Origin of the sequence: Streptomyces sp. Tu6071, from assembly GCF_000213055.1 — a bacterium.
GTDB lineage: Bacteria > Actinomycetota > Actinomycetes > Streptomycetales > Streptomycetaceae > Streptomyces > Streptomyces evansiae.
Genome location: NZ_CM001165.1, coordinates 2184788 through 2299384, shown reverse-complemented (window position 1 = coordinate 2299384; position 114597 = coordinate 2184788). Strand labels below are relative to the sequence as shown.

At 73.2% G+C, this 114597-nt stretch carries 99 protein-coding genes, 1 tRNA gene and 1 pseudogene (2 of these 101 only partly in view); 65 read left to right on the top strand and 36 right to left on the bottom strand.

The annotated features are described in order from the left end of the window. The 12 genes from STTU_RS09285 to STTU_RS09230 form a co-directional block, all read left to right on the top strand. Positions 1 to 148, top strand: partial view of a GGDEF domain-containing protein gene (locus STTU_RS09285; protein WP_043254663.1) — the 3' portion only. Its footprint begins 485 nt before the window's first position; only the last 148 of its 633 coding nucleotides appear in the window; its start codon lies off the left edge, out of view; it ends in the stop codon at positions 146 to 148. After that, positions 148 to 1023: a hypothetical protein gene (locus STTU_RS09280; protein ID WP_007822075.1), complete on the top strand. Its 876-nt coding sequence runs from the start codon at positions 148 to 150 to the stop codon at positions 1021 to 1023. The genes STTU_RS09285 and STTU_RS09280 overlap by 1 nt, the downstream gene beginning before the upstream one ends. Continuing rightward, entirely contained in the window at positions 1020 to 1358 is a 339-nt protein-coding gene (locus STTU_RS09275; protein ID WP_234019193.1) for an RRQRL motif-containing zinc-binding protein, read from the top strand. The genes STTU_RS09280 and STTU_RS09275 overlap by 4 nt, the downstream gene beginning before the upstream one ends. A gap of 23 nt (positions 1359 to 1381) precedes the next feature. Next, a complete protein-coding gene (locus STTU_RS09270) occupies positions 1382 to 1924 on the top strand; it encodes a hypothetical protein (RefSeq protein WP_007822073.1) in 543 nt (180 codons plus the stop codon). 94 nt (positions 1925 to 2018) lie between these two features. Next, positions 2019 to 4178 (top strand): FtsK/SpoIIIE domain-containing protein, encoded by a 2160-nt coding sequence (locus STTU_RS09265; RefSeq protein WP_007822072.1) that lies wholly within the window; start codon positions 2019 to 2021, stop codon positions 4176 to 4178. A 206-nt stretch (positions 4179 to 4384) separates the two neighbouring features. Then, the gene (locus tag STTU_RS09260; protein WP_007822064.1) at positions 4385 to 4840 is read left to right on the top strand and encodes a hypothetical protein; all 456 of its coding nucleotides are present in this window, start codon (positions 4385 to 4387) and stop codon (positions 4838 to 4840) included. Positions 4841 to 4913: 73 nt separating this feature from the next. Continuing rightward, a complete protein-coding gene (locus tag STTU_RS09255; protein ID WP_007822051.1) occupies positions 4914 to 5648 on the top strand; it encodes a DNA cytosine methyltransferase in 735 nt (244 codons plus the stop codon). Continuing rightward, positions 5645 to 6538 carry a bifunctional DNA primase/polymerase gene (locus tag STTU_RS09250; RefSeq protein ID WP_043254661.1) on the top strand — a complete coding sequence of 298 codons (894 nt, stop codon included), beginning with the start codon at positions 5645 to 5647 and terminating at the stop codon, positions 6536 to 6538. The genes STTU_RS09255 and STTU_RS09250 overlap by 4 nt, the downstream gene beginning before the upstream one ends. Beyond that, entirely contained in the window at positions 6535 to 6888 is a 354-nt protein-coding gene (locus tag STTU_RS09245; RefSeq protein WP_043254659.1) for a hypothetical protein, read from the top strand. The genes STTU_RS09250 and STTU_RS09245 overlap by 4 nt, the downstream gene beginning before the upstream one ends. After that, positions 6885 to 8048, top strand: coding sequence for a DUF3631 domain-containing protein (locus STTU_RS09240; protein ID WP_043254657.1), 1164 nt, complete (start codon positions 6885 to 6887; stop codon positions 8046 to 8048). Before STTU_RS09245 ends, STTU_RS09240 begins: the two co-directional genes overlap by 4 nt. 206 nt (positions 8049 to 8254) lie before the next feature. Beyond that, positions 8255 to 8449 (top strand): helix-turn-helix transcriptional regulator, encoded by a 195-nt coding sequence (locus tag STTU_RS09235; RefSeq protein WP_007822038.1) that lies wholly within the window; start codon positions 8255 to 8257, stop codon positions 8447 to 8449. A gap of 65 nt (positions 8450 to 8514) precedes the next feature. Then, positions 8515 to 9924 (top strand): tyrosine-type recombinase/integrase, encoded by a 1410-nt coding sequence (locus tag STTU_RS09230; protein WP_007822037.1) that lies wholly within the window; start codon positions 8515 to 8517, stop codon positions 9922 to 9924. A gap of 129 nt (positions 9925 to 10053) precedes the next feature. Here STTU_RS09230 and STTU_RS09225 read toward each other — a convergent pair. Next, positions 10054 to 10125: transfer RNA gene (locus STTU_RS09225), tRNA-Arg, on the bottom strand. Between the two features lie 179 nt (positions 10126 to 10304). Here STTU_RS09225 and STTU_RS09220 point away from each other — a divergent pair. The 24 genes from STTU_RS09220 to STTU_RS09105 all read left to right on the top strand — a co-directional run bounded on the left by STTU_RS09220 (position 10305) and on the right by STTU_RS09105 (position 35812). Continuing rightward, the gene (locus STTU_RS09220; protein WP_007822036.1) at positions 10305 to 10715 is read left to right on the top strand and encodes a response regulator; all 411 of its coding nucleotides are present in this window, start codon (positions 10305 to 10307) and stop codon (positions 10713 to 10715) included. A gap of 321 nt (positions 10716 to 11036) precedes the next feature. Then, positions 11037 to 12017, top strand: a complete 981-nt coding sequence (gene nrtL / locus STTU_RS09215; RefSeq protein ID WP_007822035.1) for an ArgS-related anticodon-binding protein NrtL — start codon at positions 11037 to 11039, stop codon at positions 12015 to 12017. A 21-nt stretch (positions 12018 to 12038) separates the two neighbouring features. Beyond that, positions 12039 to 13436 (top strand): diaminopimelate decarboxylase, encoded by a 1398-nt coding sequence (gene lysA / locus STTU_RS09210; RefSeq protein ID WP_007822034.1) that lies wholly within the window; start codon positions 12039 to 12041, stop codon positions 13434 to 13436. Positions 13437 to 13636: 200 nt separating this feature from the next. Further along, entirely contained in the window at positions 13637 to 14938 is a 1302-nt protein-coding gene (locus STTU_RS33860) for a homoserine dehydrogenase (protein ID WP_176724751.1), read from the top strand. A 6-nt stretch (positions 14939 to 14944) separates the two neighbouring features. Beyond that, positions 14945 to 16006: a threonine synthase gene (gene thrC, locus STTU_RS33855; protein ID WP_007822032.1), complete on the top strand. Its 1062-nt coding sequence runs from the start codon at positions 14945 to 14947 to the stop codon at positions 16004 to 16006. 475 nt (positions 16007 to 16481) lie between these two features. Then, positions 16482 to 17399, top strand: a complete 918-nt coding sequence (thrB, locus tag STTU_RS09195; protein ID WP_007822031.1) for a homoserine kinase — start codon at positions 16482 to 16484, stop codon at positions 17397 to 17399. Between the two features lie 437 nt (positions 17400 to 17836). Next, a complete protein-coding gene (gene rho / locus STTU_RS09190; protein WP_007822030.1) occupies positions 17837 to 19882 on the top strand; it encodes a transcription termination factor Rho in 2046 nt (681 codons plus the stop codon). 334 nt (positions 19883 to 20216) lie between these two features. Beyond that, positions 20217 to 21326, top strand: coding sequence for an LCP family protein (locus tag STTU_RS09185; RefSeq protein WP_007822029.1), 1110 nt, complete (start codon positions 20217 to 20219; stop codon positions 21324 to 21326). A 208-nt stretch (positions 21327 to 21534) separates the two neighbouring features. Next, complete coding sequence (rpmE, locus tag STTU_RS09180) at positions 21535 to 21762, top strand: 50S ribosomal protein L31 (protein ID WP_007822028.1); 228 nt, start codon at positions 21535 to 21537, stop codon at positions 21760 to 21762. 154 nt (positions 21763 to 21916) lie between these two features. Continuing rightward, positions 21917 to 22990 carry a peptide chain release factor 1 gene (gene prfA, locus STTU_RS09175; RefSeq protein WP_007822025.1) on the top strand — a complete coding sequence of 358 codons (1074 nt, stop codon included), beginning with the start codon at positions 21917 to 21919 and terminating at the stop codon, positions 22988 to 22990. 115 nt (positions 22991 to 23105) lie between these two features. Further along, entirely contained in the window at positions 23106 to 23951 is an 846-nt protein-coding gene (gene prmC, locus STTU_RS09170; RefSeq protein WP_007822023.1) for a peptide chain release factor N(5)-glutamine methyltransferase, read from the top strand. Positions 23952 to 24048: 97 nt separating this feature from the next. Further along, on the top strand, positions 24049 to 24696 hold the full coding sequence (locus STTU_RS09165) for an L-threonylcarbamoyladenylate synthase (protein ID WP_007822021.1): 648 nt from the start codon (positions 24049 to 24051) through the stop codon (positions 24694 to 24696). Then, a complete protein-coding gene (locus tag STTU_RS09160) occupies positions 24693 to 25337 on the top strand; it encodes a low molecular weight phosphatase family protein (RefSeq protein ID WP_010273403.1) in 645 nt (214 codons plus the stop codon). The genes STTU_RS09165 and STTU_RS09160 overlap by 4 nt, the downstream gene beginning before the upstream one ends. A gap of 227 nt (positions 25338 to 25564) precedes the next feature. After that, positions 25565 to 26917 carry an MraY family glycosyltransferase gene (locus tag STTU_RS09155; RefSeq protein WP_007822017.1) on the top strand — a complete coding sequence of 451 codons (1353 nt, stop codon included), beginning with the start codon at positions 25565 to 25567 and terminating at the stop codon, positions 26915 to 26917. A 353-nt stretch (positions 26918 to 27270) separates the two neighbouring features. Next, positions 27271 to 27711 carry a hypothetical protein gene (locus tag STTU_RS09150; protein ID WP_007822009.1) on the top strand — a complete coding sequence of 147 codons (441 nt, stop codon included), beginning with the start codon at positions 27271 to 27273 and terminating at the stop codon, positions 27709 to 27711. 225 nt (positions 27712 to 27936) lie between these two features. Continuing rightward, positions 27937 to 28758, top strand: coding sequence for a F0F1 ATP synthase subunit A (atpB, locus tag STTU_RS09145; RefSeq protein ID WP_010273396.1), 822 nt, complete (start codon positions 27937 to 27939; stop codon positions 28756 to 28758). 74 nt (positions 28759 to 28832) lie between these two features. Next, positions 28833 to 29075, top strand: a complete 243-nt coding sequence (locus STTU_RS09140) for an ATP synthase subunit C (RefSeq protein ID WP_007822004.1) — start codon at positions 28833 to 28835, stop codon at positions 29073 to 29075. 40 nt (positions 29076 to 29115) lie between these two features. Further along, positions 29116 to 29661, top strand: coding sequence for a F0F1 ATP synthase subunit B (locus tag STTU_RS09135; protein WP_007822002.1), 546 nt, complete (start codon positions 29116 to 29118; stop codon positions 29659 to 29661). Next, entirely contained in the window at positions 29658 to 30473 is an 816-nt protein-coding gene (locus tag STTU_RS09130) for a F0F1 ATP synthase subunit delta (RefSeq protein ID WP_043254652.1), read from the top strand. Before STTU_RS09135 ends, STTU_RS09130 begins: the two co-directional genes overlap by 4 nt. 241 nt (positions 30474 to 30714) lie before the next feature. After that, positions 30715 to 32307, top strand: a complete 1593-nt coding sequence (atpA, locus tag STTU_RS09125) for a F0F1 ATP synthase subunit alpha (RefSeq protein ID WP_043254651.1) — start codon at positions 30715 to 30717, stop codon at positions 32305 to 32307. Between the two features lie 20 nt (positions 32308 to 32327). Next, complete coding sequence (locus STTU_RS09120; protein ID WP_007821998.1) at positions 32328 to 33245, top strand: F0F1 ATP synthase subunit gamma; 918 nt, start codon at positions 32328 to 32330, stop codon at positions 33243 to 33245. Beyond that, entirely contained in the window at positions 33245 to 34687 is a 1443-nt protein-coding gene (gene atpD, locus STTU_RS09115) for a F0F1 ATP synthase subunit beta (protein WP_043254649.1), read from the top strand. Before STTU_RS09120 ends, atpD begins: the two co-directional genes overlap by 1 nt. A 163-nt stretch (positions 34688 to 34850) precedes the next feature. After that, complete coding sequence (locus STTU_RS09110) at positions 34851 to 35225, top strand: F0F1 ATP synthase subunit epsilon (protein WP_007821995.1); 375 nt, start codon at positions 34851 to 34853, stop codon at positions 35223 to 35225. Positions 35226 to 35365: 140 nt separating this feature from the next. Next, positions 35366 to 35812 (top strand): DUF2550 domain-containing protein, encoded by a 447-nt coding sequence (locus STTU_RS09105; protein WP_007821993.1) that lies wholly within the window; start codon positions 35366 to 35368, stop codon positions 35810 to 35812. A gap of 472 nt (positions 35813 to 36284) precedes the next feature. On the opposite strand, the gene STTU_RS09100 is transcribed toward STTU_RS09105, so the two are convergent. The 3 genes from STTU_RS09100 to STTU_RS09090 all read right to left on the bottom strand — a co-directional run bounded on the left by STTU_RS09100 (position 36285) and on the right by STTU_RS09090 (position 40210). After that, a complete protein-coding gene (locus STTU_RS09100) occupies positions 36285 to 38150 on the bottom strand; it encodes a glycoside hydrolase family 18 chitinase (RefSeq protein ID WP_043254647.1) in 1866 nt (621 codons plus the stop codon). 204 nt (positions 38151 to 38354) lie between these two features. Continuing rightward, positions 38355 to 39023, bottom strand: coding sequence for a response regulator (locus STTU_RS09095; protein ID WP_043254645.1), 669 nt, complete (start codon positions 39021 to 39023; stop codon positions 38355 to 38357). Next, complete coding sequence (locus STTU_RS09090) at positions 39020 to 40210, bottom strand: sensor histidine kinase (protein WP_007821986.1); 1191 nt, start codon at positions 40208 to 40210, stop codon at positions 39020 to 39022. The genes STTU_RS09095 and STTU_RS09090 overlap by 4 nt, the downstream gene beginning before the upstream one ends. Positions 40211 to 40457: 247 nt before the next feature. Here STTU_RS09090 and STTU_RS09085 point away from each other — a divergent pair, with 247 nt between their 5' ends. Continuing rightward, positions 40458 to 41021, top strand: coding sequence for a hypothetical protein (locus tag STTU_RS09085; RefSeq protein WP_007821984.1), 564 nt, complete (start codon positions 40458 to 40460; stop codon positions 41019 to 41021). A 104-nt stretch (positions 41022 to 41125) separates the two neighbouring features. Continuing rightward, positions 41126 to 41563 (top strand): PPOX class F420-dependent oxidoreductase, encoded by a 438-nt coding sequence (locus STTU_RS09080; protein WP_043254642.1) that lies wholly within the window; start codon positions 41126 to 41128, stop codon positions 41561 to 41563. 38 nt (positions 41564 to 41601) lie between these two features. Here STTU_RS09080 and STTU_RS09075 read toward each other — a convergent pair whose 3' ends face one another. Then, positions 41602 to 42207: a TetR/AcrR family transcriptional regulator gene (locus STTU_RS09075; protein ID WP_007821981.1), complete on the bottom strand. Its 606-nt coding sequence runs from the start codon at positions 42205 to 42207 to the stop codon at positions 41602 to 41604. Between the two features lie 67 nt (positions 42208 to 42274). Then, complete coding sequence (locus STTU_RS09070) at positions 42275 to 42847, bottom strand: cob(I)yrinic acid a,c-diamide adenosyltransferase (protein ID WP_007821978.1); 573 nt, start codon at positions 42845 to 42847, stop codon at positions 42275 to 42277. Positions 42848 to 43139: 292 nt separating this feature from the next. Between STTU_RS09070 and STTU_RS09065 the strand changes: the two genes are divergently transcribed. The 3 genes from STTU_RS09065 (at position 43140) to STTU_RS09055 (ending at position 47782) form a co-directional block, all read left to right on the top strand. Then, entirely contained in the window at positions 43140 to 43988 is an 849-nt protein-coding gene (locus STTU_RS09065; RefSeq protein ID WP_007821974.1) for a 3-hydroxyacyl-CoA dehydrogenase family protein, read from the top strand. A 183-nt stretch (positions 43989 to 44171) separates the two neighbouring features. Next, complete coding sequence (locus tag STTU_RS09060) at positions 44172 to 44474, top strand: STAS domain-containing protein (protein ID WP_007821973.1); 303 nt, start codon at positions 44172 to 44174, stop codon at positions 44472 to 44474. A gap of 299 nt (positions 44475 to 44773) precedes the next feature. Then, a complete protein-coding gene (locus STTU_RS09055; RefSeq protein WP_007821972.1) occupies positions 44774 to 47782 on the top strand; it encodes a hypothetical protein in 3009 nt (1002 codons plus the stop codon). Positions 47783 to 48083: 301 nt separating this feature from the next. On the opposite strand, the gene nucS is transcribed toward STTU_RS09055, so the two are convergent. After that, on the bottom strand, positions 48084 to 48755 hold the full coding sequence (gene nucS, locus STTU_RS09050; RefSeq protein WP_010269922.1) for an endonuclease NucS: 672 nt from the start codon (positions 48753 to 48755) through the stop codon (positions 48084 to 48086). Between the two features lie 211 nt (positions 48756 to 48966). On the opposite strand from nucS, the gene STTU_RS09045 reads away from it, so the two are divergent. Then, positions 48967 to 49359: an SCO5389 family protein gene (locus STTU_RS09045; RefSeq protein WP_007821970.1), complete on the top strand. Its 393-nt coding sequence runs from the start codon at positions 48967 to 48969 to the stop codon at positions 49357 to 49359. A gap of 154 nt (positions 49360 to 49513) precedes the next feature. Here STTU_RS09045 and STTU_RS09040 read toward each other — a convergent pair whose 3' ends face one another. Next, the gene (locus STTU_RS09040) at positions 49514 to 50545 is read right to left on the bottom strand and encodes an LLM class flavin-dependent oxidoreductase (RefSeq protein WP_009068727.1); all 1032 of its coding nucleotides are present in this window, start codon (positions 50543 to 50545) and stop codon (positions 49514 to 49516) included. A gap of 347 nt (positions 50546 to 50892) precedes the next feature. Here STTU_RS09040 and STTU_RS09035 point away from each other — a divergent pair, with 347 nt between their 5' ends. Continuing rightward, on the top strand, positions 50893 to 51222 hold the full coding sequence (locus STTU_RS09035) for a hypothetical protein (RefSeq protein ID WP_043254639.1): 330 nt from the start codon (positions 50893 to 50895) through the stop codon (positions 51220 to 51222). A gap of 111 nt (positions 51223 to 51333) precedes the next feature. Here the strand turns inward: STTU_RS09035 and STTU_RS09030 are convergent, their stop codons facing one another. The 6 genes from STTU_RS09030 to scy all read right to left on the bottom strand — a co-directional run bounded on the left by STTU_RS09030 (position 51334) and on the right by scy (position 60763). Then, on the bottom strand, positions 51334 to 52224 hold the full coding sequence (locus STTU_RS09030; RefSeq protein ID WP_043254638.1) for an ABC transporter permease: 891 nt from the start codon (positions 52222 to 52224) through the stop codon (positions 51334 to 51336). Further along, complete coding sequence (locus tag STTU_RS09025; protein ID WP_007821965.1) at positions 52221 to 53318, bottom strand: ABC transporter ATP-binding protein; 1098 nt, start codon at positions 53316 to 53318, stop codon at positions 52221 to 52223. The genes STTU_RS09030 and STTU_RS09025 overlap by 4 nt, the downstream gene beginning before the upstream one ends. Positions 53319 to 53477: 159 nt before the next feature. Next, complete coding sequence (locus STTU_RS09020) at positions 53478 to 54248, bottom strand: ABC transporter permease (protein ID WP_007821964.1); 771 nt, start codon at positions 54246 to 54248, stop codon at positions 53478 to 53480. Between the two features lie 3 nt (positions 54249 to 54251). Then, positions 54252 to 55250, bottom strand: coding sequence for an ABC transporter ATP-binding protein (locus STTU_RS09015; RefSeq protein WP_007821963.1), 999 nt, complete (start codon positions 55248 to 55250; stop codon positions 54252 to 54254). A 226-nt stretch (positions 55251 to 55476) separates the two neighbouring features. After that, complete coding sequence (locus tag STTU_RS09010; protein WP_043254636.1) at positions 55477 to 56412, bottom strand: cellulose-binding protein; 936 nt, start codon at positions 56410 to 56412, stop codon at positions 55477 to 55479. A gap of 253 nt (positions 56413 to 56665) precedes the next feature. Continuing rightward, positions 56666 to 60763, bottom strand: a complete 4098-nt coding sequence (scy, locus tag STTU_RS09005) for a polarized growth protein Scy (protein WP_007821960.1) — start codon at positions 60761 to 60763, stop codon at positions 56666 to 56668. A gap of 462 nt (positions 60764 to 61225) precedes the next feature. On the opposite strand from scy, the gene STTU_RS09000 reads away from it, so the two are divergent. Then, positions 61226 to 62437, top strand: a complete 1212-nt coding sequence (locus tag STTU_RS09000) for an acetyl-CoA C-acetyltransferase (protein WP_052862341.1) — start codon at positions 61226 to 61228, stop codon at positions 62435 to 62437. Between the two features lie 80 nt (positions 62438 to 62517). Here STTU_RS09000 and STTU_RS08995 read toward each other — a convergent pair whose 3' ends face one another. Then, a complete protein-coding gene (locus STTU_RS08995) occupies positions 62518 to 62868 on the bottom strand; it encodes a DoxX family protein (RefSeq protein WP_007821958.1) in 351 nt (116 codons plus the stop codon). A gap of 317 nt (positions 62869 to 63185) precedes the next feature. Continuing rightward, complete coding sequence (locus STTU_RS08990; protein WP_043254634.1) at positions 63186 to 63956, bottom strand: PepSY domain-containing protein; 771 nt, start codon at positions 63954 to 63956, stop codon at positions 63186 to 63188. 117 nt (positions 63957 to 64073) lie between these two features. On the opposite strand from STTU_RS08990, the gene STTU_RS08985 reads away from it, so the two are divergent. The 3 genes from STTU_RS08985 (at position 64074) to STTU_RS08975 (ending at position 67195) form a co-directional block, all read left to right on the top strand. Further along, positions 64074 to 64733 (top strand): response regulator transcription factor, encoded by a 660-nt coding sequence (locus STTU_RS08985; RefSeq protein WP_007821956.1) that lies wholly within the window; start codon positions 64074 to 64076, stop codon positions 64731 to 64733. Then, positions 64730 to 66238 (top strand): sensor histidine kinase, encoded by a 1509-nt coding sequence (locus STTU_RS08980; protein ID WP_043254632.1) that lies wholly within the window; start codon positions 64730 to 64732, stop codon positions 66236 to 66238. The genes STTU_RS08985 and STTU_RS08980 overlap by 4 nt, the downstream gene beginning before the upstream one ends. Before the next feature lie 201 nt (positions 66239 to 66439). Beyond that, complete coding sequence (locus STTU_RS08975) at positions 66440 to 67195, top strand: SDR family oxidoreductase (RefSeq protein WP_007821954.1); 756 nt, start codon at positions 66440 to 66442, stop codon at positions 67193 to 67195. A 157-nt stretch (positions 67196 to 67352) separates the two neighbouring features. Here STTU_RS08975 and STTU_RS08970 read toward each other — a convergent pair whose 3' ends face one another. The 4 genes from STTU_RS08970 to STTU_RS08955 all read right to left on the bottom strand — a co-directional run bounded on the left by STTU_RS08970 (position 67353) and on the right by STTU_RS08955 (position 70079). Beyond that, positions 67353 to 67841, bottom strand: coding sequence for a MarR family winged helix-turn-helix transcriptional regulator (locus STTU_RS08970; protein WP_043254630.1), 489 nt, complete (start codon positions 67839 to 67841; stop codon positions 67353 to 67355). A gap of 128 nt (positions 67842 to 67969) precedes the next feature. Further along, positions 67970 to 68794 (bottom strand): AIM24 family protein, encoded by an 825-nt coding sequence (locus STTU_RS08965; RefSeq protein WP_043254629.1) that lies wholly within the window; start codon positions 68792 to 68794, stop codon positions 67970 to 67972. Then, a complete protein-coding gene (locus tag STTU_RS08960) occupies positions 68791 to 69441 on the bottom strand; it encodes an AIM24 family protein (RefSeq protein ID WP_007821950.1) in 651 nt (216 codons plus the stop codon). The genes STTU_RS08965 and STTU_RS08960 overlap by 4 nt, the downstream gene beginning before the upstream one ends. Beyond that, positions 69441 to 70079 carry an AIM24 family protein gene (locus STTU_RS08955; RefSeq protein WP_029396879.1) on the bottom strand — a complete coding sequence of 213 codons (639 nt, stop codon included), beginning with the start codon at positions 70077 to 70079 and terminating at the stop codon, positions 69441 to 69443. Before STTU_RS08955 ends, STTU_RS08960 begins: the two co-directional genes overlap by 1 nt. A 375-nt stretch (positions 70080 to 70454) precedes the next feature. Between STTU_RS08955 and STTU_RS08950 the strand changes: the two genes are divergently transcribed. Together STTU_RS08950 and STTU_RS08945 are read left to right on the top strand one after the other, a co-directional pair. After that, on the top strand, positions 70455 to 70799 hold the full coding sequence (locus STTU_RS08950; protein ID WP_007821948.1) for a DUF3817 domain-containing protein: 345 nt from the start codon (positions 70455 to 70457) through the stop codon (positions 70797 to 70799). Continuing rightward, positions 70796 to 71104: an MTH1187 family thiamine-binding protein gene (locus STTU_RS08945; RefSeq protein WP_010269873.1), complete on the top strand. Its 309-nt coding sequence runs from the start codon at positions 70796 to 70798 to the stop codon at positions 71102 to 71104. Before STTU_RS08950 ends, STTU_RS08945 begins: the two co-directional genes overlap by 4 nt. 182 nt (positions 71105 to 71286) lie before the next feature. On the opposite strand, the gene STTU_RS08940 is transcribed toward STTU_RS08945, so the two are convergent. Continuing rightward, entirely contained in the window at positions 71287 to 72270 is a 984-nt protein-coding gene (locus STTU_RS08940) for an ArsR/SmtB family transcription factor (RefSeq protein WP_007821946.1), read from the bottom strand. An 83-nt stretch (positions 72271 to 72353) separates the two neighbouring features. On the opposite strand from STTU_RS08940, the gene STTU_RS08935 reads away from it, so the two are divergent. The 3 genes from STTU_RS08935 to STTU_RS08925 all read left to right on the top strand — a co-directional run bounded on the left by STTU_RS08935 (position 72354) and on the right by STTU_RS08925 (position 74677). Continuing rightward, positions 72354 to 73661, top strand: a complete 1308-nt coding sequence (locus tag STTU_RS08935; protein WP_007821945.1) for an MFS transporter — start codon at positions 72354 to 72356, stop codon at positions 73659 to 73661. Between the two features lie 21 nt (positions 73662 to 73682). Beyond that, positions 73683 to 74189: a MarR family winged helix-turn-helix transcriptional regulator gene (locus STTU_RS08930; protein WP_007821944.1), complete on the top strand. Its 507-nt coding sequence runs from the start codon at positions 73683 to 73685 to the stop codon at positions 74187 to 74189. Between the two features lie 107 nt (positions 74190 to 74296). Further along, on the top strand, positions 74297 to 74677 hold the full coding sequence (locus tag STTU_RS08925; RefSeq protein WP_007821943.1) for a DUF3817 domain-containing protein: 381 nt from the start codon (positions 74297 to 74299) through the stop codon (positions 74675 to 74677). A 222-nt stretch (positions 74678 to 74899) separates the two neighbouring features. Here STTU_RS08925 and STTU_RS08920 read toward each other — a convergent pair whose 3' ends face one another. Beyond that, positions 74900 to 75601 (bottom strand): SDR family NAD(P)-dependent oxidoreductase, encoded by a 702-nt coding sequence (locus tag STTU_RS08920; protein ID WP_007821942.1) that lies wholly within the window; start codon positions 75599 to 75601, stop codon positions 74900 to 74902. A gap of 112 nt (positions 75602 to 75713) precedes the next feature. On the opposite strand from STTU_RS08920, the gene STTU_RS08915 reads away from it, so the two are divergent. Then, complete coding sequence (locus STTU_RS08915; protein ID WP_007821941.1) at positions 75714 to 76604, top strand: helix-turn-helix domain-containing protein; 891 nt, start codon at positions 75714 to 75716, stop codon at positions 76602 to 76604. 200 nt (positions 76605 to 76804) lie between these two features. Here STTU_RS08915 and STTU_RS08910 read toward each other — a convergent pair whose 3' ends face one another. Continuing rightward, positions 76805 to 77455, bottom strand: a complete 651-nt coding sequence (locus tag STTU_RS08910; RefSeq protein WP_007821940.1) for a TetR/AcrR family transcriptional regulator — start codon at positions 77453 to 77455, stop codon at positions 76805 to 76807. Positions 77456 to 77769: 314 nt separating this feature from the next. Between STTU_RS08910 and STTU_RS08905 the strand changes: the two genes are divergently transcribed. The 4 genes from STTU_RS08905 to STTU_RS08890 all read left to right on the top strand — a co-directional run bounded on the left by STTU_RS08905 (position 77770) and on the right by STTU_RS08890 (position 82231). Then, a complete protein-coding gene (locus STTU_RS08905; RefSeq protein WP_078518952.1) occupies positions 77770 to 78738 on the top strand; it encodes a tetratricopeptide repeat protein in 969 nt (322 codons plus the stop codon). A 613-nt stretch (positions 78739 to 79351) separates the two neighbouring features. Continuing rightward, positions 79352 to 79972 carry a DUF6230 family protein gene (locus STTU_RS08900; RefSeq protein WP_029396875.1) on the top strand — a complete coding sequence of 207 codons (621 nt, stop codon included), beginning with the start codon at positions 79352 to 79354 and terminating at the stop codon, positions 79970 to 79972. A gap of 212 nt (positions 79973 to 80184) precedes the next feature. Further along, the gene (locus STTU_RS08895; protein ID WP_007821936.1) at positions 80185 to 80790 is read left to right on the top strand and encodes a DUF6114 domain-containing protein; all 606 of its coding nucleotides are present in this window, start codon (positions 80185 to 80187) and stop codon (positions 80788 to 80790) included. A 97-nt stretch (positions 80791 to 80887) separates the two neighbouring features. Further along, positions 80888 to 82231, top strand: a complete 1344-nt coding sequence (locus STTU_RS08890) for a hypothetical protein (RefSeq protein ID WP_007821935.1) — start codon at positions 80888 to 80890, stop codon at positions 82229 to 82231. A 67-nt stretch (positions 82232 to 82298) separates the two neighbouring features. On the opposite strand, the gene pyk is transcribed toward STTU_RS08890, so the two are convergent. The 3 genes from pyk to pta all read right to left on the bottom strand — a co-directional run bounded on the left by pyk (position 82299) and on the right by pta (position 87390). After that, positions 82299 to 83729 carry a pyruvate kinase gene (pyk, locus tag STTU_RS08885; protein WP_007821934.1) on the bottom strand — a complete coding sequence of 477 codons (1431 nt, stop codon included), beginning with the start codon at positions 83727 to 83729 and terminating at the stop codon, positions 82299 to 82301. Positions 83730 to 83947: 218 nt separating this feature from the next. After that, positions 83948 to 85177, bottom strand: coding sequence for an acetate kinase (locus STTU_RS08880; protein WP_043254624.1), 1230 nt, complete (start codon positions 85175 to 85177; stop codon positions 83948 to 83950). Positions 85178 to 85308: 131 nt separating this feature from the next. Further along, entirely contained in the window at positions 85309 to 87390 is a 2082-nt protein-coding gene (pta, locus tag STTU_RS08875; protein ID WP_007821932.1) for a phosphate acetyltransferase, read from the bottom strand. A 407-nt stretch (positions 87391 to 87797) separates the two neighbouring features. Here pta and STTU_RS08870 point away from each other — a divergent pair, with 407 nt between their 5' ends. Together STTU_RS08870 and STTU_RS08865 are read left to right on the top strand one after the other, a co-directional pair. Next, the gene (locus STTU_RS08870) at positions 87798 to 88823 is read left to right on the top strand and encodes an ATP-dependent 6-phosphofructokinase (protein WP_009068755.1); all 1026 of its coding nucleotides are present in this window, start codon (positions 87798 to 87800) and stop codon (positions 88821 to 88823) included. A 183-nt stretch (positions 88824 to 89006) separates the two neighbouring features. Further along, positions 89007 to 89399, top strand: a complete 393-nt coding sequence (locus STTU_RS08865) for a nuclear transport factor 2 family protein (RefSeq protein WP_043254622.1) — start codon at positions 89007 to 89009, stop codon at positions 89397 to 89399. Between the two features lie 4 nt (positions 89400 to 89403). Here the strand turns inward: STTU_RS08865 and STTU_RS08860 are convergent, their stop codons facing one another. After that, positions 89404 to 90087, bottom strand: coding sequence for a response regulator (locus STTU_RS08860; protein WP_010269828.1), 684 nt, complete (start codon positions 90085 to 90087; stop codon positions 89404 to 89406). Further along, positions 90084 to 91703: a sensor histidine kinase gene (locus STTU_RS08855; protein WP_007821928.1), complete on the bottom strand. Its 1620-nt coding sequence runs from the start codon at positions 91701 to 91703 to the stop codon at positions 90084 to 90086. The genes STTU_RS08860 and STTU_RS08855 overlap by 4 nt, the downstream gene beginning before the upstream one ends. A gap of 178 nt (positions 91704 to 91881) precedes the next feature. On the opposite strand from STTU_RS08855, the gene STTU_RS08850 reads away from it, so the two are divergent. Further along, complete coding sequence (locus tag STTU_RS08850) at positions 91882 to 93294, top strand: C4-dicarboxylate transporter DctA (RefSeq protein ID WP_007821927.1); 1413 nt, start codon at positions 91882 to 91884, stop codon at positions 93292 to 93294. A gap of 75 nt (positions 93295 to 93369) precedes the next feature. On the opposite strand, the gene STTU_RS08845 is transcribed toward STTU_RS08850, so the two are convergent. Beyond that, positions 93370 to 96531, bottom strand: coding sequence for a GH92 family glycosyl hydrolase (locus STTU_RS08845; protein WP_234019192.1), 3162 nt, complete (start codon positions 96529 to 96531; stop codon positions 93370 to 93372). Between the two features lie 187 nt (positions 96532 to 96718). Between STTU_RS08845 and STTU_RS08840 the strand changes: the two genes are divergently transcribed. Further along, complete coding sequence (locus STTU_RS08840) at positions 96719 to 97522, top strand: carbon-nitrogen hydrolase family protein (protein WP_199785066.1); 804 nt, start codon at positions 96719 to 96721, stop codon at positions 97520 to 97522. 59 nt (positions 97523 to 97581) lie between these two features. Here the strand turns inward: STTU_RS08840 and STTU_RS08835 are convergent, their stop codons facing one another. Then, positions 97582 to 98136, bottom strand: a complete 555-nt coding sequence (locus STTU_RS08835) for a hypothetical protein (RefSeq protein ID WP_007821924.1) — start codon at positions 98134 to 98136, stop codon at positions 97582 to 97584. Between the two features lie 120 nt (positions 98137 to 98256). On the opposite strand from STTU_RS08835, the pseudogene STTU_RS08830 reads away from it, so the two are divergent. The 3 genes and pseudogenes from STTU_RS08830 (at position 98257) to STTU_RS08820 (ending at position 101529) form a co-directional block, all read left to right on the top strand. Continuing rightward, a pseudogene (locus tag STTU_RS08830) lies at positions 98257 to 98720 on the top strand (MerR family transcriptional regulator). After that, positions 98704 to 99039, top strand: a complete 336-nt coding sequence (locus STTU_RS08825; protein WP_010269809.1) for a thioredoxin family protein — start codon at positions 98704 to 98706, stop codon at positions 99037 to 99039. Before STTU_RS08830 ends, STTU_RS08825 begins: the two are co-directional and overlap by 17 nt. 162 nt (positions 99040 to 99201) lie before the next feature. Beyond that, the gene (locus tag STTU_RS08820) at positions 99202 to 101529 is read left to right on the top strand and encodes a HelD family protein (protein ID WP_007821918.1); all 2328 of its coding nucleotides are present in this window, start codon (positions 99202 to 99204) and stop codon (positions 101527 to 101529) included. A 55-nt stretch (positions 101530 to 101584) separates the two neighbouring features. Here the strand turns inward: STTU_RS08820 and STTU_RS32880 are convergent, their stop codons facing one another. The 5 genes from STTU_RS32880 to STTU_RS08795 form a co-directional block, all read right to left on the bottom strand. Next, positions 101585 to 102307, bottom strand: coding sequence for a DUF4232 domain-containing protein (locus STTU_RS32880; RefSeq protein WP_106432122.1), 723 nt, complete (start codon positions 102305 to 102307; stop codon positions 101585 to 101587). A gap of 110 nt (positions 102308 to 102417) precedes the next feature. Then, positions 102418 to 104871 carry a 1,4-alpha-glucan branching enzyme gene (glgB, locus tag STTU_RS08810; RefSeq protein WP_078518950.1) on the bottom strand — a complete coding sequence of 818 codons (2454 nt, stop codon included), beginning with the start codon at positions 104869 to 104871 and terminating at the stop codon, positions 102418 to 102420. Positions 104872 to 104940: 69 nt separating this feature from the next. Then, complete coding sequence (locus STTU_RS08805; protein ID WP_007821912.1) at positions 104941 to 106524, bottom strand: maltokinase N-terminal cap-like domain-containing protein; 1584 nt, start codon at positions 106522 to 106524, stop codon at positions 104941 to 104943. Positions 106525 to 106866: 342 nt separating this feature from the next. Beyond that, positions 106867 to 108591 (bottom strand): maltose alpha-D-glucosyltransferase, encoded by a 1725-nt coding sequence (treS, locus tag STTU_RS08800; protein WP_043254619.1) that lies wholly within the window; start codon positions 108589 to 108591, stop codon positions 106867 to 106869. After that, positions 108588 to 110588: an alpha-1,4-glucan--maltose-1-phosphate maltosyltransferase gene (locus STTU_RS08795; protein ID WP_043254617.1), complete on the bottom strand. Its 2001-nt coding sequence runs from the start codon at positions 110586 to 110588 to the stop codon at positions 108588 to 108590. The genes treS and STTU_RS08795 overlap by 4 nt, the downstream gene beginning before the upstream one ends. 587 nt (positions 110589 to 111175) lie before the next feature. On the opposite strand from STTU_RS08795, the gene glgP reads away from it, so the two are divergent. Then, positions 111176 to 113815 (top strand): alpha-glucan family phosphorylase, encoded by a 2640-nt coding sequence (gene glgP, locus STTU_RS08790; RefSeq protein WP_043254615.1) that lies wholly within the window; start codon positions 111176 to 111178, stop codon positions 113813 to 113815. 164 nt (positions 113816 to 113979) lie between these two features. Here glgP and STTU_RS08785 read toward each other — a convergent pair whose 3' ends face one another. Continuing rightward, positions 113980 to 114597 carry the 3' end of a M4 family metallopeptidase gene (locus STTU_RS08785; RefSeq protein WP_007821904.1) on the bottom strand. It continues 915 nt past the right edge of the window, so 618 of the gene's 1533 nt are visible here — the last part of the coding sequence; its start codon lies off the right edge, out of view; its stop codon occupies positions 113980 to 113982.

Sequence of the window (114597 nt, the reverse complement as noted above, 5' to 3'; positions counted from 1 at the left end):
GTCCGCGCTGCTGGCGCGGGCGGACGAAGCGATGTACGAGGCCAAGCGAGCGCACCGGCCCATAAAGGCCCCGTTCGCCAGCCGTCTCCTCGGGTTGGTCACCGCGCGCCGCTCGGGCCGGCGCGACGCCGTGCGGGAGGTGGCGTGATGAAGGCCAAGACCGTGCTTCCCGCCGTCGCCATGACGGCCGTGTCGATGGTCCTCACGCTGGCGGTGGTGGTGATGTGGCTGGGGCGGGCGATGCCGTGGCCGGTCGCGCTCGTCGTCGGGCTCGGGATCGACGGAGGGTGGCTCGCCACCCTCGCCTATGAACGCCGCCTGGCCGCGCAGGGCGACCACAGCCGCCCCGTCACCGCCGTGGGCTGGTCCTTCGGGCTCATCGCCGCTGGTGTCCTCATCGTCCACGCCCTCACCGCCGAAGCGTCCAAGGGCGCATGGCTCGCCGTGGCCTGGCTCCCTCTCGCGGCGAAGGCCCTGTGGCTCGTGCACGGGCTGTGGGAGCGGACCGCGCTCACCCCGGCGGCCCTCGGAGCGATCCGGGGTATCCAGCAGGAGGCCCGCGACGAAGCCGCCGTCTCCCGTGCCCGCCTGCGCGCCGAGGCGGGCACGGAGGAGACCCGGTTGACGGCCGTGACGGAGGCCGGGGCGCGCGTCGCACGCGTCCAGGCCCGCACCGCTCAGACGCTCTCCGAGGCGTGGGCGACGCTGGAGAACGCCCGCACGGGTGAGGAGACGGGACCGGCTCTGACCAGCGTGACGAGCCGCGTCACACCCTCCGGCACACCCCGCTGGGAACTCCCCGTCTGGGGCCCCAGCGTCCCCGTCGCGGAGCTGGAACCCACCCCCCTCACCGACGGTGAGTTGGACGCGCTGGTTGCCGAGATCCGCGTCAGCCGCGTCCCGGCGTTGTCGTACCGGGAGATGGCGTCACGCTTCCGTAGCGCGGGTCACAGCGCCTCCGAGGTCCGCCTGCGCGGAGCCTGGAAACGTGTCCTCGCCACCGAGACCGGGGCCGTCTCGTGAGCGGCGCCCTGCCGGTCTATCGGTGGAAGCTCGCCCCCGAAGGGCTTGCCACCCGCCGCCAGCTCCGCGCCCTCGGCCTGCGCCCCGGCGGACAGCCCGTCGCAGCCCAGCTCGAACGGCCGCGCCGGCGGCGGGGCCCGCTCGTCGCCTACCTCTACCGCCTCGACCTCGCCCGCCCGGTGCGTCCGATGACGCCTCGGCGGGCGGTGGCACTGGCCAAGGCCAACCAGGCCCGCCGCACCTGCCCCGTCTGCGGGCGCGATGCCGGGTACGTCCTGCCCGCCCACCTCGGTACCTGCGTCCCCTGCGCGGACGCCACCGGGGCTGCGGCCTGACCCCACCCAAGGGGGAACGCACCGTGAACCTGACCGTGGAAGTCCACCAGCTCTTCGCGCGCCGCGACATCGGGCGCCAGGTCAAGCGCCTGGCCCCGCTCGCCGCCCGCGAAATCACCTACACCGTCCCCGGTCGCCTGGCCGAGGTGCGGATCGTGGTTACCGGTCCGAAGGCCCTCCCGGGCCTGATCGTGGAGGCGGAGACCGTGCTGCTGGACGGTGAGCCGTCCCGCTCGCACGCCAGCCGTGAGCTGCGCGAGACCCGCCAGTTGGCGCGTACGGCGCAAGCGCGGGCCGTGCCCACCCCGGAGGGCGGGGCCGTGATCGTCGTGAACGCGATGGAGCACCGCACCACCCACGAGGTCGCCGTCACCCTCGTCCACGAACTCACCCACGCCGCCCAGTTCACCCGCCGGGGCGTCCTGGAACGCATCGTCCGCGACCGGCACGACGCCTACGGCCTCCGCCGCCAGCGCCCCCGCGAGGCCCGCGAGCACCTGCGCCAGGTCGAAGCCGAGGAGCGCGAAGCGTACGAGGCCGAATACCTCGCCGACCGCATCGCCTGACCCCCACCCTTCCGGGCGCCGCTCCGAGGCGCTACCGCGCGCCCGGAGCGGCGCGTCAACGGCCCCGCGCTGTGGGGCAGATGGAGACTTTGCCGTGTCCGAGAACGTCGTCAGGCTCTTCAAGGAGCCGAACCCGCCCGCGCCCGCCAGCGGCCCCCAGACGCCCCCGCCCAACCCGCCCGGTACTGAAAAGCCCACCGCGCCCGTGATGGCGCCCGCGCCGCTGTGGGTGCGCTCGGGGAGGGTCGTACGGGCCACCGTCACCCACCCGCACGTGTCCGGGACCGCTCGGCTCGCGGCCCGGCACAGTCTCTACGTCGCGGGTGGGGCCCGGATCGTGACGCGTCGGATGTGGGAGTCGCGTACGACCGCCCGCTACGAGCGGATGATGCGCGCCGCCGAAGCCGCCGGGAACACGGAGCTGGCGGCGGAGTGGGAGGAGCGCGGGCAGCGCTTCCGCGACGCCCGCCACCGCCGCCGCATGGACCTGCTCACCGCCCCCGCCGACGCCGCACGCGGCCTCGCCATCGGCACGGGTGCCGGAATCGGCGCGCTTGTCGCCCTCGGCGTCGTCCTCGCCATCGCGAACAAGGACGTCACCGACGTGATGACCCCGCTGATGGCGGTGGTGAAGCTCATCAAGCTGCTCATCACGATCGTCACGGTGGTGTGGGGGCCGCTCGTCTCCCTCGCCCCCTTCCTCGCCCTCCTCGGCCTGTGGGCCGTGGGCGCCCACCAGAAAGCCGCACCCCAGTGGGCCCTCCCGGCCAGCGTCCGCGACGGCGAGGGCGAGCCCATCACCCCGTCCATCGTGGTCAAGGCGCTGCGGGACCTCGGCGTGCCCGCCCTCGGCCGGGCCATCAAGGAGATGGGCGACGCCGGCGCCTCCATGCTCGGCCCCATCCGCATCGCCGGGTGCGGCGTAGAGGTCGACGTCACCCTCCCGTCCGGGGTCTCCACCAACGAGGTGCAGGCCAAGCGGCGCAAGCTCGCCGAGAACCTGAGCCGCCACGAGCACGAGGTGTTCATCACCATCCCCACGGCCGCCCGCACGGTGCGGTTGTGGGTGGCGGACTCGGGTGCGCTGGATGAGCCGATCGGGCCGTCTCCGCTGGTCACGGACGAGACCCTGACCGCCGACTACAAGAAGGGCAAAGCCCCTTGGGGCCAGGACCTGCGCGGGGATGCCGCCGCGCTGAGCCTCTACCAGCGCCACCTGCTGGTCACGGGCCTGTCCAACCAGGGCAAGACGGTGGCCCTGCGGTCGCTGGCCTTGTGGCTGGCGCTGGACAAGTCGGTGCAGTTCCTCATCGGTGACCTCAAGGGCGTGGGCGACTGGAACATGTTCGATGGCCTGGCCACCACCCTGATCCAGGGGCCGACCGACGAGCACGTCATCGAGGTCACGGAGATGGTGGAAGGCGCGGTGGAGGAGATGAACCGCCGCATCCAGGCCCCGCCCGGCACCACCTTCCCCCCGCTCATCGTCCTCGTGGACGAGGCGCAGGTGGCGTTCATGTGCCCGGCGAAGACGACGTACGTGAGCGAGAAGGGCCAGGTCAAGTCGGGTGCCCCGTACGGAGGGTCGAAGGCCGATTCCCGGTACTTCATGGCCGTCCGGAAGATCCACAACCAGGGGCGGGCGGTCAACGTCCTGATGTGGCAGGGCACTCAGGACCCGACCAACGAGAACCTGCCCAAGCTGGTACGGGAGGGCGCCCACACGCGGGCCTCGCTCGCGCTGGGCACCGAGTCGCAGGCGCGGATGGCGCTGGGGGACAAGGCCGTGGATGGCGGGGCCGCGCCGAACCTGCTGCGGCCGGGACTGGACCGGGGCACGCTCGTCGTCGCCTCGGACGGCATCACCATCCCCGCCGGACAGTCCTCCATCACCGTGCGCACCCACTACATCCCCGACGACGACGCCCACGCCATCACCGACCGCGCCAAGGCCCTGCGCGACGGCGTCACCACCCTGCACGTCATCGACAGGGGCGAGGACCGCGACCCGCTCGCGGACATCCTCACCGTCCTGGGGACCACGGCCCGCGTCTACACGCAGGACGTGTTGAAGCGCTTGTCCGCGCTCGCGCCGCAGGCGTACGGGCAGTGGACCAACGGCGACTTGAAGCGGGTCCTGGAGGGCACCGGGGCCGAGCCCTACAAGTCGGACGGGCGCATGGTCGTCGGCCGCGAACGCCTCACCCGCGCCCTCGCCGACCGCGACAGCGACGGTTCCGCTTCCGCGAGCTGACCCCAGGGAGCAAACCCGCGCGGGTCAGGGAGGTAGGGAGAACTCCCTGAAACCCTCCCTGACCCGCCTCCCTCCACCTGACCTGCACAAATGATCAGTCAGGGAGGCAGGGAGGCACCCCAGCTCACAGCCCCGAAACCCCCCGTACGGGCACTCCGGCAAGGGGTGCCCGAGCCTCCCTGAGCCAGCACCGGAAGGGATTCCGCATGTCCACCGAACACCCCACCCACTGGCCCCTCACGGGCGCCGTGGAAGTCCACCGGCCCACCCCCCTCAACCCCACGCCGGCGCCGCTGCCGGTCGTCCCGGCGGGCGCCGTGCCGGAGGTGACGACGATCGTCCTGCCGGACGGCCGCACCCTCACCGGCTACACCGCCCCCACCGCCCAGTCCGCCCCGCTCGCCGTGAGGCCGCCCGTGTCCCGGGCGGCGGTGAACATCGCGCTGGGCGGCATCGGCTTCGCCGCCGTCTGCGGCGGCCTCTTCCTCCTCACCGCCTTCATCACCGCGCTCACGGCGTTCATCACGCAGCTCGTGATCCTCGCGGCCGTCATCTTCGGCGGGTGGATCGCCGTTCAGGTCTTCGGCCACCGCGACCGCGCGAGCGGGACGACGGTGAACATCCGCAAGGCCGTCATCAAGCGCAACCACTTCCACAGCTGAACCACCGAGGGCGGCCCCCTTCCGCCAAGAACCGGGGCCGCCCTCACCAGCTCTTCAACTGGAGGTATCCAGCATGCCCGACCTGACCCCCTTCCCGCGAGAGCGCGGGCGGCGCCCGCGTCTGCTCGATCTGTTCTGCTGCGCCGGCGGGGCCGCCACCGGCTACGCCCGTGCCGGGTTCGACGTCGTCGGTGTGGACGTCGCCGACCGCCCCAACTACCCCTACACCTGGCACCGCGCCGACGCGCTCGCCTTCCTCACCCGCCTGCTCGACAGCGGTGAGATCGCCGGGTTCGACGCGGTGCACGCCTCCCCGCCCTGCCAGGCCGGTTGCGCGCTCACCGTGGGCACCAACGCCAGCCGAGGTTGGGGGCGCTCGCACGTTCAGCTCATCCCCGAACTGCGGGTCCTGTTGGACCGTACGGGGTTGCCGTGGGTGCTGGAGCAGCCCACCGGCAAGGCCCCTGTCCGCGCCGATGTGCGGCTGTGCGGGGAGATGTTCGGCCTGGGCGTGCTCCGCCACCGCATCTTCGAACTCGGCGGCGGGTGGAGCGCCGTGCAGCCCCCGCACGTGCGGCATCGGGGGCCGGTGCGGGGGTGGCGGCATGGCGTCTACCGCGAGGGGCCGTACGTCGCCGCGTACGGCAACGGCGGCGGCAAGGCCACCGTCCCCGAGATGCAGCACGCCATGGGCATCACCTGGACCAACGAGCGCGAGGAACTGACCGAAGCCATCCCCCCGGCCTACACCCACTGGCTCGGCACCCACCTCCTCGCGCAGCTCACCGGGGCGGAGGTGACCGCATGAACGCCCCCCTCCTCGCCGCCGCCCTCACCTGCGCCGAACGCGGCTGGCCCGTCTTCCCTCTCCGCCCCGGCAGCAAGCGCCCCGCCCTCCACGGCGAAACCAACTGCCCCCGCACCGGCCCGTGCGGGCCCGGCCACCTCGGCTGGGAGCAGCGTGCCACCACCGACCCCGACCGCCTCCGCCGCGCCTGGGCGAGCGGGGACTACAACGTCGGCCTGGCCACCGGCCCCGCCAACCTCGTCGTCATCGACCTCGACGTGCCCAAGCCGGGCACCGAAGGCCCGGACGGCGCCGCCCACCTGCGGGCGCTCGCCGAGCAGCACGGGCAGCCGGTACCGAGTACGCGCACCGTGCGTACCCCTTCCGGCGGGACGCACCTGTACTTCCCCGCCCCCGCCGCCGCCCGCCTCCGCAACACGGCCGGGACCCTCGCCCCGCTCGTGGACACCCGCGCGTGGGGCGGCTACGTCGTCGCCCCCGGCAGCATCCTCCCCACCGGCCAGTACGAGAGCGTCGCGCCGTTCGCCCTGCGGCCCCTGCCGCCCTGGCTGCGGGGCTTGCTGACGCCCCCGCACCCGTGCGAGCAGGCACGCGCCGCCACCACGGGGCGGCAGGTGTACGGAAGCGCCTACGCCCGTGCCGCGCTCGACGGGGAGGGCGGCAACGTGCGCACCGCCCGCGAGGGAACCCGCAACGCCACCCTGCTGCGCGCCGCCCGCGCCCTCGGCCGCCTCATCGCCGCCGGCGACCTCACCCGACCCGTAGTCGAGACCGCTCTTCAAGGAGCGGGGGAGGCCGCCGGATTGGGCGCCGCCGAGTGCGCAGCCACCATCCGCAGCGCCCTGAACTGGTCCCTCGCCCACAACACGGCAGGGAGGCAGGCCGCATGACCGCGCCCCGACCCCTCCCCCTGAACAGCCCCACCCCGACCACCCCGACTGGGGAGGACGCCGTCCCCTCCGCTCCGCCCACGGCCGGGGGCGAACCGGAGGGCGCCGCCCGCAAGGGCGTCGTAGTAGCTCTTCGCCCGAAGCCGCGCCCGACCGGACAGCGCTACCAGGTCGGTGGCCTGCACGTCATCGCGCCGCCGCGCCGCACGCCCCGCGCCCGCTCGTGGTGCGTGTGCGGGAGGGACCGCACCGCCACCGGCACTGCTGCCGTCCTCGCGCTCGTCGCCGAGCACACCGATCACCGCACCACCTGCCCCCGCCCCGCCACCGAAGGGAGGGCCGCCGCGTGAACACCGAACCCATCGACGGGGCCGAACTGCTCAACGAGGTCGAGCAGTTCCACCGCCGCTTCAACGTCTTCCCCCACGACGACGCGTACGCCGCCGTCGCCCTGTGGGATGCACACGCCCACCTCCTCGACGCCTTCGACTCCACCCCCCGCCTCGCTTTCCTCAGCCCCGAGCCCGGCTCGGGCAAGTCCCGCGCGCTGGAGATCGTGGAGACCCTCGTCCCGCAGCCGATGGTGGCCGTCAACGCGAGCGCCGCCGCCCTTTTCCGGGCCGTCTCCTCCGGCGAGGGCCGACCCACGATCCTCTTCGACGAGATCGATACCATCTTCGGGCCCAAGGCCGGGGAGAACGAGGAACTGCGCGGCTTCCTCAATGCCGGACACCGCCGGACCGGCGTCACCTACCGGTGCATCGGGGACGGCGGACAGCAAAGCGTCGTCGCCTTCCCCTCGTACTGCGGCGTCGCCGTCGCCGGGATCGGGACTCTCCCGGACACGATCCTCACCCGCTCCATCGTCATCCGCATGCGCCGCCGCGCCCGCAACGAGCACGTCGAGCCCTTCCGCGCCCGACTCCACGAACGCGAGGGCAACGCGCTGCGCGACCGCCTGGCCCAGTGGGCCGAGCAGGTCCACGGGCAGATCACCGAGGCATGGCCCGAGATGCCCGAAGGCGTCACCGACCGGCCCGCCGACGTCTGGGAACCCCTCCTCGCCGTCGCCGACGCGGCAGGCGGCGACTGGCCCCAGCGCGCCCGCGCCGCCTGCCTCACCCTCGTCCGCGCCGCTCAGGACACCGACAAGCACAGCCTCGGCATCCGCCTTCTCACCGACCTGCGGGACCACGTCCTCATCGGCGTCGACAAGCTCCCCACCATCGCCATCCTCGACCGGCTCAACGCCCTCGAAGACGCCCCCTGGGCCGACCTCGACGGCAAACCCCTCGACAACCGCCGCCTCTCGCGCCTCCTCGGCGAATACATGACCTCCGCGAACGAGCCCGTCCGCTCCCGCAACATCCGCACCGCCGGCGGCGTCCTCAAGGGTTTCCACGCAACCGATCTGCACGACGCCTGGACCCGCTACTGCCCGCCCCCGCCCGGAGGCGCGGCTACGACCGCTACGCCGCTACAGCACAGCTCAGAGGGGGCGACTCCGTAGCGGCAGCTCTTCATGTAGCGGCTACGCCCGCGCCCGCCACAACCGGGCGTAGCCGCTACACCCACGCCTTCCCGCTACAGAGGCGGCACGCTGACCTGCGGTGTAGCGCTGTAGCGCCCGTAGCGGCCTTGCCGCAGGGTCCCCCGAAGCCACACCCGTCCCCGCTGACTACCAGACCCTCCCCGTACGCGCAGGAAGGGGCTCCTATGCCCACCCGTACGCCTGACGAGAAGATGACGATTTCCGAAGTGATCGCGGACTTGAAGGTTGCCCCCGCGACCTTCTACCGCTGGCGCCAGCTGGGGCGCGCCCCCCGCTCCATCAAGCTCCCGAACGGCGCCGTGCGCATCCGCCGCTCGGAGTACGAGCGCTGGCTGAGCGAGCGGGAGGACGCCGCGTGAGCACGAACGCACGCGGCGGGGCGGGCCGGTCCTCCGGGTCGGCCCGCCCCGGGTTCTCCTTCGACGTGAAGCTTTGGCAGATCACGAAGACCGGGCGGAAGTCGCGTCCGTACCGCCTGCGGTGGAAGGTCGCGGGAGAGGTGCACGGCGACACCTTCGCCTCGCTCGCGCTGGCGGAGAGCCGAGAGAGCGAGCTGCGCCAGGCCATCAACCGGCGCGGCGAGCCGTTCGAGATCGAAAGCGGCCTCCCTGAGTCGGAAGTGCGAGCCGCCGCCGAGGAGACCGCGCGCAAGGCTGCGGAAGCCGAAGCGGCTGCCGTGCTCGACTGGTTCGCGTTCTGCCGGGTGTACGTGGCCCGGCGGTGGCGGGGGAGTGCGGCGAAGACCCGGGAGGGGATCGCGGACGGGCTGGCGACAGGGACGCTTGGGATGCTCAAGCCGGGGGAGGGGTCGCCGGATGCGGAGGTGCTGCGGCTCGCGTTCCGGTGGGGCGTCGTGCCCGCGCACAAGGACGCTGAGCCGCCCGAGGAGCTGCGGGAGGCGTTCGGCTGGCTGCTCGCCGGCACGCGCCCGCTCGCCGACCTGGCCGACACCGCCGTCGTGGAGGACGTGCTTCACCACCTGGCGCACCGCCTCGACGGGAAGCCGGCGGCGGGTGACACGCACAAGCGGCGCCGCCGTGCGGTGAACACCGCGTTCGAGTACGCGGTGATGGCGGGGGAGCTCCCGGAGAACCCGTTCACCCGCTCACGGGGGAAGCGGGCCGGCTCGCAGGACGTCGTGGATCCGCGCGTCCTCGTGAACCCCGTACAGGCCCGGCAGCTCCTCGCGGCAGCTTCGTACGTGGGTTCGTGGCATCGGGCGCGTGGGCGGCGCCTGGTGGCCTTCTACGCCGTCATGTACTACGCCGCCCTGCGTCCCGCCGAGGTCGTCGGACTCCGGCGCGCGGACTGCGACTTGCCCGAGGAGGGGTGGGGGACGCTCACGTTGTGGGAGACGCGTCCCGTGGCGGGGAAGCAGTGGACGGACTCGGGGGAGCGGCACGATCGGCGCGGTCTGAAAGCCCGTGAGGTCAAGACCGACCGGCCCGTCCCGATTCCGCCCATCCTCGTCGCCATCCTCCGCAAGCACCTGGACACCTTCGGGACCGCGAAGGAGGGCCGCGTCTTCGGGAACGAGCGCGGGGACGTCGTGGGCTCCTCGACGTACTGGCGGGTGTGGGAGGAAGCCCGCGGGCTCGCCCTTCCGCCCGATCGGGTCGCCTCCCCGCTCGCGGGGCGCCCGTACGACCTCCGGCACGCCTGCATCACCCGGTGGCTCAACGCGGGTGTCCCCGTCGCCGAGGTCGCCCGGCGCGTCGGCAACTCCCCGGAGGTCATCCACCGCCGGTATCAGGGCTGCATCGACGGGCATGAGCAGGTGGCCAACGACAAGATCGCGCGAGCGATGGAAGAGGACGGCGACACAGTCGCCTGAGTGTGTCTGGGGTGTGTCGCAGACAGCGGGATAGAACGAGAAAGAGCGGGAGCCAGTGAGACTGACTCCCGCTCTCCTCTGTCGGCATCCGCCCAGCTCAGCGCCGTGTTTCCGCTGATCTCTGGCGAGTGCCCCCGGCAGGATTCGAACCTGCGCACACGGCTCCGGAGGCCGTTGCTCTATCCCCTGAGCTACGGGGGCGTGTCGGCCGCTGTGGGCGGTGACGGGTAGAACAGTAGCAGCTTCGGGTGGGTGGGTGTGACCAGGTATTCCGGGGTGGGGGAGGGGGTTCCGTACGGGTGTCCGGGTGGGTCCCTCCGTGGGGGCGGATGTGGGGAAAGCCGGGACGAGGGGTGGGGGGCGCGCCTAGGCTCGGGGTTGTGCCAGGGGCGACCGGCCGGGTTCTTGTGGTCGACGACAACAAGATGATCCGGCAGCTGATCAGGGTCAATCTCGAACTGGAAGGCTTCGAGGTGGTGACCGCGGCCGATGGTGCCGAGTGCCTGGAGATCGTGCACGAGGTGCGGCCCGACGTCATCACGCTCGACCTCGTCATGCCCCGGCTCGACGGCGTGCGGACCGCCGAGCGGCTGCGCGCCGATCCCCGTACGAGCCACGTGCCGCTCGCCATGGTCAGTGCCTCCGGCGCCGAGGAGGCCGACCGCTCGCTCCCCGACATCGACCTCTTCCTCGCCAAGCCCTTCGAGCCCGAGTGCCTCGTCGCCGCCGTGCGGGAACTCGCCGAGCGCGGACGCCGCGTCTCGGTCGACAAGAAGGAGGAGGGGGAGTAGCGGCTCCCCCCGGCCCCGTCGCACGCGCCCCATCTTGCCCCGGCCGTCCGCCCTGCCCTGGCCGCCCGCTCCGCCGGGTCTGCCGCCCCGGCCCCGCCTAGGCACCCCGCCTGGTCCATGCGCGCCCTCTCGCCCCGGTCTCCCGCCTCGCCGGTTCCACCGCCCCGACCTCCTCCACGCGCCCCGGCTGCCCCCGCCCGGTCCACGCCCCCGCCGCCCCCCGGCCGCCCCCGCCCATCGCGCCAGCTCCCCCGTCCACATTCCGGGACCTCCCCCTTATCCATTGGCCCCCACCCCGCCCCCCTCCCCTACGCTGGACCCGTGACCCCCGCAGAACTCTCCCGCACCGTCCTCGGTGCGCTGCGGCGTGCCGTCGCGGCGGGGGAGGTGGACTCCGTGGCCGCGGATGTGCTCGCGCGGGTCACCGTCGCCGTGCCGCGGCCCGGGGGGTACGGGGACTACGCCTGCAATGTCGCGCTCGTCGCGGCCGGGGCCGCTCGCACCAGCCCGCTCGCCCTCGCCGCCCTCCTGCGCGAGCGGCTGCGGCACGATCCGCGCCTCGCCGACGTCCGCGTCACCGGGCCCGGCTTCCTCAACTTCGCGCTCGCCGATCCCGGCACGTACGAGCGCGACCTCGTCGCCGAGACCCTCGCGCCCCGGTACGGCGACGCCCTCGCCGGTCACCACGTCACGCTCCGGCCCCTCGGCGCGCGCGCACACGTCCTCGCCGAGGCCGTCGCACGCCTCACCCGCGCACAAGGCGGCGAGGTGCGCGTACGCACGGACCACGGCGAGCCCCTCCGCGCCGCGCCCCCCTCCGCGCAGACCGCCCCCCTCGACCCCGAGTCGCGCCGCTGGGCCCTCCTGCACACCGCCCCCGCCGACCGCCCGCGCCTCGACGCCGCCCTCCTCGTGCAGCGCGTCGAGAACCCCCTCTTCCTCGTGCGGTACGCGCACTCCCGCGCCCTCGCCCTCGTGCGCAACGCCGCCGCTCTCGGGTACGCGCCCGAGCCCGGCGACAGCGGTCCGCACGCCGCGCCGCTGCTCGCGCTGCTCGCCGAGCACCCCGCCGTGCTGCGCCGCGCCGCCGAGCACCGCGCGCCCGACCGGCTCGCGCGCCGTCTCGTGCGCGTCGCCGACGCCCTTCTCGATCTCCACGACCGCACCGGCGGGCTGCTGCCGCTCGGCGGGCTCAAACCCGGGGCCGCCCACCGCGCCCGGCTCGCCCTCGCCGAAGCCGCCGGGACGGTGCTCGCCGGTGGCCTGACCCTGCTCGGCATCAGCGCGCCCCCGTACGTCTGAACGATAGAGAGCACGACAGCCATGAGCCGTTCCGCCCACCCCGCCGGTCCCCGCCACGGAGACGTCCTGCCCGAGGGCCACTACGCGGCCCCGCCCGCCGACCTCAACGCCCTCGACCCGAAGGTCTGGGCCCGTACCGTCCGCCGCGAGGGCACCGAGGAAGGCGCGCTCAGCGTCGGCGGCGTGCCCGTCACGCGCCTGGCCGAGGAGTTCGGCACGCCCGCGTACTTCCTCGACGAGGAGGACTTCAGGACCCGTTGCCGCGACTGGCGCTCCGCCTTCGGCGAGGGCGCCGACGTCTTCTACGCGGGCAAGGCGTTCCTCAGCCGCGCCGTCGTGCGCTGGCTCCACGAGGAGGGCCTCAACCTCGACGTGTGCTCGGGTGGCGAGCTGCTCACCGCGCTCGACGCGGGGATGCCCGCCGCGCGCATCGCCTTCCACGGCAACAACAAGACGGCGGCCGAGATCGAGCGCGCCGTCGCCGCCGGGGTCGGCCGCATCGTCGTCGACTCCTTCCAGGAACTCGTCCGCGTCGCCCACACCGCGCAGGCGCTCGGCCGCGTCCAGCGCGTGCAGATCCGCGTCACCGTCGGCGTCGAGGCGCACACCCACGAGTTCATCGCGACCGCGCACGAGGACCAGAAGTTCGGCCTCGCGCTCGCCGGGGGACAGGCCGCCGAGGCCGTGCGCCGCGCGCTCACCCTCGACGGCATCGAACTCGTCGGCATCCACTCGCACATCGGCTCGCAGATCTTCGACATGGCGGGCTTCGAGGTCTCCGCGCGCCGCGTCGTCGGGCTGCTCGCCGAGATCCGCGACGAGCACGGCGTCGAACTGCCCGAGATCGACCTCGGCGGCGGCCTCGGCATCGCGTACACCTCCGACGACGACCCGCGCGAGCCGCACGAGATCGCCAAGGCGCTCGGCGACATCGTCACGCGCGAGTGCGAGAGCGCCGGGCTCGCCGTGCCCCGCATCTCCGTCGAGCCGGGCCGCGCCATCGTCGGGCCCACGGCCTTCACGCTGTACGAGGTCGGCACGATCAAGCCGCTGGAGGGGCTGCGCACGTACGTCTCCGTCGACGGCGGCATGTCGGACAACATCCGCACCGCGCTCTACGACGCCGAGTACTCCGTCGCGCTCGCCTCGCGGACCTCGGACGCCGCGCCGATGCTCGTCCGCGTCGTGGGCAAGCACTGTGAGAGTGGCGACATCGTCGTGCGCGACGCCTTCCTGCCCGCCGACCTCGCGCCGGGCGATCTGCTCGCCGTGCCGGCCACGGGCGCGTACTGCCGCTCGATGGCGAGCAACTACAACCACGCGCTGCGCCCGCCCGTCGTGGCCGTACGGGACGGGCAGGCCCGCGTCGTCGTGCGGCGCGAGACGGAGGAGGACCTGCTCAGGCTCGACGTCGGCTGAGCGGGGACACGGGTGCGGGGCGTCGTGGCAGGGCGGTTCACGGCGCCCCGCACCCGTACGGAATGCTTGTCTCACGCATCGGACGCGGGGCTGAAACCCCGGGGCCGTGCGTGAGACTGGACCCACCGCGACACACAGGCTCCGCGCCACGGAACACGCGGCAGCCCGCGGAACGACACGGAAAGACGAAACGAGGTCGGATGATGCGCACGCGTCCGCTGAAGGTGGCGCTCCTTGGCTGTGGGGTAGTCGGCTCAGAGGTGGCGCGCATCATGACGACGCACGCCGACGACCTCGCCGCCCGCATCGGGGCCCCCGTCGAACTCGCGGGCGTCGCCGTGCGCCGCCCCGACAAGGTGCGCGAGGGCATCGACCCCGCGCTCATCACGACGGACGCGACCGCGCTCGTCAAACGCGGCGACCTCGACGTCGTCATCGAGGTCATCGGCGGCATCGAGCCCGCCCGCACCCTCATCACGACGGCCTTCGCGCACGGCGCCTCGGTCGTCTCGGCGAACAAGGCGCTCCTGGCCAAGGACGGCTCCGCGCTGCACGCCGCCGCCGTCGAGCACGGCCAGGACCTCTACTACGAGGCCGCCGTCGCGGGCGCCATCCCGCTCCTGCGCCCCCTGCGCGAGTCCCTCGCGGGCGACCACGTGCACCGCGTCCTCGGCATCGTCAACGGCACGACGAACTTCATCCTCGACAAGATGGACTCCACCGGGGCGGGCTACCAGGAGGCCCTGGACGAGGCCACCGCGCTCGGCTACGCGGAGGCCGACCCGACCGCCGACGTCGAGGGCTTCGACGCCGCAGCGAAGGCCGCGATCCTCGCCGGGATCGCCTTCCACACGCGCGTCGGCATCGACGACGTGCACCGCGAGGGCATGACCGAGGTGACCGCCGCCGACTTCGCCTCGGCGCGCGCCATGGGCTGCACCATCAAGCTCCTCGCGATCTGCGAACGCGGCGCCGACGGCAGCAGCGTCAGCGCGCGCGTGCACCCCGCGATGCTCCCGCTCAGCCACCCGCTCGCGGGCGTCCGCGAGGCGTACAACGCGGTCTTCGTCGAGTCCGAGGCGGCCGGACGGCTCATGTTCTACGGGCCGGGGGCCGGGGGCGCGCCGACCGCGTCCGCCGTGCTCGGCGACCTCGTCGCGGTGTGCCGCAACCGGCTCGCCGGGGCCACCGGGCCGGGCGAGTCCGCGTACGCGGGGCTGACCGTCTCGGGCATGGGCGACGTCGTCACGCGCTACCACATCAGTCTCGACGTCGCCGACAAACCCGGCGTGCTCGCCCAGGTCGCGACGGTCTTCGCCGAACAGGGCGTGTCGATCGACACCGTGCGCCAGCAGGGCCGGGGCGACGGCAGCGGCGAGGCGAGCCTCGTCGTCGTGACCCACCGGGCCCCCGACGCGGCCCTCAGCAGCACCGTCGAGGCGCTGCGCAAGCTCGACACCGTCCGGGGCGTCGCCAGCATCATGCGGGTTGAAGGAGAGTAGGCAGTCATGGTCCACCAGTGGCGCGGCATCATCGAGGAGTACCGGGACCGGCTCCCGGTCGAGGACACGACCGAGGTCGTCACGCTCGGCGAGGGCGGCACGCCCCTCGTCCCCGCGCAGGTGCTCTCCGAGCGCACCGGGTGCGAGGTGTATCTCAAGGTCGAGGGCGCGAACCCGACCGGGTCCTTCAAGGACCGCGGCATGACGATGGCGATCACGCGCGCCAAGGAGGAGGGCGCGAAGGCCGTCATCTGCGCCTCCACCGGCAACACCTCCGCCTCGGCCGCCGCCTACGCCGTGCGCGCGCGCATGGTGAGCGCGGTGCTCGTGCCGCAGGGCAAGATCGCGCTCGGCAAGATGGGCCAGGCCCTCGTGCACGGCGCCAAGATCCTCCAGGTCGAGGGGAACTTCGACGACTGCCTGACCCTCGCCCGCGCGCTCGCCGACAACTACCCGGTCTCGCTGGTGAATTCGGTCAATCCGGTACGGATCGAGGGGCAGAAGACCGCCGCGTTCGAGATCGTCGACGCGCTCGGCGAAGCCCCCGACATCCACGTCCTGCCGGTCGGCAACGCGGGCAACATCACGGCCTACTGGAAGGGGTACCGCGAGTACGCGGCCGACGGCGTCGCGAGCCGCACCCCGCGCATGTGGGGCTTCCAGGCGAGCGGTTCGGCGCCGATCGTGCGCGGCGAGGTCGTCAAGGACCCCCGTACCCTCGCCACCGCGATCCGCATCGGCAACCCCGCCTCCTGGCAGCAGGCGCTCGCCGCGCGCGAGGAGTCGGGCGGCCTCATCGACGAGGTGACCGACCGCCAGATCCTCGCCGCCTACCGGCTGTTGGCGGGCCAGGAGGGCGTCTTCGTCGAGCCCGCCTCCGCCGCCTCGGTCGCCGGGCTGCTCAAGGCCGCCGAGCAGGGACTCGTCGACCCGGGGCAGCGCATCGTCTGCACGGTGACGGGCAACGGCCTCAAGGACCCCGACCGCGCGACCGAGGGCGCCCCGCGCCCGACCGTCATCCCGGTCGACGCCGCCGCCGCGGCGCACCGCCTCGGCCTGACGGGCTGACACGCGCGGGCGACGCCGCCCCCGGGCGGGGAATCTCCTCGTACGGGGGACGGCGGCGCCCCGCGATCCGCCCGCCGCGACCCGCGCGCCCCCGCGCTCCGGCCCGTGGAATCGGGACAAGACGTGCGGGACCGTCAGAAGTGGCGGGGGTCGCACACCCTCCCGGCGACACGCGTCATGCGCCTCCCGTGCGCCCTATGTCGCGGGGGGCGCTTCCTTCGATAGGCTGTGCCCCACCTGCCCCGCCGCTTGTGCCGCGGTGCCGCTGCCGTTGTGGCCGTACGATCCCACGCGCCCGGATGTGATCCGGACGTCCCGGGGGGATTCGCCGGAAGCGTGGAAATCCCCGCCCCCGCACCCCAATCCCCACCAGCCCGCCCCGCGACAGTCACCGCGAGGGCTGCCGCCTCCAGCGGTTCGCCCCGCGCCGCACGGTGCAGTCCCGCCCGAGGAACACAAGGAGAGTCCCCACGCGATGGCCGGTCCCGCCTTTCGCGCCGCCGCCGTCCGGGTGCGCACCCCCGCCTCCAGCGCCAACCTGGGTCCCGGCTTCGACGCCTTCGGGCTCGCGCTCGGCCTCTACGACGACGTCGTGGTGCGGGTCGCCGACTCGGGGCTGCGCATCGACATAGCCGGTGAGGGCAGCGAGACCCTGCCGCGCGACGAGAAGCACCTCCTCGTACGGTCCCTGCGCGCCGCCTTCGACCTGCTCGGCGGGCAGCCGCGCGGCCTGGAGATCGTCTGCGCGAACCGCATTCCGCACGGCCGCGGGCTCGGCTCCTCCTCGGCGGCCATCTGCGCCGGGATCGTCGCCGCGCGGGCCGTGACGACCGGCGGCGAGAACCGGCTCGACACGCAGGCCCTCCTCGAACTCGCCACCGAGATCGAGGGCCACCCCGACAACGTCGCGGCCTGCCTGCTCGGCGGGTTCACCCTCTCGTGGATGGAGGGCGGGCTCGCGCGGGCGGTCCGGATGACGCCCGCGGACTCTGTCGTCCCCGTCGTCTTCGTCCCCGGCCGGCCGGTGCTCACCGAGACCGCGAGGGGACTCCTGCCGCGTACCGTGCCGCACACCGACGCGGCGGCGAACGCGGGCCGTGCCGCGCTGCTCGTCGAGGCCCTGACCAGGCGCCCCGGGCTGCTCCTCGCGGCGACGGAGGACCGTCTCCACCAGGAGTACCGGGGCCCGGCGATGCCCGAGTCGCTCGCCCTGGTGGAACGGCTGCGGGCGGACGGGGTGCCCGCGGTGATCTCCGGCGCGGGACCCACCGTCCTCGCGCTGGTGGACGAGGAGGCGGCCGACAAGGTCGCCGGGCTCGCGGGCGAGGAGTGGGCAGCGGCCCGCATCCCCGTCGACACCGCGGGCGCGAGTGTGCTGCCGCTGGCGCCGTGACTCCACGGTCGCCGCACAGGAGAGGGGGAATATGTGTTGGATACGGTATTGTTAATCTCAACTGCGCACCCAATCGCCCAACGGCGAGGTGCCACGTGTCTTCGCCAGGAATCCGGGGCTGCCCGGAGCGCCGATTTGTCTCGGGGCGCCGGTTTTTCCCGAAACACAGGGGCGGGACACCTCATCTTCCGGGAGCCCCCGTATCGCGCCGTGCCACGCACAGAGCGACACCGAAGCGCTCCGGAACGGGCGTGACCCAATCCCGTGACACGCACTTCTGGTGACACGGCTGAGTCAGGCGTCTTCACCACCGTATTCCTCCGCCTCTTTGGCGGTCCATCGCCCCGGCGCATCCCCTTCACAGAGGACCACAGCCGGACAGCACAACCGGTCGCCGAGCCAGACAGGCCGACGTCCGCTCCAGGGAAGGACCCTTCGTGAGCGACACCACCGATCTGATGGGCGTGAGTGCCGACAGCGCGGCCGAGGCTGCGCCCACCACGGACGCCGCCCCCTCCGCAGGGACCCGGCGCCGCCGCGGCACAGGGCTTGAGGGCATGGTGCTGGCCGAACTCCAGCAGGTCGCCTCCGGGCTCAAGATCAAGGGCACCGCGCGCATGCGCAAGAGCCAGTTGATCGACGCCATCAAGGAGGCGCAGTCCGGCGGAGGCGCGCCCGCGGCCGAGCCGAGCGCCGAGGCCAAGCCGAAGCGCCGCACCACCTCCAAGGCGCGCACCGGCGAGGAGGCCCCCAAGGAGGCCGCCGCCCCCGCCAAGGAGCAGGCCCAGCCCGCCGAGGCCGGCCAGCAGCAGATCGACATCCCCGGGCAGCCCGCCAGCGAGATCCCGGGCGGCGAGCAGCGCCGCAGGCGCCGCGCCACGGCCGAGGCCGGCAGCCCCGAGGCCGCCACCGAGCAGCCGCAGGCCGCCGAGCAGCCCCAGCGCGAGGACCGCGGCAACCGCGAGAACCGCGCCAAGCAGGACCGCCAGGACGGCGGCCAGCAGGGCGGGCAGCAGGGCCAGCACGACGGCGACAACGCCGAGGGCCGCTCGGGCCGCGACCGCGACCGCCGCAGGGGCCGCGACCGCGACGGCCGCGACAACAACCGCGACGGCCGCGACCGCGACGGCCGTGACCGCGACCGCGACAACAACCGCCGCGGCAACAAGGGCGACGACCAGCAGGGCGGCGGCAACCAGAACCGCCAGAAGCAGCACGACAACCGGCCGCAGGACGACTTCGACGACGACGGCGGACGCCGTGGCCGCCGGGGCCGCTACCGCGACCGCCGGGGCCGTCGCGGTCGCGACGAGATCAACGAGCCGCAGGTCAACGAGGACGACGTCCTGATCCCCGTCGCGGGCATCCTCGACATCCTCGACAACTACGCGTTCATCCGGACCTCCGGCTACCTGCCCGGCCCCAACGACGTGTACGTCTCGCTCGCCCAGGTCCGCAAGAACGGCCTGCGCAAGGGCGACCACGTCACCGGCGCGGTCCGCCAGCCCAAGGACGGCGAGCGGCGCGAGAAGTTCAACGCGCTCGTGCGCCTCGACTCGGTCAACGGCATGGCGCCCGAGACCGGGCGAGGCCGCCCCGAGTTCCAGAAGCTCACCCCGCTCTACCCGCAGGACCGGCTCCGCCTGGAGACCGACCCCGGGGTGCTGACCACGCGGATCATCGACCTCGTCGCCCCGATCGGCAAGGGCCAGCGCGGGCTGATCGTGGCCCCGCCGAAGACCGGCAAGACCATGATCATGCAGGCGGTCGCCAACGCGATCACCACGAACAACCCCGAGTGCCACCTCATGGTCGTCCTCGTCGACGAGCGGCCCGAAGAGGTCACCGACATGCAGCGCTCGGTGAAGGGCGAGGTCATCTCCTCGACCTTCGACCGGCCCGCCGAGGACCACACCACGGTCGCCGAGCTGGCGATCGAGCGGGCGAAGCGGCTCGTCGAGCTGGGCCACGACGTCGTCGTGCTCCTCGACTCGATCACGCGCCTCGGCCGCGCCTACAACCTGGCGGCCCCGGCCTCCGGGCGCATCCTCTCCGGTGGTGTCGACTCCACGGCGCTCTACCCGCCCAAGCGCTTCTTCGGCGCCGCGCGCAACATCGAGGACGGCGGCTCGCTCACCATCCTCGCGACCGCGCTCGTCGAGACCGGCTCGCGCATGGACGACGTGATCTTCGAGGAGTTCAAGGGCACCGGCAACATGGAGCTGGTCCTCGACCGCAAGCTCGCGGACAAGCGCATCTTCCCGGCGGTCAACGTCGACGCCTCCGGCACCCGCAAGGAGGAGATCCTCCTCGCCGGTGACGAGCTGGGCATCGTCTGGAAGCTGCGCCGCGTGCTCCACGCGCTCGACCAGCAGCAGGCGATCGAACTGCTCCTGGACCGGATGAAGAAGACCAAGTCCAACGCGGAGTTCCTGCTCCAGATCCAGAAGACCACCCCCGGCACCGGCAACGGCGGCGAGTGAGGTCCGAAGGACCCGCGGGACCAGAACGAAGGCCGGGGGCCGCTTTCCCACCAGGGAGGGCGGCCCCCGGCCTTCGTTCTGGTCCCGGCCGTCGGGCCCCCACGCCCCCGCGAGCCCGTACCCCCGCCCGCGTGTCCTTCGCCACAGCCCGTGAGCGCGCCCGCTCCCGGCCCGCGCGGGAAAACCGCAGGCAGTTCGCGTGTGGGGGGCACCTACCGGCCGCGGCGGGCTCCGTCGTGATCACAGCCCGTTGTGCGACGCTGGCACGATCCGGGCGCGCGCTGACGTGAGCACGCCCGGGACGGGGGAGCCACGCGACAGAGCTGAGGAGCGCATGACCGACACCCCCGCAAGCCCCGAGGAGGGCACTCGCCCCCGCCGGGGCGGCAAGGGGCGCCGCCGCAAGCCGCGTGCCCGCCGCAAGGGCCTGCTGATCGCCGCCTGGGCGACCGCCGGCGTCGTCGTACTCGGCGGCTCGGGCCTCGGCTACGCGTACTGGCACCTCAACCACAACATCAAGGGCGTCGACATCGACGCGGCGCTGGGCAAGGACCGGCCCGCCGACACCGACAACGGCTCGATGGACATCCTCGTCCTCGGCTCCGACTCGCGCTCGGGCAGCAACGGCGAGTACGGGCGCGACGAGGGCTCCGCACGCTCGGACACCGCGATGGTCGTGCACGTCTACGAGGGCCACAAGAAGGCGAGCGTCGTCTCGATCCCGCGCGACACCCTCGTGGACCGGCCCGCGTGCGCGACGGACGGCGGGAAGACCGTCCCCGCGGCGCACCAGGCGATGTTCAACAGCGCCTACTCGGCCGGCGGGCCCGCGTGCGCCGTCAAGACCGTCGAGTCGATGTCCGGCATCCGCATGGACCACTACGTCGAGGTCGACTTCACGGGCTTCAAGAAGCTCGTCGACGCCCTCGGCGGCGTCCCGCTCACCACCACGAAGCCCATCCAGGACACCTCCAGCCACCTGAGCCTCGCCGCGGGCAGGCACACGCTGGACGGCGAGCAGTCCCTCGGCCTCGTCCGCACCCGGCACGGCGTCGGCGACGGCAGCGACCTCGGCCGCATCCAGCTCCAGCAGGCGTTCGTCAAGGCGCTCATCGACCGCGTCAAGCACGTCGGCGTCCTCGGCAACCCCGCGAAGGCGTACAAGCTCGCGGGAGCGGCCACGAGCGCGCTCACGACCGACTCCGGGCTCGACTCGGTGCGCGGCCTCGCCACGTTCGGCACCTCGCTCAAGGGCGTCAAGACCTCCGCCACGACGATGGTGACCCTGCCCGTCGCCTACGACCCCCAGGACGCCAACCGCGTGCTGCCCGACACCGCGAAGGACACGCTGCTGTGGAAGGCGCTGCGCGCCGACAAGGCCGTCCCCGCGGCGGCGGAGCACGGCACGACGCAGGGCGGCGCCGACGGGGTCGTCAAGGGCTGAGACCGGGGTGTACGGGCCCGAGCGCGCGCGTACGCCCCCCGCGTCACGAACCGGCACCGGCGGGCGACCCTCCGTACGGGAATACGAGCGCCCCCACCCCGGTTTTGGGGGATGCAGCCAGTGCTGGCAAACTGGTCCGTCGGTCCCGGTTCACGTGGCGCCATTCCCGGCTCCGCGACCCGGCACCCTCCAGAACCTAGGAGACACCTTGAAGCGCGACATCCACCCCGAGTACGTCGAGACGCAGGTCAGCTGCACCTGTGGCGCGTCGTTCACGACCCGTAGCACCGTCCCGTCCGGCACCATCCGCGCCGACGTGTGCTCCGAGTGCCACCCGTTCTACACGGGCAAGCAGAAGATCCTCGACACCGGCGGCCGCGTGGCCCGCTTCGAGGCCCGCTTCGGCAAGGCCGCCACCGGCTCCGCCAAGAAGTAGCGAGCCGAACGCGCCGGTCCTCGGCCGCCCCTCGGGGCGGCCGGGGCCGGCGCTTTTTCGGCAGTGGCACGCCCCCGGCGCCACCGGCCCCCAGCGGTCCCCCCGTGCGGCCCAGCCCCGCAGCCCTTCCACGTACGCGATTTGGAGCCCGGAGATGTTCGAGGCGGTCGAGGAACTCATCGGCGAGCACGCCGAACTGGAGCAGAAACTCGCCGACCCCTCGGTCCACGCCGACCAGGCCAACGCCCGGCGGCTGAGCAAGCGCTACGCCGAGCTGACGCCCATCGTCGGCACCTACCGGGCCTGGCGCGCGACCGGGGACGACATCGCGACCGCCCGCGAACTCGCCGCCGAGGACCCCGAGTTCGCCGCCGAGGTCAAGGAGCTGGACGAGCGCCGCGAGGAGCTGACCGAGAAGCTGCGCCTCCTGCTCGTCCCGCGCGACCCGAGCGACGAGAAGGACGTCATCCTGGAGATCAAGGCGGGCGCGGGCGGCGACGAGTCCGCGCTCTTCGCGGGCGACCTGCTGCGCATGTACCTGCGGTACGCCGAGCGCGTCGGCTGGAAGACCGAGATCCTCGACGCCACCGAGTCCGAGCTGGGCGGCTACAAGGACGTCCAGGTCGCCGTGAAGACGAAGGGCAACGCGAACCCCGAGCCCGGTCAGGGCGTCTGGGCGCGGATGAAGTACGAGGGCGGCGTGCACCGCGTGCAGCGGGTGCCCTCGACCGAGTCCCAGGGCCGCATCCACACCTCGGCCGCCGGGGTCCTCGTGACCCCCGAGGCCGAGGAGGTGGACGTCGAGATCAACCCGAACGACCTGCGCATCGACGTCTACCGCTCCTCGGGACCCGGCGGCCAGTCCGTCAACACGACCGACTCGGCCGTGCGCATCACACACCTGCCCACCGGCGTCGTCGCCTCCTGCCAGAACGAGAAGAGCCAGCTCCAGAACAAGGAGCAGGCCCTGCGCATCCTGCGCTCCCGGCTCTTGGCCGCGGCCCAGGAGGAGGCCGAGCGCGAGGCGGCGGACGCGCGCCGCAGCCAGGTGCGCACCGTGGACCGCTCGGAGAAGATCCGGACGTACAACTTCCCCGAGAACCGCATCTCCGACCACCGCGTCGGCTACAAGGCGTACAACCTCGACCAGGTGCTCGACGGGGATCTCGACGCGGTGATCCAGGCGTGCGTGGACGCGGACTCCGCGGCCAAGCTCGCCGCGGCGTGACCGCGGGCGGGGCCGTGGTCCGGTCCCGTACGACGCCCCACGAGCGTGTGACCGAAAGCGGCCCCCCGCGGGCCGCGGCAGCCGGCGGCGCCGGCGCCACAGGAAGGACAGGCGCGTGAACCTCCTGCTCGCCGAGGTGGCCCAGGCCACCCAGCGGCTCGCCGCCGCCGGTGTGCCCTCTCCCCGCAACGACGCGGAGGAACTCGCCGCGTACGTGCACGACGTCAAGCGCGGGGAACTGCACACCGTCCCGGACGCCGACTTCGACGCCCGCTACTGGGAGACGATCGCCCGCCGCGAGGCGCGCGAGCCGCTCCAGCACATCACCGGGCGGGCCTACTTCCGCTACCTGGAGCTCCAGGTGGGCCCCGGGGTCTTCGTGCCCCGCCCCGAGACCGAGTCCGTCGTCGGCTGGGCCATAGACGCCGTCCGCGCGATGGACGTCGTCGAACCGCTCGTCGTGGACCTGTGCACCGGCTCCGGCGCCATCGCGCTCGCGCTCGCGCAGGAGGTGCCGCGCTCCACGGTGCACGCCGTCGAGCTGAGCGAGGACGCCCTCGTGTGGACCCGCAAGAACGTCGAGGGCTCCCGCGTCCACCTGCACCACGGCGACGCCTTCGCGGCCCTGCCCGAACTCGACGGCCAGGTCGACCTCGTGATCTCCAACCCGCCGTACATCCCGCTCACCGAGTGGGAGTACGTCGCGCCCGAGGCCCGCGACCACGACCCCGAGATGGCGCTCTTCTCCGGCGAGGACGGCCTCGACACGATCCGCCGCATCGAGCGCACCGCGCACCGCCTGCTGCGCCCCGGCGGCGTCGTCGTCGTCGAGCACGCCGACACCCAGGGCGGGCAGGTGCCGTGGCTCTTCACCGAGGAGCGCGGCTGGGCCGACGCGGCCGACCACCCCGACCTCAACAACCGCCCCCGCTTCGCGACGGCCCGCAAGGCCCTGCCGTGAGCGGCCCGGGCCCGCACGACCCCCGCAGCACCCCGCACGACCCCCGCCACACCCCGTACGACCCCCCGCACCTTCCCCGCGAACAGGAGACCCGCTGATGGCACGGCGATACGACTGCGACGACGCGACCGACCGCGCCACCGGCCTGCGCGAGGCCGCCGCCGCCGTCCGGCGCGGCGAACTCGTCGTCCTGCCGACCGACACCGTCTACGGCATCGGCGCCGACGCCTTCAGCGCCGAGGCGGTCGGCGACCTGCTCGCCGCCAAGGGCCGCGGGCGCAACATGCCCTCGCCCGTGCTCATCGGCTCCCCGAACACCCTGCACGGCCTCGTCACGGACTTCTCCGAGACCGCCTGGGACCTCGTGGACGCCTTCTGGCCCGGCGGTCTCACGCTCGTCGCCCGCCACCAGCCCTCGCTCGCCTGGGACCTCGGGGACACCCGCGGCACCGTCGCGATCCGCATGCCGCTGCACCCCGTCGCGATCGAACTCCTCACCGAGTTCGGCCCGATGGCCGTCTCCTCGGGCAATCTCACCGGCCACCCCTCGCCCGAGACCTGCGACGCCGCCCAGGAGATGCTCGGCGACTCGGTCTCCGTCTACCTCGACGGCGGTCCCACGTCGGGAAACGTTCCTTCCTCGATCGTCGACGTGAGCGGCGAGGTGCCCGTCCTCCTGCGTGCCGGGGTCATCGACGCCGAGGAGCTGCGCAAGGTGGTACCCCATCTCAAGGTGGCCAGTTGACGGCCCCCGGCGAAGGACGGGACATACCCGGGGACCCGCCCGACCCTCCCTTCCGCATCCTCCACGTCAGCACCGGGAACGTGTGCCGCTCGCCGATCACCGAGCGGCTGACCCGGCATGCCCTGGCGGCCCGGCTCGGGGCGCGCGCGGGCGCCGAGCTGATCGTGGAGAGCGCGGGCACGTGGGGGCACGAGGGCGCGCCCATGGAGGAGAACGCGGCGGCCGTGCTGAGCGAACTGGGCGCCGACCCCGCCGGGTTCCGCGCCCGGGAACTGCTCGACGGGCACGTCATCCACGCGGACCTCGTCCTCACCGCGACCAGGGACCACCGCGCCCAGGTGATCTCGATGGGGCACTCGGCGGGCCTGCGGACCTTCACGCTCAAGGAGTTCACGCGGCTCGTCCGGGCGATAGACCCCGCGACGCTGCCGGACACCGCCGATCTCGCGGGCCGCGCGCGGGCGCTCGTACGGGCCGCCGCCGCGCTGCGCGGCTGGCTGCTCGCGCCCACGCCCGAGGCGGACGAGGTGCACGACCCCTACGGGGCGCCCCTGACGTTCTTCGAGGCGATCGGCGGGGAGATCAGCGAGGCGCTCGATCCCGTGATCAACGCCCTGACAGGGGCCGAAGTGGCCCGCTGAGCCGGGCGGGCGCCCCGGTGGGCGGGGGCCGAGGGCCCGCCGCGTCCGGGGGAATCGGCCCGCCGCGGGCGGGCGGGAAACATCCCCCGTGCGACGGATGTGCGGTGCGGGGGATTTGGGGTGGTCGGGGGCCCCGTGACCCGCTACGGGGGCGTTTCGGGACAACCAGAGGGGCTACCCGGAAGGTCAAGGCGGTATGCGCGCGAAGCTAAGGTGTGCGCTGGAGGATGGCCGCTCGATCTGTGGGGAAGCCCGTGCGTGAATACCTGCTGACGCTCTGCATCACGATGGCGGTGACCTATCTGCTGACCGGACCGGTGCGGAAGTTCGCCATCGTGGCGGGCGCCATGACCGAGATCCGGGCCCGGGACGTGCACCGCGAGCCCACCCCCCGCCTCGGGGGCATCGCGATGTTCGCGGGGCTGTGCGCGGGGCTGCTCGTCGCCGACCACCTCACGAACCTCAACAGTGTCTTCACGAGTTCGCACGAACCGAGGGCGCTGCTCTCGGGCGCCGCGATCATCTGGATCGTCGGCGTGCTCGACGACAAGTACGAGATCGACGCCCTCGTGAAGCTCGGCGGCCAGCTCATCGCGGCCGGTGTCATGGTCGTCCAGGGCCTCACCATCCTGTGGCTGCCGATCCCGGGCGAGGGCACGATCCTGCTGAGCGCCTGGCAGGGCAATCTGCTCACGGTCGCGCTCGTCCTCGTCACGGTCAACGCGGTCAACTTCGTGGACGGGCTCGACGGCCTCGCGGCCGGGATGGTCTGCATCGCCGCGACCGCGTTCTTCCTGTACGCCTACCGCATCTGGTACGGGCACGCCATCGAGGCGGCGGCCCCCGCGACGCTCTTCTCGGCGATCCTCATCGGCATGTGCCTCGGCTTCCTGCCGCACAACATGCCACCGGCGAGGATCTTCATGGGCGACTCGGGCTCGATGCTCATCGGGCTCGTGCTCGCCGCGGGCGGCATCTCGATCACGGGGCAGGTCGAGCCGGACGCCCTCAACCTCTTCACGGGCTCGGAGCGCGCCTCGGTCCACGAGATGGTGCCCTCGTACATCCCGCTGCTGCTGCCCCTGTCGATCATCGCGGTGCCCGCCGTGGACCTCGTGCTCGCGGTGGTGCGGCGCACGTGGCGCGGGCAGTCGCCGTTCGCCGCCGACCGGGGCCACCTCCACCACCGTCTGTTGCAGCTCGGGCACTCCAAGTCCCGTGCCGTGCTGATCATGTACTTCTGGTGCGCGCTCATCTCCTTCGGGACGCTCGCCTACTCGGTGAACTCGGCCTCGATGTGGATCGTGCTCGCGATCATGGCGGGGAGCGCGGTGGGCCTCGTCCTGCTCCTGCTGCCGCGCTTCCAGCCCCGCGTGCCCCACTGGGCGGAGAAGGCCGTGCCGCCGCGCTACCGGCGGCGCAGGGCGGCACTGCGGCGGGCCAGGGCCGAGGCAGCAGCGGCGGCGGTCGACGAGGCGGCGTCCGGGGGGGCCGCTCCGGCGCGTACCGCCCACGGGGCGACGGCACTCGGCGCGTACGAGAAGCGGGACCCCGCGCACTCGGCGGGCTCGCGGCACTGAAATCGGAAAAGGTTACGGGCTCCTGGGAGAGTTCACCTGGACGTGCCGAGCCGTCTCAACCGATGGCAAAATCCCCTTAATAGCAGACAAGTTGAGCGAAGGTCACGTGCCAGCAGGGGAATTAACGCTCACGTGTGACAACTAGCACACGTTCGAGGTAAAGACCTCATCAAATAGTTTGTGATAGCGTTCACGAGGCCGGGGGAACAGGGTCGAAGAGCCGTGCTTTGACGGCCCGTTGACCTTCGTCACCCGGAGGCTCCCGCCTCCCGCCCGGTCTACGCTCGTCCCCGACGAGACCCCCTTGTGCAGTACCCCTGTGCTGTCCCCACCCACGTAGCGGAGTTGCCGCCATGCCCTCGCAGGACACCCTCCTCCTCCAGCGGACCGCTGTTCCCACAGCCGCCGCCGGCGCGATCGCAGCCGTAGTCGCCGCGATCGTGGCAGGCGGAAAGGGAGCCCTCGGCGCTGTGGTCGCGACCGTCATCGTGCTGCTCTTCATGGGCGGCGGCCTCGCGATCCTCCAGTGGGTCGCCCGCGCGTATCCCTCGATCTTCCAGGGCATGGGGCTCGCGCTCTACACGGGCCAGCTCCTGCTGCTCGTCGTGTTCGTGGCCGTCTTCAAGGACACCGATCTCTTCGACCCCAAGGTCTTCGCCTCCGTCCTGGTGGCGGGGACCTTGATCTGGATCGCGGCGCAGGCTCGGGCACACACGAAGGCGAAGATCCTCTACGTCGACCCGGAGGCCGCGCACAAGGCCGGGAACGGGTCGAAGTCGGGGTCCCGCGCATGAGGGGTAGGGGCGGGATAAAGGGTCGCGGACGCGACTGCTATTGTCCGGTTCCAACTGCGGCATCGCGGACGCGGCCATCCGAGCCTTGTCCTGCTGGACCGCGAGGCTCGTCGAGCGAGAGCCGTCCCCACACCCGTAACACCAGTCCCGTGCCGACCAGCGGCTCCGCGCCGCGCCGACACAACGAGGTTGCCGTACCTATGCGCCACGCTGAAGGAGCCCGCGGTGAGTGCTGACCCGACGCAGGTGCTCGCCTTCGAGACCGACTGCCACATCTTCGACGGATGCGGTTTCCCGGCCCCGGGCCTGCACTCGTTCCTGTTCAAGCCGCTCTGGGGCGACGGGGACAGCAATCTTTACTTCAACAAGACGATGCTGCTCGCCCTCGTGGGCTCGATCATCATCGTCGGCTTCTTCTGGGCCGCCTTCCGCAAGCCGAAGGTCGTCCCCGGCAAGCTCCAGATGGTCGCCGAGTCCGGCTACGACTTCATCCGGCGCGGGGTCGTCTACGAGACGATGGGCAAGAAGGAGGGCGAGAAGTGGGTTCCGCTCATCGTCTCCCTCTTCTTCTTCGTCTGGATGATGAACCTCTGGTCGGTCATCCCGGTCGCCCAGTTCCCGGTCACCGCGATCATCTCGTACCCCGCGGTCCTCGCTCTCCTCGTCTACGTGACCTGGATCAGCCTGACCTTCAAGCGGCACGGCTGGTCCGGCTTCTGGAAGAACGTCACCGGCTTCGACAAGTCGCTCGGCCCGGTCGCCTACCTCGCCGCCGTCATCGAGCTGTTCTCGAACCTGCTCGTGCGTCCCTTCACGCACGCGGTGCGACTCTTCGCCAACATGTTCGCGGGCCACACGCTGATCCTGCTCTTCACCATCGCGAGCTGGTACCTGCTCAACGGCGTCGGGATCGCGTACGCGGGCGTCTCGTTCATCATGACGCTCGTGATGACCGCCTTCGAGCTGTTCATCCAGGCACTTCAGGCGTACGTCTTCGTGCTGCTGACCGTGACCTACCTCCAGGGCGCCGTCGCCGAGCACCACTGACCTCGGCCCGCCCCCACCTTGATCGTCCGGTGGCCAACCCCCACCGGTCCGCGTAAAGAGAAGGAAGAACCGGCATGTCCGCTCTCCAGACCCTCGCCGCTGACACCGTCACCGGCTCGCTGGGCTCGCTCGGCTACGGCCTCGCCGCCATCGGCCCCGGCGTCGGCGTCGGCATCATCTTCGGCAACGGCACCCAGGCGCTCGCCCGCCAGCCCGAAGCGGCCGGCCTGATCCGCGCCAACCAGATCCTCGGCTTCGCCTTCTGTGAGGCGCTCGCGCTCATCGGTCTGGTCATGCCGTTCGTCTACGGCACCTGATCCGCCCGAGACGTACGCCCACTAGACGGAAGGCACCCAAGTGAGCTCACTGCTGATGCTCGCGGCTGAGGACGCGGAGAACCCCCTCGTCCCGCCGATCCCCGAGCTGGTCATCGGCGCCCTCGCCTTCGTCATCGTCTTCGGCCTCCTCGCCTGGAAGCTCCTCCCGAACATCAACAAGGTTCTGGACGAGCGCCGTGAGGCCATCGAGGGCGGGATGGAGAAGGCCGAGGCCGCTCGTACCGAGGCCGACAGCGTGCTGGAGCAGTACAAGGCCCAGCTCGCCGAGGCCCGCCACGAGGCCGCCCGGCTGCGGTCCGAGGCGCAGGAACAGGGCGCCACGCTCATCGCCGAGATGCGCGCGGAAGGCCAGCGGCAGCGTGAGGAGATCATCGCCGCCGGCCACACCCAGATCGAGGCGGACCGCAAGGCCGCAGCGACCACCCTGCGTCAGGACGTCGGCCGCCTCGCGACCGAACTGGCCGGCAAGCTGGTCGGCGAGTCCCTGGAGGACCACGCCCGCCAGAGCCGCACGATCGACCGTTTCCTCGACGAACTCGACGCGAAGGCTGAGGCGGCACGATGAACGGAGCGAGCCGCGAGGCGCTGTCGGCCGCGGTCCAGCGTCTCGACGCGCTGACGGACTCGACGTCCGCCGACGCCACGACGCTGGCCGAGGAGCTGACGGCGACCACCACGCTGCTCGACCGCGAGGTGTCCCTGCGTCGGGTCCTCACCGACCCGGCGCAGCCCGCCGAGGCCAAGGCGCAGCTCGCCCAGCGCCTGCTCGGCGGCCAGGTCAGCGGTCCGACCGCCGACCTCGTCGCCGGTCTGGTGCGCTCCCGCTGGTCGCGTTCGCGCGACTTCACGGACGCCCTGGAGGAGCTGGCGAACCTCGCCGAGCTGACCGCCGCGCAGCGGGCCGGCGGCCTGGACGACGTGGAGGACGAGATCTTCCGCTTCGGCCGGATCGTCGTCTCCGACCACGCGCTGCGTGCCGCGCTCACCGACGACTCGGCCCCGGCCGAGGCGCGTGCGGGCCTGGTGCGCAACCTCCTCGCGGGCCGTGCCCACGCGAGCACCGAGCGTCTCCTCGCCCGGCTCGTGGCACATCCCCGAGGACGTAGCCTGGAAAGCGGACTGGAAACGCTCGCCCGGCTCGCCGCCGAGCGCCGCAACCGGCTCGTGGCCGTGGTCACCTCCGCGGTACCCCTCAGCGACGCCCAGCGCGACCGCCTGGCGCGGTCCCTGGCGAAGCTGTACGGCAAGGAGCTGCACCTCAACCTCGATGTGGACCCGGAAGTCCTCGGTGGCATCCGCGTCCAGATCGGCGACGAGGTCATCAACGGCTCTCTCGCCGACCGCATCGAGGAGGTCAGCCGCCGGATGGCGGGCTGACCGGCCGACGGCGCCCGGCCCGCGCGGCCGGGCTCGCGGACCCGAGCGGTCACGGAGACCGGCCTCGGACGCTGAGCGGCTTCGGACGCTGAGCGGCCTCGGCGCCTGGGCGCCGAGCAGCTGTAGAGACATGCACGATCAAACGGCCCGGTTGGGCCGTCCACAGGATGAAGAAGTTCTGGGGGGTTCCCCCAGGAACCCCCAAAGACTTCGGGCCCAACAAGGAGAGCAGGGAACTCAGATGGCGGAGCTCACGATCCGGCCGGAGGAGATCCGGGACGCACTGGAGAACTTCGTCCAGTCGTACAAGCCGGACGCGGCCTCGCGCGAGGAGGTCGGCACTGTCACCACCGCGGGCGACGGCATCGCCCGCATCGAGGGGCTGCCCTCGGCGATGGCGAACGAACTGCTGAAGTTCGAGGACGGCACACTCGGCCTCGCCCTCAACCTTGAGGAGCGCGAGATCGGTGCCATCGTCCTCGGCGAGTTCAGCGGCGTCGAGGAGGGGCAGCCGGTCACGCGTACCGGCGAGGTCCTCTCGGTCGGTGTCGGCGACGGCTACCTCGGCCGTGTCGTCGACCCGCTGGGCAACCCGATCGACGGCCTCGGCGAGATCGCGACCAGCGGTCGCCGCGCGCTGGAGCTTCAGGCTCCCACCGTCATGCAGCGCAAGTCGGTCCACGAGCCGATGGAGACGGGCTACAAGGCCGTCGACGCCATGACCCCGATCGGCCGCGGCCAGCGTCAGCTGATCATCGGCGACCGCCAGACCGGCAAGACCGCGCTGGCCGTCGACACGATCATCAACCAGCGGGGCAACTGGGAGTCGGGCGACCCCAAGAAGCAGGTCCGCTGCATCTACGTCGCCATCGGCCAGAAGGGCTCCACCATCGCCTCGGTGCGCGGTGCCCTCGAAGAGGCCGGCGCGCTGGAGTACACGACGATCGTCGCCTCGCCGGCCTCCGACCCGGCCGGCTTCAAGTACCTCGCCCCGTACACCGGCTCGGCCATCGGCCAGCACTGGATGTACGAGGGCAAGCACGTCCTGATCATCTTCGACGACCTGTCGAAGCAGGCCGACGCCTACCGCGCCGTCTCCCTCCTGCTGCGTCGCCCGCCGGGGCGCGAGGCGTACCCGGGTGACGTCTTCTACCTGCACTCGCGTCTCCTGGAGCGCTGCGCGAAGCTCTCCGACGACCTGGGCGCGGGTTCGATGACGGGTCTGCCGATCGTCGAGACGAAGGCCAACGACGTCTCGGCGTTCATCCCGACCAACGTCATCTCCATCACCGACGGCCAGTGCTTCCTGGAGTCCGACCTCTTCAACGCCGGTCAGCGCCCCGCGCTGAACGTCGGTATCTCGGTCTCCCGCGTCGGTGGCTCCGCCCAGCACAAGGCGATGAAGCAGGTCTCGGGCCGTCTGCGCCTGGACCTCGCGCAGTACCGCGAGCTGGAGTCCTTCGCGGCCTTCGGTTCCGACCTGGACGCGGCCTCCAAGGCGCAGCTCGGTCGCGGTCAGCGCCTGGTGGAGCTGCTCAAGCAGGACCAGTACCAGCCGATGGCCACCGAGGACCAGGTCGTCTCCGTCTGGTCCGCCACCACCGGCCTCATGGACGAGGTTCCCGTCGCGGACATCCGCCGCTTCGAGAGCGAGCTGCTCGGCTGGCTGCACCAGACGCGTCAGCCGCTCATGACCTCCATCAAGGAGGGCGGCAAGATGTCCGACGACACCCTCACGGCGGTCGGCGACGCGGTCAAGGACTTCAAGAAGCAGTTCCAGACCTCGGACGGCCAGCTGCTGGGCGACGACGCCTCCGCGACCGCCGCCAAGTGACGACCGAAGGGACCTGACTCATGGGAGCCCAGCTCCGGGTCTACAAGCGGCGTATCCGGTCCGTCTCGGCGACCAAGAAGATCACCAAGGCGATGGAGATGATCGCCGCCTCGCGCATCGTCAAGGCGCAGCGCAAGGTGGCGGCGTCGACCCCGTACGCGACCGAGCTGACCCGCGCGGTCACGGCGGTCGCGACCGGCTCGAACACGCAGCACCCGCTGACCACCGAGGCCGAGAAGCCCGTCCGCAGCGCCGTCCTGGTTCTCGCCAGCGACCGCGGTCTGGCCGGTGCCTTCAACGCCAACGCGCTCAAGCAGGCGGAGCGGCTGACCGCGAAGCTGGAGGCCGCGGGCCGCACGGTCGACATCTATGTCGTCGGCCGGCGCGGCATCGCGCACTACAACTTCCGTGAGCGTGCCCTCGCGGGTTCGTGGACCGGCTTCACGGACGAGCCGACCTACGCGGACGCCAAGACGGTGGCAGCGCCGCTGATCGAGGCCATCGAGAAGGACACGGCGGAGGGCGGCGTGGACGAACTCCACCTCGTCTACACCGAGTTCGTCTCGATGATGACGCAGACCGCGCGGGACGACCGGCTCCTGCCGCTCAGCCTCGACGAGGTCAAGGAGGAAGCGGCGCCGGAGGGCGAGATCCGTCCGCTCTTCGAGTTCGAGCCCTCGGCCGAGGACGTCCTCGACGCCCTGCTGCCGCGGTACGTCGAGAGCAGGATCTACAACGCGCTGCTCCAGTCCGCCGCCTCCAAGCACGCTGCCACGCGGCGCGCGATGAAGTCGGCCACGGACAACGCCGGAGAGCTGATCAACACGCTGTCCCGGCTTGCCAACCAGGCCCGCCAGGCCGAAATCACCCAGGAAATCAGCGAGATCGTCGGTGGCTCCAGTGCCCTGGCCGACGCGAACGCGGGGAGTGAAAAGTAATGACGACCAGTGTGGAGACGGCCGTCGCGACGGGCCGCGTCGCCCGGGTGATCGGCCCGGTCGTCGACGTGGAGTTCCCCGTCGACGCGATGCCGGACATTTACAACGCGCTGCACGTGGACATCGACGACCCGGCCGAGGAGGGCACGCGCAAGACGCTGACCCTCGAGGTCGCCCAGCACCTGGGTGACGGCCTGGTCCGCGCGATCTCCATGCAGCCCACCGACGGCCTGGTGCGCCAGGCCGCGGTGACCGACACCGGCGAGGGCATCAAGGTCCCCGTCGGCGACTTCACCAAGGGCAAGGTGTTCAACACCCTCGGCGAGGTGCTGAACAAGCCGGAGGAGAACGCCAACATCGGCGAGCGCTGGGCGATCCACCGCACCGCGCCGAGGTTCGACGAGCTCGAGTCGAAGACCGAGATGTTCGAGACCGGCATCAAGGTCATCGACCTGCTGACCCCGTACGTCAAGGGCGGCAAGATCGGCCTGTTCGGTGGTGCCGGTGTCGGCAAGACGGTGCTCATCCAGGAGATGATCTACCGCGTCGCCAACAACCACGACGGTGTCTCGGTGTTCGCCGGTGTCGGTGAGCGCACCCGTGAGGGCAACGACCTCATCGACGAGATGAGCGACTCGGGCGTCATCGACAAGACCGCGCTGGTCTTCGGCCAGATGGACGAGCCCCCGGGGACCCGTCTGCGCGTCGCGCTCGCCGGCCTGACGATGGCCGAGTACTTCCGCGACGTCCAGAAGCAGGACGTGCTGTTCTTCATCGACAACATCTTCCGCTTCACGCAGGCCGGTTCCGAGGTCTCCACGCTGCTCGGCCGCATGCCCTCCGCGGTGGGCTACCAGCCGAACCTGGCCGACGAGATGGGTCTCCTCCAGGAGCGCATCACCTCGACCCGTGGTCACTCCATCACCTCGATGCAGGCGATCTACGTCCCCGCCGACGACCTCACGGACCCGGCCCCGGCGACCACCTTCGCGCACCTCGACGCGACGACGGTGCTCTCCCGCCCGATCTCCGAGAAGGGCATCTACCCGGCCGTGGACCCGCTGGACTCCACGTCCCGCATCCTGGACCCGCGGTACATCGCGAAGGACCACTACGACACCGCCATGCGGGTCAAGAACATCCTTCAGAAGTACAAGGACCTCCAGGACATCATCGCCATCCTCGGTATGGACGAGCTGGGCGAGGAGGACAAGCTGGTCGTCTCGCGCGCCCGTCGCGTCGAGCGCTTCCTGTCCCAGAACACCCACGTCGCCAAGCAGTTCACCGGCGTGGACGGCTCGGACGTGCCGCTGGACGAGTCGATCGCGGCCTTCAACGCGATCTGCGACGGCGAGTTCGACCACTTCCCGGAGCAGGCGTTCTTCCTCTGCGGTGGCATCGAGGACCTGAAGGCCAACGCCAAGGAGCTGGGCGTCTCCTGACCCCGCCGCTCCACCGCCGTCCGGCCGGGCACCGTCCCGGCCGGTCGGCACCCGGGGCGAGTGCCCCGACCCGGGGCGCGCAGCCCCTGGGGCCCGTACCCGCCCCGTAGAATCTTTTCCCACACCCGGCCGGCGCGCCGGGTGGTGACCCGAGGAGCACCTCTTGGCTGCTGAACTGCATGTCGAGCTGGTGGCCGCGGACCGCAGTGTCTGGTCCGGCGAGGCCACCCTCGTCGTCGCCCGCACCACCTCCGGCGACATCGGCGTCATGCCCGGTCACCAGCCGATCCTTGGTGTGCTGGAGTCGGGCCCGGTGACGATCCGTACCACCGAGGGCGGCACCGTCGTCGTCGCGGTGCACGGCGGCTTCCTGTCCTTCGCGGACAACAAGCTGTCCCTGCTCGCGGAGATCGCGGAGCTGTCCGAGGAGATCGACGTCCAGCGTGCCGAGCGCGCGCTGGAGCGTGCGAAGTCCGACGCGGACGCCCACGCCGAGCGCCGGGCCGAGGTCCGGCTGCGGGCGGCGGCGTCGCACTGACCGCTCGCGCGATAACGTAGTACCTCAGCCGCGGCCCGGCCTGGATTCGTCCAGACCGGGCCGCGGCTGAAACCATAGGGCGAGCCCTTTCCCCAGGGTCCCGCGCAAGCGTCATCGAAGAGGCGAGGAGGTCGGTACCGGTGTTCCTCACTCTGCTTGTGTGCGGGCTGGTCGTGGTCCTGGTGGCGGCCGGTCTGTTCGTCTTCGGGCTGCGCAGGCGGCTCATCCAGCGCTCGGGCGGCACCTTCGACTGCTCGCTGCGGTGGAACGCGCCGCCGCGCGGCGACACGGGCGGCAAGGGCTGGATCTACGGGGTCGCCCGCTACAACGGCGACCGGGTCGCGTGGTTCCGCGTCTTCTCGTACTCGCCCCGCCCGCGCCGGCTCCTGGAGCGCTCCGAGATCGAGGTGACCGACCGGCGCCTGCCGGAGGGCGAGGAGGAACTCGCGCTCCTGTCGGACGCGGTGGTGCTCGGCTGCCTCCACCGGGGCACCCGGCTCGAACTGGCGATGAGCGAGGACGCGCTGACCGGTTTCCTCGCCTGGCTGGAGGCGGCCCCTCCGGGGCAGCGCGTGAACGTGGCGTAGCGCCTGCGGGGGAGTGGCCGTCAACCTCGCGGTGTACGGGGGCACTTCGGGCGTACGAGCGAGCGGAGGTCCCGTGGCGGGGAGCCGGGGCGTGGCGACGCACAGGTGCCGCGATCCGTGGGGTGGTGGGCCGCGCCGCGTGAGGCGGTCGCCGACGAACCGTGAGGCGTTGTGCCGCGTCACGTGAGGCAAGTGGCCGCGACCCGTGCGTCGGGGAACCGGGCCGTCCGAAGCCCCGTGAAGCGAGAAGCCCGGCCGCCCGCGCTCCTGGCGCGTAAAGGGGCGAGCCCGGCCGCCCGCGCTCCTGGCCCGTGACGTGGGAAGTCCGGCCGTCCGCGCGCCTCGTCCCCGCACCGAGAAGCCGTCCCACCGTCCCCATGCCCCCCACGACGCGAGAAGCCGGGGAGACGGGGGGCGTTCCCGTCTCCCCGGCTTCGTTCCCGGGGGGTGGCTCAGTGGTGCGTGGTGCGGATTACTTCAGGCCGTCGTTGATCGCCGAGACGAGTTCGCCGTTGCTGGTGTCGCCGCTGAACTCCCAGAAGAAGGCGCCGCCGAGGTTCTGGCTCTTGGCCCACGCCATCTTGCTCTTGATCGTCGCGGGGGTGTCGTAGCTCCACCACTGGGTCCCGCAGTGGGCGTACGCCGTGCCCGCGATCGTGCCGGTGGCCGGGCAGCTCGTCTTGAGCACCTTGTAGTCCTCGATGCCCTGCTCGTACTTGCCGGGCGCGGGCCCGGTCGCGGTGCCGCCGGGGGCGTCCTGCGTGACGCCGGTCCAGCCGCGCCCGTAGAAGCCGATGCCGAGCAGGAGCTTGGCGGCCGGGACGCCCTGCGCCTTGAGCTTCGCGATGGCGTCGGCGGAGTTGAAGCCGGCCGTCGGGATGCCGTTGTACGAGGTGAGCGGGGAGTGCGGAGCGGTCGGGCCCTGCGCCGCCCAGGCGCCGAAGAAGTCGTACGTCATGACGTTGTACCAGTCGAAGGACTGCGAGGCGCCCGCGTAGTCGGCGGCGTCGATCTTGCCGCCCGCGCTGCCGTCCGCCGTGATCGCGGCGGTGACGAGGTAGTCCTTGCCGAAGGTCGTACGGAGCGCGGAGGCGAGGTTCTTGAGCGCGGCCGGGCCGCTCGTGTCACAGCTGAGGCCGCACGCGTTCGGGTACTCCCAGTCGATGTCGATGCCGTCGAAGACATCGGCCCAGCGCGGGTCCTCGACGAGCTGCTTGCAGGACTGCGCGAAGGCCGTCGGGTTCTTCGCCGCGTCGGTGAAGCCGCCGGACCAGGTCCAGCCGCCGAAGGACCACAGGACCTTCAGGCCGGGGTGCTTGGCCTTGAGCTTGCGGAGCTGGTTGAAGTTGCCGCGCAGCGGCTGGTCCCAGGTGTCGGCCACGCCGTCCACGGACTGGTCGGCGGTGTACGCCTTGTCGGTGGCCGCGTAGGAGTCGCCCATGACGCACTTGCCGCCGGTGACGTTCCCGAACGAGTAGTTGATGTGCGTGATCTTCCCGGCGGAGCCCGAGGTCTCCAGGTTCTTCACGTGGTAGTTGCGGTCGTAGACGCCCCACTCGGTGAAGTACCCGAGCTTGACCTTGTCGCCGCCCGTGCCCGGGTTGCCCGGGTCGGTGCCGCCGCCGCCCGTCGTGCGGACCTTGACGGCGCCCGAGACGGGGCCCGTCTGGTCGGCGGTGTCCCGCGCCTGCACGGTGTACGAGTAGTCCGTACCGGCCTTGAGGGAGGAGTCGGTGTACGAGGTCGTCGTCACCGTCGCGACCTTCGTGCCGTCGCGCAGCACGTCGTAGTTCTTGACGCCCTTGTCGTCGCTCGCGGCGCCCCAGCTCAGCTTCGCGGAGGTGTCGGTGATCGCCGAGGCGGTCGGGGTGCCCGGCGCGGTGGGCGGGGTGTCGCCGGGGGTCGTCGTCCCGTCGCACGAACCGCCGTTGAGCTTGCACCCGGCGGGGGAGCCGGAGCCCGTGCCGTTGAAGCCGAAGGAGACGGTGGCGCCGGGGGCGAGGCTGCCCGCCCAGCTCTTGTTCTTCGCGGTCCAGTGGTCGCCCGAGTTGGTGACGTCCGCGTCCCAGGCCGAGGTGACCTTGGTGCCGGAGGGGAAGTCCCACTCCAGGGTCCAGCCGTTCAGTGCCGTGGTGCCGGTGTTCTTCACCGTCCACTTGCCCTCGAAGCCGCTGCCCCAGTCCTGGGTACGGGTGTAGCTCGCGGTGGCCCCGCCGGCGGCCTGGGCGGGGGAGGCGCCGAGGCCGACGAGGGCGGTCAGGGGGAGGATCAGGGTCGTGAGTCCGGCGAGGACTCTGTTGCGCAGACGGCCCGGTCTGCGGGGGGTTCCTGAACTCAAGGTGTACTCCAGGAGTTGAGCACCGACGATGGGGGTGGAACCCTGCGACGCCCGTGAACACGGCCCCTCGGGAGGTGGCATGTTCACCGCAGATGGGGGGAGCGTAGAAAGGTCTGGACCAACGGTCAAGAGGTCTGGACCAAAAGTGGCCGGGGGGTGTACGCGGGTACCGGCCCGGGACGAGCGCCTGGTCGGCCGTCCCGCCTAAAGGCCCAAGTCCCTGGCCAGGAGGGATGCTTGAAGGCGGTTGCGCAGCTCCAGCTTCGCGAGCAGCCGGCTCACGTGGGATTTCACCGTGCCCTCGGCGACGTCGATCCGCTGCGCGATCTCCGCGTTCCCGAGCCCCTCGCCGAGGCAGCTCAGCACCTCCCGCTCGCGGGGCGTGAGCCGCGCGAGGCCCTCGGGCGCCGGTCGCTCCCGCCCCGTACCGCCGCGCGCGAACTCCGCGAGCAGCCGGCGCGTGACGGCGGGGTCCACGACGCCCTCCCCGGCGGCCACGGTCCGTACGGCGGCGACGAGTTCACCGGCCTCGGCGGTCTTGAGCAGGAACCCGGCCGCTCCCGCGCGCAGCGCGCCGAAGACGTACGCGTCCAGGTCGAAGGTCGTCAGGACGAGCACGTCGGCGAGCCCTTCGGCGACGATCGCGCGCGTCGCGGCGACCCCGTCGAGGCGCGGCATCCGCACGTCCATGAGCACGACGTCGGGCCGCAGGGCGCGGGCCCGCGCGAGGGCCTCCTCGCCGTCCGCGGCCTCCCCCGCGACCTCGATGCCCGGCGCCCCGCGCAGGATCAGGACGAGCCCGGCGCGCACGGAGGCGTGGTCCTCGGCGACGAGGACGCGCAGCGGTCGCGAGGGAAGGGACGGGGTGGTCATCGGGTGGCCTCTTCCTGGGTGGGGAGGGTGGCGCGTACGGTCCACCGGGTGTCCTCGGGGCCCGCGCGGAAGGTCCCGTCGAGCAGCGCCGCGCGCTCGCTCATGCCGAGGAGCCCGGCCCCGGCACCGGGCGCGCGGGGGGCCGCGTCCGGGGCGCGGGGGCTCGTCACGTCGATGCGGAGCAGGCCGTCCGCGTGCCGCAGGCGGACGCGCACCTCGCCGGGTGCCGCGTGCTTGAGCGCGTTCGTCACGGACTCCTGGACGATGCGGTACGCGGCGAGTTCGACCGGCGCGGGGAGCGGGACGCGTACCGGCTCCTCCTCCAGCCGGAACCGCAGCCCGTGCCGGGCGCCCTCCTCGTCCGCCCGCCGCAGGAGCGCACCGATCCCCGACAGGCGCGGAGCGGGGCCCGGCTCCTCGTCCTCCGCGCGCAGGACGTGGATGAGGCGGCGCATCTCGGTGAGGCCCGCGACGCTGTTCGCGCGGACGACGCCGAGCGCCTCGCGCGAGAGCGCGGGATCGTCGGCGGCGAGCGCGGCGGAGGAGTGCACCGCGATCGCGGAGAGGTGACCGGCGACGATGTCGTGCAACTCGCGGGCCATCCGCGCCCGTTCGGCCGCGAGCGCTTCGACGCGGTCGCGCTCGGCGAGCTGCGCGGTCCGCTCGGCGAGCAGCCGCGCCGCGCGCGCCTCCTCGCGGTGGCCCCGGACGACGGCGCCCGAGGAGGCGGGCAGGAAGCTCACGAGGCCGAGGAACGCGCCGAGCAGCAGCGCCGCCGGCTCGCGCAGCCACACGAGCAGCGCGGCCGTCCCGCCCAGCGTGACGAGCGCGGTCGCGCGCGGCAGCACGCGGCCCCAGCGCGGCGGCCCGTGCACGACGACCGCGTAGACGAGGTCCGTGCCGAGCAGCACGGTCGCGAGCGAGCCGCGCGTGAACAGGTCGGCGAGCACCGCCGCGCACCCGGCGGCGAACCCGGCGCGCGGCAGCGTCCGCCGGTACAGCCCGGCGAGTACGGCCACCGCGAGCGGCAGGAGCACCCACGCCCCGCCGAGCGGGCGCACCCCGCCGTAGCTCGCGACCCCGAGCGCCCACAGGAGCACCCCGCCCGCGAGCCCGGCGGCGGCGAGCAGCGCGTCGTCGCGGTGGGGGCGGGGGAGGGCGCGGAGACGGCGGGGCGCGGGCGGCATGGGGCCATCACAGCACGGCGGGCGCGGTGGGGCCTCGTCCCCGGGGCAGGGGCACGTGCCCGGGAACTGCGCCTTTCGTTGAGGCCGGAATCGGCACGCGGGCCGATTCCGGGACGGCGGGCGAGCGAGACGCTGGGACCACGAGGCCGGGGGCGCTGGGACCACCACGAGGCCGGGGGTCGCCGGGACCACGAGGCCGGGGGAGAGTCGCTCGGACCACGAGGCCGGGGGAGAGAGGAGAAGCGCCGTGATCGTCGCGCTGATCGTCGTGTGCGAGGTCGCCTTCTGGGTGCTGCTCGCGGCGGGGCTGCTGCTGCGGTACGCGGCGCACCGGCCCAGGCTCGGGCTCCCCGTGCTGCTCGTCGAGCCGCTGCTCGAAGTGGTGCTGCTCGCCGCGACCGCCCTCGACCTGCGCCGGAGCGCCGAGCCCTCCTGGACCCACGGCCTCGCGGCCCTCTACGTCGGATACACGGTCGCGTACGGCCGCACCACGCTGCGCCGGCTCGACGGCCACGCCCGCCACCGCCTCGCCGGGGGCCCGCGCCCGCCCCGGCCACCGCGCCACGGCCGCGCCCGCACCGTCCACCAGGTCCGCCTCTGGCTCCGCACCCTCCTCGCCGTCGCCCTCGCCTGCGGTCTCCTCCAGCTCGCGATCCTCTACGTCGGCGAGGCGGACGCCTCGGCCCCGCTCCGCTCCTGGCAGTTCGTGGCCCTGCGCGCGCTCGGCATCCACGGCCTCATCGCGCTCTCCTACGTCCTGTGGCCCCAGCGCGCGCCGGGGGACAAGGCGCCCGGGGCGGAACGAAGTTGACCCCGGCGGCGTTGTGCCGGGTGCGGTCGCGGGGACCCCGGCCGCGAACCGGTGCCCGCGACCTCGGCCACCGGGGCCCGCAGCAACCGAACGAAGGACCGGACATGCCCTCGAACGACGCCCGCACCGAAGTCCTCGCGCTCCTCGGAGACCACGGCCGGGGCGGCGTGCTCACGCTGAAGAAGGACGGCCGCCCCCAGGTCTCCACCGTCGACTTCGCCCACGACCCCGCCACGGGCCGGATCCGCTTCTCCACCACCCAGGACCGCGCCAAGGTCCGCAACCTGCGCCGCGACCCCCGGATCAGCCTCTACGTCTCGCGCCCCGACGGCGGTGCCTACGGGGTCTACGAGGGCACCGCCTCGCTCACCCCCGTCGCCGCCGCCCCCGACGACGCGAGCGTGGAGGAACTCGTCGACCTCTACCGCGCGGTGCGCGGCGAGCACCCCGACTGGGACGAGTACCGGCGGGTCATGGTCGAGGACGGCCGCCTGGTCGTCTCCTTCACGATCGGCCACGTCTACGGGTGGGGCGGCGTCTGAGCGCGGGAGCGGGGCCGGCCTCTTGAGGGGACGCGGGCTCAGTCCCCGTCCTCGGTGACGCCCATGCCGTCGAGCCACGTCTCCACCGCCGCGCGCAGGTGGGCCGAGGAGTCCGTGCTCGCCATCATGAGGACGCCGCCCTGGACGGTGGCGAGGAGCGCGGCGGCGGCGCGGTCCGGGTCGGTGTCCGCGCGGGCCGTGCCCCGGGACTGGTGGGCGCGCAGGCCCGCCGCGAGGGCGGCCTGCCAGCGGGTGTGCATGCCCGAGACGACCTCGCGGATGCCGGGGTCGCCCATGCCGAGCTGCGCGGTGAGGGCGCTCAGGTCGCAGTTCGGGCCCTGCGCCTCGTAGTGCGCGTAGACCCGCTCCGCCCACGCGCGCCAGGAGCCGCCCTCGGCGAGCGCGCTCAGCTGGGGCTCCTGGTCGAGCAGGATCTGCTCGCCCGCCCGGCGGGCCACGGCGAGGAGCAGTTCGGACTTGCCCTCGGGGAAGTAGTGGAAGAGCTGGCTGCTGCTGACCCCGGCCGCGTGCCGGACGTCCTCCAGCGCCGTCCCGCCCGTCCCGTGCTCCCGCACCAGCTCCGCCGCGTGCTCCACGATGCGGTGTCGGGTCGCGAGACCCTTGGCGGTGATTCCACGAGGCATGCGTCCAGCGTAAGCGAACGCGCCGGACTCGCTCCTCCGGGCGACGACGGGGAGGTGACGACGGCCCCTAGCGCTCCCCGCCCGGCACCCACAGCACGTCGCCGTGCTCCGTGTTCGCCGCCCGCGCCAGGATGAAGAGCAGGTCGGAGAGGCGGTTGAGGTACGTCGCCGTGAGCGGGTTCATCGTCTCGCCGTACGCCTCCAGCGCCGCCCACGTCGAGCGCTCCGCGCGCCGCACCACCGTGCACGCCTGGTGCAGCAGCGCCGCGCCGGGGGTGCCGCCCGGCAGGATGAAGCTGTCGAGCTTCGGGAGCGGGGCGAGGAAGCGGTCGCAGTCCGCTTCGAGACGGTCGACGTACGCCTGCTCGACGCGCAACGGAGGGTGCGCGGGGTTCTCGACGACCGGCGTGCACAGGTCGGCGCCCACGTCGAAGAGGTCGTTCTGCACCCGCGTCAGGACCGCCGCGACGTCCGCGTCGAGCCGCCCGAGCGCGAGCGCCGTGCCGAGCGCGGCGTTCGCCTCGTTCGCGTCCGCGTAGGCGGCGATACGGGGATCGGTCTTGGCGGTACGGGACATGTCGCCGAGCGCCGTCGTGCCCTTGTCGCCGGTGCGCGTGTAGATACGGGTCAGATGGACCATGCGGCCAGCCTATCGGGAGCCCCGCCCACGGCCTGGTTCGGGCGATGGTGTGATGTGCGTCCCGGGGGACGTGACGCGCATCTCTTCGTCGCCCCCGGGCGCCGCAACGGCGCTAATCTCCGCCGGGGGCCGGTGACTGAACCGGCGTCACCGGCGGGCGCCGCGAGCGGCCCCCGTCGCCGCCAGGGCGGCACGACCGCGAGGCGGCCCCGCAGCGGTCCGCGCGGGACGGCCACACGCCGGAACAAGACGGACCGTCAACACAGCCGAATCAACACAAAGGGGTGCGGAAGTGGCACAGAAGCTCGTCGTCGTCGGGGCCGGGCTCATGGGGTCCGGTATCGCGCAGGTCGCCGCGCAGGCCGGCTGGGAGGTGGCGCTGCGGGACGTGACCGACGCGGCGCTGACCCGGGGCACGGACGCCATCAAGACCTCGTACGACAGGTTCGTCTCGAAGGGCAAGCTCGCCGCCGCCGACGCGGAGGCAGCGCTCGCGCGGATCACCACGACCACGGACCTCGACGTCGCCGCCGAGGCCGGGATCGTCGTCGAGGCCGTCTTCGAGAAGCTCGACGTCAAGCACGAGATCTTCCGCGCCCTCGACGGCATCGTGAAGGACGACACCGTCCTCGCCTCGAACACCTCCGCCATCCCGATCACCAAGATCGCCGCCGTCACCGCGCGCCCCGAACGCGTCGTCGGCACGCACTTCTTCTCGCCGGTGCCGATGATGGCGCTCTGCGAGCTCGTGCGCGGGTACAAGACGAGCGACGAAACCCTCGCCCGCGCACGGGAGTTCGCCGAGTCCGTCGGCAAGACCTGCATCGTCGTCAACCGTGACGTCGCCGGTTTCGTGACCACCCGGCTCATCACCGCGCTCGTCGTCGAGGCGGCCAAGCTGGAGGAGTCCGGCGTCGCGAGCGCCGAGGACATCGACCTCGCCTGCAAGCTCGGCTTCGGCCACGCGATGGGGCCCCTCGCCACCGCCGACCTCACGGGCGTCGACATCCTGCTGCACGCCGCCGACAACATCTACACGGAGTCGCAGGACGAGAAGTTCGCGGCCCCCGAGCAGATGCGCCGGATGGTGGACGCCGGTGACATCGGCCGCAAGAGCGGGCAGGGCTTCTACGAGCACTGACCTTCGTACGGGCCTTCGGGCGACGGGGAGTGGCGGCGTTCCGCGGGGGCGCCGCCTCACCCTTCGGGGTGAATTCGGTACCGGTTCGCTCACAGGCGGCAACTTCTGTTCCGGGACGGCAGTCAGTTGCTGTGACATACAGGGACACGCGTTGGCTGACATGAACACATCGGGGAGTGGGTTATGCACATCAGGGGCGACCACAGCGAGCTGGTCGTCGGGGGCCGCCTCGATGTCCGCAGCGCGGCGGACGCCCGTTCGATCCTGCACTCGGCCGTCGACGACGGCGTGGGGGATCTCGTGCTCGATCTCTCCGAGCTGGACTCCTGGGACGCGACGGGTCTCGGGGTGATCATGGGGGCGCACCGCAGGGCGGGGCGGTGCGGGCGGCGGCTCGTCCTGCGGGCGGTGCCGGCGCAGATGCAGCGGTTGTTGGTGGCGACGCGGTTGCACCGGATTCTCGCCATCGAGGCGGTTGCGCCGTAGGCGGGGCGGGGCGGCGCTGCGGGAGAGTGGTGCGGGGGTGGTGGTGCGGGCTTGCCGGGGGTGCCGTCACGGGGCTCCGCCCCGGGCCCCGCTCCTCAAGCGCCGGAGGGGCTTGAATCGGGTGCGGGCCGGATTTGTCGGTGCGGGCCGGATTTCTTGAGCGCGGGACCTTCGAATCCTCACGAGACCGTGATGTGCCCGGCGCTGCTCGCGGGGGCGGCTTCGGGAATACTGGCCTGAGGTTTTAGGGTGCCTTCGCTTACCGACGGTACAGACGCTTCTTGGGAGGCACAGGACCAATGGACGAGCGCGAGCCTGAGCTTCCGGCGACCGCCGCGGAGGCCATCGAGGCCGTGGAGGCCGCCGCCGACGCCGGTGGCGGGACGCCGTTCGACGCCTTCGGGGTACGCGACGACGCCGACACGGACGGCGACTCCGGCTCCGAGTCCGGCTCCGGCTCCGAGTCCGTTTCGGGTGAGGACGAGGTCGTCGACCTGCTCGCCCCCTTCGGCGAGCCCCGCGCCGCCAAGGCGCCCGAGGAGCCCATACCCGGCGACGGAAGCCCCGTCGTCCTGCCCAGCGGACTGCCCAAGCGCGAGCCGGGACGCACCTCGGCGCCCCGGAACGCCGGTTCGGCGAAGCGCGAGTCCGTCTTCGGTTCCGCGCCCGAGGAGACCTCGGCGCCCTCCTTCTTCGGCTCCGCGCCCGCCCCGCGCCCCGAGCCCGCGCCCGCGCCGCCCGCCCCCGAGCCCGTCGCCCCCGAGCCCGTACGGGACATGACCACGGCCCTGCGCCGACGCCCCCGCCCCGCGCGCGACCCGCTCGGCCCCGACTTCGGGCCCGTGCCCACGGGGCCCGCCAGGACCACCCGCATCGTCGCCGACGACCTGCTGCTCACCGTCAACCCGGTCGACGGCTCCGAGGTCACCCTCTGCCCGCCCGGCGAACTCCCGGACCGCCCCGCCAAGCGCGGCCCCGCCGTCCGCGCCGAGCGCTCCCGCGCCGCCCGCCCCCCGCTGCCCAGCGGGCCATCCGACGGACCGGGGCGTCTCCTGGAGCGCACGGAGGTACGGGAGCGGATCACGCGGCTGCTCGCCCGCGGCCGTTCCGTACGCCTCACCGGGCCCGGCGGCAGCGGCAAGAGCGCCCTCCTCGCCGAACTCGTCGACGCCTGCGCCGATCTCGCCCCCGACGGCGTGGTGCTGCTCAGCGGACGCGGCCGTACCCCCGCCGACCTCCTCGGGGACCTCGCCACCGAGGTCTTCGAACTCACCCGCCACCGCCCCGGGCCCGCCCTCCTGCGCGAACTGCTCGCCGAGATCGGCGCCGTCGTGATCGTCGACGACCTGGAGTTCGGCGCCGCCGCGCTCGACGAGATCCTCGACGCGACCCCCGAGTGCGCCTTCCTCGTCGCCACCACGCCCGACACCCCCGCCCCCTCCGCCGAGGCCCGCCTGGAGGAGATCGCCCTCTCCGGCGTCGCGCGCTCCGGCGGCCTCGCCCTCCTGGAGCGGGCCGTGGGCCGCGCGCTCACCGAGGAGGAGGTCAACTGGGCGGGCGACCTGTGGTTCGAGTCCGAGGGCCTCCCGCTGCGCTTCGTCCAGGCCGGGGCCCTGCTCCAGCAGCGCGACCGGCTCGTCGCCGAGACCGAGCCGGACGGCGACGAGGACTTCGCGTACTTCGCCGACAGCCAGGCCGACCCCTCCCGCCCGGGGCCCGAGGGCGAGATCCCGCTGCCGACCCTCGCCGAGGGCGCCGCGCCCGCGGCGGCGCTCGCCGCCCGGCTGAGCGAGGCGGCCCGCGAGACCCTGCGGCACGCCGTCGCGCTCGGCGGCGAACTCCCGCACCCCGCCCACCTGCCCGCGCTCACCGGCGACACCCACGCCGACGCGGCCCTCGCCGAACTCACGGCCACCGTCCTCGTCACCCCGGCCGGCAGCGGCCACCGGCTCGCGACCGGCGTCCTCGTCCAGCTGGAGGCCGCCGGGTACGCCGAGGACGCCCCCGCGCGCGCCGACGCCGTGGCCCGGCACTACGCCTGGTGGGCCGCCCACCCCTCCGTGACCCCCGAGCGCGTCGCCGCCGAGGCCGAGGCCGTACTCGCCGCGCTCGCCGCCTGCGTCGCCGAACCCCTCCCGCCCGTCGAGGACGAGGGCGGCGAGGAGGACCCGGGCGCCGCCGTCCTGCTCGCCCGCGCCGTCGCGCCGGCCTTCGCCGCCGCGCTGCGCTGGGGCGCCTGGGACCGCGTCCTGCGCCTTGGGCAGGACGCCGCGCGGCGGACGGGGCGGGTCGCCGACGAGGCGTACTTCCACCACGAACTCGGCGTCCTCGCGCTGTGCGAGGACCGGCCCGAGGCGGCCCGCGCCGAACTGGAGTCCGCGATCGGGCTGCGCGGCGCGCTCTCCGACCGGCGCGGCACCCTCGCGGGCCGCCGCACCCTCGCCCTCGCCGACGACCGCGCGGGACTGCCGCAGCGCCCGGACGTCGAGGAGCCCAACCCCGACCTCTTCCCGCGCACGCCGGACGCGACGACGACGGCCGCGACGGCGGTCGTCGCCCAGCTCCCCGGCGCCTTCAGCAGCGCCCCCGCCTTCGACCCGCAGGCCGCCACCGAGGTCTTCCCCCGGCAGGCGCCGGGGCCGCGCCCGAGCGGGCCGAAGGCCGGCGTGCGGCGCACGGCCCTCGCGGGGAGCCGCCGCAACCTCGTCGCGGCGGGCGCCGGAGCGCTCCTCGTCGCCGTGCTCGGCACCGTCGTCACCCTCGGCACGCTCTCCGACAAGGACGACGCCCCCGCCGACCGCGTCACGACCGAGCACTCCGCGAGCACCGACGACGACGGCGACGACGGGCTCAGCGCCGACACCCCGCCCGACGAGAGCGGCTCCACGACGGACCGGCCGGACCCCACGCCCTCGGCGACCGACCCGGGCGAGGACGGCGTCCTCGGCACGGCCGACGACCCGACGCCCTCCGGCGCGGCGAGCGAGTCGCCCCAGTCCTCCGCCTCCGCGCCCGGGGACGACGAGGAGTCGAAGCCGGGCTCGAAGCCGAGCGATTCGCACAAGCCCGGCGGCTCGAAGCCGAGCCACACCACGAAGCCGCCGACGGACCCGGGCCACTCCGCCTCCGACTCCCCCTCCCCGAGCGACTCCGGCGAGCCCACCGACGAACCGACCGACCCCACCGAGCCCACCGACCCGGGCGAGACCGACCCCTCCGAGCCCGAGACGAGCAACTCCGCGAGCGACCCGGTCGCCAGCGTGACGGCGGGAGACCCGGAGAACTCACCGGGGCCGGAGGTCGCGTAGCCCGTCCACGGGCGCCGCGGGTGGATCACGCGGCGCGGGACGGCGGATGGGGACGGCGGGGTCCCGCCGGGAACCGCCACACACGGTGAGCGTCCGGGGATGCGCGGCGCGTGAACGGGTGCCGGGTTCCTCCTGGTACGGGGCCCGCGCAGGCACGTGATTTGGCCGAACCCACACAGTCGCACGGCATATGCCAAGGGCGCCGCGGTGTGCCGGAATCGTGGCGTCGAAGAGGGGTGCGGGGGCGGAGCGGTCCCCGGCGCATGGTGGGGGACGCCCCGGCCCGTGGGGTGTCGTCGGCTCAGAAGAGGCGGAGTTTGTCGTCCTCGATGCCGCGCAGCGCGTTGTAGTCGAGGATCGCGCAGTCGATGCCGCGGTCCGTCGCGAGGACGCGGGCCTGGGGCTTGATCTCCTGAGCGGCGAAGACGCCGCGCACGGGGGCCAGGTGGGGGTCGCGGTTGAGGAGTTCCAGGTAGCGCGTGAGCTGTTCGACGCCGTCGATGCCGCCCTGCCGCTTCAGCTCGATCGCCACCGTGCGGCCCTCGCCGTCCCGGCACAGGATGTCGACCGGGCCGATCGCCGTCATGTACTCGCGGCGGATGAGCGTCCAGCCCTCGCCGAGGGTGTCGAGACGGTCGGCGAGGAGTTCCTGCAGGTGCGCCTCGACGCCGTCCTTGATGAGGCCCGGGTCGACGCCCAGCTCGTGCGAGGAGTCGTGCAGGACCTCCGCCATCGTGATCACGAGCTTCTCGCCGCCCTTGTTGATCACCGTCCACACCGGGGTGCCCTCGGCCTCGCCCTCCTTGAGGGTGCACGGCGGGGACATCCAGTTCAGGGGCTTGTACGCCCGGTCGTCCGCGTGGATCGAGACGCTGCCGTCCGCCTTCACGAGGATCAGCCGGGGCGCGAGGGGGAGGTGGGCGGTGAGCCGCCCCGCGTAGTCCACGGAGCAACGGGCGATGACAAGGCGCATGGTCGGCAACGCTATCCGACCCGGACCCGTGCGCGCGATCCGCCCCGAAACCACCGCCCCGCGGTGGCCGGTTGTGTGCGCGCGCTCCTGGTGTGCCCCCGAAGCCGTGCATAACGTGTTGGCAGGAGGTCGCGACACGAGCACGCTGCGTGTCCGGGCCTCCCGCCCTGTCCGTGGACCCCCGCCGCTCGGGGGTGCGAGAGGAGTACCCATGTCGCTCGACGTCTCACCGGCACTGTTGGCACAGGCCGAGCGAGGCGAGGTGGACGAGGCCGAATTCGTCGACTGCGTCCGGACATCGCTGCCCTACGCCTGGGAGATGGTCAGCTCCCTGGTGGCTCAGCTGAAGGTGGACGGAGGGGACTTCGCCGACAACCAGACGCCGCCGCCCAGCGAGAAGGAGCGCGGCCAGCTCCTGCGCGCACTCGCCAGCGACGCCATCAGGGGCGCGCTCCAGCGCCACTTCGGTGTCCGCCTCGCCTTCCAGAACTGCCACCGGGTCGCGGTCTTCCCCCTCGACCCCGCCGTCGACGAACGGCTCACGCGCTTCACCTCGGTCCGCGCCCAGCTCCTCAACCAGTCCCCGGAGCTGCGCGACTGCTGACCCCGCACGGTTCTCCCGCCGCGTCGGGGGGCGCTCCGTCCCCCGACGTAGCCGGAACTCATCAGTCCGTCGCTCCGCGTCCGTCTGTTTTCAGGCCACGTGGAGCACGCCTCCTACGTCACCGGGGGCTCCCGCGCCGCTCGGGACTCCCCGCTCAGCCCAGCAACGGCAGCAGCTCGGCCCCCGCCCGTCGCAGGTTCGCCTCCGTCGTCGCGAGATCGCCGGAGCCCTCGGCGAGCAGCGCGAACCGCGTGATCCCGGTGCGCTCCGCCGTCGCCGCGAGCCGCCGCGCGGCCGTCTCCGGGGTGCCGACCGGGTGGATGCCGCACAGGAACTCGGTGTACGCGACCGGGTCCCGCATCCGCCGCTGCCTGCCGTCCACCGTGACGTGCGCGCCGAGCCCCTCGCGGAACCACTCCGGCATCGCCTTGACGAGCGTGTCGCGGGCCTCGGCGTCGCCGTCCGCGAGCTGGAGCACCCCGGCGCTGACATGCGCGGCGGAATCGATCCGCTCCGGCGCGAGCCCGGCAGCGCGCGCCTCCGTGCGCCACAGCGCGACCATCGCCGCCTTCTCCTCGTCCCGCGCGTGCATCCCGAGCAGCATCGGCAGGCCGCGCCGCGCGGCGAGCCGTACGGTGCCGGGCGAGGTGCACGCGACGACGACCTCGGGGCCGGGCTGTCCGGGCAGCAGCGCCTGCGCGGGGCGCGGCACGACGCTCACCTCGCGGAAGGCGTAGCGCTCGCCGCTCGCGCCGACCCGGCCCTCGCGCAGCCAGCGCAGGAGCAGGTCGAGGGATTCGGGGAAGTGCCGCTCGAAGGCGTCGAGGCCGGAGCCGAAGACCTCCAGGTCCACCCAGGGCCCGCCCCGGCCCACCCCGAGCGAGAAGCGGCCCTCGGCGGCGAGGTGCAGGAGCGCGGCCTGCTCGCCGAGTGCCACCGGGTGCGCGGTCGGCAGCACGCTCACCGCCGTGCCCACGCGCAGCCGCCGGGTGCGGCCCAGCAGCAGCGCGGCGAGCGTGACGGCCGAGGGGCAGGTGCCGTACGGCACGAAGTGGTGCTCCGCGAGCCAGACCGACTCGAAGCCGGCCTCCTCCGCCACCTCGGCCGAGCGCACCGCGCGATGCAGCGCCTCTCCGTGGCCCTGGCCCGGGTACTGCCCCGCCAGGACGAAACTCCCTATCCGCATGAGCCGTTGACGCCTCCTTCGTGCCGTACGGGCCGGATCGCCCGCTGACGGCAACAACGTCCGACACGTGCCAAGGGCACGGCTTGCCGGAAGGATTGGCGGATTGTCCGGGAAGCGGCGGGATCGGAGGCCGCTTGTCTCGACGGGAAGCGCCAGGGGGGCGCGTGGTGGGGCGCGGGGCGGTACGTACGCGGGGGACGCGCGGGGTGCCGGCGTGGTGGCTCGCGGCGGTACGTGGCGGGCTCGCCGACCAGTCCCGGCGTGCGCCCCCGGCGCGCGGTGCCCTCGCGTGCGCGCGCGTACGCTGGACGGTATTCCCGTCCGGCCGCAGCCTGAGAGGTGTTTCAGTGTCCCCCCGCCGCAACCGCCCCAAGGGAGCCTCCGGCTCCGGCCAGCGGGCCGACGAGGACCCGGGCAACCGCTACGGGCTGCAACGGACCGAGACCTGGCAGGGCGAGGAGTGGTCGGTCCGGCACGTCGCGGGCGCGAGCGCCGCCGGCAAGACGTACCGCTGCCCCGGCTGCGACCAGGAGATCCCCTCGGGCGTCCCGCACGTCGTCGCGTGGTCCGAGTACTCGGGCGTCGACGAGCGCCGGCACTGGCACAAGGCGTGCTGGAACGCCCGCGACCGCCGTGCGACGCGCGTCCAGCGCTCGCGCAACGCGCCCCGGTACTGAGGTCCCGGGCCTCCCCGGGGCGGCTCCCCGCGACGTCCCCCGCCCGCGCCCTCGCTCCGGCCCCCCGACCGCCTCCCGCTCCCTCCGGCCCCGCGCCCGCCTCCGGCCCCGCTACACGTCCCTCCGGTGCAGTACCGCGAAGGCGCTGCCGACGACCGCCGCCGTGACGACGGCGAGGAAGCCGAGCTGGGGGAGCCCGTTGCCGTCCTGGTCGGGGCTGAGCAGGAGCGAGAGGGCGCTCGGCGCGCTGTACTCCATCATCTTCTGCCCGAAGTCCTTCGTCGCGTCGATGCCGACGAGGAAGAGGGGCAGGATCGTCGGCAGGAAGTACACGCCGAGCATCGCCGCGATCGCGCCCGCCGAGTGCCGCAGCATCGTCCCCATGGCGAGCGCGAACATCCCGAGCAGCGAGACGTACAGGCTCGCGAGGAGCGCGGGGCGCCCCCAGTGCAGGTCCGCCTCCGCCGGGGCGAAGGCGGCGGTCGCGGTCGCGACGACGCCCGTCGAGACGAGCACGGCGACGAAGCTGATCGCCGAGAAGACGAGGAACTTCGCGGCGAGCACCCGGTCCCGCCGCGGCGCGGCGGTCAGGGTCGGGCGGATGAGCCCCGTCCCGTACTCGGAGGAGATGACGAGGACGCCGAGGGTCAGCAGGCAGATCGTGCCGAGCAGCAGCCCGGGGAAGGCGAAGAGCGTCACACGGTCGTCGCGACCCATGCGGTCGCCGACGGCGACGGCGAAGACGATCCCGATGCCGACGACGAGCAGCACGAAGACGCCGAGGGTCCACAGCGTCGAGCGGACGCTGCGGATCTTCGTCCACTCGGCGCGCAGCGCGTGCCCGAGGTGCGCGCGCACGATCGGGATGGGCGACTCGTAGGGGACGGGGGAGCCCCCGTACGGGGCCGCGGGCGCGGACGGCCCGGACCGCGCGGGCGTGGCCGCGACGGCGGGCGCGACCGGCATGGGGGCGACGGCGGGGCGTGGCTGCGGGGTGCTCATCGGGCTTCCTCGTGCTCCTGGGCGGCGCCCGGCACGGCGTCGCCGGTCCAGGTGTCGGCGGTACGGGGGTACGGGGTGTGCGGCGCGTACCAGCCGGACTGGCCGGCGCCCGGCGCGGCGGGCTCCGGGGGCCGCTCGCCGAAGGGGTCGGGCTCCTCGAAGCCTTCGAGGGAGTCGGCCGACGAGCGGTAGTCCACCTCGGCCTGCGTCAGCCGCATGTACGCCTCCTCCAGCGAGGCGTGGTGGGGCGACAGCTCCCACAGCCGCACCCGCTCCTCGTGCGCGAGGTCGCTGATGGCCGGGAGCGCGAGCCCCGTGACGCGCAGCGCCCCGTCCGGCTCGGGCAGCACCTGCCCGCCCGCCGCGCGCAGCAGGCCCGCGAGCCGCTCCGCGTCGCCGGGGGCGTCGTCCGGGACCCGTACCCGCGCGAAGTCCGTGGCGTTGCGCGCGATGAAGTCGCGGACGCTCATGTCGGCGAGGAGCCGGCCGCGCCCGATGACGACGAGGTGGTCCGCCGTGAGCGCCATCTCGCTCATGAGGTGCGAGGAGACGAAGACGGTACGGCCCTCGGCGGCGAGCGCGCGCATGAGGCGGCGCACCCACAGGATGCCCTCCGGGTCGAGGCCGTTGACCGGCTCGTCGAAGAGGAGGACGCGGGGGTCGCCGAGGAGCGCGGCGGCGATGCCGAGGCGCTGCCCCATGCCGAGCGAGAAACCGCCCGCGGGGTGCCTCGCGACGTCCTGGAGGCCCACGACGCCGAGCACCTCGTCGACCCTGCGGGCCGGGATGCCCGAGAGCTGGGCGAGCGCGAGGAGGTGGTTGCGGGCGGTACGGCCGCGGTGCACCGCCTTCGCGTCGAGCAGCGCGCCGACCTCGCGGGGCGCGTTGGCGAGCTGCCGGAAGGGGACGCCGCCGACCGTGACGTCCCCGGCCGAGGGCTGCTCCAGGCCGAGGATGAGCCGCATCGTCGTGGACTTGCCCGAGCCGTTGGGCCCGAGGAAGCCCGTGACGACCCCGGGCCGCACGGTGAAGCTGAGGTCGTCCACGGCCTTCTTCGCGCCGTACCACTTGCTGAGGCCGTTCGCCTCGATCATCCGCGCACCCGTCCTCGCCCGTCCTTGCCCGCCCCGCACGCTGGTGCCAGCTCATGCCGGGGAACGGGGGCGCGCCGCCCCCGCATGGGTGAGGAGGCTATCGGGCCCCCGGCGGTTCCCGCCAAGATCGGGCAAAGAAAACGACGGGGGCCCCGGGCCTCAGGCGTCCCGGTGGCGCAGCAGCGCGTATCCGACGAGCAGCGCGGCGGCGACCCAGGCGACCATGATGAGGAGTCCGCCCCACGGGCCGTATGGGGCGTCGTCGTGCAGGGGCGGCACGACCTGCATGATCTTCGTGCCCGCCTGGTCGGGGAGGTACTGGCCGACCTTCTTCGTCGCGTTCACGTTGCCGAGGATGTTCGAGATGATGAAGAAGAACGGCATGAGGATGCCGAGCGAGAGCAGCGGGCTGCGCAGCATCGCCGCGATCCCCATCGAGAACATCGCGATGAGAGTCATGTAGAGCGCCGCGCCGAAGACCGCGCGCAGCACGCCGGGATCGCCGATCGCGGCCCCGTGGTCGCCGAGGATCAGCTGCCCGACGAAGAACGAGACGAAGGCCGTGATCAGGCCGACGACGAAGGCGAGCACCGTCGCGACGGCGACCTTCGAGAAGAAGAAGACGCCCCGGCGCGGCACGGCGGCGAGCGAGGTGCGGATCATCCCCGTCGAGTACTCGTTGGAGACGACGAGCACCCCGAAGACGATCATCGCGAGCTGGCCGAGACCCATCCCGGCGAAGCTGATGTACGTGGGGTCGAAGGTGAGCCGGTCCTCGCGGCTCATGGAGTCGAAGTCGTTGTTCGACACGACGCTGATGAGCACGCCGAGGCCGAGGGTGACGACGAAGGCCAGTCCGAGCGTCCAGACGGTCGAGGCGACGGAGCGGATCTTCGTCCACTCCGAGTGGAGTACTTGCGGCACGGCCATCGCTCAGTTGCCCTTCCGGTCCTGGTTCTCGCCCCAGCCCTGTACGCCCCCGGGGGGCGGGGGCGCGGCTCCGGGCGGGACCGCGGCGGGGCCCGCTCCGGTGTGTGCGTGGTACTCGACCGTCTGGGCCGTGAGCTGCATGAACGCGTCCTCCAGGGAGGCCGACTGCGGGCTCAGCTCGTGCAGGACGAGGCCGTTCTCGTGGGCCAGCTCGCCGAGGCGCGCCGGGTCGGCGTGATCCGCCTCCAGCGTGCCCTCCGCGCCCTCGGTCACGGAGATGCCCTCCTGCCGCAGCACGTCGAGGAGGCGTTCGCGCTCGGGGGAGCGGAGCCGGACGTAGGTGCGCGAGTTGTCCCGGATGAAATCGGCCATCGAGGTGTCGGCGAGGAGCTTGCCCCGGCCGATGACCACGAGGTGCTCGGCCGTCAGGGCCATCTCGCTCATGAGGTGCGAGGAGACGAAGACGGTACGGCCCTGGTGGGCGAGCGAGCGCATCAGGTTCCTGATCCAGTGGATGCCCTCGGGGTCGAGACCGTTCACCGGTTCGTCGAACATGAGGATGCGCGGGTCGCCGAGGAGCGCGCCCGCGATGCCGAGGCGCTGCCCCATGCCGAGCGAGAAGCCCTTCGCGCGCTTCTTCGCGACGGCCGTCAGGCCCACGGTGTCCAGTACCTCGTCCACGCGCCCGGCCGGGATGCCGTTCGACTGGGCCAGGCACAGCAGGTGGTTGCGGGCGCTGCGACCGCCGTGCATCGCCTTCGCGTCGAGCAGCGCGCCGACCTGCGTGAGCGGCTCGTCGAGCGCCGGGTACGGCTTGCCGTCGATGAGCACGCGGCCCCGTGTCGGCTTGTCCAGCCCGAGCATCATGCGCATGGTGGTCGACTTGCCGGAGCCGTTGGGGCCCAGGAAGCCGGTCACCACGCCCGGACGCACGGTGAAGGACAGGTCGTCCACGGCGAGTTTGTCGCCGTAGCGTTTCGTCAGCGCTGAGACCTCGATCATGTGTCCACGCTAACGAAGTCGCCGCGCGAACGCTGGACGGCAGGCGCACGGCACGGACTCGGCTCCGTAACGGAAAGCGGAACACCGCCCTACGGCGTCCACGGCACCGGCGTACGAAAACCACGACACCCGCACACGAGGACCGGACCTCCTACGGAAACCGGGCGGAGGCATGCCGCCTCCGCCCGGTTCTCCGGTCGTTCACCCCGTACGAGGTGGTGCCGCGTCAGCGCGACTGCTGAGCCGGGACACCTCGCGCGACGGTCTCGTCCTCGGCGGGCGCGCCCGCCGCGGCGACGGCCGCACCGGTGAGCGTCGCGAGCATCTCGCGCACGTTGGTGAGCTGCGCGTTGATCGAGTCGCGGCGGTTGGTGAGCGCCGCCAGCTCGCGCTCGGACTCGCTGCGGATGCGGTCGGCCTTCGCGTTGGCGTCCGCGACGATGTCCTCGGCCTGGCGCTGCGCCGTCTCGACCGTCTGGCGCGAGCGGCGCTCGGCGTCCGTGCGGAGCTTCTCGGCCTCCAGGCGGAGCTGCTCGGCGCGGTGCTCGATCTCCGCGAGACGCTTCTCGGCCTTCGCCTGACGCGAGGCGAGGTCGCGCTCGGACTGCTCGCGGCGCTTGGCGAGATTCGTCTCGAAGTCGGCGGCGGCCTGCGCGGCCTTGGCGCGGGTCTCCTCGAAGAGGGCGTCCGCCTCCTCGCGCTTCGACTGGGCGTCCTTCTGCGCCTCGGCCCGCAGGTTGCCGGCCTCGCCCTTGGCCTTCTCGACGATCCGGACGCCCTCGTCCTCCGCCTTCGCCTTGCGCTCGGAGGCGTAGGACTCGGCGTCGTTGCGCACCTGCTGCGCCGCGGACTCGGCCAGCTCCCGGTGCTGCTCGGCGGCCCGGCGGGCCTCCTCGCGCAGGTCCTTCGCCTCTTCCTCGGCGAGCCGCAGGATCTTCTCGACCCGGGCGCCGAGGCCCGCGTACGAAGGCTCCGCGTCACTCACCTGCGCCTGGGCGTTCTGCGTTTCGAGGTGCAGCTCCTCGATCCGCTTCTCCAGGGCGGTGATGCGGTTCAGGGCGCTGTCACGGTCGGAGACGAGCTTCGAGATGCGTTCGTCCACCTGAGCGCGGTCGTACCCACGCCGCACAAGCTCGAAGCCGTAGGGGGAAGTGTCGCTCATGGGGTTCCTGTCGAAAGAGACCGGTGAGGTGATAGGGGGAATCCTAGGGGTCGGGGCGGCGTGTCATCGAGTAAATGCCCGTTTGATCTGGAGAATGCCACCCCTTTTGTGCGTGCGTGGACCGTTATCTTCCGATCCGCCGTCAACACAGCGCCCGCACAGGACGACTGACTGTCCGTCGTCACCGGGAACACCGTCCCTCCGGCTCGCACCCGCGGCACTCCGGACGCCGTGCGCACTCCTGACACTGTGACTACCGCTCCGTCTGCTTTCCACCCGAACGAGTCGATCCGGCCACGGCCCCCGCCTTGACGCCGTTCGGCGCGTCCCGCCCGGCCGCGCCCTTCCCGGACCCCTCGCCCGGCCCGCCGGCGTTCTTGCCGCCGGGGGCCTCGAAGTTCTCCAACGCCTCCAACACGTCCTGGACACGGCCGATCTCGGCATTGATGTCCTGCCGCCGCCGCACCAGGATGTCCAGTTCGCGCTGCCCCTCCGTCGTGATCCGCTCCGCCTCCGCCTTCGCGTCGGCGACGAGCCGGTCGGCGAGCGCCTCCGCCTCGGTCTTCTTCTGACCGGCCTCCTTCAGAAGCGTCTCGGCCTTCTTGACCGCCGCGATCCTGACCTTGCCCGCCTCCGAGTTGGCGTCGGCGAGGAGGTCCTTCGCCTTCGCCTCGGCCTCGGCGAGCTGCTCCTCGGCCGCCTTGACGAGCGCGTCGCAGCGCTCGCCCGCCGTGCGCATCGCCTCCGCCGACTCACGGCGCGCCCGCTCGTGCAGCTCCTCGATCTCCGCCGTGATCCGCTCGCGCAGCTCCTCGGCCCGCTCCCGCACCCGCGTCGCGTCGCCGCGCGCCCCGACGAGGAGCTCGTCCGCGTCCGCGCGCGCCTTCTCGACCGCCGCGTTGCCCTCGGCACGGCCCTCGGCGACGACCCGCTCCGCCTCCGAGCGCGCCGCGCCCACCATCCGGTCGGCCTGCTCCTCGGCGTCCGCCGTCGTCTTGAGCGCCGCTTCGAGCGCCTCGTTCGACAGCTTCTCGGCCTCCGCGCTCGCCTCCGAGACGAGCCGGTCGACCTGCTCGGCCGCCTCGGTGCGCCGCTTGTTCGCCTCCGCGCGCGCCTCGTCGAGCAGCCGCTGCGCCTCCGCGCGCGCCTCGCTCCGGGCCCGCTCCGCCTCCTCGGCCGTACGGGCCGTCAGCTCCGCCGCGCGCTCCTTCGCCGCCTGCTCGGCCTCGCGGGCCCGCGCCGCGGCCGACTCGGCGTCGTCGCGCAGCTGTTCGGCCGCGGCCTTCGCCTCGGCGAGCAGCCGCTCCGACTCGTCCTTGGCCCGCGTGAGCCGCCGGTTCGCCTCCGCCGTCGCGCCGACGACCTCGCGCTCGGCCTCGGCCGCCGCCTCCTCGCGCTGCCGCGTCGTCTCGGCCGCGACGCGTGCCGTCAGCTCCTCGGCCTCCGTGCGCGCACCCGTCAGGAGCGTGTCGGCGGCCTCCGCGGCCTCGGTACGGATACGGCGCGCGTCCTCGCGGGCCTCGGCCCGCGCCGCCTGCGCCTCGCGCTCCGCGTTCTCGCGCTCGCCAGCCAGCGCGGCCCGCACCTGCTCCGCGTGCCGCTCGGTCGCCGTGCGCAGCTCCTCGGCGGCCTGCTCGGTCTCCGTGCGCAGCGCCTCCGCGGCCTGCTCGGTGCCGGTCCGTAGCTGCTCGGCCGCCTGCTCCGACTCCGTGCGCAGCCGCTCGGCGGCCTCCTGGGCCCCGGTCCGCAGCCGCTCGGCCTCCTCGGCCGCCTCGCGCACCGTGTGCTCGGCCAGCTCCGTGGCCTGCGTACGCTCCTCGCGCGCCTCGGCCCGCAGGCGTGCCGCGTCCTCGCCCGCCCGCTCGCGCTCCGCGTAGGCGTCCGCGCGGACCCGCTCGGCCTCCTCGCGCGCCTCGTTCGTCGTCCGCTCCGCCGCGTGCTCCGCCGCCGAGCGCAGCCCCCTGGCGGCCTCCTCGGCCCGCTCCTCTATCCCCGCGACGGCCTCGCGCGCCTGCTGCGCGGACAGTTCCGCCGCCGTGACCAGCTCCCCGGCCCGGGTCTCCGCCTCCTCGACGAGCCGGACGGCCTCGGCCTCCGCCTCCTCGACCCGCGTGCGGGCCTTCGTCAGCAGCTCCTCGGCCCGCTCGCGCGCCCGCTCCCGCTCCTCGCCCGCCTCGGTGCGCGCGGACTCCAGCGTCTCCTCGGCCGTGCGCCGCCGCCGCTCCGCCTCCTCCTGCGCCGCGGCCAGCTCCTCGGCCGCCTGCGTCGTGACCCGCTCGGCCGCCGCGCCCGCCTCGGCGCGCAGGCGCTCACCGGTCTCGCGGGCCTCGTTGCGGACCCGCGCCGCCTCGTTCTCGGCGTCCGCGCGCAGCCGTACGGCGGTCTGCTCCGCCTCGGCCCGCGAGGCCGCGACCTCCGCCGCCGCCTCGGTCCGCAGCCGCTCCGCCTCGGCCTCGGCCTCCTCGCGCACCGCCCTGGCCCGCTCGGCCGCCTCGGCCCGTACCCGCTCCGCGTCCTCCGCGCTCGCCGCGCGCAGCCGCTCCGCCTCCGCGCGCGCCTCGCTCAGCGCCTCCTCGGCGCTCGTCAGGCGCTGCTCGGCCTCGGCCCGCAGCCGGGTCAGCTCCTCGGCCGCGTCGTCCTTGAGGGCCTGCGCCGCGCGCTCCGCCTCGGCGCGGAGCTCCGCCGCCGCTTCCTCGGCGCGCGCCCGCTCCGCCTCGCCGCGCTCGGCCGCCTCGGCCGTGAGCCGCTCGGCCTCCGTCCGCGCCTCGGCGAGGAGTTCCTCGGCCTGCTCGTGCAGCGCGCGGGCCTTCTGCTCGCCCTCCGCGCGGGTCTTCTCCGCGTCCTCGGCCGCCGTGCCGCGCAGCTCCTCGGCGTCCGAACGCGCCTTGGTCAGCAGCTCCTCGGCCCGCCCCGCGGCCTCCTCGATCTGCTGCACCGCCTCGCGGCGCGCCTCGCCCCGGATGCGCTCGCCCTCGGCGACCGCGTCGGCGCGCAATTGCTCGGCCTCGCCGCGCAGCCGCCGCGCCTCCTCCTGGAGCTCGACGGTCCGCGCCCGGTACTCCTTGGTGTCGTCCTTCGCCGCACCGCGCAGCTCGTCGGCCGCCGCCTCGGCCTCCGCGCGCAGCCGGTCGGCCTCGGCCTGCGCCTCGCCCTTGATCCGCTCGGCCTCCGCCGATGCGGAGCCGGTCGTCGCGCGCGCGTCCTCCTCGGCCTTGTGCAGCACCTCCTCGGCGCTGCGCGCCGCCTTCGCGAGCGCCGCCGCCGCGTCCTCGGCGGCGGAGCTGCGGGCCTTCTCGGCCGCCTCGGCGAGCACGCGCTCCGCCTCGGCGACGGCCTCGTCCCGCTCCCGTACCGCGTCCGCCTTGAGCGCCTCGGCCTCCTTGGTGGCCTCGCTCACCAGGCGCGCGATCTGCTCCTTGGCGGTACGGGTGCGCAGCTCGTTGTCCGCCTCGACCGTCGACAGGACCTTCGCGGCCCGCTCGTCGGCCTCGCCCGTGACCTTCTCGGCCGCCGTCCGCGCCTCGCGCAGCACCCGCTCGGCCTCGGCGAGCCGCTCCTCGGCCGCCCTGGCCTGCTCGGCGGCCTGCCGACGCGCCTCCTCGGTCTCGCTCGTCGCGGAGGTGCGCAGCCGCTCGGCGTGCTCGGTGGCCTCCTGCGCCTGCGCGGCGGCCGAGGAGAGCAGCCGCTCCGCCTCGGCGCGCGCCCGGCGCACCAGCCCGTCCGCCTCGGTGCGGGCGCTGTCCGCCTCGCCGCCGATGCGCTGCCTGGTCTCCTCGACGACGCGCTGCGCCTCCGCGCGCGCGGAGGCGAGCGCCCGCTCGGACTCGGCCCGCGCCTCGTCCACGAGCTGCCGGGCCTGTGCCTCGCTGCGGGCGCGCAACTGCTCGGCCCAGGCGACGTTCTCGTTGACGTGGGACTCGACGGTCGCGCGGCGCTCCGCCAGCTCCTGATCGAGCTGCTGGCGCCTGCTCGTCGCCTCCTGGTGCAACTCGGCCTGGAGCCGCGCCTGCTGCTCCGCGTGCTCCTGGAGGAGGCGCTGGGTGCGGGAGCGGGCCTCGCGCAGCTCGCGCTCGGCGTCGATGCGCAGCTGATCGGCCTGCATCTGCGCGGTGCGCAGCATCTGCTCGGCCTGGTAGGCGATGTCGCCGTTCTCGTACCGAGGACGGAGCGCGAGCGCGCGCCGCGCCTCGTGCAGCTTGGCGCGCAAGACCTCGACCTGGTAGCCGAGGTCGTCGGCGTGCTGGACGGCCTTCTCCCGATCGGTCTTCAGCCGCTTCATCTCGGCTTCGAACCGTGAGAGGTGGTCGTCGTCAGCAGCTTGGTGGCTCTCCTGGCGTTCGTAGCCCCGCACCGCGCGGTCCCATCCGTCCCCTGGTCGTGACACTCCGAGCGAGCCCGCCCGCCCTTCGGACGTGCTCCGGTCCTGCGGGGACCCGTCCGGCGGACCGGTTCCCTTCGTGCGGGTGCGCGCCCGGCGGGCGTGCTCCCGTTTCCCGGGGAATGGTGTCAGACAGCCGCCCCGGCGCGCACCGCCGCCCCGACATCGCCCCTGCCACCCGGACCCCGGCCCGCGACCCCGCGGTCACGACCGCGAGGCCGGGCCCACGGTCGCGACCGGGAGCCGGGGGCCAACCCTACCGGCACCCCTATCCGGAGGTCAGTCCTCCGTCGGCTTCCGGCCGATGATCCCGTCGCGCCCCCTCGTCGCACCGGGGTGCGCCCCGTCACACGACCGGCCCGGTGACCGCCCGCTCACCGCTCAGTACATTGAGGTAAACCCTCGTTCACTCTCACTGCATAGGGGCTGTGCGTCATGTCCGGAACAGCTGGAACCCAGGGCACCACGTCGGTGATCGTCGCCGGCGCCCGCACCCCGATGGGCCGTCTCCTCGGCTCGCTCAAGTCCTTCTCGGGCGCCGACCTCGGCGGCTTCGCGATCAGGGCGGCGCTGGAGCGGGCCGGGATCGGCGGGGAGCAGGTCCAGTACGTGATCATGGGCCAGGTGCTCCAGGCGGGCGCCGGGCAGATCCCGGCCCGCCAGGCCGCCGTGAAGGCCGGCATCCCGATGAGCGTGCCCGCGCTCACCGTCAACAAGGTGTGCCTCTCCGGGCTGGACGCGATCGCGCTCGCCGACCAGCTCATCCGCGCCGGTGAGTTCGACATCGTCGTCGCGGGCGGCCAGGAGTCCATGACCAACGCCCCGCACCTGCTCCCGAACTCCCGCGCGGGCCACAAGTACGGCGCGATCGAGATGCTCGACGCGATGGCCCACGACGGCCTCACCGACGCCTTCGAGAACATCGCGATGGGCGAGTCCACCGAGAAGCACAACGCCCGCCTCGGCATCACGCGCGCCCCGCAGGACGAGTTCGCCGCGCTGAGCCACCAGCGCGCCGCCGCCGCGCAGAAGAACGGGATCTACGAGGCGGAGATCACCCCCGTCGAGATCCCGCAGCGCAAGGGCGAGCCCGTCCTCCTCACCACGGACGAGGGCGTCCGGGCCGACACGACCGTCGAGACGCTCGGCAAGCTCCGCCCGGCCTTCACCAAGGACGGCACGATCACCGCGGGCACCGCCTCGCAGATCTCCGACGGCGCCGCGGCCGTCGTCGTGATGAGCCGCGCCAAGGCCGAGGAACTGGGCCTCGAATGGCTCGCCGAGATCGGCGCGCACGGCAACGTCGCGGGCCCGGACAACTCGCTCCAGTCGCAGCCGTCGAACGCGATCAAGCACGCGCTCTCCAAGGAGGGCATCGGCGTCGACGACCTCGACCTCATCGAGATCAACGAGGCGTTCGCCGCCGTCGCCGTGCAGTCAATGGCCGACCTCGGCGTCACCCCGGAAAAGGTGAACGTCAACGGCGGCGCGATCGCCCTCGGCCACCCGATCGGCATGTCGGGCGCCCGCCTCGTCCTCCACCTCGCCCTGGAGCTGAAGCGGCGCGGCGGCGGCGTCGGCGCCGCGGCCCTGTGCGGGGGCGGCGGGCAGGGCGACGCGCTCGTGGTGCGGGTGCCGAAGAAGTAGGGGAACGAGGAGAAGGGGGCGGACTCCGTGCGGGGAGTCCGCCCCCTTCTCCGTACGCACTCCCGCCTCGCGCGCGGCCCTCACGCGGACAGCGTGATCACCAGTACCGCAGCGCACAGGACGAGCATCCCGCTCGCGTTCAGGAAGAGGTTGCGGCCGAAGTCCCGCGCCCGTACGTGCGCGCCGATCGCGAGCAGGAAGTAGAGGACGAGCGCCGCCGAGGTCAGCACCGCGAGCCAGTGCCACCGGACACCGGCCACGAGCCCCGCCGCCGACGCCGCCTTCACCACCGGGAGCAGCCGCCACCAGCGGCGCGGCAGCCCGACGTCGCTGAGGCAGTCGCGCACGAAGCCCACCGGACGCAGGCTGAGCACGGCGTCGACGAGCTGGACGAGCGCGAGGGCGAGAAGCGCGAGGTGCGGCCAGGACATGACGGGCCTCCGGGGCGACGAGCGGGTGGCTTCGCCGGGATGACCGGGCGGCGCGGGGAAACGTGACAGGGGCCACGGGGGGAGACATGACCGGGGACCCCGGCCGCGAAACGCGACCGGGGGCCTCGGCGGGGACCTGATCGGGGCCTCGGCCGGGGGCATGGCCGGAGACCTCGGGGGCGTGTCCGGACCTCGGGGGAGTGTCCGGGGACCGCAGGGGGTATGCCGGGGCCTCGGCGGCGGCTTACGCGAGGGGACGGGGGCCTCGGCGGCAAGCGCGCGGGCCGGGGGCCTCGGCGGTGAGCGTGAGAGGGGCCTCAGTCGTCGCTTCCCTGCGTGACCTTCGCCCCGTCGAGCGCGACGGACCACTCCGCCTCCGCGGGCCCGGTCTCGACGCTCCAGTACCCGTTCCGCTCCTCCTCCAGGTCGACGGAGACGACCGTGCCCTTCGCGGCGGCGGCCCGCGCGGCCTTCGCGGCGCTCGTCGCGTCACCGGTCAGGAGGTCCTTCGCGGCCCGTACGTCGTCCGCGTCGCCGCGTTCCGTGCGCGCGTCGAGGACCTTCCCGCTCGACGGCGAGACGTCGACGTGCCGGAGCTTCCCGGAGCCGTCGAGGATCTCGACCTCCCACACGAGGCGGCCGTCCTGGTCGTCGTCGATCTCGGCCGAGAGGGCGCGGCCCGGGGTGTGCGCGAGCGCGGCGGCGAGGGCGTCGGGCGCCGCCACCTTCCGCGCGGCGGCGGCCTCCGCCTTGTGCTCGGCGGCGTCGTGGGCGCGCTCGCGGGCGTCGTCGTCCTGGTCGTCGTCGGTGTCGTCGGTGTCGTCGTGGCGCGCGGTGTCGTCGCGCCCGGCGCCGTGGCGCGTGTCGTCGTCGCGGTCGTCGGTGTCGCGGTCGTCGCGGTCCTCGCGGGCCGTGTCGTCGGCCCCGGTACGGGTGAGCCCCGCCCGCTCGTGCGTCGTCGCCCCCGTACCCGTACCGGAGGCCGCGGACGTACCGCCGTCATCTCCGAGGGACGCGGCGGCGACTCCGCCCCCGGCCGCGAGGACGACGGCGGCGGCGAGAGCGGCGAATACGGGCTTGCGCTTCATGAGGAACCTCCTGCGGGAGCGGGCTTGATGACGTGACTCACTGTTGCCCGCGCCGCCTGAAGGCTTCCTGAAGCTTCCTGAAGGCCGCTTCAGGGAGGATTTGGCAGGCTGTGCGGCATGCGCCTGCTGATCGTGGAGGACGAACGCCGCCTCGCCCGCTCCCTCGCCCTGGGCCTCGGCGCCGAGGGCTACGCCGTGGACATCGCGCACGACGGGACCGAGGGCCTGCGCCGGGCGACCGAGGGCGGCTACGACCTGATCGTCCTCGACATCATGCTCCCCGGCATGAACGGCTACCGCGTCTGCGCCGCGCTCCGCGCCGCGGGCGACGACACGCCGATCCTCATGCTCACCGCGAAGGACGGCGAGTACGACGAGGCCGAGGGGCTCGACACGGGGGCCGACGACTACCTCACCAAGCCCTTCTCGTACGTCGTCCTGCGCGCCCGCGTCAAGGCGCTGCTCCGCCGCCGCGCCACCGGGGCACCGCCCGTGCGCGAACTCGGGGCGCTCCGCCTCGACACGGGCGCGCGCCGCGTCCGCCTCGCGGGCGAGGAGATCCCCCTCACGGCGAAGGAGTACGCGGTGCTCGAACACCTCGTGCTCCGCGCCGGACAGGTCGTCTCCAAGGCCGACATCCTCGAACACGTCTGGGACTTCGCCTACTCCGGCGACCCGAACATCGTCGAGGTGTACGTGAGCACGCTGCGCCGCAAGCTCGGCGCCGGCCTCATCCGCACGGTGCGCGGCGCCGGGTACCTCCTGGAGCGCCCGTGAGGCGCCTCTTCGGCTCCGTACGGGCCAGGGCCACCGTCGCCGCGACGCTCGTCGTCGCCGTCGTCCTCGTCGCCGCGGGCACGGCCGTGGTCCTCTCGCTGCGCGCCAACCTCATCGACCGCGCGGGCGCCGACGCCGAGTCCGCCGCGCGCAAGGTCGCCGCGCGCCTCGCCACCGGCACGTCCTGGGACGCGCTCGACCTCCCCGACGATGACGACGAACCCGTGCAGATCGTGGACGGCACGGGCCGGGTGCGGGCCGTCAGCGAGGACCTGGAGTCCGTGAGCGGTACCGGGACGAGCGGCGTCAGGCCGTCCGCCGGGCCCGCGCCCTCGGGAGGCACGCTCGACGACGACGCCCACCTGAGTAGCGGCGAGGCCGTCATCGACGGGGACCGGGGCACGTACCGGTGGGCGGCGATCGAGGTGAAGCCCCGGGAGAGCGAGGACGACTCGGACACGGGCTCGGGGTCGGACACGGGCTCCTCGGGGGGCGACTCCGAGGCCGAAACCGACGACGACTCCGGCTCCGGCCCCGGCTCCGAGGCCGACTCCGGGGATGACGACGACGCGCGGACGTTCACCGTCTTCGCCGGGGCGCCGCTCGACGCCGCCGACAGCGCCGTGCGCACCGCGCTCACCGTCATGCTCATCGGGCTGCCCGTGCTGCTCGCCGTCGTCGCCGCCGTCACGTGGGCCGTGACCCGGCGCGCCCTGCGGCCCGTCGAGGGCATCCGTGCCGAACTCGACGCCATCACGGGCTCGCGCGACCTCGCGCGCCGCGTCCCCGAGCCCGCGACGCACGACGAGATCGCCGCCCTGGCCCGTACCACCAACGCGACGCTCGCCGCCCTCCAGGACGCCGTCGACAAGCAGCGCCGCTTCGTCGCCGACGCCTCGCACGAGCTGCGCAGCCCCATCGCCTCGCTCCGCACGCAGCTCGAAGTGGGCGCAGAACACCCGGAGTTCCTCGACCTGGACGGGGCGGTGGAGGACACCGTACGGCTCCAGCACCTCGCCGCCGACCTGCTCCTTCTCGCGCGGCTCGACGCGGGGGAGCGGCCCCCCGACCGGCCGGTGCGGCTCGCGGACCTCGTCGCGCGCGAGGCGGCCGAGCACGGCCTGCGCGCCCGCATCGAACCCGAACGGGCGGACGGCTACGAGGTACGCGGCTCCGCGCCCCAGCTGGGCCGCATCCTCGGCAACCTCCTCGACAACGCGCGCCGCCACGCCCGCTCCGAGGTCACCCTCGCCCTGCGCCAGGAGGGCGCCGACGCGGTCGTGACGGTGTCCGACGACGGCCCCGGCGTCCCGCCCGCCGAACGCGACCGCGTCTTCGAACGCTTCGTCCGCCTCGACGACGCCCGCACCCGCGACGAGGGCGGCGCGGGCCTGGGCCTCGCCATCGCCCGCGACGCGGCCCACCGCCACGGAGGCTCGCTGGTGGCGGGCGAACGGCCGGGCGGGGGAGCGGAGTTCGTGCTGCGGGTGCCGTTGGCGGGGTGAGGCGGGACGGGGGCACGAGGGCGTGCCGGGTGAGGCGGGGCGCCGGTGAAGTGGGGCGGGGGCGTGCCGGGTGAGATGGGGCGGCGTGCGGGGCCGGGGTGGCGCGCGGGGTGAGACGCGGCGGTGGCGGATCGGGGCCCTGGAGGATTCGCCGTCCCGGTACTGGCGTCGGGCCCCTGCCACCGGACGAGAGGGGGCGCCGTGACGGGTGCGGAGGGTGTGCTGGCGGGGAAGAACGCCGTGGTCACCGGGGGGTCGCGGGGGATCGGCCGGGCCGTCGTGGAACGGCTGTGCCGCGACGGCGCGCGGGTCGTCCTCACGTACCGGCGGGAGCGGGAAGCGGCCGACGAGGTGTGCGCGGTGGTACGGGCCCGGGGCGGGCAGGCGTACGCCGTGCGGCTCGACCTCGCCGACGCGGCGGCCACCGAGCAGGCCATGGCGGCGGCCGACGCGCGCCTCGGCGGGCTCGACATCCTCGTCAACAACGCGGCACGCACGTCCGCCCGGCTCCCGCTCGCGGAGACCGGCACGGAGCACTTCGACGAGGTGCTGACCGTCAACACCCGCGCCGTCTTCCTCACCACGCGCTACGCGGCCCGCCACCTGCGCGACGGCGGCCGGATCATCACCGTCTCGACGGCGAACACCGTGCGCCCGGGGCCCGGCATCGCCCCGTACGTGATGAGCAAGGGCGCGGTCGAGCAGCTCATGGCCGTCGCCGCCCAGGAACTCGGGGCCCGGGGCATCACGGCGAACACCGTCTCGCCCGGCGCGACCGACACGGACATGCTGCGCGGCGCCAACCCGCCCGAGGCGCTCGCCGCCGTCCCGGCCATGACCCCGCTCGCCCGCCTCGGCACCCCGTCCGACATCGCCGACGTCATCGCCTTCCTCGCCGGTCCGGACGGGCGCTGGATCACCGGGCAGAACGTACGCGCGACGGGCGGACTGGCCTGAGGCGGCCGGAGCGGGAGGTGCGGGGACGGGGACGGCGGTGCTTGACGCGGGCGGTGCCTGGCGCGGGCGGTGCCTGAGGTGGGCCGTGGCCGGGGTCGGCCGCGCCTGAGCTGGGCGGGTGGCGTGGCCGGGGGCGTCGGCGGGTGGCGTGCCCGGCTCAGCGTGCCTCGCGCACCTCGCGCAGTCCCTCGGCGATGGGCCGGAGGAAGTCGTGCAGCGCCGTGAGCTGCTCGGGGGTGAGCCGGTCGATGAAGTGGCGCCGCACGGAGGCCACGTGGTGCGGGGCGACCTCGCGCATCGTCATAAGGCCCGGCTCGGTGAGCACGGCGAAGAGCCCGCGCCGGTCGGACTCGCAGTTCTCCCTGCGGACGAGGCCCGCCTTCTCCAGGCGGGTGATCTGGTGCGAGAGCCGGCTCTTGGACTGGAGGGTCGCGGCGGCGAGATCACTCATCCGCACCCGGTGCTCCTCGGCCTCCGAGAGGTTCACCAGGATCTCGTAGTCATTCATCGTGAGCCCGAACGGCTGGAGATCACGTTCGAGCTGGTGGGTGAGGAGCCGGTTCACTTCCAGGTGGGTGCGCCAGGCGCACTGCTCGTCCTGGCTGAGCCACGGCGTGGCCTCGCTCGTCGTCTTCTCCGTGTCCATGAAGACATTCTACCGAAGAAGTTGAAAACCGAACGAAACCTCTGACGTGAGCTGCCCCACGAGCCGCCACCCTAACCCGGCCCGCCCGTCACGGCGCCGCCCCGACGCCGCGCGCCGCCGGTCAATCCCTACAAGCCGAACCTCCGCTGAATGTCCCCCAACTGCCCCGGCATCCTGGGCAGTCCCTGGGCCCCGCCCGCCCCGCCGGGCGCGTGGCCGGGCATCCCCGGGCGCCCGGCGCCCCCGCCGCCCGGCACCCCCGGCTCCGCGGGGGTCGTGCCGATGTCCGTCTCCGGCATGAGCTGCTCGCTCGACTGGAGGAGCACGGTGCCGGCCCCCACGAACTCGAACTGGTGCTCCTCGCCGGAGGCGCCGCCGAGCCCGGTGAGGGCGCGGACACCGCCGAGGAAACCGCTCAGGTAGCCGTGGTCGTAGTGGTGGCACGGCGAGGGGCAGTCCGCCCAGCCCACGAGCGCCTGCGGGTCGACGCGCAACGGCGGCTCCATGAAGACGACCGGACCGTTGGACGCGGCGATGAACTTCCCGGTGCCGATGAGGGTCAGGAAGCCGGGCACGATCGACTGCTTGAGCGCGAGGCTCGGCTCGTACGCGAGGAGGTTGCCCGAGCGGACCGTGAGGTTGCCGTCCTCCAGGTCGAAGCTGTTGACGTCGAACGCCCGGTCCGCGAGGAGCATCTTCCCCTCGCCCTCCGCGACGACCCAGTCGCTCGCGTGCAACGGCGAGTGGAAACTCGTCCGCAGGAGCCGGTCGAAGCGCCCGCTGCCGATCCCGTCGAAGGAGATCCGCCCGTAGTAGGCGATCATCTTCCCCTTCTGCAGGAACCACTGCGAGCCCCGCAACTCCACGCAGAACGTGTACGCGTTGACGTTGTCGTCCGAGGGCAGCGCGTGCGGATCGAGGACGGGTGTGCCGTCGGGGACGAGCGGGTTCACAGCTTCTCCTCCGATGCCTGCACGAAGACCGCGCCCTGCCCCGACAACTCCAGCTGAAACGCCTCGCCCGAGCCCCGGCCCACCATGTCGCGCCAGCCGAGGGCCGTGGACAGCTTGTTCCGTACCTCGCCGTAGTGCGCCACGTACGCCTGCGGATCGACGTGCACGGAGCGGCCGGGCGTGATCGGCAGCTCGATGACCCCGCCGTGCGCCATCACCGCGACGGCGCCGTGCCCCTTGAGCGTCGTCGTGAAGAGGCCCTGGCCCGTCACCTGGCCGCGCACCATCCCCATCACGCCGCCCTGCGCGCCGAGGAAGAGCGTGCCCTGCTGGAGCGAGCCGTCGAAGGCGAGCAACCGGTCCGCCTCGACGCACAGGGTGTCGCCCGACAGGTTCACCACCTGCACGTGGTGCCCGCCGTGCCCGAAGAGCACCGTGCCGTGGCCCTCGACCGTCATGAGCGGCGTCGCCTCACCCGCGACCCGCCGCCCGATCATCGACATGACCCCGCCCTGACCGCCGCCCACGTTCGGCGTGAAGCTCACCTCCCCCCGGTACGCGAGCATCGCGCCCCGCTGGCTGAAGAGCCGCTGCCCCGGCAGCACCTGCGCCTCGACCATCTTCGAGTTGATCTCCCTGAACGGCATCAGAGGTCACCCCCGAACGTCTTCCGCTCGCTCGGCTGCACCCACACGACACCCTCGCCCTCGAACCGGATCTGGAACGCCTCGCCGCCCCCTTCGCCCATCACCGTGCGGAAGTTGACGCCGGACTGGAAGTGCTGGCGCAACTGCCCCTGGTGCGCCACGTACGCGCCGGGGTCGACCTGGAGGGGGTACGCGGAGCTGACCCGCAGCGCCATCGCGGGCCCGTCCGAGAGCAACGCCGCCTGCCCGCTCCCCTCGACCGTCGTCGTGAAGAGCCCCTGCCCCTGGCTCGCCCCGCGCAGGCCCGTGAACGTCGTCCCCGTGCGCAGCCCGGCATCCGTGCACAGCAGATTGCTCGCCTCCACGTACAGCGTCTCGCCGCGCAGGCTCACGACGCTGATCTCCGTCGCCCGGTCGGCGAACCAGCACGTGCCCTCGCCGCGCACCTCCATCACCTCCATCTGCTCCCCCGTGAGCCGGCGCGTGACCATGCCGCGCAGGCCGTCGCCGCCGCCGGAGAGCTTCTTGAAGTTCATCCGGCCGTCGTACGCGACCATCGAGCCGTTCTTCGCCCGCACGGCATCGCCGGTGAGCTGGACGGCGAGCACTTTGCTGCCCTGGAGTCGGAGGTGAGCCACGCCTTCGAAGGTACTGGGCGCCGGGCGTCCCCGGGAGCCGTTTCGACCCTGAATCGTCCCGGAGATCCGACCCCGAGAGACCTCAGGGGCGCGTGGGGCGCCGGAGACGGCGCGCGGGGGACCAGGGGTGGTGCGGGTGGGCCGGGGTGGCGCGTGTGGTGTCGTCGCGTGCGCCCCTGCCTCCGGGTGCCAAGGGCGGGAGCGCGGGATCGCGACGGCGGCGTGAGCAGGGCCACCCCACCCCCATCCCTCCCCGCCCCGGCGGGCTGCGAGAATGAGGCGGCTTGTGCGCGCGTTCACAAGATCGTGTGAGAGCGTGCGCGGACCTCCCCATCCCGTCCGCTCCTCCCGACCCCCGACCGAAAGTTCCGCGCCGTGGACATCAAGACAGCCTCCGCCCTCCGCCGCCTCCGCCTGGTCTCGGCCCCCGAGGCGGTCTCCTTCCTCCTCCTGCTCGTGTGCTCGATCCTCAAGCGCACCACCGACTTCAACGCCGTGCCGGTCATGGGCATGGTCCACGGCGTGCTCTTCGTCCTCTACGTGATCTTCTGGATCGACGCCTGGAACCGCGCCAAGTGGTCCGCGGGGCGCGGCATCCTCTACTTCGTCCTCTCCGTCCTGCCCACCGGCGGCTTCTTCGCCGAGCGCAAGCTCAAGCGCGAGGCCGAGGACGCGGTCATCGCCGGCCGCGCCCGGCGCGAAGGGATCGTGAACGCATGATCGTCGCCTTCTCCGTCTCCCCGCTCGGCGTCGGCGAGGAGGTCGGCGAGTACGTGGCCGAAGCGGTCCGCGTCGTCCGCGAATCCGGCCTGCCGCACCGCACCGACGCGATGTTCACGAGCATCGAGGGCGAGTGGGACGAGGTCATGGACGTCGTCAAGCGCGCCACCGCCGCCGTCGAGGCCCGCAGCTCGCGCGTGTCGCTCGTCCTCAAGGCGGACATCCGCCCCGGCGTCGAGGACGGCCTCACCCGCAAGGTCGAGACGATCGACCGCATCCTGGGCGAGGACACCCCGAAGTCCTGAACCCGACAGCTTCCCGTTCCGGGCCCCGTCGCGTGCGCGCGAGGGGGCCCGGGTGCTGTGCGGGTGAGTCCGCGGGGCCGAGGGGGTGGCCCGTGCGCGCGCGTACGTGCGGAGCCGTGGTGCCTGGCGGGTGGGGGCCTGTCAGGCGGCCACACGGAGGTCGTGCACGTCGGGAATGCGCCTCACCCCTTCCCCTCCGCCAACGCCGTCCCCAGCCCCGTGCGCCGGTACACGACCTCGCGCCCGTAGCGGCGGGCGTGGAGGAGGCCCGCCGTGCGCAGGGACGTCAGGTGGGCCGAGACCGAGGAGGGGGCGAGGCCGAGGCGGTCGGCGAGGCCGCTCGTCGTGCCCGGGACCGCCAGCGCCGCGAGCACCGCCGCGCGGCCCGCGCCGAGAATCCCCACGAGCGCGTCCGGCGCCCGTTCCGGCACTCCCGTCCACAGCGAGGCGAGGCCCCGCGCCGGGTAGACCAGCGTCGGCTGGAACGGTTCCTCGACGCCCGTCACGACGTCCGGCCACGTGTGGACGCTCGGCATGAGAACCAGGCCCTCGCCCCGCAGCCACCGCTCGTGGTCGCCGCGCTTGTCCACCGTGAGCGTCCGGCCCTCCCAGCGGACCCGCGTGTCCAGTTCGGGCAGCAGCCCGCCGAGCCCCAGCTCCGCGAGCCGCCGCGCGTGGTGCGCCACGTCCGCTTCGAGCAGCGCCCGCAGCCGGGGCCACTCCGGCTCCACGAGCGCGTGCCAGGCCCGTTCGAGGAGATCCGCCGCCTCCGCCACGGCCCGCGCGGGCTCGGCGAGCAGTGCGCGCCCCCACGCCGACTCCGTACCGCCCCGTACCGAACGCAATGCCGTCGCGAGGTCCCTGCGCGCGGCGGCGGGATCGGTCGCCCGTACCCGCGCCAGCTCCTCCCCGATCTCCGCCGTCGCTCCGTCCGGCGGCGGCGCCCAGAAGTCGGGGGAGTGGCCCCGGTGCGGCATGAGTCGCCACAGCGGCCGCAGGTCGAGCCCGGCCGCCGCCGCGCGCATCCGGTCCAGCCGCCCGTGGTGGTACGGGAAGCGGTCGGGCCGTGTCAGCGTACGGACCGCCTCCTGCGTCTCCCACAACGGCGAGAACGCGAACCGGCACCGCAACAGGTCCCGGTCCCCCAGATGCAGACGCTGTGCCACGCTCGCCCTCGTCTTTCCCGCCCGCCGATTCGGCCGGAGCCGAAACGATACGTCCGGCGCCCCCGCCCCCCGATGCTCGCCCCATGCCCGAGCACAACGCCCCCACCCCGACGCCGATCACGCCCACCAACCCCACCGCCCCCACCGCCCCCCATCCCCGCTATCTCGCCCTCTTCCGCATCCCCGAGTTCCGTGCCGTCTTCCTCGCCCACCTCTGCTCCCTCCTCGGCACCGTCGTCAGCGAGATCGCCCTCACTGTCCTCGTCTTCGCGCTCACCGGCTCCCCCTTCCTCTCCGCCCTCGCCTTCGCGCTCGGCCTGCTGCCCTACCTGCTCGGCGGGACCCTGCTCGCGGGGCTCGCCGACCGGTATCCGGCGCGGCGGGTGCTCGTCGGCTGCGATCTCGTCTGTGCCGCTTGCGTCGCGGTCATGGCGCTGCCCGTCACGCCCGTCGCGGGGCTGCTCGCGCTGCGCGTCGTGCTCGCGCTCGTCGCGCCCGTGTTCGCGGGGACGCGGATGGCGACGCTCGGCGACATCCTCGGGGACGGCGAGGCCTTCGTCCTCGGGCGCTCGCTGCTGCGGATCGTCTCGCAGACCGCGCTGCTCGGCGGGTACGGCGTCGGGGGGCTGCTGCTCGTGCTCGTACCGCCGCGCGGGGCGCTCCTCGTCACGCTCGCGACCTTCCTCGGCTCCGCCACCCTGCTCCGGCTCGGTACGCGCCGCCGCCCCGCCCGCGCCCGCACCGCCGCCGGCGGGCTCGTCCGCGACTCGCTCTCCGGCGTCCGCGCCGTCCTCGCCCTGCGCGGGCCGCGCCTCGCGCTCCTCCTCTTCTGGCTGCCGCCGGCCTTCGCCGTCGTCCCCGAAGGGCTCGCCGCGCCCTACGCCGCCTCACTCGGCGTCGGCGGCGCGGGCCTCGGGCTGCTGCTCGCCGCGATCTCCGCCGGGATGATCACCGGTGAACTGCTCGCCGGGACCCTCCTCACCCCCGCGGCCCGCGCCCGCCTCGCCCTCCCGCTCGCCGCGCTCGGCACCCTCCCGCTCGCCCTGTGCCTGCTGCGCCCCGGCTACCTGCCGCTGCTCGCCCTCCTCTTCGTGACCGGCGCCTCGGCCGCGTACACCCTCGGGCTCGACCGCTGGTTCGTCGACTCCGTGCCGGTGGAGCTGCGGGGCCGCGCGATGACCGTGCAGACCGCCGGGCTCATGACCGCGCAGGGCCTCGGCACGGCCCTCGCGGGAGCCGTCGCCGAACGGCTCGACCCGCACCTCGTCGTCGCGGGGGCGGGGCTCCTCGGTACCGTCTGCTGCCTCCCGCTCGCCCTCGCCGCGCGCCGCGCGCGCCGTGTCCCGGACGCCCGGGGGCCGAAGGATGAGACGGGGCTGACCACGATATGACCGGCCGGTAGGGTCGGGGACGTGCCGAAGCCGCTCAGCCTCTCCTTCGACCCGATCGCCCGCGCGGATGACTCCTGGCGGCAGCGGTGGGGACACGTCCCCTCGATGCCCGCGATCACCTCGATCATGCGGGCCCAGCAGATCCTCCTCGCCGAGGTCGACGCCGTCGTCAAGCCGTACGGGCTGACCTTCGCGCGCTACGAGGCGCTCGTGCTGCTCACCTTCTCCAAGGCGGGCGAACTGCCGATGTCGAAGATAGGCGAGCGGCTCATGGTCCACCCCACCTCGGTGACCAACACCGTCGACCGCCTCGTGCGCTCCGGTCTCGTCGCCAAGCGCCCCAATCCGCAGGACGGGCGGGGCACCCTCGCCTCCATCACGCCCAAGGGCCGCGAGGTCGTCGAGGCGGCGACGAAGGACCTCATGGACATGGACTTCGGCCTCGGCGCGTACGACGCCGAGGAGTGCGCGGAGATCTTCGCGCTGCTGCGCCCGCTGCGCGTCGCGGCCGGCGACTTCGAGGGCTGACGGGGCCCGACGGGCCGTCCGACCGGCCCGGCAGGGCTGACCAGCGGCTTCGCGTGCGTGCCCGCCCCGCGTACCGTTCGCCCGATCCGCCCGGTTAGGCTCCCCCCATGAAGAAGAGCGTGCTGACCCGCTACCGCGTGATGGCCTACGTCACCGGTGTGCTGCTGGTCCTGCTGACCCTCGGTGTCATCGCCAAGTACGTGCTCGACATCGACGGCGCCTCCGGCCCGACCCGGGTCATCGCCATCGCCCACGGCTGGCTCTACGTCGTCTACCTCGTCGTCGCCTTCGACCTCGGCTCCAAGGCGAAGTGGAAGGTCGGCAAGCAGCTCTGGGTGCTGATCGCGGGCACGATCCCGACGGCCGCGTTCTTCGTCGAGCGCAAGATCACCCCCGAGCTGGAGGCCAAGGTCGCCGCGCGGGACGCGGCGGCCGTCCCCGCCGCCCGCGCCGCGGCCGGAGCCGGCGCCGAGGCCGAGAAGAGCTGATCCGGGCCGCGCGCCCCCCTGCGTCGCGGGCCGCGCACCGCGCCCACGTACGGGCCGCGCACCCGCACACGTACAGGCCGGGAACCGCCCGCGTCGCGGGCCGCGCACCCGCACGGGCCGGTGACCGCTCCCGCGCACCGCACACGTACGCACACGAGGCCGGACCCCGCTTCGCCCGCGGTGTCCGGCCTCGTCGTGTACCCCCGCGCTCTCAGCCCCCCGTCACCACGGCAGCGGGCCCACGCGGTCCACCGCGCGCCCGGTGCCCGCCGACGCGTCCTCCGTGGCGAGCGCCACGATCGCGTCGGTGCCCTCCGTGACGGTCTGCGTGCCCGTGTGGTGGTTGAGGTCGGTCGCGGTGTAGCCGGGGTCGGCCGCGTTGAAGCGGACGCCCTCGACGCCGCGCGCGTACTGCGTCGTGAGCATCGTCACCGCCGCCTTGGACGAGGTGTAGAGCGGCGAGACGACCGAGTACTCGACGCGCTCCGGGTCGTGCGTGAGCGTCTGCGAACCGAGCCCGCTCGTCACGTTGACGACGCGCGGATCCGCCGACTCGCGCAGCAGCGGCAGGAAGGCGTGCGTCATCCGCACGATGCCGAGGACGTTCACCTCGAACACCGCGCGCGCGTCCTCGCCCGTGACGTCGGCGGCCTCCTTGAGGGGGCCCGTGATGCCCGCGTTGTTGATCAGGACGTCGATACGGCCCTCGTGCCCCGCGACGTCCTTCGCCGCCGCCTCCACGGACGCGGGGTCCGCGACGTCGAGCGCCACCCAACGGCCCCCGACCTCCTCGGCGACGGCCCGCCCGCGCTCCGCGTCGCGGGCGCCGACGATGACGGTGTGGCCGAGCGCCGACAGACGGCGGGCGGTTTCGAGTCCGAGGCCGCGAGCGGCCCCGCTGATGAGAGTGATCGTGGTGGTCATGCCTCCGAGAGTGCGCCGCCCCTACGGCCTTATCCAGGCACCCTTCGACGGTAGGAACGCCCGTACCACCTTCGCCGCGCACCTGGCGGACACGCGCTCGTAGGCTGGTCGTATGAGCACCACGGATGCCGATGGTCTCGGCGCCACGCTGCGCCGCTGGCGCGACCGCGTCAGCCCCGAGGAGGCCGGTCTCCCCGCGGGCCGCGGACGGCGGGCCAAGGGGCTGCGCCGCGAGGAGCTGGCCGCGCTCGCCGGGCTCTCCGTGGACTACGTCGTACGCCTGGAACAAGGCCGCGCCGGCCACCCGTCCGCGCAGGTCGTCGCGGCTCTCGCGCGCGCCCTGCGGCTCGACGCCGACCAGGACGAGCACCTGCACCTGCTCGCCGGGCTCCGCCCCCCTGCCGCCCGCTCCGTGCCCCGCGTCGTCTCGCCCGGCGTACGCCGCCTGCTGCGCAGGCTCGGCGACGCGCCCGCCTCGGTCTTCGCCGCCGACTGGACCCTGCTGTGGTGGAACCCGGCCTGGGCCGCGCTGCTCGGCGAACCGGGGCCGGGCCGCCTCAACTTCATCCGCCGCCGCTTCCCCGTCCCCGGGGCCGTGCCCGCCGACGGCACGGTCCTGGTCGAGTCCAGCGACGCGGCCGGTACGGACCGTACGTTCGTCGCCGACCTGCGCCGCGCCCTCGCGCGCTACCCCGGGGACCCCGAGCTGCTCGCGCTCGTCGCCGAGACCCGCGCGGGCAACTCCCGCTTCGCCGCGCTGTGGGACCAGGGCCTCGTGGGGCGCCACCGCGAGGACCGCAAGACGATCCACCACCCGGAGGCGGGCCCGCTCACCCTCGACTGCGATGTCCTCCTCGACGAGGAGCACGACCAGCGGATCGTCCTCTACACGGCCGAACCGGGCTCGCGCGAGGAGGAGTTGCTACGGGGACTGACGGACAGCGCGGCACGGGCGCCGGAGACGGCGGTACGGGGCACGGGCGGCACCTCGCGCCACGAGTGAGCGCGCACCCGCCCCGGCGGCCTCCGCACCACGGGTGAGCCCCCGCCGGTTTCGTGCCACGGGCGAGCGCCCCTCGCCGGTTGCGCACCACGGGCGAGCGCCCCCCGCCCCGGCGGCCTCCGCACCACCGGTGAGCGCGCCCCCGCGCCTCCGCCCCGTACCCCCACACCACGCCACACCCACCCGAGCGCCCGCCTTCCTCAGCCCTCCAGGCCCTCGATGAGCAGCGCCGCGAGGCGCCGCGACCACTCCTCGTCCACCGGCTCCGCGCTCACCAGCGCCCGGTGCACGACCGTGCCCGCGATGACGTCGAAGATGAGGTCGGCGTTGCGGGCCGCCGAGACCGGGTCCGGGTCCCGGGCGATCTCGCCGCGGTCCTGGGCGCGGCGGCGGCCGAGCAGGACGAGGCGTTTCTGGCGGTCGACGATGGCGGAGCGGATGCGGTCACGCAGCGCCTCGTCGCGCGTCGACTCGGCGATGACGGCCATGAGCGAGGTACGGGTCTCGGGGCGCTCCAGGAGCCGCGCGAAGCGCAGCACGACGGCCGAGACATCCCCCGCGAGGCTTCCGCAGTCCGGGAGTTCGAGTTCGTCGAAGAGCACGGCGACCGCGTCCACGACGAGTTCGTTCTTGCCCGCCCAGCGCCGGTAGAGCGTCGTCTTCGCGACACCCGCGCGCGCGGCGACGTCCCCGAGCTTCAGCCCCGACCAGCCCGACTCGACGAGCACCTCGCGCGTCGCCGCGAGGATCGCGGCATCGGCCGCGGCGCTGCGGGGCCGCCCCGAGCGATGCCGGTCGGGCGGTGCCGGGGCGGGTGTCGCGGCGGACGGGGGCAGGTCGGAGGCGGGCATGGCGTGACCATACCGGCCAGTAGCACTGCGGGGTGTGAACGAGATCACCGCGCGCGCGACGCGCTCAGGAGTTACGCTACGACGCGTAGCGAAAAGCTCCCCGTCCCGCGGGGAGGCTTCGAGCGACAACCGCACCCGGGGTGGGGACCCCGGGGAACACGTGCCGCACCCGCCGCCCCGCGTGGTGCGCACACCCCGTACGAGTGACTTCGTACGGGCTCGGAAACGGTCCGCCCCCGGGCGAGTGCGCGGAGAGCCGGTGCATCCTGCACCTGGCTTTTCCGCCGCGGCGGCCGAAGGGGGAGGATGGGCACATGCAGCCACGGAACATGTCCATGAGCGGGGTCGTCGACCTCGCCGCGGTGAAGGCGGCCCAGGAGGCCAAGGCCAAGGCCGAGCAGGCCCGCGCCGAGCGTGCCCGCGCGGGCGACACGGGAGCGGTCCCGCCCTCGGGGCTCGTCATCGACGTCGACGAGGCGGGCTTCGAGCACGAGGTGCTCCAGCTCTCCACCGAAGTCCCCGTCGTCATCGACTTCCAGGTCCCGCGGGCCGAGCCCTCGGCCGCGCTGAGCGCCGTGCTCGAACGCCTCGCCGTCGAGTACAACGGCCGGTTCGTCCTCGCGCGCGTCGACGCCGAGGCGAACCAGATGCTGTTGCAGCAGTTCGGTGTCCAGGGCATCCCCGCCGTCTTCGCCGTCGTCGCCGGTCAGGCGCTCCCGCTCTTCCAGGGCGCCGCGCCCGAGGAGCAGATCCGCCAGATCCTCGACCAGCTCATCCAGGTCGGCGAGGAGCGCTTCGGCCTCACCGGAATCCAGGTCGACGCCTCCGCCGCCGAGCGCGCCCCCGCCGAGGAGGAGCCCGCGGGCCCCTACGACCACCTCCTCCAGGCCGCCGTGGAAGCCCTCGACTCCGGCGACTTCGCGGGCGCCGTGCGGGCGTACCGCAACGTCCTGAGCGAGGACCCGGCCAATACGGAGGCCAAGCTCGGGCTCGCGCAGGCGGAACTCCTGCGCCGCGTCTCCGAGCTGGACCCGGCGAAGGTCCGCAGTGACGCGGCGGAGCGCCCCAAGGACGTCTCCGCGCAGCTCGCGGCGGCCGACCTCGACCTCGCGGGCGGCCACGTCGAGGACGCCTTCGGGCGCATCGTCGACACCATTCGCCAGGTCTTCGGCGAGGAGCGCGACACCGCGCGCCTGCGCCTCCTCGACCTCTTCGAGGTCGTGGGCCCGGACGACCCGCGCGTCGTGGCGGCCCGTCAGGCCCTCGCGCGCGTGCTCTTCTAGGCGGGTAACCGGGCATATGCCCCCGTTCCGTGCCCCGGTGGATTTGGCGACACGGCGACGTGAGCACCCCCTCTTTGCCAAAACTTGGCAAAGAGGGGGTGCTGTTACTTGCAGTAAGAGGAGCCCGACCTTCCGTCGCTCGTCGTGGGGTGATGTCCGGTTATGCGCCCTTGTGCGAAGCGACTTTCCGTGCCATCGGGGGCCACGGCCGATGCCCTGCGGTCATGTCGGCGTTACTAGTCAGTAACGAACCCCTTGTGCGGGGCCGCCGAATGCACCACGATCGGGCACGCTCGGTCCACTGCCTCCGGTCCGACAGCCAATCGGCGCCCGGGGGTTCATGGGTCCCCACCGGGCGGGCCGGGGTCCTCGCGGGCGCCGGCCGGGACAGGGGGGTCTCCGCCGGTCGGCGGGGCCTGTCCACGGGTTGCGTGAAGGCGCGGCCAAGTGGTTGTCGCTCGGGGGTGATCGCCGGAGATCAGCGCGCTGCGTGCGCGGCCAGTCCCCGGCGCTTCTTCCCGAGGACGTAGCGCTTCTCCCATCCCTGCCCACGACCGCCGCCCGAGCGGCGGACGGCACGGGCCCGGGATGTACGTCCGAGAAGGAGGAAATCATGGAATCTGTCGCTCGTGGCGGGACCAGATGGCGTCGTTTCGCCGTCGTCATGGTCCCGGGTGTCGCTGCCACGGCGGCGATCGGGGTCGCGGTGGCGCAGGGCGCGCTCGCGGCCTCGTTCAGTGTGTCGGGCCAGCAGTTCAAGGTCTCGGCGGACCGGCTCGAAGGTGATGGCTTCGCGCAGTACGGCGGCATGGACGTCGAGTCCGACGGCAAGACCGGTCACGCCGTGGCCGTCTCGTCGTTCGACGACGCCAAGCTGTACAACATGTGCCAGTCGGTCGTGACGCCGAACGTCCCGCTCGTCGGCACGATCACGCTCAAGCTCAGCGCCGGTACGAAGAAGGACCAGCCGGCGGTCGCCCACAACCTCTACGTCGACCTGGACGACCTCTCCGGTGAGGCCACGTTCGAGGACATCGACATCGGCGTGGCGGCGGGGGCCAAGACCCGCGGCCCCGCGCTCGCGAAGAACACCCCCACCGGTGGCTTCGCGCAGCAGGCGAGGAAGGCCACGATCGAGGACGTCAAGCAGACGGCCTGGGCCACCACGGCGGGCACGTTCAAGCTGAGCGGGCTGCACATGTCGCTGCACAAGGGCGTCAAGGAGTGCTACTGAGCACTCCCGCCGGGACGGGCCCCACGGGTTCCCGTCCCGCCGTGCTCTGACCTCGCGACCGTGGGCGGCCCCGGCGGGCCGCCCACGGGGCGCGGGCCCTTCGGCACGCGGGCCCTCCCCGTACGGGCCGGGACGGCAGCGCCGCTCCGTCCCGCACGGGCGCCCCCGTGCCCCTTCATCCACGCATAGCCGGTTCCAGGGAGCTGTTTTCCATGAGCGCCGAGTCCCCAGGGCTGAGCGACGACCGACTGCACGTCTGGCGAACGCGGTTCCGCGACTGGCGGGGCACCCGGCCCTTCTGGGCCGGTGTGCTGACGCTGCTGGGCGGCATACCCATCGCCTACATCCCTTACAACGACCTCAAGCTGGGGCAGCTCACCGTCCGCATGTCGACGACCGCGGGTGCGGGCTCCCTCATCATCGGGGTCCTGCTCATCACCCTCGGCCTGACGATGTGGTACCAGGCACAGGTACGGGTCTTCGCCGGAGTCGCGGCGATCCTCCTCGCCCTGGTCTCGCTCCCGGTCTCCAACTTCGGCGGTTTCGTCGTCGGCTTCCTTCTCGCCCTCTTCGGCGGCAGCCTCGCGCTCGCCTGGGTGCCGGACAAGAAGGGCCCGTACGGGAAGCGGACCGAGGCGGGCGACCCGGCGGGCGACCCGAGCGGTGACCCCGCCCCCGAGGACCGGGGCGGCCCGGACGCGGGCCCCGGCCCCGAACTGCCGCGACAGCCCGGACCCGCCGGGGACGACGCCCCTGCCGGGGACGGCGGGCGGCCCTTCGCGCACCTCGCCGACGGTGGTGGGCACCGTGCCGAATGACGAGCTGCACCCGGGGGAGGAGCGCAGATCCGGCCCCCGGCACGCGGCGCCCCGCAAGTCGGTCCTGACCAAGTTCCGGATACCCGCGGGCAAGGCGATGGCCCTCGCGGCCATGCCGACGGCCGTCTTCGTCGGCATGGGGCTCACCCCGCGCCTCGCGCTCGCCGACGACAAGACCGACCTGCCGTTCGCGCCGGGCCCCTGCGTGACCCGCTCCGACGAGCCGGGCCAGGAGCCCTCCGGCTCCGCCTCCGCCTCGACGAAGCCCTCGCCCTCCCCCTCGGAGAGCGCGAGCCCGGGTGCCTCCCCCTCGCCCTCCGTGACGCCGAACCCCTCCGCCTCGGACGAGGCGAAGGACAAGGCCGAGGACAAGGCCGAGGACGAGGCGAAGGACGGCTCGGGCAGCACGGCCGCCGGGAAGGACGAGGCGGACGCGGCTCCCGGGGCGAAGACCGCGAAGAAGGAGCGGGACGAGCCCTCGGCGAGCCCCACGCCCAGCGCCTCCGAGACGAGGAACCCGCTCGACCCGCTGGGCCTCGGCGACGCCCTCAAGGACCTCTTCACGCCGAAGGACCAGAAGGACGCGGACGCGTCCGCCGAGGAGAAGCCCGCCGAGGACGACAAGGCGGCGGACGGCAAGGCGGACGACGCGGCGGACCCCAAGGCCCAGGACGAGGCGCAGGACAAGGCCGAGGACAAGACCGCGGACGGCGAGTCCAAGGGCTCCGAGGCCGGGGACTCCGAGGCCGGGGACGCCGCGGGCGACAAGGCCGCCGACGCCAAGCCCCGTACCCTCAAGGACGATCTCAGCGACGCCGCGCGCGCCGCGGGTGCCTCCGAGGAGGACATCGCCGAGGGCGCCCGCAAGGCCGAGGAGCAGAACGCCAAGGGCCCGCAGGACGAGAAGGCCGACGGGGCGGACGCGGGCAAGGACGACGGGCCCGAGCCCTACCCCTGCCCCACCCACGACGCGAAGGCGCTCGCCGACGCCGACGTGGACGAGAGCTACCCGCGCGTCGCCGAGGACCCCTGGACCCTGCACACCACGAAGCTGAGCCTGCACGGGCTCGGTTACGACGGCATCGTCAAGGTGCGCACGGCGAGCGGCAAGATCAAGAACGTCCTCAAGTTCACCGCCAGCGGCATCGACATCAAGGACCTGCACCAGACCGCCGTGGGCCCCGGCGCGTACACGACGCACGTCAAGGGCGCCCCGGGCTCCACGTCGAAGATCCGCGACGGCAAGGTCACGATGTACACGGAGGAGCTGAAGGGGAAGCTGCTCGGCCTCATCCCGGTCGACTTCACGCCCGACAGCCCGCCGCCGCTCACCCTGCCCGAGCTGTTCTTCACGGACGTCACCGTCGTCCAGGCCGGTCAGTTCGGCGGCACGCTCACCATTCCGGGACTGCACAACTACCTGGATAAGAGCGGCAGTTGAGTGACGCCTGAGGGGCGCCCCCGGAAGTCCGGGAGGCGCCCCTCACGCGTGTGCCGTTCCTGCCCGCTCAGCCCTGCCGGTTGTCGCCCAGGTGGTGGACCCGGACGAGGTTCGTCGAGCCGGGGACGCCGGGGGGCGAGCCCGCCGTGATGACCACGGTGTCGCCGTCCTTGAGCGAGCCCAGCTTGACCGTCTCGGCGTCCACGAGGTCGACCATCGCGTCCGTCGTGTCCACGTGCGGCACGAGGTACGGGGTCACGCCCCAGCTCAGCGCGAGCTGGTTGCGCGTGGACTCGTCCGTCGTGAAGGCGAGGACCGGCTGCGCCGTGCGGTAGCGGGCCAGGCGGCGCGCGGTGTCGCCGGACTGCGTGAAGGCGACGAGCGCGTCCGCGTCGAGGAAGTCCGCGATCTCGGCGGCGGCGCGGGCGACCGAACCGCTCTGCGTGCGCGGCTTCTTGCCCTCGTCGAGCGGCTTGAGGCCCTGCGAGAGCAGCGCCTCCTCGGCCGCCGTGACGATCTTCGACATCGTCTTGACGGTCTCGATCGGGTACGCGCCCACGCTCGACTCGGCCGACAGCATGACCGCGTCCGCGCCGTCCAGGATCGCGTTCGCGACGTCGCTCGCCTCGGCGCGCGTCGGACGCGAGTTGGTGATCATGGACTCCATCATCTGGGTCGCCACGACCACCGGCTTCGCGTTGCGCCGGCACATCTCCACGAGGCGCTTCTGCACCAGCGGGACCTTCTCCAGCGGGTACTCCACGGCGAGGTCGCCGCGCGCCACCATGACGGCGTCGAAGGCGAGGACGACCTCCTCCATGTTGGCGACGGCCTGCGGCTTCTCGACCTTCGCGATGACGGGGAGGCGCTTGCCCTCCTCGTCCATGATCTTGTGGACGTCCTTGACGTCCGAGGCGTCGCGCACGAAGGAGAGCGCGATCATGTCGGCCCCGGTGCGCAGCGCGAAGCGGAGGTCCTCGATGTCCTTCTCGGAGAGCGCGGGCACGTTGACGGCCGCGCCGGGCAGGTTGATGCCCTTGTGGTCGGAGACCACGCCGCCCTCGATGACGATGGTGTGCACCTTGGGGCCCTCGACCGAGGTGACCTTCAGCTCGACGTTGCCGTCGTTGATGAGGATCGGGTCGCCCTTGGCGACGTCGCCCGGGAGGCCCTTGTACGTCGTGCCGCAGATCGTGCGGTCGCCCTGCACGTCCTCCACGGTGATGGTGAACTCGTCGCCGCGCACCAGCTCCACGGGGCCGTCGGCGAAGGTCTCCAGGCGGATCTTCGGGCCCTGGAGGTCGAAGAGGACCCCGACGGTCCTGCCGGTGTCGGCGGCGGCCTCGCGGACGCGCTGGTAACGCCCGAGGTGTTCTTCGTGCGAGCCGTGGCTCATGTTGAGCCGGGCCACGTTCATGCCGGCTTCGATAAGGGCCTTCAGCTGATCGTACGAGTCGACCGCTGGACCGAGAGTGCAGACGATTTTGGAACGGCGCATGAGGCAAATCCTATCGGTTTGTTTCGGGGCGGGATTAACGGACTACCGGAAGAACACATGGGCGCGGGGCCGCTCAGACGAAAGGGTTTCCCGGAGCGGGAGAACCGCCGGAGAGGGCGACACATGGGCGCCGCCGCGCTCAGGTGGGCCGCCCGGAATACCGTGAAAACGGCCCGGAAACGCGTCCCGGAATCGCGGCGCGACCGCCCCGCGTGAATTCAGCCCCGGTCACCTCCTTCCCCGAGGAGCCCGTACGTCTGCCGCGCGATCTCCAGTTCCTCGTCGGTCGGCACGACGGCGACGGTGACCGGCGTCCCCTCCGGCGAGATGACGCGGGGCCGCTTCTCGCGGACCGCGTTGCGCCCCGGGTCCACGGCGAGCCCGAAACCGGTCAGCCCCTCCACGGCCGCCGCCCGCACCGGCGCCGAGTTCTCGCCGACACCGGCGGTGAAGACGAGCGCGTCGACGCGGCCGAGGACGGCCGTGTAGGCGCCGATGTACTTGCGCAGGCGGTGGACGTACACGTCGAAGGCGAGCCGCGCGGTGCGGTCGCCCTCGTCCGCCCTGCGGGTGATCTCGCGCATGTCGTTGTCACCGCACAGGCCGTACAGGCCGCTCTTCTTGTTCAGCAGCACGTCCACATCCTCGGCCGACATGCTCGCGTTCCGCATCAGGTGGAAGACCACTGCGGGGTCGATGTCCCCCGACCGGGTGCCCATCACCAGTCCCTCCAGGGGGGTCAGCCCCATCGAGGTGTCCACACTGCGGCCCCCGCGCACGGCGGCGGCCGAGGCCCCGTTGCCCAGGTGCAGGACGATCGTGTTCGTCTCCTCGTAGGGCCGCCCGAGCAGCTCGGCCGTCGCACGCGACACGTAGGCGTGCGAGGTGCCGTGCGCCCCGTAGCGGCGGATGCGGTGCGCCTCGGCGACGGCCGTGTCCAGCGCGTACCGCGAGGCCGCCTCGGGCATGTGCGCGTGGAAGGCGGTGTCGAAGACCGCGACCTGCGGCAGCGAGGGGTTCAGGCGCCGCGCCGTGCGGATACCGGCGAGGCCCGCCGGGTTGTGCAGCGGGGCGACGGGGACGAGCCGCTCGATCTCGCGCTCCACGTGCCAGTCCACGCGCGTCGGCCCGTCGAAGAGCCGCCCGCCGTGGACGATGCGGTGCCCCACGGCCAGCAGCTCGGGCGAGTCGAGCCCGAGCCCGTCGCGGGACAGCTCGGCCGCGACCGCGTCGAGGGCCTCGTCGTGGTCGGCGACGCGGCCCTCACGGGTCCGGGTCTCCGGCTCGGCGCCGGTCAGGAGGGTGTGCTCGACGCGCGAGGTCCGCTCCCCGATCCGCTCCACGAGACCGGTCGCGAGCCGCGACTCGTCCCGCATGTCGAGGAGCTGGTACTTGACCGAGGAGGAACCGGAGTTGAGGACGAGCACACGGGTGGGTGAGGCGGACACGGGGGCCTTCCGTAGGGTCCGGAGGAGAAGAGGGCGGGGGAGGGGCGGGCGGGCAACGGGGACGGCTGTACGGGTTCCCGCGAGCCGTCCCCTGAGACGTGCGGCGAGAGGTCCCGTAAGACATACCGCCCTCAGCCGGACGCGGCCGTCTGCCCCGCCTGGATCGCCGTGATGGCGACCGTGTTCACGATGTCCTCGACGAGCGCGCCGCGCGAGAGGTCGTTGACGGGCTTGCGCAGGCCCTGGAGGACCGGGCCGACCGCGACCGCGCCCGCCGAGCGCTGCACGGCCTTGTAGGTGTTGTTGCCCGTGTTGAGGTCCGGGAAGATCAGCACCGTCGCGCGTCCCGCGACCGGAGAGTCCGGGAGCTTCGTCGCCGCGACGGACGGCTCGACGGCCGCGTCGTACTGGATCGGGCCCTCGATGAGCAGATCGGGGCGCTCGGCCCGCACCAGCTCCGTCGCCTGCCGCACCTTGTCGACGTCCGCGCCCGAGCCCGAGGTGCCCGTCGAGTACGAGAGCATCGCGATCCGGGGCTCGACGCCGAAGGCCGCCGCCGTCGTCGCCGACTGGATCGCGATGTCCGCGAGCTGCTCGGCGTCCGGGTCGGGGTTGACGGCGCAGTCCGCGTAGACGAGGACCTTGTCGGCCAGGCACATGAAGAAGGCCGAGGAGACGAGCTTCGCGTCCGGGCGGGTCTTGATGACCTCGAAGGCCGGGCGGATCGTCGCCGCCGTCGAGTGCACCGCGCCCGAGACCATGCCGTCGGCGAGCCCGGCCCGCACCATGAGCGTCCCGAAGTAGTTGACGTCGGCGACGACGTCGTGCGCCAGCTCCTCCGTGACGCCCTTGTGCGCCCGCAGCGCGGCGTACTCGCGCGCGAAGCGCCCGCGCAGCTCGGAGTCGTGCGGGTCGAGCAGCTCGGCGCCTTCGAGGTCCACGCCCAGGTCCGCGGCCTTCCTGCGGATCACGGCGGGGTCGCCGAGCAGTGTGAGCGCGCACACCGAGCGGCGCAGCAGGACGTCCGCCGCGCGCAGCACGCGCTCCTCGGTGCCCTCGGGGAGGACGACGCGGCGGGGGTGCGCGCGGGCCTGCTCGATGAGCTTGTGCGCGAACATCATCGGCGTGACCCGGCCGCTGCCCGCGACGCGGATGCGGTCCAGGAGCGCCGGGCCGTTGACCCAGCGCTCGAAGAGGCCGAGCGCGGTCTCCGTCTTGCGCGGGGTCGCCGCGCCGAGGCGGCCTTCGAGCGTGAACAGCTCGGTGGCGGTCGGGAAGCTGTTGCCGGGCACCGAGACGAGCGGGGTGCCGGGGGCGAGCTGTCCGGCGAGCCGCAGTATCCCCTGGTCGGGGCGCTCGCCGAGGGTCAGCAGGACGCCCGCGATGGCCGGGGCCCCGGCCGAGTGCGCGGCGAGCGCGCCCACCACGAGGTCCGAGCGGTCGCCCGGGGTCACGACGAGGCAGCCTGGGGTCAGCGCGTGCAGGAAGTTCGGCAGGGTCGCGCCGCCGAAGACGAAGTCGAGCGCGTCGCGCGAGAGGCCGGCCTCGTCGCCCAGCAGAACCGTTCCACCGAGGGTGTGCGTGATCTGCGCGACGGTCGGCGCCGACAGGCTCGGCTCGTCCGGCAGGACGTACACGGGCACGCCGACGCGGCCCGTGAGGCGCTCCTGCACGAGGTCGCGGTCGGCGGGCGCGACGCGGTTCACGATCATCGCGAGGACGTCGCAGCCGCGCCCCGCGTAGGCGTGGTAGGCGTTGTGCGCCTCGGAGCGCACCGACTCCGCCGACTGCTCCTTGCCGCCCACGACGGGCAGCACGAAGGCCCCGAACTCGTTGGCGAGCCGCGCGTTGAAGCCCAGCTCGTCGGGGAGCTGCGTGTGCGCGAAGTCCGTACCGATCACGAGGACGGCGTCGTACTCGGCGGCGAGCCGCTGGTAGCTCTCCACGAGCCGCGAGACGAGTTCGTCGAGGCCCTGCTCGGCCTGGAGCGCGCTCGCCCGCGCGTAGTGCATCCCGAAGACCGAGTCCGGCGGCTGGGAGAGGCGGTAGCGCTCGCGGAACAGCTCGTACATGCGGTCCGGGCCGTCGTGGACGAGCGGCCGGAAGACCGCGACCCGGTCGACCCGGCGGGTCAGCAGCTCCATGACCCCCAGCTCGACGACCTGCCGCCCGTCCCCCCGGTCGGTCCCGGTCACATAGACACTGCGCGCCACCGGTATTTCTCCGTTTCCCTACTCATACGAATTCAGGAGCACTCATCAGAGCGCCCCCGGAATCGTTCTCGACATCCCGCGCGAAGCGCAAGAGAATGCCGGAGAACTCATAGGACAAAAACACCTGATCTGCTGAACCTGCCCCCTTGACACTACCCACAGCACTCGGTATGCCGCCCGCGCGGTCCCCCGGCGCGTCCGTATTTCCGCACGCCCCCTGCCGTTGTTCCGCTCCGGCACCGGTAAACGCGCGCCCCCGGGACGGACGTATGTTCCGGGCTTTCCACGGGCGTGCGAGAATCGGCCCGAGTTCAGGGGGAACCCGCACCGACCATCCGCGTTCTTCGCGTCCTTCCCGTCCTCTCAACCCCCGCGCACCTCTAGTAAGCGAGCAGGAGAACAGCACGATGCGCATCGGAATTCTCACCGCAGGCGGCGACTGTCCGGGCCTCAACGCAGTGATCCGGTCGGTCGTGCACCGCGCCGTCACGCACCACGGTGACGAGGTGATCGGGTTCGAGGACGGGTACAAGGGCCTGCTCGACCGGCACTACCGCGAACTCGACCTCGACGCGGTGAGCGGCATCCTCGCCCGCGGCGGCACGATCCTCGGCTCGGCCCGTCTGGAGCGCGGGCGGCTCGCCGAAGCCTGCGCCAACGCGCCCGAACTCGCCCGCGAACTCGGCATCGACGTCCTCATCCCGATCGGCGGCGAGGGCACCCTGACCGCCGCGCGGATGCTCTCCGAGAGCGGGATGCCGGTCGTCGGCGTGCCGAAGACGATCGACAACGACATCTCCTCGACCGACCGCACCTTCGGCTTCGACACCGCCGTCGGCGTCGCGACCGAGGCGATCGACCGCCTCAAGACCACGGCCGAGTCCCACCAGCGGGTCATGGTCGTCGAGGTCATGGGGCGGCACGCGGGCTGGATCGCCCTGGAGTCGGGCATGGCGGGCGGCGCGCACGGCATCTGCCTGCCCGAGCGGCCCTTCGACCCGGCCGACCTCGTGAAGATGGTCGAGGAACGCTTCGCGCGCGGCAAGAAGTTCGCCGTCATCTGCGTCGCCGAGGGCGCGCACCCGGCGGCCGGGACGATGGACTACGGCAAGGGCGAGATCGACCAGTTCGGCCACGAGCGCTTCCGCGGCATCGGCACCGCGCTCGCCTACGAACTCGAATCGCGCCTCGGCAAGGAGGCCCGCCCGGTCATCCTCGGCCACGTCCAGCGCGGCGGCACCCCCACCGCCTACGACCGCGTCCTCGCCACGCGCTTCGGCTGGTACGCCGTCGAGGCCGCCCACCGCGGCGACTTCGGCAACATGACGGCACTGCGCGGCACGGACGTCGTGATGGTCCCGCTCGCGGAGGCGGTGACGGCGCTGAAGACGGTGCCGAGGGAGCGGATGGAAGAGGCGGAGTCGGTCTTCTAGGCCGGTGACGCGGGGACCGGCGGACGGGCGGCGGGGCCTGGCTGTGGTGGCGGGGCGGGGTGTCCCCGCGGTCGCCCGGCGGCTCGTGGCCGCCCGGATCGGCCCGGCGGCCCGTGGCCGCGCGGCCCGGCCCGGAACTAGGGTGGCGCCACTGCTGCCCCTCCCCGGTGAAGAGGAGATTCCGTGCGCGCCTTCCGTGCGGCCGTCGAGGCCCGTGACATGCACGCCGTCGAGGCCCTGCTCGCCGAGGACGTCGTGTTCACCAGTCCGGTCGTCCACAAGCCGTACCAGGGCAGGGCGATCACCGCCGCGATCCTGCGCGGGGTGCTCCGCGTCTTCGAGGACTTCCGGTACGTGAAGGAGATCGGGGAGGCGGACGGGGCCGATCACGCCCTCGTCTTCGCGACGCGTGTCGGGGAGCGCGAGCTGACCGGCTGCGACTTCCTGCACGTGAACGAGGCGGGGCTCATCGACGAGTTCACCGTCATGGTCCGCCCGCTCTCCGGCGCGCGGGCGCTCGCCGAGGCCATGGGGGCCCAGTTCGAGCGGATCGCGCGCGAGGCCGCCTCCGCCTGAGGCGTCAGCCCCGCGCCTCCCAGCGGTAGTGCAACTCCGGGCGCCCCACCTGCCCGTAGCGCGGGGCGCGGGTCGCGAGGCCCGTGGTGACGAGGTGTTCGAGGTAGCGGCGGGCCGTGATGCGCGAGAGGCCCGCGAGATCCGCCGTCGACTGCGCGGTGAGGCCGTCCTCGCCCGCCGCGCGCAGCGCCTGGGTGACGCGGTCCAGGGTCGGGGCGCTCAGCCCCTTCGGCGGGTCGGCCGGGCGCGGGGCGCGCAGCGCGGCGAGGGCGCGGTCCACGTCGTCCTGGCCCGCCGCCTCGCCAGCCGCCGCCCTGAACTCCCCGTACCGCGTGAGCCGGTCGCGCAGCGTCGCGAACGTGAAGGGCTTGAGTACGTACTGCACGACCCCGAGCGAGACCCCTTCGCGCACCACCGCGAGGTCCCGCGCGGACGTGACCGCGATGACGTCCGCGCGGTGCCCCGCCGAGCGCAGCCCGCGCAGCAACTGGAGCCCGTGCCCGTCGGGCAGGTAGAGGTCGAGGAGCACGAGGTCGATCGGCGTGCGCTCCAGGGCGCGGCGCGCGGCTGCCGCCGAGTGCGCGACCGCGGCGACGGTGAAGCCCGGCACCCGCTCCACGTACAGACGGTGCGCGTCGGCGGCGACGGTCTCGTCCTCGACGACGAGGACCCGTACGTCCTCGCTCATCGCGTCCCCCCGGCGGAGAGCGCGAGCGGCAGCCGCACGGTGAACTCGGCGCCCCCGCCCGTGTCGCGGCGGGCCGCCACGATGCCGCCCGCGCGCCCGGCCGCCTGGCGGACGAGCGCGAGCCCGAGGCCGTGCGCGCCCGGCTCGGCGGCCTTCGTCGACCAGCCGTCGCGGAAGGCGTCCTCGATGTGCGCGGGATCGAGCCCGGGGCCGTTGTCGGTGACGCGGAGCAGCAACTCGTCCCCCTCGGTGGTGTGTTCGGCGCGCGCGGTGACCGTGACCCGCGCGCCCGGGGTGCCCTGCGCGGCCTCCACCGCGTTGTCGACGAGGTTGCCGAGGATCGTCACGAGGTCGCGCGGCGGCAGGCTCGCGGGGAGCAGCCCGTCGTCGAGACCGCTGTCCTCGCTCAGGACCAGCTCGACGCCGTGCTCGTGCGCGTACGCCGTCCTGCCCAGCAGCAGCGCGGCGAGCACCGGTTCGCGGACCGCGCCGGTCATGCGGTCCGTGAGCGCCTGGGCCAGCTCCAGTTCGGACGTCGCGAACTCCACCGCCTCGTCCGGGCGCCCGAGTTCGACGAGCGAGACGACCGTGTGCAGCCGGTTCGCCGCCTCGTGCGCCTGCGCCCGCAGCGCCTTGCCGAAGCTCCGCTCGGCGTCCAGCTCGCCCATCAGCGCGCGCAGTTCGGTGTGGTCCCGCAGGGTCACGACCGTCCCCGAGCGCTGCCCCCCGGACACGGGCGAGGTGTTGACGACGAGGACGCGCTCCTCGGTGAGGTGCACCTCGTCCACGCGGGGCTCCGAGGCGAGCAGCGCCCCGGTGAGCCCGCGCGGGAGCCCCAACTCGGCGATGGGGCGCCCGACATACGTGCCGGGCGGCAGCCCGAGCAGTTCGCGCGCCCCGTCGTTGAGCAGGGCCACGGCCCGGCGCCCGTCGAGCAGGAGCAGCCCTTCGCGCACGGCGTGCAGCGCGGCCTCGTGGTAGTCGTGCACGAGGGCGAGTTCGGTCGCGTTCATGCCGTGGGTGTGCCGCCGCAGCCGCCGGTTGATGACGTACGTGCCGGTCCCGCCGAGCAGCAGGGCCGCCGCGGCCGTCACGAGGAGCAGCAGCACCTGGTGGCGCAGGCGTTCGCTGATCGCCGTGACGTCTATCCCCGCGCTCACGAGCCCCGTGACGCGGTCGCCCTCCTTGACCGGGGTCACGACCCGTACCGAGACCCCGAGCGTGCCCCGGTACGTCTCCGAGAACGTCCGCCCGCGCAGCGCCTCGGCGCGGTGACCGAGGAAGCGCTCGCCTATCCGGTCCGGCGTCGGGTGCGTGTAGCGGATGCCGTCGGGGGACATGATCGTCACGAAGGTGAGGTCGGCCTCGCGGCGGACCTTCTCCGCGTAGGGCTGGAGGGTGCGGGTCGGCTCGGGCGCGCCGACCGCCTCGCGCACGGTGGGCGCGGCGGCGATCGCGAGCGCGGCGGCGGTGACCTGGCGCTCGGCGGCGGTACGCGCCTGGCGGCGGTCGCTCACGTACGTGAAGAGCGCGCAGCCCGCGACGACGAGTGCCACGAGGAGCACCTGCATCGCGAAGAGCTGGCCGGCCAGGCTCCGGGGGCGGGGGAGACGCATCGGGCCAGTGTGCCCACGCCGGGCGCGGTCCGCAGCCTCCGGGGCAGGTCCGCGCGACCTTAATGACCGAAACAGTGACGCCGGTCACACCGTACGGGATAGTCGCCGCAGCCCGGCGTGCGGAGCGAGCCGCAGTCTCCCGCGCCCGCCCAGACGACGACGTCACCAGGAGGAACCCGTGTCAGCCACCGAGGCAGCAGCCCCCGAGCCCGAGGGACACGGGCCCGCGACCCCGCCGCCCGCCGCGCCGGGACGCCGTGACAAGAGCCACTACCTCTACCTCGCCGTGATCGGCGCCGTGATCCTCGGGATCATCCTCGGCTTCGCCGCGCCCGGTGTGGCCGTCGAGCTGAAGCCGCTCGGTACCGGCTTCGTGAACCTGATCAAGATGATGATCTCGCCGATCATCTTCTGCACGATCGTGCTCGGCATCGGTTCGGTGCGCAAGGCCGCGAAGGTCGGTGCCGTGGGCGGGCTCGCGCTCGGCTACTTCCTCGTGATGTCGACCGTGGCGCTCGCGATCGGCATCCTCGTCGGCAACCTCCTGGAGCCCGGCCAGGGCCTCCACCTGACCGAGTCGGTGCGGGAGGTCGGCGCCGCGCAGGCCCCCAAGGCCCCCGAGTCGACCGTCGACTTCCTCCTCGGCATCATCCCGACGACGCTCGTCTCGGCGTTCACGAGCGAGAAGGTCCTCCAGACGCTCCTGGTGGCCCTCCTCGTCGGCTTCGCGCTCCAGGCGCTCGGCAGGAGCGGCGAGCCGGTCCTGCGCGGCATCGGCCACATCCAGAAGCTCGTCTTCCGCGTTCTGGCCACGATCATGTGGGCGGCCCCGGTCGGCGCCTTCGGCGCGATGGCCGCCGTGGTCGGCGAGACGGGCGTGGACGCGCTCAAGTCGCTCGCGGTCATCATGATCGGCTTCTACGTGACGTGCGTGCTCTTCGTCGTGCTCGTCCTCGGCGCGCTGCTCAGGGTCTTCGCGCGCGTCAACATCCTGCTGCTCCTGAAGTACCTGGCCCGCGAGTTCCTGCTGATCCTCTCCACCTCCTCGTCCGAGTCCGCGCTGCCGCGCCTCATCGCGAAGATGGAGCACCTCGGCGTCTCGCGCCCGGTCGTCGGCATCACCGTCCCGACCGGCTACTCCTTCAACCTCGACGGCACCGCGATCTACCTCACGATGGCGTCGATCTTCGTCGCCGAGGCGATGGACCAGCCGCTCTCGATCGGCCAGCAGATCTCGCTGCTCGTCTTCATGATCATCGCCTCGAAGGGCGCGGCGGGCGTCACGGGGGCCGGTCTCGCGACGCTCGCGGGCGGGCTCCAGTCCCACCGCCCCGAACTCGTCGACGGCGTCGGCCTCATCGTCGGCATCGACCGCTTCATGAGCGAGGCGCGTGCCCTCACGAACTTCGCGGGGAACGCGGTGGCGACGGTGCTGATCGGCACGTGGACGAAGGAGATCGACAAGGGGCGGGTGGACCAGGTGCTCGCCGGGAAGCTGCCGTTCGACGAGAAGACGCTGGTCGACGAGGCGGAGGCGGAGGCCGGGATGCCCGAGCCGCGGGCGGAGAAACTCAGCCCCTCCGGCGTTTGAGGAGCGGGGGTCCGGGGCGGAGCCCCGGGAGGCGGGGTGCGGGGGCGCCGAGCCCCCGCATCCCGCCCCGCCCCGCTATGCGGCGGGGCAGAGGTGGAGGGCCAGTACTCCCTCGCCCTCCGTGGCGACCGTCACCTTGCCGACGACCCCGGCGTCCCCGCTGTTCGCCAGCCGGAAATCGGTGCCGCCGTTCTCGCCGTTGTGGAAGGCCGCGTCGTCGACCTCGAACACGGCCGTCCTCCAGGTGTCGGTCCCGGTCTTCGCGACCTCGGGCGTCGACTTGTAGGCGTCGCCCACCGCGTCGTACTGGAGGCTCCAGCCGCCCGTGCCGTGGTCGAAGTACTCCACGCTCACGGTCGCCCGGTAACTCCCGCCGGGAACGGTCGTGTTGTCGACGTCGAAGTACTGGAACGGGGACCCGTCCGTCGTCTCGTGCCCGGAACGGCCGGCCTTCTCGACGACGTTCCAGTGCCCGTCACCGTTGTCGCGGGCGCGCAGCCCGCACTCGGTGTCCTCCGCGCCGAGCGTCGCGCACGCCGTGGCCGTGCCGTCCGCGTCGGGCACGGTCACCACGACGGCCCCGCCCGGCAGTTCCTCGCCCGAGGAGGTGCGGAACGAGATCTTCACCGGGTGGTACCCGGACGGCGTGTCCTTCGTGGTGCTGATCGCGACCGGCACCTCGGCCGTCCTCGCGTGCCGCAGGCTCAGCGTCCCGGAGGACGGCGAGACCTTCACGTGCGGGTCGTCGGTCGAGGCCGTCCACCGTACGGAGCCGGGCCGGCCCGCGAGCGCCGAGACGCCCACGGTGCCCTTGAGGCCCTTGCCCGCCTCGGTCACCCGCGTGCCGTTCGGCGTGAGGTAGCCGACGGCGGACTTCTCGTACGTCCGCCAGGACGGCGGCGCCGCCTTCGCGGAGGTCGCCCAGTGCTTGTCGGGGCGCGTCGCGAGCGAGAAGTCGAGTTTCCCGCCCCGCGTCACGACGTCCTCGGGCAGCGAAGTCGACTCGAAGGACCGGCCGTTGAGCTTCGCGCCCGTCACGTACGGGGCGTTCGCCGCCGCCTTCGGGGCGTTGACGCTCAGCGTGCGGCCCGTGCCGAGGTGGATCTCGGCGCGCGGGAAGAGCGGGCTGTTGAGCGCGATGGCCGGGGTGCCGGGTGTCGCGGGCATCATGCCGAGCGCCGCCCACACGTACACCGAGGACTGCGCCCCGTTGTCGTCGTTGCCCGGCAGCCCGTCGGGCGCGGTCGTGTAGATCTCGTTGACCATGCGCCGGGCGACCTCCTGGGTCTTCCACGGCTGGCCCACGTAGTCGTAGACCCACGGCGCGGCCGTGTCGATCTCGTTGCCCATCCACGCGTACGGCTCGTTGCCGCCCGCGTTGAGCTTCCTGAAGAAGGCGTCGAGGCGCGGGATCACCTTGTCCTTGCCGCCCATCGCCGTCACGAGCCCGGCGAGGTTCTGCGGGACGAGCCAGTTGTACTGCGCCGCGTTGCCCTCGTCGTAGCCGTCCTGCCCGAAGGCGGTGTCCGGCGGCTTGACGAAGCCGGGACCGGCCGGGAAGGAGCCGTTGTCGTCGCGCGGGCGCAGGTAGCCGGTCGCGGGGTCGTAGATGTTCTGCCAGTTCTGGCCGCGCTTGGCGTACTCGCGTGCGGTCGCCTTGTCGCCGACGCGCTCGGCGAGCCGGGAGATCGCGAAGTCGTCGATCGCCCACTCCAGCGTCTCCGAGGCGCCCTGGAGACCGTGATCGCCCTGCGAGTCGCTGTTGTTGGGCGCGTAGCCGAGCCGCACGTAGTCCTCGACGCCGGGCCGGGCGATCCAGCCCCAGCCGACCTTCTCGGACACGGTCGCGTTCTTCTTCATGATCGGCAGCGCCGACCTGATGTCGACGCCCTTCGCGCCGAAGGCGACGTACTGCGCGAAGAGCGGCACCCCGTTGTCGCCGTTCATGACGTTCCCCGTCATGTTCTGCGCGGGCCATTTCGGCCACCAACCCCCTTGCTGCTGGGCGTCCCTGAGCAGCGAGTTGGCCATGTCGCCGGCGCGCCCGGGGTACAGCATCGTCTGGAGCGGGGCGAGCGAGCGGTAGATGTCCCAGTCCGAGAACGTGCCGTACTGGTGGTGCCCCGGGGCGACCTCGCGGATCTTGTCGTCGAAGCCGATGTAGCGGCCGTCGACGTCGTCGAAGACGCTCGGCGACTGGAGGGAGCGGTACAAAGAGGTGTAGAAGGTGGTCAGTTGCTCATCGGTACCCCCGCCCACCTCGACCTTCTTCAGCGCCGTGCGCCAGTCCGCGCGCGTCTGCGCCTGCACCTTCGCGGTGTCCCAGCCCGGTATCTCCGTCGTCAGGTTGCGCGCCGCGCCGTCCTGGCTCACGTACGACATGCCGACCTTGGCGGTCACCCGCCGCTCGCGCGAGGTGTCGAAGGTGAGGTAGGCGCCGGAGTTCGCGCCTTCGGCCTTCGAGGCGCCCTCGGTGACCTCGCCCGCGCCGTCCCACGTGCCGTGCGCGGTGAACGGGCGGTCGAAGCGGATGTCGAAGTGCAGCGTGTAGCGGCTGTTGTTGCACAGGCCGTGCGGCGTGACGGTGCCGCGCACCTCGCGGTCCCCGACGAGGTGCGCCTCGGCCGCGTAGTCACCGCCCAGGCTCGTACCGGACTTCACGAGGACCTGGGCCTGCGAGCCCTTCGGGTACGTGAACGAGGCGATGCCCGCGCGCGTGCGCGCCCCGATCGACACGTCGATCCCCGAATCGGCAAGCGTCACCTCGTACGTGCCCGCCTCGGCCGTCTCCTTCGCGTGCGAGAAGTGCTCGGTCCGCTCAGCGGGCTTCTCGCCGATCGCGCCCGTCACGGGGAGCAGCGGGATGTTCCCGAAGGAGGAGCAGCCGCCCGAGAAGTGGTCGAGGCTGAAGCCCTTGATCCGGTCCGAGTCGTACGAGTACCCGGTCGGGCCCTCGGTCGTGTCGGGGCTGAACTGCATCATCCCGAACGGCGCGGTGACGCCGGGCCAGGTGTTCTCCCAGTCGGTCCCCTTTTGCGTTCCGATGAACGGGTCGACGTAGCGGCTCGGGTCGGCGACGAGCGCGGTCCCGTGCCCGTGCCCGTGCCCGTGCCCGTGCTCGTGTCCGTGCCGCGTGGCAGCGGAGGCGGGCGGTACGGCGAGCGCGCACACGGCCAGCACCAGGGCGGCTGCCCCGGCTCCGCGCACCGCGCGCGTTCTGTTCCTGAATCCCCACATGCGTGGTTCTCCTCCATCGCGGCGGCACCGGCGTGATGGCTGACATCGTTGTCCCGTGTCGGGGAGGAGTCTGTGCCGCGGCTGAGAGGGAGTCAAGGGGGTGGCGAGTGCCTTCGGCGCGGGCAGGGGCGACCATGGGGGTGGACGTTGCCGAGAGGGAGGACGTACGACGATGACCACGACGATGCTGAGGCTCGCGCTGGGCCAGCTCACCTCGGGCCCCGAGCCCGCGGCGAACCTGGACCTCGTGCGGGAGCGCACGCGCGAGGCCGCCGCCGGGGGAGCGCGGCTCGTCGTCTTCCCCGAGGCGACGATGGCGTGCTTCGGCATCCCGCTCGGACCGCTCGCCGAACCGCTCGACGGGCCGTGGGCGGAGGGCGTCCGCGCGGTCGCGGCAGAGTGCGGGGTCGTCGTGGTGGCGGGGATGTTCACGCCCGCCCCGGACGGGCGCGTGACGAACACGCTGCTCGCGACCGGCCCCGGCGTCGAGGCCGCGTACGACAAGATCCACCTCTACGACGCCTTCGGCTTCGCCGAGTCGGCGACGGTCGCCCCGGGCTCCGAGGTCGTCACGATCGACGTGGACGGCGTCCGTACTGGCCTCGCGACCTGCTACGACGTCCGCTTCCCCGAACTCTTCCGCGCCCACGCGGACGCGGGCGCGCTCCTGAGCGTGCTCCCCGCCTCCTGGGGCGCGGGCCCCGGCAAGCGCGAGCAGTGGGAACTCCTGGTCCGCGCCCGGGCCCTGGACGCGACGCTGTACGTGGCGGCGGTGGACCAGGCGGACCCGGGGGCGAGCGGCCCGCCCCGCTCCGGCAAGGCGCCGACGGGCATCGGCCACAGCCTGCTGGCGGGCCCGGACGGCACGATCCGGGCGACGGCGGGCGCGGAGCCGGGGGTGGTCTTCGCGGAGGTGGACGCGGCGGAGGTGACGACGGTGCGCGAGTCCATCCCGGTCCTGGCGAACCGGAGGCTGGGCGGCGGGGCGTAGGCGGAGGGGGTGGTGGCGGGGCCGCAGGGTGAGCCCCCGCACTCGCGGGACCCGGGGCCCTACGCCGCACCCCGCCTGTCGCGGGTCGCCGGGGTCCGCCCCGCCCCCGCCCCGTCCCACTCGCCCAGGGTCAGCACCAGCGCCCCGCTCACTACCAGCAGGGTGCCCGGCAGTGCGAGGAAGCCGCGTCGTTCGGCCGCCCGTACCTCCTCGTACCGCTCCCGCGAGATCCGCACCCGGTCCTTCGTGCGGGTGTCGAGCGCCGAATAGCCGCCGCCTGCTTCGGCCTTCGCGTCCTGGCGACCGGCGAAACCCGCGAAGGCCGTCCCGGTCACGAGGACCCCCGTCAGTAGGAGCCCGGCGCAGCTCAGCCGCGCCGCCCGCGGCAGGCAGCGGAACGAGGCCCAGAGCGTGGACCGGTCCACCCCGGCCCACAGACACCGCAGGAGCGCCGCCGCGCCCGTGGGCAGCGCCGCCGCGAACCCTGCCGCCACCAGCCATCCCGCCCCCGCCGTCCACCGCCCGAAGGGCAGCCCCGCGCACAGCCCCAGCGCGACGAGCGAGGCGCCGCAGACCAGAGCCGGGCCCGCGTGCCACGTGAAGGTCCGTCTCATGCGTCCAGCCTCGCAGAGGCGTCGTCCCAGGTCACTGCCGGTGTCCGGCAGAGTTGGGCCGCTCGGGCTGGCCTTGACGTCGGCGTCAGGTTCTACCGTCGTCGCATGGACGACGGCGAGATGCGTATCGGGGAGCTGGCGGAGCGGGCGGGGACGACGACGCGGGCCTGCGGTACTACGAGGCGCGCGGGCTGCTCGCCGCGCGGCGCGACGGGCAGGGGCATCGCGTGTACGGGGCGGCGGATCTGCGCCTCGTCCGGCAGATCCGCGCGCTCCAGGAGGTCGGCTTCGGCTTGGAGGAGACGCGGCCCTTCGTGGAGTGCCTGCGGGCCGGGCACGAGGAGGGCGACACGTGTCCCGCCTCGCTCGGCGGCTACCGCCGCAAGCTCACCGAGATGGACGCCCTCGTCGCCCAGGTCCTCGCCGCCCGCGCCCGCGTCGCCGCGCAACTGGCGCGCGCGGAGGAGGCGGTACGGGCCCTGGCGGGCGCGGCGCCCCCGGAGCCCGGCTGCGCCCTCGCCCCCGTCCCCCCTGTTCCCGCGACACCGACCGCTGAGGAGACCCGCCATGCCGGCCACCACTGACGTCACCCACCTCACCGACGACCGCTTCGCGTCCGACGTGCTGCTCGCCCCCGGCCCCGTCCTCGTCGAGTTCACCGCGAGCTGGTGCCCGCCGTGCCGTCAGCTCGCCCCCGTGCTCGCCGACCTCGCGCGGGAGCGCGCCGGGGAGCTGCGGGTCGTCGCGCTCGACGTGGACGAGGCACCGCTCACGGCCGCGCGGTACGGCGTGCTCGCCGCGCCCACGATGATCCTCTTCCGCGACGGCGAACCCCTCGGCAAGCTCGTCGGCGCCCGCTCGGGCCGCAGGCTGCGCGAGGAGCTGGACCGGATGGCCGCCTGACGGCCGCGGGACCCGGCACGAGCACGCCCCCCCCGGAACGCGAAAACGCCCCAGCCACTTGAGGCCGGGGCGTTTCGACGCGTATATTGAGTAATTCCGTGCTGCCTGAATCCGGGCACACAGAAGCGCATGTACTCGAATCTTAACGGGCAGGGAGCAGTCTTGTCAAACGAGACCGGCACGGCCGGGAACGGTCAAGAAGGGCGTCAGGACGAGTGGGGCCGCGAGGAGCTGCGGACCGAACAGGAGTACGTGGATCTCCTGCACGCCTGCCTCGACGCGCTCAGGGACCGGGCCGAGGGCGCCGCCGACGACGCCCTGCGCCCCGTCGGCAAGGGACACCAGGCCCAACTGGAGCGCTCCATCGCCGCCTTCGAGTACAGCAGGACGCTCGCCGAACTCGACGGCATCGAGGAAGGGCTCTGCTTCGGCAGGATCGACCAGCGCGACGGCGTCACCCACCACATCGGCCGGATCGGGCTGCGCGCCGACGACAGCGAGCGCACGCCGCTGCTCATCGACTGGCGCGCCCCCGTCGCGCGCCCCTTCTACCTCGCGACCGGCCTGCACCCGATGGGCCTCCGCCGCCGCAGGCACCTGACGACCAGGGGCCGCACCGTCACCGCCCTGCACGACGAGACCCTCGACCTCCGCGAGACCGCCCCCGGCGCCTTCGAGAACCCGAGCGGCGACGCCGTGCTGCTCGGCGCGCTCAACGCGGAGCGCACCGGACGCATGGGCGACATCGTGCGCACCATCCAGGCCGAGCAGGACGAGATCATCCGCGCCCCGCACCGCGGCGTCCTCGTCGTCGAGGGCGGCCCCGGCACGGGCAAGACCGCCGTCGCGCTGCACCGCGCCGCATACCTCCTCTACGCGGACCGCGAGCGCCTGCACCGCAGCGCCGTCCTGATCGTCGGCCCCGGCGGCGCCTTCCTCAACTACATCGGCGAGGTCCTGCCCTCGCTCGGCGAGACCGGCGTGTGGCTCGCGACGCCCGGCGAGCTGTACCCGGGCATCAAGGCGACGGGCACGGACACGCCGCGCGCGACCGCCGTGAAGGGCGACGCGCGCATGGCGGACGTGCTCGCGCGGACACTCGCCGACCGGCAGGCGCTGCCCGATCCCGTCCTGGAGATCGCGCACGAGGACCACGGGACGCTCACGCTCGACCGGGAGACCGCCGCCGGGGCCCGCGAGCGGGCGCGCGCCGCGCTCGTCCCGCACAACCTCGCCCGCCCCCACTTCGCCTTCCGCGTCATCGACGCGCTCACCGCGCAACTCGCCGACCGCCTCGGCGCCGACCCCTTCGGCGGCCCGAACTTCCTCGACCCGACCGACGTCGCGGAACTCGGCAAGGAGATCGCCGCGAGCCCCGCCGTGCAGGCCGCCATCGACACGCTGTGGCCCCGGCTCACGCCGGAGAAGTTCCTCGCGGACTTCCTCGCCGAGCCCGACGCCGGCGGACACCTGCCCGCCGAGGACGCCGACGCGATCCGCCGTGCCCCCGGCACGTGGTCGGGGAGCGTCTTCACACCCGCGCCGTGGACCCCCGCCGACGTCGCGCTCCTCGACGAGGCCGCCGAACTCCTCGGCGAGGACGACTCCCTGCGCCGTGCCGCCGAGGCACGGAAGCGGCGCGAGGAGGCCGAGTACGCGCAGGGCGTGCTCGACGTCGCCGCGGCCTCGCGCACGTACGAGTTCGAGGACGAGGAGTCGGAGGTGCTCGGCGCCCAGGACATCGTGGACGCGGAGCGGCTCGCGGAGCGGCACGAGGAGCGCGACCGGCGCAGCGCGGCCGAACGGGCCGCCGAGGACCGCACGTGGGCCTTCGGGCACATCATCGTGGACGAGGCGCAGGAGCTGTCGGCCATGATGTGGCGGCTGCTCATGCGGCGCGGCCCCAACCGCTCGATGACCCTCGTCGGGGACCCCGCGCAGACCGCCGACCCGGCGGGCATGCGCTCCTGGGACAGCGTCCTCGCCCCCTACGTCGGCGACCGCTACGCCTACCGCCGTCTCGACGTCAACTACCGCACCCCGGCCGAGATCATGGACGTCGCCGCCGCCGTGCCGCGCGCCGCCGACCCCGGCTTCGCCGCGCCGCGCTCGGTCCGCTCGACGGGCGTCCGGCCGTGGGCGGGCGCGTACGGGGCGGAGGAACTGCCGCGCGCGGTGGGCGAGGCGGCCGGGCGGGCGGCGGAGGCCGGGGGCCGCGTCGCGGTGGTCGCGCCGCGCACGCTGCACCACGTGCTGCTCCCGCACCTGCCGGGCGCCTCGGCGGGCGAGAGCCCCGACCTGACCCGTCCCGTCGTGCTGCTGACGCCGCGCCAGTCGAAGGGCCTCGAATTCGACGAGGTGCTGGCCGTGGAGCCGCAGCGGTACGAGGAGTCCGACCTGTACGTGGCGCTCACCCGGCCCACGCAGCGGCTCGGTCTCCTGCACAGCGAGCCGCTGCCCGAGCCGCTGGCCATAGCGCTCAAGGCGTGAGCCGTGCGGCGTGACGTGGCGGTCCCTCCGCGCGGGAGGGGCCGCCCCGGGCCGCTCAGAGGCCGATCGGGTCGACGAAGGTGCCGGGGTGCGTCGCACCGGACTGCTCGACGATCGCGCCGCCGTACTCCCACGGCAGCGTGATGTGCTTCGTCTCGTCGGGCAGCGTCATGACGACGTCCTGCGGGACGAACGACTTCGTGCCGGGGTCCGTCGTGGGCATGACCGTGAACTTGATGTGCGCGATGTCGTCGCCGGGCTTGAGCGTGATCGGGTCCGGGCGGGCGCCGGAACGGGCGAGGTCCCAGCGCTCGCCCTTCGCGCTCACGAGCTGGACGCCGGGGAAGCCCTTGAGCGTGCACGTGCGCTTGCTGTGGTTGGTCAGCCGCACGGTCACGGACTGCTGGTACTTCGACTGCTCCATGTCGGGCTTCCCGCCGTGCGGCCCCCAGAAGTCGAAGTCGATCTCGCTCGTCGCGCAGTGCGCGCCGCTCGGCTTCGCCGCCTCGTCCGAGGGGTTGATGCCGTCGTCGTTCTGCGCCTTCCCGCCGTTCGTGCCCTCCTCGGCGGGCGTGCCGCTCTGCGGGGAGCCGGTACCGGCGTCGGCGCCGTCGTCCTTCGACGCGTCCTGCGCGGGGGCGCCGGAGCCCTGCGAGGCGGTGGGCGCGGCGCTCGCGGAGTCGTCGTCGGAGTCGCAGGCGACGGCCCCGGCGCCGAGGGCGAGCGCGGCGAGGACGGCGGCGGTGGTGCGGGCGGCGCGGGGGGTGATGATCGACATGATGTCTCTTTCCGCAGCGGGTGAGTGCGTACGGAATATCTGATGATCACCACCCCCCTTCCAGTTCACGGAAAACTGTCAGGGGCCTGTAACAGCGGCGAACTGCCTGGTCAGACGCGCCGCAACCACACCGTCGCGAGCGGCGGCAGAGTCAGTTCCAGGCTCTGCGCGTGGCCGTGCGCGCCGATCGGGCCGGTCGTCGCGCCGCCCTCGGGGGTCGCCGCGACGCCGCTTCCGCCGTAACGCGTCGCGTCCGTGTTGAGGGCCTCCGTCCAGCGGCCCTCCGGGGCGCCGACGCGGTAGTGCGGGCGGACGACGGGGGAGAAGTTGCACACCGCGAGGAAGGGGGTGCCCTCGTGGTCGTGGCGGAGGTAGGCGAGGACGTTGTCCTCGGCCGCGTCGCCGAGGACCCAGGCGAAGCCGCCCGGGTCCGTGTCGCGCTGCCACAGCGGCGGCGTCGCGGTGTAGACGGCGTTCAGGTCGCGCACGAGGTGCTGCACGCCGCGGTGGTCGCCGGACGCCTCGTACGCCGGGTCGAGCAGCCACCAGTCGGGCCCGTGCGCCTCCGACCACTCCGAGCCCTGCGCGAACTCCTGCCCCATGAAAAGGAGTTGCTTGCCCGGGTGGGACCACATGAAGCCCAGGTAGGCGCGGGCGGTCGCGCGGCGCTGCCACCAGTCGCCCGGGATCTTCGAGACGAGCGCCCCCTTGCCGTGCACCACCTCGTCGTGCGAGATCGGCAGCACGTAGTTCTCGCTGTACGCGTACACCATCGAGAAGGTCAGCTCGTTGTGGTGGTACTTGCGGTGCACGGGCTCCTTCGCGAGGTATTCGAGCGAGTCGTGCATCCAGCCCATGTTCCACTTCAGGCCGAAGCCCAGGCCGCCGAAGCCCCCGGGCCCGCTGTGGTCGGTCGGCCGTGTGACGCCGTCCCAGGCCGTCGACTCCTCGGCGACCGTGACGACGCCCGGGTTGCGGCGGTAGACGGTCGCGTTCATCTCCTGGAGGAAGCGCACCGCGTCCAGGTCCTCGCGCCCGCCGTAGGCGTTCGGCGACCACTGCCCGTACTCGCGCGAGTAGTCCAGGTAGAGCATCGAGGCGACCGCGTCGACGCGCAGCCCGTCGATGTGGAACTCCTCGCACCAGTACGTGGCGTTCGCGACGAGGAAGTTGCGCACCTCGGTGCGGCCGAAGTCGAAGACGAGCGTGCCCCAGTCCGGGTGCGAGGCGCGCTGCGGGTCGGCGTGCTCGTAGAGCGGGCGGCCGTCGAACCGCGCGAGCGCCCACTCGTCGCGCGGGAAGTGCGCGGGCACCCAGTCCATGAGGACGCCGATCCCGGCCCGGTGCAGGCTGTCGACGAGGAAGCGGAAGTCGTCCGGGGTGCCGAGCCGCGACGTCGGCGCGTAGAACCCCGTCACCTGGTAGCCCCACGAGCCGCCGAAGGGGTGCTCCGCGATCGGCATCAGCTCGACGTGCGTGAACCCGAGGTCCTTCACGTACGCGGGCAGCTCCTCGGCCAGCTCGCGGTAGGTGAGCCCCGGCCGCCAGGAGGCGAGGTGCACCTCGTAGACGGAGAACGGCGCCTCGTGCACCGGGCGGTCGCCGCGGTGCGCGAGCCACTCCGCGTCGCTCCACTCGTACGCGGACTCCTCGACGACCGAAGCGGTCGCGGGCGGCACCTCCGTGCGCCGCGCCATCGGGTCCGCCTTGCGCACGTGGTGGCCCTCGGGCGTCGTGATCTCGTACTTGTACAGCTCACCGGCACCGAGCCCCGGCAGGAACAGCTCCCACACCCCGGTCCCGCCGAGCGAGCGCATCGGGTGCCCGGTCCCGTCCCAGTAGTTGAAGTCCCCGATGACGCGCACCCCCCGCGCGTTCGGCGCCCACACCGTGAACCGCGTCCCCGCCACGCCGTCCCGCTCCATGACGCGTGCCCCGAGCGCCGTCCACAGCTCCTCGTGCCGCCCCTCGCCGATGAGGTGCAGGTCCATCTCGCCGAGCGCGGGCGGGAAGCGGTACGGGTCCTCCAGCGCCGCCCCCTCGTCCTCGCCGTACGCGACGAGCAGCCGGTACGGGGCGCCGGGCCGCGTCCCCGCCGGGAGGCGGCCCGAGAAGAAGCCGTCCCCGTCGGCGCCCAGCGGCACCCGGCCGTCGTCGGCGAGCAGCACGGTCACCGCGCGGGCGTGCGGCTTCAGGACCCGTACGAGGGTGCCGCCGCCGTCCGCCGCGGGGTGCGCGCCGAGCACCGCGTGCGGGTCGTGGTGCGCCCCGGCGAGCAGCCGCCCCCGGTCCCCGGCGCCCACCGCGTCGGGCGAGGCGGGAGCGGCCTCGCCGAGCGATTCCGCGGCGGGTTCGTGCGCGGGGGCGGGGACGGGCGCGGTGCGGGGGAGCGCCGCCGGTTCGGGGGCGGCGGCGTTCTCCTGCGGGGCCGGGCCCTGCGGCGCCGGGTCCTGGGGCGCCGGTTCCTGGAGCGCGGGCTCCTGGGGGGCCGGTGCGGCGGGCTTGTGGCGCGCCGCCTTGGCGGCCTTGGCGGGGCGGGACGAGGACGAGGAGCGGGGGGTCACGGGTAAAACCTCCTGGGGCCGGTGCGGGTCGAACGGAGGGTGGGGCCCGGGGCGTGCTGCCCCGGCGGGTCACAACAGCTTGGTGGAACGGCGTCCCGTGCCGGGCTCCTCGCGGGAGGAGCCCCCGCGCGGGCCGCCCCGCGCGGGGGACTGGCGGGCGGGCGCGACGTGGGCGGACTCGGACCGGGCGGGCTCCGGGTCCCGGGCCTCGCGCTTGCTCCGCGTGTCCCCGGCCTCGCGCGCCTGCGCGTCCCCCGCGAGCCGCGCGATCGCCGCGAGCGGGACCGGGAGCCAGTCGGGCCGGTGCCTGGCCTCGTACAGGACCTCGTACACCGCCTTGTCCGTCTCGTACGCGGTGAGCAGGTCCGCGTCCTCGCGCGGGTCGCGGCCCGCGACCTCCGCGTACCCCTCGCAGTAGGCGGCGCGGCAGGCCGTGGCCCACTCGGGTGCCCACGGTTCGTGCGAGCGGGCCGCGTAGTCGAAGGAGCGCAGCATCCCGGCCACGTCGCGCACGGGCGGGAAGGCGAGGCGGCGCTCGGCGAGCGGCCTCGCCGGCTCGCCCTCGAAGTCGATGAGCGACCAGTAGCCCTCCGCCGAGCGCAGGCACTGCCCGAGGTGCAGGTCGCCGTGCACGCGCTGCGCGGTCCACGTCCTGCCCTCGCGGCCCGCCGCGGCCAGGCGCGCGAAGGCGCCGCGCAGCCCCGGCACGTACGGCCGCAGCTCGGGCACCGCTGCCGCCGCCTCCTCCAGGCGGCGCGTCATGTCCCCGGCGAGCGCCGCGAGCTGACCGGGCCCGAGCTCCGCGGCGGGCAGCGCCGCCGCGAGCGCGGTGTGCACCTCGGCCGTCGCCCGCCCGAGCGCGTGCGCGTCGGCGGTGAAGTCCTCGCCCGCGGCGAGCCGCCGCAGCGCCAGCTCCCAGCCGTCGTCCGAGCCCTGGAGGAAGGGCTGGAGCACGCCGAGCACGTACGGCTCGCCGTCCTCGCCGCCCTCCGGCTCCGCCTGCATCCACGCGACGGGCGCGGGCACGCGCGCGCACTCCTGCCGCGCGAGGACGAGCGGCAGTTCCAGGTCCGGATTGGCGCCGGGCACGACGCGCCGGAAGAGTTTGAGGATGAACGTATCGCCGTACACGAGCGAGGAGTTGGACTGCTCCGAGCCGAGCGGCCTGGGGGTGAGCCCGGTCGGGATCGTGGTGCGCGCCTCGCGCCCGAAGCGCAGTTCGCCGAGCCGTCCCGGCAGGCGCATCCGCTCCAGGAGGAGTTCGGCCGGGCGCGGGTCCTGGAGCGCCTCGTAGACGACGTGCCCGGCGAAGGGCCCGGACTCCGGGCGGCCGATGCGCGCGTGGGCGAGGTGCGGCGGCAGTTCGCTGCGTACGCCGAGCAAAAGCTGGTAGCAGTCGCCCGGGGTGCCCGCGTCCTGGTCGGCGCGGACCAGGAGGTGGAGGACTCCGGGACCGCCACCGCGCCCGCCGCGCCAGGGCAGCAGCTCGGTGAGCGAGACGAGGGTGAAGCCGGTGACGGGGCGGCCCTTGCCGGCGAACCAGCGCTGCCGGGGCAGCCAGCCGCGCAGCAGCGGGTCGAGCGAGGCGAGCAGTTCCCCCGGGTCCGGGACGGGGCTGGGGGAAGGGACGAGCGTCCTTGGGGCATCCGACATGGCGGCGGTCGTGTCCTTTCCCCGGGTACACCAGCAGGTTCACGCGCCCCGCGCGAAGCGGTAAAACCCTGGCGCGCAGGCCCCACGGTGACCGGTGGGGCAGTAGGGAGAATTCCGTACGGTGACGGGCCGTTCGGTGGTCCGGCCCGTCGGTGGTGCCGGTATTCCGGGAGGGTGCCCGGGGTGGGACACAGTATGCGGGTCGGGACCCAACGGACGGACGGGTCTGGTACGGGATTTCCCTGGCCGAAACCATACGGGTACGCATGGGACGCGGCGACCGCAGCGCCGCCGCTCCGCACGCGTGTCGCGGCCCCCGCGCCCGGCGGGGGCCGCGCCCGTTCAGCGCTCGGACGGGTCTTTGCGCAGCCGGAACCAGTAGAAGCCGTGGCCCGCGAGGGTGAGCAGGTACGGCAGTTCACCGATCGCGGGGAAGCGCACGCCACCGATGAGTTCCACCGGATGGCGGCCCGCGTACGCCTGGAGGTCCAGCTCGGTGGGCTGGGCGAAGCGCGAGAAGTTGTGCACGCACAGCACCAGGTCGTCCGACGTGCCGTCCTCCGAGCGCAGCTCGCGCAGGAAGGCGAGGACCGCGGGGTTCGAGGACGGCAGTTCCGTATACGAACCCAGCCCGAAGGCGGGGTTCTGCTTGCGGATCTCGATCATGCGGCGGGTCCAGTGCAGGAGCGAGGCCGGGGCGGACATGGCCGCCTCGACGTTCGTCACCTGGTAGCCGTAGACCGGGTCCATGATGGTCGGCAGGAAGAGCCTGCCCGGGTCGCAGGAGGAGAACCCGGCGTTGCGGTCGGGCGTCCACTGCATCGGGGTGCGCACCGCGTCGCGGTCGCCGAGCCAGATGTTGTCCCCCATGCCGATCTCGTCCCCGTAGTAGAGGATGGGGGAGCCGGGCAGCGAGAGCAGCAGCGCCGTGAACAGCTCGATCTGGTCGCGGTCGTTGTCGAGCAGCGGCGCGAGGCGGCGGCGGATGCCGATGTTGGCGCGCATCCGCGGGTCCTTGGCGTACTCCGCGTACATGTAGTCGCGTTCTTCGTCCGTCACCATTTCGAGGGTCAGCTCGTCGTGGTTGCGCAGGAAGATGCCCCACTGGCACCCGGCCGGGATCGCCGGGGTCTTCGCGAGGATTTCCGAGACGGGGTAGCGCGATTCGCGCCGCACCGCCATGAAGATGCGCGGCATGACCGGGAAGTGGAAGGCCATGTGGCACTCGTCGCCGCCCTTGGAGAAGTCGCCGAAGTAGTCGACGACGTCCTCGGGCCACTGGTTGGCCTCCGCGAGGATCACGGTGTCCGGGTAGTGCGCGTCCACCTCGGCCCGTACCCGCTTGAGCATCTCGTGCGTCGCGGGCAGGTTCTCGCAGTTGGTGCCCTCCTCGGCGTAGAGGTAGGGGACCGCGTCGAGGCGGAAGCCGTCGATGCCGAGGTCCAGCCAGAAGCGCAGCGCCGCGATGATCTCCTCCTGCACCGCCGGGTTCTCGTAGTTGAGGTCCGGCTGGTGCGAGAAGAAGCGGTGCCAGTAGTACTGCTTGCGGACCGGGTCGAAGGTCCAGTTGCTCGCCTCGGTGTCGACGAAGATGATGCGCGCGTCGCTGTACGCCTTGTCGTCGTCGGCCCAGACGTAGTAGTCGCCGTAGGGGCCTTCGGGGTCCTTGCGCGACTCCTGGAACCACATGTGCTGGTCGCTCGTGTGGTTCATGACGAAGTCGATGATGACGCGCATGCCGCGCTGGTGCGCCGCGTCCACGAACTCGACGAAGTCGGCGAGGTCCCCGAACTCGGGGAGCACGGCGGTGTAGTCGGAGACGTCGTAGCCGCCGTCGCGCAGCGGGGACTGGAAGAACGGCGGGAGCCAGAGGCAGTCCACGCCGAGCCATTGCAGGTAGTCCAGCTTCGCGGTGATGCCCTTGAGGTCGCCGACTCCGTCGCCGTTGCTGTCCTGGAAGGACCGGACGAGGACTTCGTAGAAGACGGCGCGTTTGAACCAGTCGGGATCGCGGTCCTTGCGCGGGGTGTCCTCGAATGTGTCGGGGACGGGCTCGTTGACGATCATGATGCGGGTGACCCTCCGATCAGCGGGGACGGTCGCAGGGTGAACACGTGCGCGGGCGTGGTGCCCGGCTCCAGGCGCACGTAGTTGGCCCTGCCCCAGTGGTAGGTCTCGCCGGTGAGCGCGTCGCGCACCGGGACGGTCTCGTGCCAGTCGAGGCCGAGCGCCGGCATGTCCAACGAGACCGTCGCCTCCTGGGTGTGGTGGGGATCGAGGTTCGCGACCACGAGCACGACGTCGTTGCCCGCCCGTTTGGAGTACGCGATGACCTGGTCCTGATCCGTGTGGTGGAAGTGCACGCGGCGCAGTTGCTGGAGCGCCGGGTGCAGCCGGCGAAGCCGGTTGAGCTTCGTGATCAGCGGGGCCAGCGAGCGTCCCGCGCGCTCGGCCCCCTCCCAGTCACGTGGCCTGAGCTGGTACTTCTCCGAGTCCAGGTACTCCTCGGAGCCGGGCTTCAGCGCCTGGTTCTCGTACAGCTCGAAGCCCGCGTACACCCCCCACGTGGGGGAGAGCGTCGCCCCGAGCACGGCCCGCGTGGCGAAGGCGGGGGGCCCGCCGTCCTGGAGGTAGCCGTGCAGGATGTCCGGGGTGTTGACGAAGAAATTGGGCCGCATGACCCACGCGGATTCACCCGCGAGTTCCTGGGCGTACTCCGTCAGCTCCTGCTTCGTGTTACGCCAGGTGAAGTAGGTGTACGACTGCTGGAAGCCGACGGCGGCGAGGGTGCGCATCATCGCCGGGCGGGTGAACGCCTCCGCCAGGAAGATGACGTCGGGGTCGCGTCCGTTGATCTCCGCGATCACCTTCTGCCAGAACACGACCGGCTTCGTATGCGGATTGTCCACCCGGAAGATCCGCACCCCGTGGTCCATCCAGAAGCGCAGCACCCGGCACGTCTCCGCGACGAGCCCCGGCATGTCCTTGTCGAAGGCGATCGGGTAGATGTCCTGGTACTTCTTCGGCGGGTTCTCGGCGTACGCGATCGAGCCGTCCGGGCGGTGGTGGAACCACTCCGGGTGCTCCTTGACCCACGGGTGGTCCGGCGAGCACTGGAGCGCGAAGTCGAGCGCGATCTCCAGGCGCAGCTCCCGGGCCCGCGCCACGAAGGCGTCGAAGTCCTCCAGGGTGCCCAGCTCCGGGTGCACCGCATCGTGCCCGCCGTCCGCCGAACCGATCGCCCACGGCACGCCCACGTCCTCGGGCGTCGGGTCGAGCGAGTTGTTGCGGCCCTTGCGGTGTGTCGTGCCGATCGGGTGGATCGGCGGCAGGTAGACGACGTCGAAGCCCATCGCGGCGACCCCGGCGAGCCGCTCGGCCGCCGTCCGGAACGTCCCCGACCGGCTCCGCCCGTCCGCGGTGACCCGCGCCCCCTCGGAGCGCGGGAAGAACTCGTACCAGGAGCCGACGAGGGCCCGGCGCCGCTCGACGAGCAGCTTGAGCGGCTTCGAGGAGCTGACCAGCTCGCGCAGCGGGTGCCGGTCCAGGACCTCGACCACCTCCGGCGCGAGCGCGGCGGCCAGGCGCTGCCCCGGGGTGCGCGAGGTGTCGCGCAGCGCGTCGGCCGCCGCGAGCACCACCTCGCGCTTGCCGTCCTGCTTGGGGACCTTGCGCGCGGCGCGCTCGTGGAGCAGCGCGCCCTCCTCCAGGACGAGGGCGGTGTCGATCCCGGCGGGCACCTTGATGCCCGCCGCGTGCCGCCAGGTGGCGAGCGGATCGCTCCAGCCCTCCACCTTGTACGTCCAGCGGCCCTCCATGTCCGGGGTCACCTCGGCGCCCCAGCGGTCGGTGCCGGGGGCGAGTTCTCGCATCGGGGTCCACGGTCCCGGACGGCCGTCCGGTGACTTGAGGACCACATTGGCCGCCACGGCGTCATGGCCCTCGCGGAAGACGGTGGCACTGATCTCGAAGGTCTCGCCGACGACGGCCTTGGCGGGCCTGCGTCCGCAGTCGACGAGCGGGGTCACATCCAGCACGGGGATGCGGCCGATCGGGGTTTTCACGGCATCACCTGGTGACGTAGCGGGTGCGGGTGCGGGTGGTGGGGCGGCACGGCGGGGCTTCGGGGGTGCGTCGCGGCCGGACCGGTCCGGCCGCACGGGCCGTACGGGCCCCGCGGGGCCCGCCTGTGCCTCCGCACCGTCTATCGGCAGTGCGGAGCCGTCCGTTGACCGGGCCTTCACCCGATTTGCTCGCCGGCGTCCCTGAGGCATGGCCGCTCCTGTCCGCGTTCACCCGAGTGGGCGGATGTAAAGGGGGTGCTGCGGTGGGCTACCGCGGAAGCCTTCCCCCGGTATCCGTATGGGCAACCCGACGGCGTGTTAACTACTCGCTCATCAACACGGACACAATTCCGGCCACGTCACACGGCACCCGGGGGTGCGGCCCCGCGTCATCGGATTGTGGCTGGTGAGCGGGGACGCGGCGATTCGGTGGGCGCATTTGAGGGGCGCGGGGAGCGTACGGGGTGCCCGCGCGCGCCGTGGTTGGCGGGGCACCCCCCGCGCTAGGGTCGCGGGGAAGCGGCCTTTGTCCCGGTGTGGCGCCGGTGACGGGCCCCTGTTCAGCTTCCTGACGCGAAGGCGGCAACGTGAAGGCCATCCGACGATTCACCGTCCGGCCCGTACTCCCCGAACCCCTGCGCCCGCTCGACGCACTCGCCCGTAACCTGCGCTGGTCCTGGCACCCCCCGACGCGTGAGGTGTTCCGCGCCGCGGACCCCGTCCTGTGGGAGGAGAGCGGCCAGGACCCGCTGCGCCTGCTCGCCGCGCTGACCCAGGACCGGCTCACCGCCCTCGCCGCCGACGAGCGGTACGTCCGGCGCCTCGGCGAGGCCGCCGCCGGCCTGGACGCGTACCTCTCGGACGGCCGCTGGTACCAGGAGCAGGACCCCGCCGCGCTGCCCGGCGCGATCGCCTACTTCTCGCCCGAGTTCGGCGTCACCGCGGCGCTCCCGCAGTACTCGGGCGGCCTCGGCATCCTCGCCGGGGACCACCTCAAATCGGCCAGCGACCTCGGCGTCCCGCTCATCGGCGTCGGCCTCCTCTACCGGCACGGCTACTTCCGTCAGTCCCTCTCGCGCGAGGGCTGGCAGCAGGAGACCTACCCCGTGCTCGACCCGGGCGAGCTGCCCCTGACCCTCCTGCGCGAGGCCGACGGGACCCCCGCCGAGATCGCCCTCACGCTCCCCGCCGGGCGCGTCCTGCGGGCGAGGATCTGGCAGGCCGCGGTCGGCCGCGTCCCGCTCCTCCTCCTCGACTCCGGCGTCGAGGACAACGACCGCGCGGCCCGCGAGGTGACCGACCGCCTCTACGGCGGCGGCAGCGAGCACCGCCTCCACCAGGAGATGCTCCTCGGCATCGGCGGCGTCCGCGCCGTCCGCGCCTACTGCCGCCTCACCGGGCACCCCGCCCCCGAGGTGTTCCACACGAACGAGGGACACGCGGGCTTCCTCGGCCTCGAACGCGTGCACGAGCTGCTGAGCGGCGGGAACCCCGCGATCCCCGATTTCGCCGCCGCGCTCGAAGCCGTCCGCGCGGGCACCGTCTTCACCACCCACACCCCCGTCCCGGCCGGTATCGACCGCTTCGACGCCGAGCTGATCGCCCGCCACTTCGGGCCGAGCGCCGAACTGCCCGCGCTCGACACCGAGGACGTGCTGCGCCTGGGCCGCGAGACGTACGAGGGCGGGCAGCCGCACCTGTTCAACATGGCGGTCATGGGCCTGCGCCTCGCCCAGCGCGCCAACGGCGTCTCGACCCTGCACGGGCAGGTCAGCCGCGAGATGTTCGCCGGGCTCTGGCCCGGCTTCGACGCCGAGGACGTGCCGATCACCTCCGTCACCAACGGCGTGCACGCGGCCACCTGGGTCGCCCCCGAGGTCTTCGCGCTCGGCGCCGGGCGGATCGGCGCCGCGCGCGCCGAGGAGGCCATGGCGGTCGGCGGCTCGCCCCGCTGGGACGCCGTCGCCGACATCCCCGACGCGGACATCTGGGGGGTACGGGGACAGCTCCGCGCCCGCCTCGTCGGCGAGGTCCGCCGCCGCCTCGCCGCCTCCTGGCGCCAGCGCGGCGCGGGTGCTGCCGAACTCGGCTGGATCGAGGGGGTCCTCGACCCCGATGTCCTCACGATCGGTTTCGCGCGCCGCGTCCCCTCGTACAAACGCCTCACCCTCATGCTCCGCGACCCCGAGCGCCTCACGCGCCTCCTGCTCCACCCCGAGCGCCCCGTGCAGATCGTCGTCGCGGGCAAGGCGCACCCCGCCGACGACGGCGGCAAGCGCCTCGTGCAGGAACTCGTCCGCTTCGCCGACGACCCGCGCGTGCGCCACCGCATCGTCTTCCTGCCCGACTACGGCATGGGCATGGCGCAGACCCTCTACCCGGGCTGCGACGTGTGGCTCAACAACCCGCTGCGGCCCCTGGAGGCGTGCGGCACGAGCGGCATGAAGGCCGCGCTCAACGGCGCGCTCAACCTCTCCGTCCTCGACGGCTGGTGGGACGAGTGGTACGAGCCCGACTTCGGCTGGGCGATCCCCACCGCCGACGGCAGCGCGCACCTCGACGAGGACCGCCGCGACGACCTGGAGTCCGAGGCCCTCTACCGCCTCCTGGAGGAGCGCGTGGCGCCGCGCTTCTACGACCGCGACGCGCGGGACCTGCCGGGCCGCTGGATCGAGATGGTGCGCCGCACCCTCACGAGCCTCGGCCCCAAGGTCCTCGCCGGGCGCATGGTCCGCGGCTACGTGGAGGATCTCTACACCCCCGCCGCGCGCGCCCACCGCGCCCTCGTCCCCGAGGCGGCCGGGCAGCTCGCCGCGTGGAAGGCGAAGGTGCGCGCGGGCTGGGGACAGGTCGCCGTGGAGCAGCCGGAGACGACGGCGACGGGCACGGGCGCCGAGTACGGGGCGAGCCTCGGACTGCGCGTGCACGTCTCGCTCGGGGCGCTCGCGCCCGAGGACGTCGAGGTGCAGGTGGTCTCCGGGCGCGTCGACGCCGACGACCGGATCAGCGAGCCGCACACGGTGCCGCTCAAGCCCGTCGGCGCGGGGCCCGACCTGGAGGGCCGCTGGACGTACGAGGGCCCGCTCGCCCTCGACCGCACGGGCAGCTTCGGCTACACCGTGCGCGTCCTGCCCGCCCACCGGCTCCTCGCCTCGCTCGCCGAACTGGGGCTCGTGGCCGTGCCGGCGGAGGCGAAGGGGGACGGGGGAGGCGTGCTGATGCGGTGAGGCCGAGGGGCCCGGCGCGCGGACGCGGCGAGGCCGAGAACCCGGCGCGCGGACGCGGTGAGGCCAAGAGCCCGGCGCGCGGTGCGGTGATCCGATGAACGGGGTGAAAGGTAAGGGGCGTTCTCCAGGAGAACGCCCCTTACCTCATGTCAGCCTTCGCTCCGTCAGCTCACGTTGATGGCCGCCCAGGCCGCGTCCACCGCCTGGTACTCGGCGGAGTCCGCGCCGTAGAGGTCCCCGGCCGCGCTGAGCGTGGCCTCGCGGGCGTCCGCGTAGTCCGTCGTGGACGTCATGTACTCGCTGAGCGCCTTGAACCACACCTGCGCGGCCTTGTCGATGCCGATGCCGGTCACCGTCGAGCCGTCGTAGGTCGGCGAGTCGTAGGAGACGCCGTTGACGGTCTTCGCGCCGCTGCCCTCGGACAGCAGGTAGAAGAAGTGGTTCGCCGGGCCCGAGGAGTAGTGGACGTCGGTGTTGCCGAGGTCGGAGGACCAGTAGTCGCGCGAGGCGCCGTCCTTGCTCGGCTCGTCCATGTACCGCAGCGGGCTGCCGTCGCCGTTGATGTCGATCTTCTCGCCGATGAGGTAGTCGCCCGGGTCCTCGTCGGTGTTCGAGTAGAACTCGACGGCGGTCGCCATGATGTCGCTCGTCGCCTCGTTGAGGCCGCCGGACTCCCCGCTGTAGACGAGGCCCGCGGTCGCGGCCGTGACGCCGTGGCTCATCTCGTGCGCGGCGACGTCGAGCGCGGTGAGCGGCGCGGCGTTGCCCGCTCCGTCCCCGTA

What these genes read in the sequence shown, in the direction of transcription:
- STTU_RS08910 (WP_007821940.1), bottom strand. Translation starts at nt 77,455, where the DNA reads ATGCCCGCCTCCGACCTGCCCCCGTCCGCCGCGACACCCGCCCCGGCA.
- lysA (WP_007822034.1), top strand. Translation starts at nt 12,039, where the DNA reads ATGAGCCGTTCCGCCCACCCCGCCGGTCCCCGCCACGGAGACGTCCTG.
- STTU_RS08825 (WP_010269809.1), top strand. Translation starts at nt 98,704, where the DNA reads ATGCCGGCCACCACTGACGTCACCCACCTCACCGACGACCGCTTCGCG.
- STTU_RS09080 (WP_043254642.1), top strand. Translation starts at nt 41,126, where the DNA reads ATGCCCTCGAACGACGCCCGCACCGAAGTCCTCGCGCTCCTCGGAGAC.
- STTU_RS09280 (WP_007822075.1), top strand. Translation starts at nt 148, where the DNA reads ATGAAGGCCAAGACCGTGCTTCCCGCCGTCGCCATGACGGCCGTGTCG.
- nucS (WP_010269922.1), bottom strand. Translation starts at nt 48,755, where the DNA reads ATGCGCCTTGTCATCGCCCGTTGCTCCGTGGACTACGCGGGGCGGCTC.
- STTU_RS08990 (WP_043254634.1), bottom strand. Translation starts at nt 63,956, where the DNA reads ATGAAGCGCAAGCCCGTATTCGCCGCTCTCGCCGCCGCCGTCGTCCTC.
- STTU_RS09150 (WP_007822009.1), top strand. Translation starts at nt 27,271, where the DNA reads ATGCCCTCGCAGGACACCCTCCTCCTCCAGCGGACCGCTGTTCCCACA.
- STTU_RS09235 (WP_007822038.1), top strand. Translation starts at nt 8,255, where the DNA reads ATGCCCACCCGTACGCCTGACGAGAAGATGACGATTTCCGAAGTGATC.
- STTU_RS09260 (WP_007822064.1), top strand. Translation starts at nt 4,385, where the DNA reads ATGTCCACCGAACACCCCACCCACTGGCCCCTCACGGGCGCCGTGGAA.
- STTU_RS08995 (WP_007821958.1), bottom strand. Translation starts at nt 62,868, where the DNA reads ATGTCCTGGCCGCACCTCGCGCTTCTCGCCCTCGCGCTCGTCCAGCTC.
- STTU_RS09015 (WP_007821963.1), bottom strand. Translation starts at nt 55,250, where the DNA reads ATGATCGAGGTCTCAGCGCTGACGAAACGCTACGGCGACAAACTCGCC.
- STTU_RS09070 (WP_007821978.1), bottom strand. Translation starts at nt 42,847, where the DNA reads ATGGTCCATCTGACCCGTATCTACACGCGCACCGGCGACAAGGGCACG.
- STTU_RS09255 (WP_007822051.1), top strand. Translation starts at nt 4,914, where the DNA reads ATGCCCGACCTGACCCCCTTCCCGCGAGAGCGCGGGCGGCGCCCGCGT.
- STTU_RS33860 (WP_176724751.1), top strand. Translation starts at nt 13,637, where the DNA reads ATGATGCGCACGCGTCCGCTGAAGGTGGCGCTCCTTGGCTGTGGGGTA.
- STTU_RS08970 (WP_043254630.1), bottom strand. Translation starts at nt 67,841, where the DNA reads ATGGACACGGAGAAGACGACGAGCGAGGCCACGCCGTGGCTCAGCCAG.
- atpA (WP_043254651.1), top strand. Translation starts at nt 30,715, where the DNA reads ATGGCGGAGCTCACGATCCGGCCGGAGGAGATCCGGGACGCACTGGAG.
- STTU_RS09000 (WP_052862341.1), top strand. Translation starts at nt 61,226, where the DNA reads ATGTCCGGAACAGCTGGAACCCAGGGCACCACGTCGGTGATCGTCGCC.
- STTU_RS08860 (WP_010269828.1), bottom strand. Translation starts at nt 90,087, where the DNA reads ATGAGCGAGGACGTACGGGTCCTCGTCGTCGAGGACGAGACCGTCGCC.
- STTU_RS08835 (WP_007821924.1), bottom strand. Translation starts at nt 98,136, where the DNA reads ATGAGACGGACCTTCACGTGGCACGCGGGCCCGGCTCTGGTCTGCGGC.
- STTU_RS08945 (WP_010269873.1), top strand. Translation starts at nt 70,796, where the DNA reads ATGATCGTCGCCTTCTCCGTCTCCCCGCTCGGCGTCGGCGAGGAGGTC.
- STTU_RS08805 (WP_007821912.1), bottom strand. Translation starts at nt 106,524, where the DNA reads ATGTCGGATGCCCCAAGGACGCTCGTCCCTTCCCCCAGCCCCGTCCCG.
- prfA (WP_007822025.1), top strand. Translation starts at nt 21,917, where the DNA reads ATGTTCGAGGCGGTCGAGGAACTCATCGGCGAGCACGCCGAACTGGAG.
- STTU_RS09185 (WP_007822029.1), top strand. Translation starts at nt 20,217, where the DNA reads ATGACCGACACCCCCGCAAGCCCCGAGGAGGGCACTCGCCCCCGCCGG.
- STTU_RS09010 (WP_043254636.1), bottom strand. Translation starts at nt 56,412, where the DNA reads ATGAGCGACACTTCCCCCTACGGCTTCGAGCTTGTGCGGCGTGGGTAC.
- STTU_RS08855 (WP_007821928.1), bottom strand. Translation starts at nt 91,703, where the DNA reads ATGCGTCTCCCCCGCCCCCGGAGCCTGGCCGGCCAGCTCTTCGCGATG.
- STTU_RS08915 (WP_007821941.1), top strand. Translation starts at nt 75,714, where the DNA reads ATGAGCACCACGGATGCCGATGGTCTCGGCGCCACGCTGCGCCGCTGG.
- thrC (WP_007822032.1), top strand. Translation starts at nt 14,945, where the DNA reads ATGGTCCACCAGTGGCGCGGCATCATCGAGGAGTACCGGGACCGGCTC.
- STTU_RS08925 (WP_007821943.1), top strand. Translation starts at nt 74,297, where the DNA reads ATGAAGAAGAGCGTGCTGACCCGCTACCGCGTGATGGCCTACGTCACC.
- STTU_RS08895 (WP_007821936.1), top strand. Translation starts at nt 80,185, where the DNA reads ATGAGCGCCGAGTCCCCAGGGCTGAGCGACGACCGACTGCACGTCTGG.
- STTU_RS08890 (WP_007821935.1), top strand. Translation starts at nt 80,888, where the DNA reads ATGGCCCTCGCGGCCATGCCGACGGCCGTCTTCGTCGGCATGGGGCTC.
- STTU_RS09030 (WP_043254638.1), bottom strand. Translation starts at nt 52,224, where the DNA reads ATGAGCACCCCGCAGCCACGCCCCGCCGTCGCCCCCATGCCGGTCGCG.
- STTU_RS09245 (WP_043254659.1), top strand. Translation starts at nt 6,535, where the DNA reads ATGACCGCGCCCCGACCCCTCCCCCTGAACAGCCCCACCCCGACCACC.
- STTU_RS08935 (WP_007821945.1), top strand. Translation starts at nt 72,354, where the DNA reads ATGCCCGAGCACAACGCCCCCACCCCGACGCCGATCACGCCCACCAAC.
- STTU_RS09165 (WP_007822021.1), top strand. Translation starts at nt 24,049, where the DNA reads ATGGCACGGCGATACGACTGCGACGACGCGACCGACCGCGCCACCGGC.
- STTU_RS32880 (WP_106432122.1), bottom strand. Translation starts at nt 102,307, where the DNA reads ATGTCGATCATCACCCCCCGCGCCGCCCGCACCACCGCCGCCGTCCTC.
- STTU_RS08960 (WP_007821950.1), bottom strand. Translation starts at nt 69,441, where the DNA reads ATGCCGTTCAGGGAGATCAACTCGAAGATGGTCGAGGCGCAGGTGCTG.
- treS (WP_043254619.1), bottom strand. Translation starts at nt 108,591, where the DNA reads ATGATCGTCAACGAGCCCGTCCCCGACACATTCGAGGACACCCCGCGC.
- STTU_RS09060 (WP_007821973.1), top strand. Translation starts at nt 44,172, where the DNA reads ATGCACATCAGGGGCGACCACAGCGAGCTGGTCGTCGGGGGCCGCCTC.
- STTU_RS09095 (WP_043254645.1), bottom strand. Translation starts at nt 39,023, where the DNA reads ATGACCACCCCGTCCCTTCCCTCGCGACCGCTGCGCGTCCTCGTCGCC.
- STTU_RS08985 (WP_007821956.1), top strand. Translation starts at nt 64,074, where the DNA reads ATGCGCCTGCTGATCGTGGAGGACGAACGCCGCCTCGCCCGCTCCCTC.
- STTU_RS08920 (WP_007821942.1), bottom strand. Translation starts at nt 75,601, where the DNA reads ATGACCACCACGATCACTCTCATCAGCGGGGCCGCTCGCGGCCTCGGA.
- STTU_RS09120 (WP_007821998.1), top strand. Translation starts at nt 32,328, where the DNA reads ATGGGAGCCCAGCTCCGGGTCTACAAGCGGCGTATCCGGTCCGTCTCG.
- STTU_RS09090 (WP_007821986.1), bottom strand. Translation starts at nt 40,210, where the DNA reads ATGCCGCCCGCGCCCCGCCGTCTCCGCGCCCTCCCCCGCCCCCACCGC.
- STTU_RS09250 (WP_043254661.1), top strand. Translation starts at nt 5,645, where the DNA reads ATGAACGCCCCCCTCCTCGCCGCCGCCCTCACCTGCGCCGAACGCGGC.
- STTU_RS09055 (WP_007821972.1), top strand. Translation starts at nt 44,774, where the DNA reads ATGGACGAGCGCGAGCCTGAGCTTCCGGCGACCGCCGCGGAGGCCATC.
- pyk (WP_007821934.1), bottom strand. Translation starts at nt 83,729, where the DNA reads ATGCGCCGTTCCAAAATCGTCTGCACTCTCGGTCCAGCGGTCGACTCG.
- STTU_RS08905 (WP_078518952.1), top strand. Translation starts at nt 77,770, where the DNA reads ATGCAGCCACGGAACATGTCCATGAGCGGGGTCGTCGACCTCGCCGCG.
- STTU_RS08900 (WP_029396875.1), top strand. Translation starts at nt 79,352, where the DNA reads ATGGAATCTGTCGCTCGTGGCGGGACCAGATGGCGTCGTTTCGCCGTC.
- STTU_RS09025 (WP_007821965.1), bottom strand. Translation starts at nt 53,318, where the DNA reads ATGATCGAGGCGAACGGCCTCAGCAAGTGGTACGGCGCGAAGAAGGCC.
- thrB (WP_007822031.1), top strand. Translation starts at nt 16,482, where the DNA reads ATGGCCGGTCCCGCCTTTCGCGCCGCCGCCGTCCGGGTGCGCACCCCC.
- STTU_RS09140 (WP_007822004.1), top strand. Translation starts at nt 28,833, where the DNA reads ATGTCCGCTCTCCAGACCCTCGCCGCTGACACCGTCACCGGCTCGCTG.
- STTU_RS09045 (WP_007821970.1), top strand. Translation starts at nt 48,967, where the DNA reads ATGTCGCTCGACGTCTCACCGGCACTGTTGGCACAGGCCGAGCGAGGC.
- STTU_RS09040 (WP_009068727.1), bottom strand. Translation starts at nt 50,545, where the DNA reads ATGCGGATAGGGAGTTTCGTCCTGGCGGGGCAGTACCCGGGCCAGGGC.
- STTU_RS09020 (WP_007821964.1), bottom strand. Translation starts at nt 54,248, where the DNA reads ATGGCCGTGCCGCAAGTACTCCACTCGGAGTGGACGAAGATCCGCTCC.
- STTU_RS09130 (WP_043254652.1), top strand. Translation starts at nt 29,658, where the DNA reads ATGAACGGAGCGAGCCGCGAGGCGCTGTCGGCCGCGGTCCAGCGTCTC.
- STTU_RS09155 (WP_007822017.1), top strand. Translation starts at nt 25,565, where the DNA reads ATGGCCGCTCGATCTGTGGGGAAGCCCGTGCGTGAATACCTGCTGACG.
- STTU_RS08845 (WP_234019192.1), bottom strand. Translation starts at nt 96,531, where the DNA reads ATGTGGGGATTCAGGAACAGAACGCGCGCGGTGCGCGGAGCCGGGGCA.
- STTU_RS08870 (WP_009068755.1), top strand. Translation starts at nt 87,798, where the DNA reads ATGCGCATCGGAATTCTCACCGCAGGCGGCGACTGTCCGGGCCTCAAC.
- STTU_RS09075 (WP_007821981.1), bottom strand. Translation starts at nt 42,207, where the DNA reads ATGCCTCGTGGAATCACCGCCAAGGGTCTCGCGACCCGACACCGCATC.
- atpD (WP_043254649.1), top strand. Translation starts at nt 33,245, where the DNA reads ATGACGACCAGTGTGGAGACGGCCGTCGCGACGGGCCGCGTCGCCCGG.